The organism is Sphingosinicella sp. (assembly GCF_041916975.1).
Taxonomy (GTDB): domain Bacteria; phylum Pseudomonadota; class Alphaproteobacteria; order Sphingomonadales; family Sphingomonadaceae; genus Sphingosinicella.
Genome location: NZ_JAYRYK010000001.1, coordinates 732684 through 846244 on the forward strand (window position 1 = coordinate 732684; position 113561 = coordinate 846244).

97 protein-coding genes, 1 tRNA gene and 1 pseudogene (2 of these 99 cut by a window edge) are annotated in these 113561 nt (G+C 63.1%); 41 read left to right on the top strand and 58 right to left on the bottom strand.

All coding sequences use genetic code 11. From position 1 onward, the window contains the following. Positions 1 to 979: the 5' portion of a tetratricopeptide repeat protein gene (locus tag ACE3TJ_RS03465; protein WP_374593876.1), read on the bottom strand. It extends 305 nt beyond the left edge of the window; the window shows 979 of its 1284 coding nt (coding positions 1-979); the start codon lies at positions 977 to 979; its stop codon lies beyond the left edge, outside the window. Between the two features lie 217 nt (positions 980 to 1196). Between ACE3TJ_RS03465 and ACE3TJ_RS03470 the strand changes: the two genes are divergently transcribed. Further along, on the top strand, positions 1197 to 1838 hold the full coding sequence (locus ACE3TJ_RS03470) for a lysoplasmalogenase family protein (RefSeq protein ID WP_374593878.1): 642 nt from the start codon (positions 1197 to 1199) through the stop codon (positions 1836 to 1838). Positions 1839 to 2101: 263 nt separating this feature from the next. Beyond that, on the top strand, positions 2102 to 2590 hold the full coding sequence (locus tag ACE3TJ_RS03475) for a PaaI family thioesterase (RefSeq protein WP_374593880.1): 489 nt from the start codon (positions 2102 to 2104) through the stop codon (positions 2588 to 2590). A gap of 21 nt (positions 2591 to 2611) precedes the next feature. Here the strand turns inward: ACE3TJ_RS03475 and ACE3TJ_RS03480 are convergent, their stop codons facing one another. The 5 genes from ACE3TJ_RS03480 to ACE3TJ_RS03500 all read right to left on the bottom strand — a co-directional run bounded on the left by ACE3TJ_RS03480 (position 2612) and on the right by ACE3TJ_RS03500 (position 7662). After that, positions 2612 to 2950 carry a DUF952 domain-containing protein gene (locus ACE3TJ_RS03480; protein ID WP_374593882.1) on the bottom strand — a complete coding sequence of 113 codons (339 nt, stop codon included), beginning with the start codon at positions 2948 to 2950 and terminating at the stop codon, positions 2612 to 2614. Further along, positions 2947 to 5598 (bottom strand): DNA gyrase subunit A, encoded by a 2652-nt coding sequence (gyrA, locus tag ACE3TJ_RS03485; protein WP_374599293.1) that lies wholly within the window; start codon positions 5596 to 5598, stop codon positions 2947 to 2949. Before gyrA ends, ACE3TJ_RS03480 begins: the two co-directional genes overlap by 4 nt. Positions 5599 to 5758: 160 nt before the next feature. Next, entirely contained in the window at positions 5759 to 6133 is a 375-nt protein-coding gene (locus tag ACE3TJ_RS03490; RefSeq protein ID WP_374593884.1) for a type II toxin-antitoxin system death-on-curing family toxin, read from the bottom strand. Next, a complete protein-coding gene (locus ACE3TJ_RS03495; protein ID WP_374593886.1) occupies positions 6130 to 6360 on the bottom strand; it encodes a hypothetical protein in 231 nt (76 codons plus the stop codon). The genes ACE3TJ_RS03490 and ACE3TJ_RS03495 overlap by 4 nt, the downstream gene beginning before the upstream one ends. Positions 6361 to 6405: 45 nt before the next feature. Next, positions 6406 to 7662, bottom strand: coding sequence for a glycosyltransferase (locus tag ACE3TJ_RS03500; RefSeq protein ID WP_374593888.1), 1257 nt, complete (start codon positions 7660 to 7662; stop codon positions 6406 to 6408). 77 nt (positions 7663 to 7739) lie between these two features. Between ACE3TJ_RS03500 and trmFO the strand changes: the two genes are divergently transcribed. Continuing rightward, positions 7740 to 9068, top strand: coding sequence for a methylenetetrahydrofolate--tRNA-(uracil(54)-C(5))-methyltransferase (FADH(2)-oxidizing) TrmFO (gene trmFO, locus ACE3TJ_RS03505; RefSeq protein WP_374599295.1), 1329 nt, complete (start codon positions 7740 to 7742; stop codon positions 9066 to 9068). Here the strand turns inward: trmFO and ACE3TJ_RS03510 are convergent. Both ACE3TJ_RS03510 and ACE3TJ_RS03515 read right to left on the bottom strand, forming a co-directional pair. Then, the gene (locus tag ACE3TJ_RS03510; RefSeq protein WP_374593890.1) at positions 9065 to 9511 is read right to left on the bottom strand and encodes a histidine kinase; all 447 of its coding nucleotides are present in this window, start codon (positions 9509 to 9511) and stop codon (positions 9065 to 9067) included. The two genes, trmFO and ACE3TJ_RS03510, sit on opposite strands and share 4 nt — an antisense overlap. A 57-nt stretch (positions 9512 to 9568) precedes the next feature. Beyond that, positions 9569 to 10219, bottom strand: a complete 651-nt coding sequence (locus tag ACE3TJ_RS03515; protein ID WP_374593892.1) for a squalene/phytoene synthase family protein — start codon at positions 10217 to 10219, stop codon at positions 9569 to 9571. 92 nt (positions 10220 to 10311) lie between these two features. Here ACE3TJ_RS03515 and ACE3TJ_RS03520 point away from each other — a divergent pair, with 92 nt between their 5' ends. The 3 genes from ACE3TJ_RS03520 to ACE3TJ_RS03530 are packed head-to-tail and all read left to right on the top strand — an operon-like array spanning position 10312 to position 13443. Next, entirely contained in the window at positions 10312 to 12165 is a 1854-nt protein-coding gene (locus ACE3TJ_RS03520; protein WP_374593894.1) for a pilus assembly protein TadG-related protein, read from the top strand. A 7-nt stretch (positions 12166 to 12172) separates the two neighbouring features. Further along, a complete protein-coding gene (locus ACE3TJ_RS03525) occupies positions 12173 to 12781 on the top strand; it encodes a TadE/TadG family type IV pilus assembly protein (protein WP_374593896.1) in 609 nt (202 codons plus the stop codon). Next, positions 12778 to 13443: a TadE/TadG family type IV pilus assembly protein gene (locus ACE3TJ_RS03530; RefSeq protein ID WP_374593898.1), complete on the top strand. Its 666-nt coding sequence runs from the start codon at positions 12778 to 12780 to the stop codon at positions 13441 to 13443. The genes ACE3TJ_RS03525 and ACE3TJ_RS03530 overlap by 4 nt, the downstream gene beginning before the upstream one ends. Positions 13444 to 13452: 9 nt before the next feature. Here the strand turns inward: ACE3TJ_RS03530 and ettA are convergent, their stop codons facing one another. The 4 genes from ettA to ACE3TJ_RS03550 are packed head-to-tail and all read right to left on the bottom strand — an operon-like array spanning position 13453 to position 18882. Then, positions 13453 to 15135, bottom strand: a complete 1683-nt coding sequence (ettA, locus tag ACE3TJ_RS03535; protein ID WP_374593900.1) for an energy-dependent translational throttle protein EttA — start codon at positions 15133 to 15135, stop codon at positions 13453 to 13455. Positions 15136 to 15180: 45 nt separating this feature from the next. After that, positions 15181 to 16191 (bottom strand): polysaccharide deacetylase family protein, encoded by a 1011-nt coding sequence (locus ACE3TJ_RS03540; protein WP_374593902.1) that lies wholly within the window; start codon positions 16189 to 16191, stop codon positions 15181 to 15183. Beyond that, a complete protein-coding gene (locus ACE3TJ_RS03545) occupies positions 16188 to 17354 on the bottom strand; it encodes a hypothetical protein (protein WP_374593904.1) in 1167 nt (388 codons plus the stop codon). The genes ACE3TJ_RS03540 and ACE3TJ_RS03545 overlap by 4 nt, the downstream gene beginning before the upstream one ends. 7 nt (positions 17355 to 17361) lie before the next feature. Beyond that, the gene (locus ACE3TJ_RS03550) at positions 17362 to 18882 is read right to left on the bottom strand and encodes an MBOAT family protein (RefSeq protein WP_374593906.1); all 1521 of its coding nucleotides are present in this window, start codon (positions 18880 to 18882) and stop codon (positions 17362 to 17364) included. 132 nt (positions 18883 to 19014) lie between these two features. Here ACE3TJ_RS03550 and ACE3TJ_RS03555 point away from each other — a divergent pair, with 132 nt between their 5' ends. After that, positions 19015 to 20151: an aminotransferase class I/II-fold pyridoxal phosphate-dependent enzyme gene (locus tag ACE3TJ_RS03555; RefSeq protein WP_374593908.1), complete on the top strand. Its 1137-nt coding sequence runs from the start codon at positions 19015 to 19017 to the stop codon at positions 20149 to 20151. A 148-nt stretch (positions 20152 to 20299) separates the two neighbouring features. Here ACE3TJ_RS03555 and ACE3TJ_RS03560 read toward each other — a convergent pair whose 3' ends face one another. The 7 genes from ACE3TJ_RS03560 to ACE3TJ_RS03590 all read right to left on the bottom strand — a co-directional run bounded on the left by ACE3TJ_RS03560 (position 20300) and on the right by ACE3TJ_RS03590 (position 26729). Beyond that, positions 20300 to 22069 carry a CocE/NonD family hydrolase gene (locus ACE3TJ_RS03560; RefSeq protein ID WP_374593910.1) on the bottom strand — a complete coding sequence of 590 codons (1770 nt, stop codon included), beginning with the start codon at positions 22067 to 22069 and terminating at the stop codon, positions 20300 to 20302. A gap of 88 nt (positions 22070 to 22157) precedes the next feature. Continuing rightward, positions 22158 to 22940 (bottom strand): 3-oxoadipate enol-lactonase, encoded by a 783-nt coding sequence (gene pcaD / locus ACE3TJ_RS03565; protein ID WP_374593912.1) that lies wholly within the window; start codon positions 22938 to 22940, stop codon positions 22158 to 22160. Further along, positions 22937 to 23578, bottom strand: coding sequence for a 3-oxoacid CoA-transferase subunit B (locus ACE3TJ_RS03570; RefSeq protein ID WP_374593915.1), 642 nt, complete (start codon positions 23576 to 23578; stop codon positions 22937 to 22939). The genes pcaD and ACE3TJ_RS03570 overlap by 4 nt, the downstream gene beginning before the upstream one ends. Next, a complete protein-coding gene (locus ACE3TJ_RS03575) occupies positions 23578 to 24291 on the bottom strand; it encodes a CoA transferase subunit A (protein WP_374593917.1) in 714 nt (237 codons plus the stop codon). The genes ACE3TJ_RS03570 and ACE3TJ_RS03575 overlap by 1 nt, the downstream gene beginning before the upstream one ends. After that, the gene (catA, locus tag ACE3TJ_RS03580) at positions 24291 to 25220 is read right to left on the bottom strand and encodes a catechol 1,2-dioxygenase (protein ID WP_374593919.1); all 930 of its coding nucleotides are present in this window, start codon (positions 25218 to 25220) and stop codon (positions 24291 to 24293) included. The genes ACE3TJ_RS03575 and catA overlap by 1 nt, the downstream gene beginning before the upstream one ends. A 34-nt stretch (positions 25221 to 25254) precedes the next feature. After that, positions 25255 to 25545: a muconolactone Delta-isomerase gene (gene catC / locus ACE3TJ_RS03585; RefSeq protein WP_374593921.1), complete on the bottom strand. Its 291-nt coding sequence runs from the start codon at positions 25543 to 25545 to the stop codon at positions 25255 to 25257. Continuing rightward, positions 25545 to 26729: a muconate/chloromuconate family cycloisomerase gene (locus ACE3TJ_RS03590; protein WP_374593923.1), complete on the bottom strand. Its 1185-nt coding sequence runs from the start codon at positions 26727 to 26729 to the stop codon at positions 25545 to 25547. Before ACE3TJ_RS03590 ends, catC begins: the two co-directional genes overlap by 1 nt. Before the next feature lie 80 nt (positions 26730 to 26809). Here ACE3TJ_RS03590 and ACE3TJ_RS03595 point away from each other — a divergent pair, with 80 nt between their 5' ends. Together ACE3TJ_RS03595 and ACE3TJ_RS03600 are read left to right on the top strand one after the other, a co-directional pair. After that, positions 26810 to 27718, top strand: a complete 909-nt coding sequence (locus tag ACE3TJ_RS03595) for a LysR family transcriptional regulator (RefSeq protein ID WP_374593925.1) — start codon at positions 26810 to 26812, stop codon at positions 27716 to 27718. Positions 27719 to 28195: 477 nt separating this feature from the next. Further along, positions 28196 to 29224, top strand: coding sequence for an AraC family transcriptional regulator (locus ACE3TJ_RS03600; RefSeq protein ID WP_374593927.1), 1029 nt, complete (start codon positions 28196 to 28198; stop codon positions 29222 to 29224). A 1-nt stretch (position 29225) separates the two neighbouring features. Here ACE3TJ_RS03600 and ACE3TJ_RS03605 read toward each other — a convergent pair whose 3' ends face one another. The 5 genes from ACE3TJ_RS03605 to ACE3TJ_RS03625 are packed head-to-tail and all read right to left on the bottom strand — an operon-like array spanning position 29226 to position 32789. Beyond that, positions 29226 to 29558: a non-heme iron oxygenase ferredoxin subunit gene (locus tag ACE3TJ_RS03605; protein WP_374593929.1), complete on the bottom strand. Its 333-nt coding sequence runs from the start codon at positions 29556 to 29558 to the stop codon at positions 29226 to 29228. Next, on the bottom strand, positions 29528 to 30046 hold the full coding sequence (locus tag ACE3TJ_RS03610) for a nuclear transport factor 2 family protein (protein WP_374593931.1): 519 nt from the start codon (positions 30044 to 30046) through the stop codon (positions 29528 to 29530). Before ACE3TJ_RS03610 ends, ACE3TJ_RS03605 begins: the two co-directional genes overlap by 31 nt. Beyond that, positions 30013 to 30384, bottom strand: a complete 372-nt coding sequence (locus ACE3TJ_RS03615; RefSeq protein WP_374593933.1) for a hypothetical protein — start codon at positions 30382 to 30384, stop codon at positions 30013 to 30015. The genes ACE3TJ_RS03610 and ACE3TJ_RS03615 overlap by 34 nt, the downstream gene beginning before the upstream one ends. Positions 30385 to 30397: 13 nt before the next feature. Continuing rightward, positions 30398 to 31591, bottom strand: a complete 1194-nt coding sequence (locus ACE3TJ_RS03620; protein ID WP_374593935.1) for an aromatic ring-hydroxylating dioxygenase subunit alpha — start codon at positions 31589 to 31591, stop codon at positions 30398 to 30400. Positions 31592 to 31622: 31 nt separating this feature from the next. Further along, the gene (locus ACE3TJ_RS03625; protein WP_374593937.1) at positions 31623 to 32789 is read right to left on the bottom strand and encodes an acetamidase/formamidase family protein; all 1167 of its coding nucleotides are present in this window, start codon (positions 32787 to 32789) and stop codon (positions 31623 to 31625) included. A 359-nt stretch (positions 32790 to 33148) separates the two neighbouring features. Here ACE3TJ_RS03625 and ACE3TJ_RS03630 point away from each other — a divergent pair, with 359 nt between their 5' ends. The 4 genes from ACE3TJ_RS03630 to ACE3TJ_RS03645 are packed head-to-tail and all read left to right on the top strand — an operon-like array spanning position 33149 to position 37713. Beyond that, complete coding sequence (locus tag ACE3TJ_RS03630) at positions 33149 to 35533, top strand: TonB-dependent receptor (protein ID WP_374593939.1); 2385 nt, start codon at positions 33149 to 33151, stop codon at positions 35531 to 35533. A gap of 59 nt (positions 35534 to 35592) precedes the next feature. After that, positions 35593 to 36075, top strand: coding sequence for a nuclear transport factor 2 family protein (locus ACE3TJ_RS03635; protein WP_374593941.1), 483 nt, complete (start codon positions 35593 to 35595; stop codon positions 36073 to 36075). 28 nt (positions 36076 to 36103) lie between these two features. Continuing rightward, positions 36104 to 37348, top strand: coding sequence for an aromatic ring-hydroxylating dioxygenase subunit alpha (locus ACE3TJ_RS03640; protein WP_374593943.1), 1245 nt, complete (start codon positions 36104 to 36106; stop codon positions 37346 to 37348). Between the two features lie 11 nt (positions 37349 to 37359). Next, entirely contained in the window at positions 37360 to 37713 is a 354-nt protein-coding gene (locus tag ACE3TJ_RS03645) for a hypothetical protein (protein ID WP_374593945.1), read from the top strand. Here ACE3TJ_RS03645 and ACE3TJ_RS03650 read toward each other — a convergent pair. From ACE3TJ_RS03650 to ACE3TJ_RS03665, 4 genes are read right to left on the bottom strand one after another with little or no spacing between them, the layout of a single operon-like run. Then, the gene (locus ACE3TJ_RS03650; RefSeq protein ID WP_374593947.1) at positions 37686 to 40049 is read right to left on the bottom strand and encodes a xanthine dehydrogenase family protein molybdopterin-binding subunit; all 2364 of its coding nucleotides are present in this window, start codon (positions 40047 to 40049) and stop codon (positions 37686 to 37688) included. The genes ACE3TJ_RS03645 and ACE3TJ_RS03650 overlap by 28 nt on opposite strands. Further along, positions 40046 to 40516, bottom strand: coding sequence for a (2Fe-2S)-binding protein (locus ACE3TJ_RS03655; protein WP_374593949.1), 471 nt, complete (start codon positions 40514 to 40516; stop codon positions 40046 to 40048). Before ACE3TJ_RS03655 ends, ACE3TJ_RS03650 begins: the two co-directional genes overlap by 4 nt. After that, on the bottom strand, positions 40513 to 41277 hold the full coding sequence (locus ACE3TJ_RS03660) for a xanthine dehydrogenase family protein subunit M (protein WP_374593951.1): 765 nt from the start codon (positions 41275 to 41277) through the stop codon (positions 40513 to 40515). The genes ACE3TJ_RS03655 and ACE3TJ_RS03660 overlap by 4 nt, the downstream gene beginning before the upstream one ends. A 10-nt stretch (positions 41278 to 41287) precedes the next feature. Then, entirely contained in the window at positions 41288 to 42310 is a 1023-nt protein-coding gene (locus ACE3TJ_RS03665) for a Rieske 2Fe-2S domain-containing protein (protein WP_374593953.1), read from the bottom strand. Between the two features lie 212 nt (positions 42311 to 42522). Between ACE3TJ_RS03665 and ACE3TJ_RS03670 the strand changes: the two genes are divergently transcribed. After that, entirely contained in the window at positions 42523 to 43230 is a 708-nt protein-coding gene (locus tag ACE3TJ_RS03670; RefSeq protein WP_374593955.1) for a type 1 glutamine amidotransferase domain-containing protein, read from the top strand. A gap of 91 nt (positions 43231 to 43321) precedes the next feature. On the opposite strand, the gene ACE3TJ_RS03675 is transcribed toward ACE3TJ_RS03670, so the two are convergent. The 3 genes from ACE3TJ_RS03675 to ACE3TJ_RS03685 are packed head-to-tail and all read right to left on the bottom strand — an operon-like array spanning position 43322 to position 49037. After that, entirely contained in the window at positions 43322 to 46006 is a 2685-nt protein-coding gene (locus ACE3TJ_RS03675; protein WP_374593957.1) for a LuxR C-terminal-related transcriptional regulator, read from the bottom strand. A 40-nt stretch (positions 46007 to 46046) separates the two neighbouring features. Further along, entirely contained in the window at positions 46047 to 46871 is an 825-nt protein-coding gene (locus ACE3TJ_RS03680) for a DUF4440 domain-containing protein (RefSeq protein ID WP_374593959.1), read from the bottom strand. Between the two features lie 12 nt (positions 46872 to 46883). Next, positions 46884 to 49037 (bottom strand): TonB-dependent receptor, encoded by a 2154-nt coding sequence (locus ACE3TJ_RS03685; protein ID WP_374593961.1) that lies wholly within the window; start codon positions 49035 to 49037, stop codon positions 46884 to 46886. A 487-nt stretch (positions 49038 to 49524) separates the two neighbouring features. Here ACE3TJ_RS03685 and ACE3TJ_RS03690 point away from each other — a divergent pair. Then, positions 49525 to 49641, top strand: a pseudogene (locus ACE3TJ_RS03690) (IS3 family transposase); the annotation flags it as partial. 57 nt (positions 49642 to 49698) lie between these two features. On the opposite strand, the gene ACE3TJ_RS03695 reads toward ACE3TJ_RS03690, so the two are convergent. From ACE3TJ_RS03695 to ACE3TJ_RS03715, 5 genes are all read right to left on the bottom strand, one after another. Beyond that, positions 49699 to 51123 (bottom strand): APC family permease, encoded by a 1425-nt coding sequence (locus tag ACE3TJ_RS03695; protein WP_374593963.1) that lies wholly within the window; start codon positions 51121 to 51123, stop codon positions 49699 to 49701. Positions 51124 to 51256: 133 nt separating this feature from the next. Continuing rightward, on the bottom strand, positions 51257 to 53068 hold the full coding sequence (locus ACE3TJ_RS03700; protein ID WP_374593965.1) for a peptidoglycan DD-metalloendopeptidase family protein: 1812 nt from the start codon (positions 53066 to 53068) through the stop codon (positions 51257 to 51259). 112 nt (positions 53069 to 53180) lie between these two features. Next, positions 53181 to 54203 carry a threonine/serine dehydratase gene (locus tag ACE3TJ_RS03705; protein ID WP_374593967.1) on the bottom strand — a complete coding sequence of 341 codons (1023 nt, stop codon included), beginning with the start codon at positions 54201 to 54203 and terminating at the stop codon, positions 53181 to 53183. A gap of 172 nt (positions 54204 to 54375) precedes the next feature. Continuing rightward, positions 54376 to 55698, bottom strand: coding sequence for a serine hydrolase domain-containing protein (locus tag ACE3TJ_RS03710; protein WP_374593969.1), 1323 nt, complete (start codon positions 55696 to 55698; stop codon positions 54376 to 54378). A gap of 199 nt (positions 55699 to 55897) precedes the next feature. Continuing rightward, the gene (locus ACE3TJ_RS03715; RefSeq protein WP_374593971.1) at positions 55898 to 58690 is read right to left on the bottom strand and encodes a TonB-dependent receptor domain-containing protein; all 2793 of its coding nucleotides are present in this window, start codon (positions 58688 to 58690) and stop codon (positions 55898 to 55900) included. Positions 58691 to 58877: 187 nt separating this feature from the next. Between ACE3TJ_RS03715 and ACE3TJ_RS03720 the strand changes: the two genes are divergently transcribed. Further along, positions 58878 to 59648 carry an SDR family oxidoreductase gene (locus ACE3TJ_RS03720; RefSeq protein WP_374593973.1) on the top strand — a complete coding sequence of 257 codons (771 nt, stop codon included), beginning with the start codon at positions 58878 to 58880 and terminating at the stop codon, positions 59646 to 59648. A gap of 134 nt (positions 59649 to 59782) precedes the next feature. On the opposite strand, the gene ACE3TJ_RS03725 is transcribed toward ACE3TJ_RS03720, so the two are convergent. Next, positions 59783 to 60664: a 3-keto-5-aminohexanoate cleavage protein gene (locus tag ACE3TJ_RS03725; protein WP_374593975.1), complete on the bottom strand. Its 882-nt coding sequence runs from the start codon at positions 60662 to 60664 to the stop codon at positions 59783 to 59785. Positions 60665 to 60708: 44 nt separating this feature from the next. Beyond that, positions 60709 to 61470 carry a hypothetical protein gene (locus ACE3TJ_RS03730; protein WP_374593977.1) on the bottom strand — a complete coding sequence of 254 codons (762 nt, stop codon included), beginning with the start codon at positions 61468 to 61470 and terminating at the stop codon, positions 60709 to 60711. A gap of 434 nt (positions 61471 to 61904) precedes the next feature. Here ACE3TJ_RS03730 and ACE3TJ_RS03735 point away from each other — a divergent pair, with 434 nt between their 5' ends. After that, positions 61905 to 63758, top strand: coding sequence for a serine hydrolase domain-containing protein (locus tag ACE3TJ_RS03735; RefSeq protein WP_374593979.1), 1854 nt, complete (start codon positions 61905 to 61907; stop codon positions 63756 to 63758). 47 nt (positions 63759 to 63805) lie between these two features. Here ACE3TJ_RS03735 and ACE3TJ_RS03740 read toward each other — a convergent pair whose 3' ends face one another. Further along, positions 63806 to 64498 (bottom strand): GntR family transcriptional regulator, encoded by a 693-nt coding sequence (locus ACE3TJ_RS03740; RefSeq protein ID WP_374599297.1) that lies wholly within the window; start codon positions 64496 to 64498, stop codon positions 63806 to 63808. Positions 64499 to 64859: 361 nt separating this feature from the next. Beyond that, positions 64860 to 66632: an AMP-binding protein gene (locus ACE3TJ_RS03745; protein WP_374593981.1), complete on the bottom strand. Its 1773-nt coding sequence runs from the start codon at positions 66630 to 66632 to the stop codon at positions 64860 to 64862. Between the two features lie 171 nt (positions 66633 to 66803). On the opposite strand from ACE3TJ_RS03745, the gene ACE3TJ_RS03750 reads away from it, so the two are divergent. From ACE3TJ_RS03750 to ACE3TJ_RS03760, 3 genes are read left to right on the top strand one after another with little or no spacing between them, the layout of a single operon-like run. Continuing rightward, positions 66804 to 68108, top strand: coding sequence for an aromatic ring-hydroxylating dioxygenase subunit alpha (locus tag ACE3TJ_RS03750; protein WP_374593983.1), 1305 nt, complete (start codon positions 66804 to 66806; stop codon positions 68106 to 68108). After that, on the top strand, positions 68105 to 68722 hold the full coding sequence (locus ACE3TJ_RS03755) for a 3-phenylpropionate/cinnamic acid dioxygenase subunit beta (protein ID WP_374593985.1): 618 nt from the start codon (positions 68105 to 68107) through the stop codon (positions 68720 to 68722). Before ACE3TJ_RS03750 ends, ACE3TJ_RS03755 begins: the two co-directional genes overlap by 4 nt. Then, positions 68722 to 69495, top strand: a complete 774-nt coding sequence (locus ACE3TJ_RS03760; protein WP_374593987.1) for an SDR family oxidoreductase — start codon at positions 68722 to 68724, stop codon at positions 69493 to 69495. Before ACE3TJ_RS03755 ends, ACE3TJ_RS03760 begins: the two co-directional genes overlap by 1 nt. Before the next feature lie 10 nt (positions 69496 to 69505). Here ACE3TJ_RS03760 and ACE3TJ_RS03765 read toward each other — a convergent pair whose 3' ends face one another. Genes ACE3TJ_RS03765 through ACE3TJ_RS03775 form a run of 3 tightly spaced genes read right to left on the bottom strand, consistent with a single transcriptional unit; the run spans position 69506 to position 72180 of the window. Next, positions 69506 to 70453 carry an NAD(P)H-dependent flavin oxidoreductase gene (locus ACE3TJ_RS03765; protein ID WP_374593989.1) on the bottom strand — a complete coding sequence of 316 codons (948 nt, stop codon included), beginning with the start codon at positions 70451 to 70453 and terminating at the stop codon, positions 69506 to 69508. Continuing rightward, the gene (locus tag ACE3TJ_RS03770) at positions 70443 to 71348 is read right to left on the bottom strand and encodes a VOC family protein (protein ID WP_374593991.1); all 906 of its coding nucleotides are present in this window, start codon (positions 71346 to 71348) and stop codon (positions 70443 to 70445) included. The genes ACE3TJ_RS03765 and ACE3TJ_RS03770 overlap by 11 nt, the downstream gene beginning before the upstream one ends. Before the next feature lies 1 nt (position 71349). Beyond that, complete coding sequence (locus tag ACE3TJ_RS03775) at positions 71350 to 72180, bottom strand: alpha/beta fold hydrolase (RefSeq protein ID WP_374593993.1); 831 nt, start codon at positions 72178 to 72180, stop codon at positions 71350 to 71352. Between the two features lie 125 nt (positions 72181 to 72305). On the opposite strand from ACE3TJ_RS03775, the gene ACE3TJ_RS03780 reads away from it, so the two are divergent. From ACE3TJ_RS03780 to ACE3TJ_RS03790, 3 genes are all read left to right on the top strand, one after another. Continuing rightward, positions 72306 to 72905 carry a TetR/AcrR family transcriptional regulator gene (locus ACE3TJ_RS03780; RefSeq protein WP_374593995.1) on the top strand — a complete coding sequence of 200 codons (600 nt, stop codon included), beginning with the start codon at positions 72306 to 72308 and terminating at the stop codon, positions 72903 to 72905. Between the two features lie 271 nt (positions 72906 to 73176). Further along, positions 73177 to 75966: a TonB-dependent receptor domain-containing protein gene (locus tag ACE3TJ_RS03785; protein ID WP_374593997.1), complete on the top strand. Its 2790-nt coding sequence runs from the start codon at positions 73177 to 73179 to the stop codon at positions 75964 to 75966. Positions 75967 to 76360: 394 nt separating this feature from the next. Further along, positions 76361 to 76693 (top strand): tyrosine-type recombinase/integrase, encoded by a 333-nt coding sequence (locus ACE3TJ_RS03790; protein WP_374599299.1) that lies wholly within the window; start codon positions 76361 to 76363, stop codon positions 76691 to 76693. A 7-nt stretch (positions 76694 to 76700) separates the two neighbouring features. Here ACE3TJ_RS03790 and ACE3TJ_RS03795 read toward each other — a convergent pair. Both ACE3TJ_RS03795 and ACE3TJ_RS03800 read right to left on the bottom strand, forming a co-directional pair. Next, positions 76701 to 76775 (bottom strand) — tRNA-Gln (locus ACE3TJ_RS03795). 90 nt (positions 76776 to 76865) lie between these two features. Then, a complete protein-coding gene (locus ACE3TJ_RS03800; RefSeq protein WP_374593999.1) occupies positions 76866 to 77918 on the bottom strand; it encodes an MraY family glycosyltransferase in 1053 nt (350 codons plus the stop codon). A gap of 127 nt (positions 77919 to 78045) precedes the next feature. Between ACE3TJ_RS03800 and ACE3TJ_RS03805 the strand changes: the two genes are divergently transcribed. Both ACE3TJ_RS03805 and ACE3TJ_RS03810 read left to right on the top strand, forming a co-directional pair. Continuing rightward, a complete protein-coding gene (locus ACE3TJ_RS03805; protein WP_374594001.1) occupies positions 78046 to 79044 on the top strand; it encodes a GDP-mannose 4,6-dehydratase in 999 nt (332 codons plus the stop codon). 5 nt (positions 79045 to 79049) lie between these two features. After that, complete coding sequence (locus tag ACE3TJ_RS03810) at positions 79050 to 79787, top strand: YdcF family protein (RefSeq protein WP_374594003.1); 738 nt, start codon at positions 79050 to 79052, stop codon at positions 79785 to 79787. Here the strand turns inward: ACE3TJ_RS03810 and ACE3TJ_RS03815 are convergent. From ACE3TJ_RS03815 to ACE3TJ_RS03825, 3 genes are all read right to left on the bottom strand, one after another. Next, positions 79782 to 81059, bottom strand: coding sequence for a nucleotide sugar dehydrogenase (locus ACE3TJ_RS03815; protein WP_374594005.1), 1278 nt, complete (start codon positions 81057 to 81059; stop codon positions 79782 to 79784). The genes ACE3TJ_RS03810 and ACE3TJ_RS03815 overlap by 6 nt on opposite strands. 46 nt (positions 81060 to 81105) lie before the next feature. Next, entirely contained in the window at positions 81106 to 83928 is a 2823-nt protein-coding gene (locus tag ACE3TJ_RS03820; RefSeq protein ID WP_374594007.1) for an SLBB domain-containing protein, read from the bottom strand. A gap of 108 nt (positions 83929 to 84036) precedes the next feature. Further along, positions 84037 to 84246: a hypothetical protein gene (locus ACE3TJ_RS03825; protein ID WP_374594009.1), complete on the bottom strand. Its 210-nt coding sequence runs from the start codon at positions 84244 to 84246 to the stop codon at positions 84037 to 84039. A 257-nt stretch (positions 84247 to 84503) separates the two neighbouring features. Between ACE3TJ_RS03825 and ACE3TJ_RS03830 the strand changes: the two genes are divergently transcribed. Then, the gene (locus tag ACE3TJ_RS03830; RefSeq protein WP_374594012.1) at positions 84504 to 84998 is read left to right on the top strand and encodes a MarR family winged helix-turn-helix transcriptional regulator; all 495 of its coding nucleotides are present in this window, start codon (positions 84504 to 84506) and stop codon (positions 84996 to 84998) included. Here the strand turns inward: ACE3TJ_RS03830 and proC are convergent. Then, complete coding sequence (proC, locus tag ACE3TJ_RS03835; protein WP_374594014.1) at positions 84995 to 85798, bottom strand: pyrroline-5-carboxylate reductase; 804 nt, start codon at positions 85796 to 85798, stop codon at positions 84995 to 84997. The two genes, ACE3TJ_RS03830 and proC, sit on opposite strands and share 4 nt — an antisense overlap. A gap of 105 nt (positions 85799 to 85903) precedes the next feature. Between proC and ACE3TJ_RS03840 the strand changes: the two genes are divergently transcribed. After that, on the top strand, positions 85904 to 86236 hold the full coding sequence (locus ACE3TJ_RS03840; RefSeq protein ID WP_374594016.1) for a hypothetical protein: 333 nt from the start codon (positions 85904 to 85906) through the stop codon (positions 86234 to 86236). 58 nt (positions 86237 to 86294) lie between these two features. Here ACE3TJ_RS03840 and ACE3TJ_RS03845 read toward each other — a convergent pair whose 3' ends face one another. The 4 genes from ACE3TJ_RS03845 to ACE3TJ_RS03860 all read right to left on the bottom strand — a co-directional run bounded on the left by ACE3TJ_RS03845 (position 86295) and on the right by ACE3TJ_RS03860 (position 92468). Then, positions 86295 to 89750, bottom strand: coding sequence for an indolepyruvate ferredoxin oxidoreductase family protein (locus ACE3TJ_RS03845; RefSeq protein ID WP_374594017.1), 3456 nt, complete (start codon positions 89748 to 89750; stop codon positions 86295 to 86297). A gap of 197 nt (positions 89751 to 89947) precedes the next feature. Then, entirely contained in the window at positions 89948 to 90283 is a 336-nt protein-coding gene (locus ACE3TJ_RS03850) for a 2Fe-2S iron-sulfur cluster-binding protein (RefSeq protein ID WP_374594019.1), read from the bottom strand. Continuing rightward, a complete protein-coding gene (locus tag ACE3TJ_RS03855) occupies positions 90280 to 91407 on the bottom strand; it encodes a cysteine desulfurase family protein (protein ID WP_374594021.1) in 1128 nt (375 codons plus the stop codon). The genes ACE3TJ_RS03850 and ACE3TJ_RS03855 overlap by 4 nt, the downstream gene beginning before the upstream one ends. Further along, the gene (locus tag ACE3TJ_RS03860; protein ID WP_374594023.1) at positions 91404 to 92468 is read right to left on the bottom strand and encodes a cysteine desulfurase family protein; all 1065 of its coding nucleotides are present in this window, start codon (positions 92466 to 92468) and stop codon (positions 91404 to 91406) included. Before ACE3TJ_RS03860 ends, ACE3TJ_RS03855 begins: the two co-directional genes overlap by 4 nt. Positions 92469 to 92564: 96 nt before the next feature. Between ACE3TJ_RS03860 and ACE3TJ_RS03865 the strand changes: the two genes are divergently transcribed. Further along, positions 92565 to 93212: an alpha/beta hydrolase gene (locus ACE3TJ_RS03865; RefSeq protein ID WP_339708503.1), complete on the top strand. Its 648-nt coding sequence runs from the start codon at positions 92565 to 92567 to the stop codon at positions 93210 to 93212. A 23-nt stretch (positions 93213 to 93235) separates the two neighbouring features. Here the strand turns inward: ACE3TJ_RS03865 and ACE3TJ_RS03870 are convergent, their stop codons facing one another. Then, positions 93236 to 94321 (bottom strand): branched-chain amino acid aminotransferase, encoded by a 1086-nt coding sequence (locus ACE3TJ_RS03870; RefSeq protein ID WP_374594026.1) that lies wholly within the window; start codon positions 94319 to 94321, stop codon positions 93236 to 93238. Positions 94322 to 94426: 105 nt separating this feature from the next. Further along, entirely contained in the window at positions 94427 to 95512 is a 1086-nt protein-coding gene (locus ACE3TJ_RS03875; RefSeq protein WP_374594028.1) for an anhydro-N-acetylmuramic acid kinase, read from the bottom strand. A gap of 32 nt (positions 95513 to 95544) precedes the next feature. Between ACE3TJ_RS03875 and tyrS the strand changes: the two genes are divergently transcribed. From tyrS to ACE3TJ_RS03890, 3 genes are all read left to right on the top strand, one after another. Next, positions 95545 to 96768 (top strand): tyrosine--tRNA ligase, encoded by a 1224-nt coding sequence (tyrS, locus tag ACE3TJ_RS03880; RefSeq protein ID WP_374594030.1) that lies wholly within the window; start codon positions 95545 to 95547, stop codon positions 96766 to 96768. A 113-nt stretch (positions 96769 to 96881) separates the two neighbouring features. After that, positions 96882 to 98021, top strand: coding sequence for a C45 family autoproteolytic acyltransferase/hydolase (locus ACE3TJ_RS03885; RefSeq protein WP_374594032.1), 1140 nt, complete (start codon positions 96882 to 96884; stop codon positions 98019 to 98021). Further along, on the top strand, positions 98008 to 99171 hold the full coding sequence (locus ACE3TJ_RS03890; RefSeq protein WP_374594034.1) for a M20 aminoacylase family protein: 1164 nt from the start codon (positions 98008 to 98010) through the stop codon (positions 99169 to 99171). Before ACE3TJ_RS03885 ends, ACE3TJ_RS03890 begins: the two co-directional genes overlap by 14 nt. On the opposite strand, the gene ACE3TJ_RS03895 is transcribed toward ACE3TJ_RS03890, so the two are convergent. The 3 genes from ACE3TJ_RS03895 to ACE3TJ_RS03905 are packed head-to-tail and all read right to left on the bottom strand — an operon-like array spanning position 99168 to position 101952. Then, entirely contained in the window at positions 99168 to 100043 is an 876-nt protein-coding gene (locus ACE3TJ_RS03895) for a 3-keto-5-aminohexanoate cleavage protein (protein ID WP_374594036.1), read from the bottom strand. The genes ACE3TJ_RS03890 and ACE3TJ_RS03895 overlap by 4 nt on opposite strands. An 11-nt stretch (positions 100044 to 100054) precedes the next feature. Beyond that, complete coding sequence (locus ACE3TJ_RS03900) at positions 100055 to 100822, bottom strand: SDR family NAD(P)-dependent oxidoreductase (protein ID WP_374594038.1); 768 nt, start codon at positions 100820 to 100822, stop codon at positions 100055 to 100057. Next, entirely contained in the window at positions 100819 to 101952 is a 1134-nt protein-coding gene (locus ACE3TJ_RS03905) for a mandelate racemase/muconate lactonizing enzyme family protein (RefSeq protein WP_374594041.1), read from the bottom strand. The genes ACE3TJ_RS03900 and ACE3TJ_RS03905 overlap by 4 nt, the downstream gene beginning before the upstream one ends. 355 nt (positions 101953 to 102307) lie before the next feature. Between ACE3TJ_RS03905 and ACE3TJ_RS03910 the strand changes: the two genes are divergently transcribed. The 10 genes from ACE3TJ_RS03910 to ACE3TJ_RS03955 all read left to right on the top strand — a co-directional run. Then, positions 102308 to 104671, top strand: a complete 2364-nt coding sequence (locus tag ACE3TJ_RS03910) for a TonB-dependent receptor (RefSeq protein WP_374594043.1) — start codon at positions 102308 to 102310, stop codon at positions 104669 to 104671. A gap of 164 nt (positions 104672 to 104835) precedes the next feature. Beyond that, positions 104836 to 105555: a TetR/AcrR family transcriptional regulator gene (locus tag ACE3TJ_RS03915; RefSeq protein WP_374594045.1), complete on the top strand. Its 720-nt coding sequence runs from the start codon at positions 104836 to 104838 to the stop codon at positions 105553 to 105555. After that, positions 105552 to 106424, top strand: coding sequence for an NAD(P)-dependent oxidoreductase (locus tag ACE3TJ_RS03920; RefSeq protein WP_374594047.1), 873 nt, complete (start codon positions 105552 to 105554; stop codon positions 106422 to 106424). The genes ACE3TJ_RS03915 and ACE3TJ_RS03920 overlap by 4 nt, the downstream gene beginning before the upstream one ends. A 166-nt stretch (positions 106425 to 106590) precedes the next feature. Next, complete coding sequence (locus tag ACE3TJ_RS03925; RefSeq protein WP_374594049.1) at positions 106591 to 107523, top strand: SMP-30/gluconolactonase/LRE family protein; 933 nt, start codon at positions 106591 to 106593, stop codon at positions 107521 to 107523. Continuing rightward, the gene (locus ACE3TJ_RS03930; protein WP_374594051.1) at positions 107520 to 108320 is read left to right on the top strand and encodes an SDR family oxidoreductase; all 801 of its coding nucleotides are present in this window, start codon (positions 107520 to 107522) and stop codon (positions 108318 to 108320) included. The genes ACE3TJ_RS03925 and ACE3TJ_RS03930 overlap by 4 nt, the downstream gene beginning before the upstream one ends. A 16-nt stretch (positions 108321 to 108336) precedes the next feature. Beyond that, on the top strand, positions 108337 to 109323 hold the full coding sequence (locus ACE3TJ_RS03935) for a 3-keto-5-aminohexanoate cleavage protein (RefSeq protein WP_374594053.1): 987 nt from the start codon (positions 108337 to 108339) through the stop codon (positions 109321 to 109323). Next, the gene (locus ACE3TJ_RS03940) at positions 109323 to 110660 is read left to right on the top strand and encodes an aspartate aminotransferase family protein (protein WP_374594055.1); all 1338 of its coding nucleotides are present in this window, start codon (positions 109323 to 109325) and stop codon (positions 110658 to 110660) included. The genes ACE3TJ_RS03935 and ACE3TJ_RS03940 overlap by 1 nt, the downstream gene beginning before the upstream one ends. A 20-nt stretch (positions 110661 to 110680) precedes the next feature. After that, a complete protein-coding gene (locus ACE3TJ_RS03945) occupies positions 110681 to 111742 on the top strand; it encodes a CPBP family intramembrane glutamic endopeptidase (protein ID WP_374594057.1) in 1062 nt (353 codons plus the stop codon). Beyond that, positions 111742 to 113073 carry an aspartate aminotransferase family protein gene (locus ACE3TJ_RS03950; RefSeq protein WP_374594059.1) on the top strand — a complete coding sequence of 444 codons (1332 nt, stop codon included), beginning with the start codon at positions 111742 to 111744 and terminating at the stop codon, positions 113071 to 113073. Before ACE3TJ_RS03945 ends, ACE3TJ_RS03950 begins: the two co-directional genes overlap by 1 nt. Next, positions 113070 to 113561 carry the 5' portion of a hydroxypyruvate isomerase family protein gene (locus ACE3TJ_RS03955; protein WP_374594061.1) on the top strand. 294 nt of this gene lie beyond the right edge of the window, so 492 of the gene's 786 nt are visible here — the first part of the coding sequence; it begins with the start codon at positions 113070 to 113072; the stop codon falls past the right edge of the window. Before ACE3TJ_RS03950 ends, ACE3TJ_RS03955 begins: the two co-directional genes overlap by 4 nt.

Below are 113561 nucleotides of genomic sequence, written 5' to 3' on the forward strand. Positions count from 1 at the left end.
GGCCCGGCAGCGAAGCGCGGTCGCTCTTCACCTTCGGCGTGACGATGTTCACCAGCTCTTTCACGTAAGCCTTGCTCGTGGAGAGCGCGCCCTTCGCGGTGCCCGCATCGATAACGCTCTTGGCTTCGCCCGCGAGGCCGCGCTTGTCGGCGGTTTCGGCATATTCGAAATAGTCGCGTTCGCCGGTGAGCGCGTTCGTGTCGTGCATCAGGCGCATGACATCGAGGTTGCCCTGATCGTCGAGACCCGACGTTTCGCGGAAGATCACCAGCACATCGCGCCAGTTCGTCGGCGAGGGATAGGCCTGCACGAGCGCGAGCGACGCCGGAAGCACCTGGTTCGCAAGCTTGCCGTCGTAGGCGAGCGCGAGCGCGCGCTTGTACCAGCTTTCCTCGACGGGCTGGCCCGCCGCCTGCTTCGCCTTGATCGCCTTGTCGATCGTGGCGACAGCCTCCGGCGTGCGGCCGGCGCGGTTATACATCTCGCCGAGACCGACGACGATATCGGCATCGTTCGGATGCTCGGCCGCCATCGCTTCATACACCTTGATCGCGCCCGGCACGTCGTTCTTCTGCACCGCGAGCGCGGCGAGGCTGCGCTGGAACTTCAGCTTTTCCTCCGGCGTGGTGCTGCCGCTGTCGATCGAGCCCTGCAGGCCCTCCGCAAGCATCGCATTGTCCTGCTTCGCAAGCGCCACGTTGATCTTGAGCGCGTTCGCCATGTACTTGTCGTCCGGCGTCTCCGCGAGAGCTTCAGCTTCGCGGATCTTCAAGAGCGCCGTATCGTTGTCGCCCTTCTGCTGCGCTGCCTGCGCTTCGCCGAGCGCCTTCTGCGCCTTCTTGGAGAACTTGAACTTGCGCTGCTCGGGGCCCGCTTCCTTCTTGTCCTTCTCCTTGGCGATCGCGGGCGCAACCATGGCGCCGCTCGCAATGCCGAGTGCAAGCGCGAAGCCGAGCGCCGTGCGTGAAACCATCTTCATCCGTCCAGTCTCCCCAGTGCAAGTTCCCGGAAATCGCCGGGAAAAGCCGAATATGCCGCCGCAGCATGTCGCGCCCGTGACGGTCTGCGTCAAGCCTTGATGCGATGCATGGATGGCACAGCCATGGTGAACCGCGCTTGAACCTCGTTCAGGCGTGTAAGCGCGCGATAATCTGCTAAATCCATAGCACGACTCGATCCCCGGGGGTGATCCTGCCATGGCTCAACGCATCGCGCTTCCCGCAAGCCTCGCCGCAATCGCTGCGGCGGCCTACTTCCTCGCCATGAACGCGGGGCTGCCGTTCGCGGCGCACGTCGCGCTGAAAGGCGCCTGCCTCACGATCCTCGCCATCGCCGCCGCTACGGCCGCGCGCCGCACCGACGGCTGGCTGTTCGCGGGCGTCATGGCCTTCGGCGCGCTAGGCGACATGCTGCTCGAATTCGACCTGATGATCGGCGCGGCGGCGTTCGCCGCAGGGCATGTGGTCGCGATCTGGCTCTACCTTCGCAACCGGCGGGCCGGACCGATGCCCATCAGCCAGCGCGGGGCGGCGCTCGCGCTGCTGCTCTCGGCCCCTTTCCTCTACCTAATCGCGGGACCGGCCGCAAACGCGGGGATCGCACTCTACAGTTTCCTGCTCGCAGCGATGGCAGCGGCCGCGTGGACGAGCCGCTTCCCGCGCTACCGGACGGGCATCGGCGCGATCCTGTTCCTCGCCTCCGACGCCTTCATCTTCGCACGCCTTGGCGGTCGCATGGCCCCGGATCAGGCGACCCTCTTCATCTGGCCGCTCTATACGGCGGGGCAAATCCTGATTTTCGTGGGCGTTCGGCAGAAGCTGGAGGCTGAGGGGAGGTAGGACACGTTGCAGGAAGCGTTTAGCCGGAAGGCAGTCAGAAAGGCCGAAGTGAAGGTGGAGTTTGGGCCATGTTGCTTCTGCGCGCAGCCCATCGAGGCAACTTCTACCGATCCAGTTTCAATAACGGCCACAGCCGCCAACGATAAGTGGCAGGTCTGGTCGGCCCACGGCGACTGTTTCAAAAAATTGCTGACGAACCCGCCAGAGGCGACCGGTCTCTTTGACCCTGCCCATTTCTAGTTGGCTTGCGATATGAGGGCCGTATGAATCCCTCGACCAATCACGCGCCGCTCCAGCTCCGGCTTTCGCAAGAACAGGTTACGGCCTTCCTTCACGACGCCTTTCCTGCCGAGGTCCGCGCCAAGCTGGGCACGGTGGACATGCTGTCGCTCAACCATCTGAGGATGCGGCTCGACCCCGACGAGTCTATGTTGAGGTCCGGCGGCATCGTTTCCGGGCCGACGCTGATGGGGCTGGTGGACGTCGCGGCCTACGCCATCATCGCGGCGCACCATGGACCGGAAGCCATGGCCGTGACGAACGCGCTCAACATCAACTTCCTGCGCTCCTGCAAATTTCAGACGATCTTTGCCGATGCGCGCCTTTTGAAACTGGGACGACGGCTCGCGACCGTTGATGTTCGTATATGGCAAGACAGCAAAGATGACATCATCGCACAATCGACTGTGGGGTATGCACTGCCGCAACAGTCCACCCCATCATCTCCGAAAAATTGCCGACCAGAAAATTGAATTACACTTCAGGTTTATCTTCTAACGTAGCTCATTTCTTTCCACCACTTCCCCCGTCACCCTTAGCGCCTGCACGCGAATGACGGCGGAGAGCGGCAGCGGCCCATACACATGCGGAAACAACTGCCCTCCGCGCGACGGCTCCCACTTCACGCCGTCCAACTTGATGAGATCGACTTCGGCGAGCACGAGATCATCCCGGCCCGCGAAGTGCTTGGCCGCCGTTTCTGCAACCTGATCGGGTGCGGAGAGGTGGATGTAGCCGTCGGCGAGGTCCACGGGCGCACCCGCGAATGCCCCCTCGCCTTTCAGCCTCTCCCACTCCTCGCGGGTGAGGATCTTGTAGGCGGTGGGGCTCATTCCGTGGCGGGAGCGGCTTCTGCTTCCTCGGCGCCTTCGCCTTCGCCCTCGCCTTCACCTTCGTCCTCGCCGTCGGTTTCGATCTTGGCGGCGGAGACGACGTGTTCGTTGTCGGCGACGTTGAACAGGCGCACGCCGGCGCTGTTGCGGCCGATGACGCGGAGCGTATCGAGGCCGAGGCGGATCATCTTCGCCTGATCGGTGACGAGCATGAGCTGCTCGCCGTCGTGCGCCGGGAAGCTCGCCACGACGGGGCCGTTGCGGGCGATGTTGTCGATGTTGCCGATGCCCTGCCCGCCGCGGCCCGTGCGGCGGTATTCGTAGGCGGACGTGCGCTTGCCGTAGCCGTTCGCACAGACGGTGAGGATGAACTCCTCGGCAGCCTTGAATTCCGCCATGCGCTCGGCGGGCAGCGTCGGCTCGTTCTCGTTGTCCTTCCACGGTGCGGCGCGGAGGTAAGCCTCGCGCTCGTCCGGGGTCGCCGCGAAGCCGCGCAGGATGGAGAGCGAGATCACCTCGTCATCGCCCTTCAGCGTCATGCCTCGCACGCCCGTAGACGTCCGGCTCTGGAACTCGCGCACGTCGGTCGCGGAGAAGCGGATCGCCTTGCCCTGCCGGGTGGCGAGCAGAACATCGTCGTCCTCCGTGAGCAGCGCGACGCCGATGAGGCGATCATCGCTGTCCTCGTCGAAACGCATGGCGATCTTGCCGTTCGAGGGCACGTTCGTGAACGCATCCATCGAGTTGCGGCGCACGGTGCCCTTCGCGGTGGCGAACATCACGTGGAGCTTGCCCCACTCCGCCTCGTCTTCCGGGAGCGGCAGCACGGTGGAGATGACTTCGCCGTCCGCCAGCGGCAGCAGGTTCGCCATCGCCCGGCCCCGCGCCTGCGGCGCGCCTTCGGGGAGCTTCCACACCTTCATGCGGTAGACCTTGCCGGCGGTGGAGAAGAACAGCACGGGCGTATGGGTCAGCGTTACGAACAGGTTCGTGATCGCGTCCTCATCCTTCGTGTTCATGCCGGAGCGGCCCTTGCCGCCGCGCCGCTGCGCGCGGAAGCTATCGAGCGGCGTGCGCTTGATATAGCCGCCCATCGTGACGGTGACGACCATCTCCTCGCGCTCGATGAGGTCTTCATCATCGATATCGTCGAGGTAGGGCACGATTTCGGTGCGCCGGGGTGTCGCGTAGCCTTCCGAGACGGCGACGAGTTCCTCGCGCATCACGGCGTAGAGCTTCGCGCGGTCGCCGAGGATGGCGAGCAGCTCGGCGATCGAAATCGCGAGTTCCTTGAGTTCGGCGCCGATCTCGTCGCGGCCGAGCTGGGTAAGGCGGTGCAGGCGGAGGTCCAGAATGGCGCGGACCTGCGTCTCGCTCATCTTGTAGGTGTCGCCGTAGACGGCGTCTTCCACGGCCTCGACAAGCTCCAGATAGGGCCGGATCTCGCCGATCGCCCATTCGCGCGCCATCAGGGTTTCGCGCGCTTCGGCGGGGTTGGAGCTGCCGCGGATGATGCGCACGACCTCATCGAGGTTCGACACGGCGACGACGAGGCCGAGCAGGATGTGGGCGCGGTCGCGCGCCTTGTTCAGCTCGAACTTCGAGCGGCGGGTGATCACTTCCTCGCGGAAGGTGATGAACGCCGCGATGATGTCGCGGAGGTTCAGGAGCTCCGGGCGGCCGCCGCGGATCGCCAGCATGTTGAAGGCGAAGCTCGTTTGCGCGGGAGTGAAGCGGTAGACCTGGTTCAGCACCACTTCCGGGGTTGCATCGCGCTTCAGCTCGATGACGACGCGCACGCCTTCGCGGTTCGATTCGTCGCGGATGTCCGAGACACCCTCGATGCGCTTGTCCTTCACCGCCTCGGCGATTTTCTCGACGAGGCCGGCCTTGCCGACCTGGAACGGAATTTCGGTGAGGACGATCTGGCGGCGGTCGCCGCGCCGATCCTCGATGACGCTGCGCGCGCGCATGATCACCGAGCCGCGCCCGGTGGTGTAGGCGCTGAGCAGGCCGCCCTTGCCCATCACCATCGCGCCGGTCGGGAAGTCCGGCGCCGGCACGAACTCCATCAGCTCCTCGACCGTGATCGCCGGATTGTCGATGAACGCCACCGCCGCCGCCACGACCTCGCCGAGGTTGTGCGGCGGAATGTTGGTCGCCATGCCGACCGCGATGCCGCCCGCGCCGTTCACCAGCAGGTTTGGGAAGCGCGCCGGAAGCACCGAAGGCTCGCTTTCGGAGCCGTCGTAGTTCGGGACGAAATCGACCGTATCCTTGTCGAGATCGGTCAGCAGCTCGTCGGTGACCTTGGCGAGGCGCGATTCGGTGTAGCGCATCGCGGCGGCAGCATCCGGGTCCATCGAGCCGAAGTTGCCCTGACCGTCGATCAGCGGCACGCGCATCGACCAATCCTGCGCCATGCGGACCAAGGCGTCGTAGATCGCGCTGTCGCCGTGCGGGTGGTATTTACCCATCACGTCGCCGACGATGCGGGCCGACTTGCGATACGGCTTGTTCGACGTGAAGCCGTTTTCGTAGGCGGTGTAGAGAATACGGCGGTGGACGGGCTTCAAACCGTCGCGAACATCAGGCAGCGCACGCGCCACGATCACGCTCATCGCGTAATCGAGATAGCTCGTCTTCATCTCCTCGACGATGGAGATGGGGCGGATATCGGACGGCTCGGCGCCGCTGGTCTCTGGGGCGTCCACTCGGTTTCCTGTACGCTCTCGGGGATTTGTTCTTGGTATGCCGTTAGGTCTCTACATGCGCGCGCGCGTGAAGGCCAGCGTTACGATTGGGTGACTATCCGAGCTCCACGCGGGCGCGCAGCCACACCACGAGCTCTTCGAAGCGGAACGTGCCTGTTTCGTAGAGCCCGCTGATGAACCGGAAGGTTTCATCCGCTTCAGCGTTCAAATTCGCGCCGTTGATCGCGAGGAATGTATACATTGCCGCGAAAGCCGTGCGCTTGTTTCCATCGACGAAGGGATGGTTCTGCGCCATGCTTTCCCACAAGGCTGCAGCCTCCTCGATCAGATCGGCGTAATAGCCGGTCTGCGGACGAAACAGCGCCGCTTCGAGCAAACCGGGATCGCGGAGCCCATGCGCACCGCCATACCGCTCGACCTGATCCTGATGCATCGCCAGCACATCAGCCAGCCTCAGATAATCGGTCACTTGGCGAGATTCTTGTAGAGCTCGGCAAAGCGGGCATGGCTACCCTGATAGGCGGCCATTACGTGCGCGCGCGGCCTGGCGCGGTTATGCTTTTCGACGAGATCGGCCAGCGCTTCATCCACGAGCGCCTGAATCTGCCGCCCTTCGCGCTGCGCAAGCTCCCTCACCTCCGAAAGGATTTCGGTGTTGACCTGCGTGGCGAATTTTTCCCGAGGGATTGTCGACATGATCTTTCTCCGTCAGGAAGATGTATCATGACAAATCATGACAAATCAAGCCGACGTTGAAAGGATTGCCTCGACCTTTTCGAACTGCGCGGCACGCGTCAGCCCATCGGCCGCGCCTGCGGGAAGGTCGGGAAGCCGCCCGTTCGCGCGCTCGGCCAGCTTTTCCGAGAGCCAGCCGGCGATCGCCGCCGGATCGTTGCTGACGAGGCCGATGCCGGTGCGCCGGATGATGTCCGCCGCTTCGCCTTCCTGCTGGCCGTGGCAAAGGATAGGGCGGCGGGCGCCGACATATTCGTAGAGCTTGCCTGCGACGACGTGCTTTTCACCCTCCGTCGCGAAGCGCAGCAGCAGGAGGATATCCGCCGCGCGCTCGATGCGCAGCACCTCGCCGCGCCCGATGGGCGGATGCGCCTGCACCAGATGCGAGACGCCTGCGCGCTCGGCCATCGCCATCGGGACGTGGCTGTCCTCGCCCCAGAAGTGGACGACGAGCTTTGCAGGATCGGGCTTCAGCAGCGCGAGCGCGGCGAGCAGGGGTTCCGGCGAACGGCCGCCGTTGTAGGTGGAGCCTGCGTGGACGATGGTGAGACGCTGTTCATCGAGGGCTGGCGTATCCTCCAGTCCGACGAAATCGGCCGGATCGTAGCCGTTTGCAGCACAGATGACGGGCTTGCCGTAGCGCTTCGCGAGGATTTCGGCGCTGCCCTCTGTCACCGCCACCAATGCGGCCGCCTTCGATAGCGCGCGCCGCTCCATCCAGCGGTTCACGCGGTTCGCGACGAAGCTTTCGTTCTGGTAGATATTGTCCGCCCAGAGGTCGCGGAGTTCGGCCACGAACGGCACGCCCCACGCACGCGATAGCCGCGCCGCGGCCATGTGGCTCGAATGCGGCGGGCCGGTCGAGAAGATCACGTCGGGCTTCCAGTCCGAAGCCTGCGCCGCCGCCACCGCTGGCTCGATCCAGGTGACATGCGGGTCGGGCAGGTAGGAAAGCTGCCAGATCAGCCGCCGCAGCCCGCCCGGCTGCGCGGCGGTTTCGACGCTGGCCTTCGCACCGGGTTTCGGCTGGTCAGCTTCCGTCATCGGTGCCGCGCGCCCGCGCCGCACATAGGGCACGGCGGTGATGCGCTCTGGCGGAATTTCGGGATCGACCGCCGCCGGAAACTGCAGATTCTGGCCGGAAAGCACGCGGACATCGTGGCCGCGATCCAGCAGGAAGCGCGCGAACTTCGGCGCGCGCACGGTCGCCGTGGGGGCGTTCGGCGGGTACAGCCCCGTGACGATCAGGATGTGGCGCGACATTCGGCAAGGCTCATCGCAAAGACCGCGTGGCCATGCAACACTGGACGCAGGCAGCCCTTCCCCATATCTCCGCGCGCATGAAGACACATGTTCACGTCATCGGCGGCGGCCTCGCAGGTTCGGAAGCCGCATGGCAGCTCGCGCGCGCAGGCGTTCCTGTCGTTTTGCACGAAATGCGGCCCGTGCAGGGGACGGACGCGCATCATACCGACGGGCTTGCCGAACTCGTCTGCTCGAACAGCTTCCGCTCCGACGATCCGAATGCCAGCGCCGTCGGCGTGCTCCACGAGGAGATGCGGCGGCTCGGCTCGCTGATCCTCGGCTGCGGAGACGCGGCGCGGGTGCCCGCGGGCTCGGCACTTGCCGTGGACCGCGACGACTTCTCGGCGCGCGTCACCGCCGCCATCGAAGCCGAGCCGCTGATCGAAATCCGCCGCGAACGCGTGGACGGCCTGCCGCCATCCGAATGGAGCCAGACGATCATCGCGACCGGGCCGCTGACCGCCGCCCCGCTCGCAGAAGCCATTCGCGCGCAGACGGGCGAAGACGCCCTCGCCTTCTTCGACGCAATCGCGCCGATCGTCCACCGCGACAGCATCGACATGGAAACCGCATGGTTCCAGTCCCGCTACGACAAGGGCGACGGCAAGGATTACATCAATTGCCCGATGGACGAGACGCAGTACGGCGCCTTCATCGACGCGCTGATGACCGGCGAGAAGACCGTGTTCAAGGAATGGGAGGCGAACACCCCCTATTTCGAAGGCTGTATGCCCATCGAGGTGATGGCAGAGCGCGGCCCCCAAACGCTGCGTTTCGGGCCGATGAAGCCGGTCGGCCTCACCAACCCGCGCACGGGAAAGAAGGCTTACGCCGTCGTCCAGCTCCGCCAGGACAACGCTTCCGCCACGCTCTGGAACATGGTCGGCTTCCAGACGAAGCTGCGCCATGCCGAGCAGGTGCGTATCTTCCGCTCGATACCGGGGTTGGAGAACGCCGAATTCGCGCGGCTGGGCGGGCTGCACCGCAACACGTTCATCAAATCACCCGTGCTGCTCGACGGCAGCCTGCGCCTGAAATCCGATCCGCGCATCCGCTTCGCCGGGCAGATCACCGGCTGCGAAGGCTATATCGAAAGTGCCGCGGTCGGCCTGATGGCAGGGCGCTTCGCGGCAGCCGACGCACACGGCACCGCGCCGGATCTGCCGCCGCGCACCACAGCGCTCGGCGCGCTGCTTGCGCACATCACGGGCGAGGCGGTGGCGGAAACCTACCAGCCGATGAATGTGAACTTCGGCCTGTTCCCGCCGTTCGACGCGCGTGTTCCCAAGAAATCGCGCAAAGCGGCCTATGCGGAGCGGGCGCTTGCCGATCTCGACGGATGGATCGCGGCCAAAGCGGTTTAGTCAGCGCAGCCGCATTCGGCTTTCGATTTCGCGGCAGCGCGCACCGTCCGCGTCTTTTCGAACTCGGCGGCAACGAGTTCGCCGGACCTGTCGGCATCGGCATCATCGAAGCGCGCATTCTGCTTCACGGCGTATTCCGTGAAGCTGAGGACACCGTTGCCGTCCGTATCGAACCTGTCGAACGATTGCCGGCGCGAACGCAGATACTCATCGCGGCTGACGCTGGCGTTGCGGTCGCGGTCGTAGCGGCGGAAACGCTTCTCCTCCCGCGTCGCCTCGCTCGCCTGCGGCGGCTCGGGAAGCGGCGCGGCGGCGGCAACGGCTGGAGGCGGCTCGGGAAGCGGCGGGGTTGTCGGCTCGTCGTCCCCGCTCACCACAAACGCGGCCGCCACAAGCAATGTCACCGCAATCCCGCCGACCGCCCAGCGCCAAACCATCGTCATCCCTGCCCCCTCGACGCGACTCGAAGCGCGAAGCCTAACGGGTTCGTTTCGGCGCTGTCACGCTTTCCCTGTCAGCACGTGCCGCAGGATCGCGAACTGCCGTCCGGCTGCGCCGCGCGGTTCGCGTTTGTCGGCGGCATCGCGCCGGGCGACGGCGGCAAGCGCGGTGACGGGCCGGACAGCGGGCGCGAAACGCATCTTATCAAGCATGGAAACGGCAACTTCCGCGCCCCGGCGGCGCGCGTTCGCCTGCGCCCAGAAGCGGCCGGCTTCGGCAAGTTCGGCGCTACCTTCCGCTCCGAGCAGGACGGCGGCGCAGCGGAAAAGCTGCGCGCCACTCTCGCCGATTTCAGCGCCGTCGAGCACGTCCATATGCGCCTCTGCGAGCGCCGCGAGCCCTTCCGGGTCCAGCGCCGCGGCAGCGACGGCGGCAAGGACAGGCTGCCCCGCAACCGGCTTTTCGCGGGCGCGCTCGACGCTATCGCGCCACCAGGCGAGCCGGATCATGCCGATCTGCGGTTCGGTGGTCGTGCGTACCACCTCGGCGAGCGAAAGATCGAAGGCGTGAAGCGCAAAAAGTTGCGGCCTTGCGGCGGCCGGCGCGAACAGCGTCGCGACATAGCGGTCCCGATCTTCGGCCCGCACAAAGGCTTGCGCTTCGGAAATCGTTTCGGCAACGCCCGGAATTCCGCCGATCCCGTCTGTCATTAACCAGTCACCTCAACGGCTTCTTAGGCATTTCCCGTTATGCATCCTTGATCATGCGCCTGTTTTCAGGCGGTGCACGGGGGTGAACACTTATGTCGCTGGGCAGCAATACGCCGGGCAATCGCATGAAAGCCATGCAGTCGTCGACCTTTCTTTCGCGCCTGAGACGCGACCAGAAAGGCAACGCACTCGCCATCGTGGCTGCATCCGTCATACCGCTCGTCGGCGCCATCGGCGGCGGCGTGGACCTGACCCGCGCCTACATGGCCGAGGCCCGGCTCGCGCAAGCCTGCGACGCGGCTGCGCTTGCGGGACGCAAGGTGATGACGAAGGACGATACCGACGCCGGCGGCACCGTGCTCGACAATTCGACCGCCGATCAGGAAATCCAGAAGTTCCTCGACTACAACTTCCCCGAAGGCAAGTTCGACACGGGCGAGATCACACGCACCGCGCAAGTCGATGATGATGGTGAGCTCACGATCACGCTCGCCACGACGATCTCGACACAGTTGCTGCGCATCGCGGGCATCCAGTCGATGGATATCAACGCCGAGTGCTCGGCGCGCCGCTCCGGCGTGAATGTCGATGTCGTTCTCGTCGTTGACGTGACCGGATCAATGGCATGGGATATCGATAGTGGCAGCGGCAGCGACAACGAGCGCATGATCGCGCTGCAGGATGCCTCGAAGGAATTTCTCGACATCCTCAAAGAACTTCAGGATCAGCTGAGCAGCAGCGGGCTTCGTGTGCGCGTCGGCATCGTTCCCTATTCGCAGGGCGTGAACATCGGCAAGCTGCTCTACGCTGAAAACCCCAGCTACATCGATTACTCGGGTGAGCCGTACTCGACGAATATCGGTGAGCCGTACATGGCGACCGTGAGCGGAAAATACGCCTGGAAGAATTATGCCGTGACGGGCTCTTGGGACGACGAAAATCTGGACCTCGACCAGTTCGTTTCCCTCGGGCTTGCGGAAACGACGCCTGCCAACCCGTATGCGTGGAAAGGTTGCATCGAGGCCCGCAGCACCGTCACGACCATCGATGCATCGAGCGCTCCCTACACGACCATTCCGGCCGGTGCATGGGATGTCATCGACGCCGTGCCGGGCGCGGAGATCGACGGACAGGTCGCGCCGAAATGGCGGCCGTACTTCGCTTCGCCCTGGTCGGGTTCCTCGGTCGGCGGCGTCACTGTGACCGGTAACAAGTATCGGCCAAACGCGACGTATATGGACATTACGAAGCAACCCTGGGCCAATCTCAATTGGCGCATGCAGAATGACAGCAGCACCTACACGAGCAAGGCGGTGCGCTATGATACGAGCTACTCCAGCCTGACAGCGTCAAGCCATTACAAGGACGGCGTGGCCACGACCGGGCCCAACAAGAATTGCCCGAACGAAGCGAAACTCCTTACGCAGATCGATGCGGACGGCGTGACGACGCTGGGCAGCTATATCGATGCCCTCAAGCCTACGGGCGGCACCTATCACGACCTCGGCATGTACTGGGGTCTGGCCCTTATAAGCCCCGGCGCACCGTTCCCGAACGACAGCACATACCTTGCGCCCGGGCACACGGGCGAAGAACGCGGCGTCAACCGCTATCTCGTCTTCATGTCCGACGGTGAAATCGATCCCGGCATCAGCTATTCGGCTTATAGCCAGTATCTTTGGGATCATCGCACGAAATCCAACACCACGGAACCCAAGGCCGAGCATCGTGGGCGCTTCCTCATGATCTGCAAAGCGGCCCAGATGCAGGGCATCAAGGTTGCGACTGTCGCTTTCGCCACGTCGATCGGCACGACCGACAAGAATGCGATCAAGGAATGCGCAAGCTCCCCAGACGATGCCTACGTTGCGGAGACCGCCGAAGATCTGAACGAGGCTTTCCAGAAGATCGCGCAGAACATCGGCTATCTGCGCGTGTCGAAGTAGGCCCGCCATGATGCGCCCTCGCAACCCGCTTCGCCGTCTCCGCCGGGACGAACGCGGCAGCTACATCATCGAGTTCGCCTTGCTGAGCCTGCCGATGATGACGCTGCTGATGGGCGGGATCGAGCTCGGCTATCTCGCCTATGCGAAATCGAACGTGGAAGGCGCGCTTCGTGAAGTCTCGCGCCTCGCTGCGACCGGCAGTTCGACGCCGGAGGAACTCGACGCGATCCTCGATGCGAAGATCGGGCAGATCAAGGGCGCCCACGCAGAGATCGATCGGAAGAGCTACTCCAGCTTCGGAGCCGTGGGCCAGCCGGAGCCGCTTTCTTCCGATGTCGCACCGCTCGGCGGCGAGCCCGGGCCCGGCGATTGCTACATCGATATCAACGGGAACGAGCAGTGGGATGCGGATCGCGGCAGCGACGATCTCGGCAATGCCGAAGACATCCTTTTTTACGGCGTGACAGTGACTTACCCGATGATCTTCAAGCTGACCTCGGGTGTGATCAACGGCGGCAATGCAGACATGACGATCAGGGCGAACGCCGTCATCAAGAACGAGCCGTTCAGCAATATCGAGGTGCCCGCCCCCGAGGAGGAGTGCATTCCCGCATGACGACGAAACGGGTTCGCCTCTTTCGAAAGGCTCGGGCACAGCTTCGTGATGACGAGTCCGGTGTCGCGTTCATGGAGTTCGCGTTTGCGCTGCCGTTCCTGATGGTCGCGCTGCTCGGCGGGCTGGAACTCGTCCACCTTGCGCTGACCCATCAGCAGCTTTCGCGCATCGCGACATCGACCGCCGATCTCGCCGCACGCTATCGGTCAAGCATCGACGAAGTGGACGTGAACACGCTGTTCATGGGTTCGCAGATGTCGGCATCGTTCGACGATTTCGACACGAACGGCCGTATCGTGCTGAGTTCCGTCACGCGCAATGCCGATGACGATGGGCACTGGATACGCTGGCAGCGCTGCGAAGGCGACCTCGCGCGGGCGAGCGAAATCGGCGAGGAAGGCGACGGCGAGGACGACGACACGATCGACGAAGTGAACGGCATGATCGTCACGGACCCCAACAACGTTCTCGTTGCCGAGGTGACCTATCGCTACACGCCGTGGTTCTTCCCGGTGAGGAGCAGCATCCTGCGCAGCATCGCGCCGATCTTCACGGAGCGCGACATCACCTATACGTCGGCGTTCATCGCGCGCGAACTGACGCTCAGAAACATCACCAACACCACCAGTCTCAGCGACGGCGACCGCAGGCTCTGCGACTGACGATGGCTCTTACCGCGTGAGCTTCTTGTAGCTCATGCGGTGCGGGCGGTCGGCTTCGTCGCCGAGGCGGCGGCGCTTGTCTTCCTCGTAGGATTCGAAATTGCCTTCGAACCATTCGACGTGGCTGTCGCCTTCGAACGCGAGGATGTGGGTGGCGAGGCGATCGAGGAAGAAGCGATCGTGGCTGATGACCACGGCGCAGCCGGCGAAGTTTTCCAGCGCTTCTTCGAGCGCGCGCAGCGTTTCGACGTCGAGGTCGTTGGTCGGTTCGTCGAGCAGCAGGACGTTACCGCCCTTTTGCAGCATCTTCGCCATGTGAACGCGGTTGCGCTCACCGCCTGAAAGCTGGCCGACCTTCTTCTGCTGATCGACGCCCTTGAAGTTGAAGGCGCCCACATACGCGCGCGTCGAAATGTCGTGCTTGCCGAAGTAGAAGCGCTCGTTGCCGCCGGAGACCTCTTCCCAGACGTTCTTGTTCGGATCGAGGTGGTCGCGGCTCTGGTCCACATAGCCGAGCTTCACGGTGTCGCCGATCTTGATCGAGCCGCCATCGGGCGTTTCCTGGCCGGTGATGAGCTTGAACAGCGTCGACTTGCCGGCGCCGTTCGGGCCGATGACGCCGACGATACCGCCCGGCGGCAGCGTGAATTCGAGGTTTTCGAACAGCAGCTTGTCGCCGTAAGCCTTGGTGAGGCCCTTCGCCTCGATCACCGTGCTGCCGAGACGCTCAGGAATCTGAATGAGGATCTGCGCACCGCCTGGACGGCGATCATTCTGCTTTTCAACGAGTTCGTCGAACGCCTTGATACGCGCCTTGGATTTGGTCTGACGCGCCTTGGGCGACTGCCGGATCCACTCCAGCTCTTCCTTGATCGCCTTCTGGCGGCCCTCTTCCTCGCGGTCTTCCTGCTCCATGCGCTTGGCCTTCGCTTCAAGCCACTTGGAGTAGTTGCCCTCGAACGGGATGCCGCGGCCGCGGTCCAGCTCCAGCACCCAGCCGACGACATTGTCGAGGAAGTAGCGATCGTGGGTGACGAGGATGACGTTGCCCGGATACTCGATGAGATGGCTTTCCAGCCACTGCACGCTTTCCGCGTCGAGGTGGTTGGTCGGCTCGTCGAGCAGCAGGACTTCGGGCTTTTCGAGCAGGAGCCGGCAGAGCGCCACGCGGCGCTTTTCGCCGCCCGAGAGGTTCTCGACGCCGGCATCGCCCGGCGGGCAGCGCAGCGCGTCCATGGCGATTTCGAGTTGATTGTCGAGCGTCCAGCCGTCAACGGCGTCGATCTTTTCCTGAAGCTCGCCCATCTCGGTCATCAGCGCGTCGAAGTCCGCGTCTTCGGGCGGATCGGCCATGATCGTCGAAATCTCGTTGAAACGGTCCATCATGTCGGCGACCGGGCGGACGCCGTCCATGACGTTTTCCTTGACCGTCTTCGTCGGATCGAGCTGCGGCTCCTGTGAAAGATAGCCGACGCGAACGCCATCGGCGGCCCATGCCTCGCCCTGGAAGTCCTTGTCGTAGCCCGCCATGATCTTCATCAGCGTCGACTTGCCGGCGCCGTTGACGCCGATGATGGCGATCTTGGTGCCGGGCAGGAACTGCAGGTGGATGTTGTTCAGAACCGGCTTCGGCGCGCCGGGGAAGGTCTTGGTGAGACCCTTCATCACAAAACTATACTGGTAGGACGCCATGCCGCCGCCGCCTTCTCACGTGATCTTTCGGATTTGCGGGCGCGTTTAGCGTAGCCGCTCGGCGATGTCGAGGATGCCGGAGAGGTAGGCGTCGATGCTCGCTTCGCTTACCGTCCGGCCGTCCAGAAACCGCCGCAAGCGATATGGGTTCGCGCCCGGCGCGTTCAAGCCTTCGGTGACGAGCGTCGCGGATTTGATCCCGGCTTCGGCGAGCATGGCCTCCCCGCGCACGTCGAAACCACCGCTCGGGTAACAGAAATGGTCCTGATGCGCGCCGCCGAGCATGGCGCCGAGCGAAGCGCGGTTGTCGGCCAGTTCCTGCGGCAGGTGGTCCACGTAGCGGTGGAGACCCTTGTGTCGGTGCGTGTGGAGCTGGATGTCGAGGCCCCGGCGGGCGGCATCCTGCACCTCTTCAGGGCGCATCAGGTGGAACTGGCGCCCCGACCACCACGGCTCCGTACCCATGCCGAGCCGGTTCGCGACTTCGGCGAGGCCGACCATGCGGGGCTGGAAGCCAACGTCGTCGACGGCCGTGCGCAGCCTGTCCCCTGCCCGGTCGCGGCTCGCGGCATCGCCGAGCACGAGCGGCGCTTCGAGGCCGGGGAGCACACCGGCGAGGTCATAGGTGCCTGCAGGCGCGCGCTCGGCGAGATAGTTTGCAACGACGTTCGCCACCGGGCCATCGTTTTCGACATAATAGGTCGAGACATAGACGGTCGCCGCAAGGCCGCAGGCTTCGAGCGCGGGGAGCATGTGCGTGTAGGTGGAGGACCAGCCGTCGTCGATGGTGATGACGGTGGCGCCCTTCGGCAGCCTGTCTTCCGCGAGCATATCGACCGCTTCGCCGAGCGGCAGCACGGGATAGGGCGCGGCGGCAAGCCACTTCATCCGATCCGCGAACTGTCGGTGCGGCATGAACAGGCGGTTGCCGAACGGCCGCGCATCCAGCGTCCAGAGGCCGTGGTAGCAGAGGATGCGCAGCTTTCCCCCGGTCAGCGCACGCGCCGCCGCAAAACCGCCAAGCGCGCGGATAGACCCGAGCAGCGCCTGCTTCACTCCGCCGCGTCCTCGAACGCCTCGTCGATGCGCTGCAACGCCTCGGGGTGCTGCTTGCCGTAAGCGGCGAGCCCCTCGCGGAGCTCCGAGAGACGCGCATTCACACTTTCAGGCGTCAGCACCAAGCGGTCGTCGAGCGACGCGTTCATGATCATGATCATGCGGTCTCCGAGCGCGGATTTGAAGTGGCCCGCTTCCCAATACCACTTCATGTCGGCCTTCGTATCGCCCTGTGCCGGCACGGGTTCGCCCGTCACCTCGTCGATCCGCGTGAAATCATAGGTCAGAACGTGATTGCGTGCCGAAAACGCCGCGAGATCGCGAACCCAATCCTCATAAGCGGGCCAAAGGCCGCTGGAGCGGAAGCTGAGCAGAATGTCGGCGTGATAGGGATAGGTAAAGAAAACGAGCACGATACGCTTGCGCTTCGCCGTTTCGACCAGTTGCTGGAGCATGGCGAAGTTCGGATTGTCGCCGCCTGGCCGGCGAACCGTTTTCGAGCCTTCGAGATAGGCCTTGATGTTTTCCCGATTTCGCTGGCGAAACAGCGCCGCATGGCCTTCGGCATCAACCACGCTGTGGTACTCGCTGAGGCTGTTGAACCCCTGCGGCGTGATATCGGCCGGGTATCGCGCCCGCTGTTCGGCAAGCGCCGAGAACGTATCGGTAAGCGCATCGATCGAGATCAGCAGCTTGGCATCGAGCGCCGCTCGCTCCTGCCAATCGGGCGCGGACAGTCGCTCTGTCCGCACCTGTTCATCCCCGTCGAGCCGAAAATCGAGGAAGTCGAGGCCAACGAAGATGGTTCGCGGCTGCGAGGTGAAGAGCGCTTTTTCAACCGTGCGCACCACCCCTTCCACACCGTAGCCGGGGAAGCCGAGGTTGTAGACCGGCTGCATGCCCTGCGGCCAAGCGGAAGAGGCCGGATCAAAGCCGACGTCGACACGGCTGTTGCCGGTAATGATCGTGTTCGGGGACAGCCGCGCATACTGCCGCAGCTTGACCGCTTCCAGATGCTTGCCCGACGCGGGGTGATAGCGATTGATCCCCTCGACTGTCGGAGAGTTCCAGTAGGCATAGGGATCGACAAACCATGCCAGCAGAGCTGTCGATGCGACCAGCAGCGTGGCTGTGAGGGCAAAGATCACCAGATAGCGCCGCATATCCGCCTCAGAACTGGAAATAGAGGAACTCGGACACCTGGCTCAGGGCCAGGAAACCGAGGCCTGCCGCCACACCACACCCGACAGCCCACCGCACTGACGGCTGCCAGCGCCGTCTGGGGGGCGCGGACGGTTCGAAATAAAGCGCCGGGTCGTATGCCGACATGATATCCTGCGTATTGGGCGCAAACCGGGCCACGACAAAAAGCGCGGCAATCCAGAGCCATGTCATCACGAACACAGCTCCGCCACCACCCTCCTCGATCCCCATCCCTGCAAGCACATCCCAAAGGCCGCCGAGACGGGCTGCGATGGCACCGGGGACGCTGAACCCGTTAAGCCCAACCATGCCCGCAAGCATCCGGCCCGCGCCCTCGATCGTTACGGCACGGAAGGGCACCCAGGCGAAGACGACCACGAGGAAAGTGAGCGTCCACGCGAACGTCCGATAGCTTCGTGCTTTCGTGGCGGCTTCCGGCACGATTCGCCGCCATCCCTGATGGATCACGAGAAACAGGCCATGTAGGCCGCCCCAAAGCACAAAGGTCCAGCCCGCGCCGTGCCAGAGACCGCCGAGCAGCATCGTCGTCATCAGATTGACGTAGCGGCGGGCGGGCCCCTTCCGGTTACCGCCGAGCGGAACATACAGATATTCACGTAGAAAACGCGACAGCGTCATGTGCCAGCGCCGCCAGAAATCGGCGATATCGAGCGCCTTGTAAGGCGAGTTGAAGTTCACCGGCAGCTTGATACCGAACAGGCGGGCGCCGCCGATCGCCATGTCCGAATAGCCCGAAAAATCGAAATAGAGCTGGAACGTGTAGGCAAGCGCCCCGCCCCAAGCCATCATGAAATCGGGCTCGACGCCAGCGTCGGCCCCATTGAAGACGGGGGTCGCATATACCGCGATACCATCCGCCAGCACCGCCTTCTTGAACAGCCCGATCGCGAAGATGGTGAGGCCCACCGCGAAGTTTTCCGCGTAGGGCTGCAAGGTCTGCGGCAAGCGGAACTGGGGGATCACATCACGGTAGTGAACGATCGGACCGGCAATGAGCTGAGGGAAAAACGCCACGAAGAGGGCATACTCAAGCGGACCGACATCTTTTGTAAGCCCCTTGTGACTGTCCACGAGGAACGCGATTTTCTGGAATGTGAAGAAAGAGATCGCAAGCGGCAGGATAATCGGCTCGATGGCCCAGTCCGCTCCCGTCACGGCATCGACAGTGGTGATGAAGAAGTTCGCGTACTTGAAGTAGCCGAGCGCCGCGAGATCGACGCCGATACCGAACGCGAGCAAGGCCCGCGAAGGGCGGCGCGACAGCATCTTGCCGACCACGTAGTTGAACGCCGCAATCACGATCAGGAGCGGCAGATATGCCGGATTCCACCACGCATAGAAAAACAGCGAAGCGGCCACGAGCCATCCGAAGGCGATCCGCTTCTCCCGAAAACGGCCAAGGAGAAAGTAACCGGCCACCGTGATCGGCAGAAACAGCAGGATGAACTCGTAACTGTTGAAAAGCATAAAGCCCCCTTCAGCGAGGGCTATAGCCGTAAATCATTGATCGAGCATTCACAAAGCAGAGAAAAAGCGGCGGACGGACGGCAGCGCGAGACACCCCTTGCGGCACTCCCTCAGCGCCTCTAACCGGGAACCATGACTGCCGAAATCGACCCCTTTCACGCCATTGCCATCAGCCGCCTTGCTCACCGCCTTTCGGCGGAGGGGCGCCAGGTCATCCACATGGAGTTCGGCCAGCCTTCGACCGGCGCGCCGGCCAAGGCCATTGCCGAGGCGCACCGCATCCTCGATACCGACGGCATGGGCTATTGGGAAAGCATCCCGCTCAAGACGCGTATCGCCCGCCACTATCAGGAAACCTACGGCGTCGCGCTCGACGCCGAGCAGATCATCCTGACGAACGGCGCCTCCCCCGCCTTCGTGATGGCGCTTTCCTGCCTGTTCGACCCCGGCGCGCGCGTCGCGCTCGCGCGGCCCGGGTATGTCGCTTACCGCAACACGCTGAAAGCGCTGCACATGGTGCCGGTGGAGCTGCCCTGCGGCGAGGCGGAGCGTTATCAGATCGCCGCCGCCGCAATCGAAGCGCTGGAGCCCGCGCCCGACGGCCTCATCGTCGCGAGCCCGGCCAATCCCACGGGCACGATCATCCCGAAGGACGAACTCGCCGCGATCACCGAAGTGTGCCGCCGCCGCGGCATCCGCATCATCTCCGACGAGATCTACCACGGTATCAGCTACGTGGGGCCGGCGCACTCGATGCTGGAATTCTCGACCGACACGCTCGTCGTCAACAGCTTCTCCAAATACTTCAGCATGGCGGGCTGGCGGCTCGGCTGGCTGGTGGTGCCGCCGGAACTCATCGGCGCGGCGCGGGCGCGCATGGGCAACCTGTTCCTGACGCCGCCTTCGCTCGCACAGCACGCAGGGCTCACCGCCTTTGAATGCCGAGACGAACTGGAAGGGCATATCGCGACCTACACGCGGAACCGCGACCTCTTGCTGGAGGCGCTGCCGAAAATGGGCCTGCGCCGCATCGCCCCGCCGGACGGTGCCTTCTACATTTACGCCGACATCAGCCACCTGACCGACGACGCCATGGCCTTCTGCATGCGCATCCTTGAAGACACGGGCATCGCCACGGCGCCCGGCATCGATTTCGATCCGGTGGAAGGCCACCACTTCATGCGCTTCAGCTTCGCCGTCTCCACCGACCGGGTGGAACGCGCGATCGCACTCCTCGAACCGTGGTTCGCAAAGCAGAACGCCCGCTAGGACCGCTCGCCATTCAGCTCTGACGGCCTGCAAATGGCGGCTCTCCGCGCTTCCGGTGCTCACGTACTTTTAGTACGCTCCGCTCCGGGTCGCGGAGAGCCGCCATTTTCGGCACGCCACCTTCTGAATGGCGAGCGGTCCTAAGCGTCTACTCGGGCTGACCGAACGGGATGTAGAGCGCGCTCGGGTGCGCCTTGTCGTGGAGCAGCTTCACTGTGACGGGCCGGGCGTCAGCCATCGTTTCGTCCGCGACCACGCCGCCGGAATTATAGTTCTTCTGCGTGTTGATCGAGTTGATCGGCCCGACGACGAGGCGAAGGCGGCTGCCCTTCGCGATCTGGCGCGACACGAAGGTGAAGCGGTTGAAATCGTAGCGCAGCGGCGCCTTCGAGGTGACGAGCTTCGCTTCACGGAGCGACTCGCGGTAGCGTGCGCGGAGGATATCGTTCGTCAGCAGGATGCTGCCGCCGTCTGGCGTGATTTCGTAGACCGAGGCTTGGAAGTCCGTGTCCGGCTGATCGATTGCGATCCAGGCGGAGAGGCGGAAGAAGCCGGAGACCTCGGTGCGCTTGTCGAAGGCCGCGCTGTGATAGACGAGCTGCTTGCCGTCGGCCGCGAGCACCAGCGTCTGGTCGGTGAGGAGGCTTGGGTCGATGCCCGCTTCGAGCGCGGCGCCCGAGACGTCGCGCGGATCGTAGACGTAGCTGTCGGCGCTGCCTTTGCCCGCTGAGGTCGGCGAGAGCGATCCTGATGCCATCACGCGGTTGGCGTTGGCGGTCGAATCGAGGAAGAACGGCTTTTCTTCAGCCGTCACGCCCTCCAGCGTGTCCGCGTAGCGCCAGCGCTCGGCGCCCATCACGTAATAAGCGACGCGCTTTTGCAGGAAGTCCGGCTTCGCGCCGCCCGCCATCGCCCAGTTGTACCACTGGACATGCAGCTTCGGCAGGTCGACGAGGCTCGCGGGGCCGAAGGTCAGCCCGCCGACGCTTGCCTGCGGCGTGCGCGTGCCCGCGTGGTCCCACGGTCCGACGATGAGGTAGTGGTTCGTGCGCGCCTTCTCGGAGCCCAGCTTCATGTGCGTCTTGTAGAATTCGAAAGCGCCGGGCTGGTCCCCGTCATAGCTGCCGGTGATCGTGAGGATCGGCATGTCGAACGCTCGGAACTGCTCGGGCGTTGGTGCATAGCTGTCGTACCACGCATCGACCGCAGGGTGCGAAATCCACTCGACAAGCGTCTTCTGCTCGCCGCCGAAGATGCGGGGCAGCGTGCTGAACGCCTCGCCCCTTTCGAAGCGTTCGCGGGCGATCGATGCCCAGAAGGCGGCATCGCCGAAGATGTTGGCCTGCGAGGCCTTGCCGTCCGTGAAGGTCAGCCACTGCATCAGATAGGGGTAGGCGATGTTGTTCCGCGCCGGGAAATCGGCGCCCGGATAGGGCGAGGCGACGGGGATAATGGTGGCGAGGTGCGGCGGGGCTTCCTTCGCCGTCGCCCACTGGTTGTACCCGGCGTAGGAGCCGCCCCACATCGAGACCTTGCCGTTGCAATAGGGCTGCTTCGCCAGCCATTCGACGACGTCGTGGCCGTCCTTCGCCTCCTGGATGAGCGGACGGAATTCGCCTTCGGAGTTGCCGCGCCCGCGCACGTCGACGGTGAGGAACGGCAGGCCGTGCGCCGCGAAGTAGACGCCGCGGTCGTGGTAGCTCTGCGCGATGTAGGGCGTCAGCGTGAAGATGCAGGGCGCGGGTGCCGCCTGCCCCTTCGGCAGGTAGACGGTGGCGCTGAGCTTGACGCCGTCGCGCAGCGGGATTCGCTCGCCCCAGCGCATCTCGACCTTGCTGGCATCAACAGGGGCATCCGCAGCGGCGATCTGCGCAAAACCGGCGGCAAGTGCCACGCCCAAAACCAGTGCTGCCCTCATCGCACGCCTCCCTGACCCATTCCCCGAAACAATCCTGATCAGGATCATCATTTTCCAAACGGGATATGTCAATCGGGAGAACGCCGCCTCAATCCAGAAAGTCGAGAACGGCGGTGGTGAAGGCTTCCGGCTGTTCGACGTTCGAGAGATGCGCGGCATCCAGCATGAGCTGCCGTGCGCCGGGGATCGCCTCCACGATGAGCGTGGTGTCGGCGGGAGGTGTCGCGGGGTCGCGGCTGCCGGTGATGACGAGCGCCGGCGCGGCGATCCGGCCGAGCAGCGGGCGCAGGTCCATGTCGCGGATGGCGGCGCAGCAGCCGGCGTAGCCCGCCGGATCGGTGGCGAGCAGCTGGTCGCGGACGAACGCGGCACCTTCGGGCACGGCGCGGAATTCCGGCGTGAACCAGCGTTCGAGGATAGCGTCGGTGAGTGCCGCCATTCCCTGCTGCCGAACCGTTACGATCCGCGCGTCCCATGCCGAGGGCGGGCCCATGACGGCGGCGGTGTTGGCGAGGACCAGACGATCGACACAATCTGGCGCCCGCGCGCCGAGCCATTGCCCGGTCATGCCGCCAAGTGACAAACCACAGAAATGGACACGGCCGAGCCCGAGTGCATCCAGAAGCTCGACGGCATCGCGGCCGAGACGATCGAGACCGTAGCCGCCCGGCGGCGCATCGGAACGGCCGTGGCCGCGCGTGTCGTAGCGGAGGACGCGGAAGCGGGCTGTGAACGCTGTGAGCTGCGGCCGCCACATCTCCATCGTGGTGCCGAGCGAGTTCGACAGCATGAGGACGGGGGTGCCCTCCGGCCCATCGAGCGCCCACGCGATGCGGCAGCCGTCGCCGAGTGTTGCGATACCAGTCGTCATGCGGCCCTCCGGACGGGTGCGCCTGTGCGTTCGAGGATTTCGGCGGCGGTCACGCCGGGGGCGCATTCCAGCAAAGTGAGCCCGCCGTTCACCTTGTCGCAGGCGAGGACGCCAAGATCGGTGATGATGAGATCGACGACACCGATGCCGGTGAGCGGCAACGTGCATTCCGGCAGGATCTTGGGTTCGCCGCTGCGGCTGCAATGCTCCATCACCACGACGACGCGGCGGACACCCGCGACAAGATCCATCGCGCCGCCCATGCCTTTCAGCATCTTGCCCGGAATCGTCCAGTTGGCGATGTCGCCGCGCGCGCCGACCTGCATCGCGCCGAGGATCGCGAGATCGATGTGGCCGCCCCGGATCATCGCGAAACTCTCCGCCGAGGAGAAGAAGCTCGACGTGGGGAGTTCGGTGATCGTTTCCTTGCCGGCGTTGACGAGATCGGCATCCTCCTCGCCTTCATAGGGATACGGCCCCATGCCGAGCATCCCGTTCTCGCTTTGCAGCGTCACGCTGATGCCGGGCGGAATGAAATTCGCGACGAGCGTCGGGATGCCGATGCCGAGATTGACGTAGTCGCCGTCGGTGAGCTCCTGCGCGGCGCGGGCCGCCAACTGTTCACGGGTCCAGGGCATCAGGCGGCCACCGGACGCGGGCGCGTCGTCAATTTCTCGATGCGCCGCTCGTAACCCCTGCCCTCGACGATCCGGTCCACATAGATGCCAGGCGTGTGCACTTCGTCGGCGGCGATGGAACCCGCCGGGACCAGATGCTCGACCTCAGCGATCGTCACCTTCGCGGCGGTCGCCATGACGGGGTTGAAGTTGCGCGCGGTTTTCCGGAACACGAGATTGCCCTCGGGATCACCCTTCCACGCGCGGACGATGGCGAGGTCCGCGCGCAGCCAGCGTTCCATCACGTAGCGGCGACCTTCGAACATCTCGGTCGGCTTGCCTTCGGCTACGACGGTGCCGACGCCGGTTGCCGTGAAGAACGCGGGAATGCCAGCGCCGCCCGCGCGGATGCGCTCGGCAAGCGTTCCCTGCGGGACGAGTTCCAGTTCCAGCTTCCCATCGAGATAGAGCTGCTCGAACAACTTGTTCTCGCCGATGTACGACGAGATCATCTTCGCGATCTGACCGTTCGCGAGCAGCGTCCACAGGCCGAAGCCGTCAGCGCCGCAATTGTTGGAAACGATCGTCAACCCCTTCACGCCGGAGGCGCGAAGCGCGGCGATCAGGTTTTCCGGATTGCCGGTGAGGCCGAAGCCACCCGACATGATCGTCATGCCATCGAACAGCACACCTTCGAGCGCTTCTGCCGGGCCAGAAAAGACCTTGCCTCTCATCAGGCCGCCTGTGCCGGGGCGCGGTGCCGCGCCATCAATTCGGCTTCCGCGCTTTCCGCCGCGTCGTGCAGCACGAAATCGAAATCGATCTCGCTGAACGGCCCGTTGAGCTGCTCGGCGTGGATCGCTTCCGGATCATCGCGCCGGACGACTTCGGGAATGAGATCGTTGTGCGTGGCGAAGGCGAAATCATCGTAGAGATAGGGATCACCCTTGATGTTGATCTGCGTCGTCAGATGGCGATAGCCGGGAGCCGACACGAAAAAATGGATGTGCGCGGGCCGGTTGCCGTGGCGCCCGATCGCCTGGAGCAACTGATCGGTGCTGCCCTGCGGCGGCACGCTGTAGCCGGAGGGGATGACGCTGCGGAACACGTAGCGGCCGTCGGCATCCGTCTCGATACGGCGGCGGTTGTTGTAGGGCGCCTGCGAGGGATCGAAGGTCGAATAGGCGCCCTTCGTGTTGGCGTGCCACACGTCCACGATCGCGCCTGCAACCGGCTTGCCGCGCGCATTGCGCACCTGCCCGCGCATGATCAGCACCTCGCCCGAGTCGCTGCCGTCATCAAGACGCGCGCGGCCCTTTTCGATCGGTGCGCCGGGCACATAGAGCGGCCCTTCAATCGTGCGCGGCGTGCCGCCGGAAATACCCGCTGCACGATCGGCAATGTCCATGCGCACGTCGAGGAAATGATCGAAACCGAGACCGGGCGCGATCAGGCCGAATTCGGGTGCGGCCTGCTGCATGAAATGCAACGCGTGCCAGAACTCCTCGGCGCTCACATCGAAATCATCGATCGTGGTGAAAAGATCGGAGACGATCCGGCGTACGATCGCCTTGGTGCGGGCGTCACCGCCCGTGTCGCCGAGCCCGGCAATGCGATCGAGATAAGCTTGTATTTCGGCGCTCTGGACCAGTTCGGAACCCATGTCGTCTCTCCCCTTGGTATCTGATTTCGAAAACTCAGCGATCGTCCGCGTGGATGGAGGACGGGTGCCGGCAGAGCGGCGTCACCCGGATTTCCATGAACGGGAACAGCGGCAGCCCCACGAGAAGCTCGTGAAGCTCCGCATTGCTTTCCACATCGAAAATGCTGGTGTTCGCGTACTGCCCGGCGTGGCGCCAAAGATGCCGCCACTTGCCGCTTTTCTGCAACGCCTCGGCGCGGGCCTTTTCCTCTGCCTTCAGCGCATCGAAACGCGCTGGATCGACCGTGTCAGGCACGCGCACGTGCATTTCCACCTGGAAGAGCATCAGGCCTTCTCCGCTGCTACGATGCTGAGGGTTGGACGCGGCTGTGCGTCCCGACGAAAGAATGCGATCTTTTCGAGATCGAGCGCGATGCCGAGGCCGGGAGCGCGCGGCACGGCGAGCTCGAAATCGGCATAGAGCGGCGGCGTTTCCAGAATCTCCTCGGTAAGGAGCAGCGGCCCGAACAGCTCGGTTCCCCACGGCAGCGCGGCGAACGTCGCGCAGAGGTGCGCGGCGGCGATGGTGCCGACGCCGCCTTCGAGCATGGTGCCGCCGTAGACCGCGATGTCGGCCGCCTCGGCGATGGCAGCGACCTTCGCGGCGGCATGAAGCCCGCCTGCCTGCGGCGCCTTCACCGAGAACACGTCCGCAGCGTGGCGGCGGGCGAAATCGAGCGCGTCGGCGGGGCCCTGCAACGCCTCGTCCGCCATGATCGGGATTTCCGAGCGTGCGGTCAGCCGCTGCATCCCGGCGCGGTTGGCCCGCGGCAGCGGTTGCTCGACGAGATCAACGCCCGCCTCCGCGAGCATCGCGATGCCCCGGCGCGCGGTCTGCTCGTCCCAAGCCTGATTGATATCCACGCGGACGCTGGCGCGATCGCCGAGCGCCTGCTTGATCGCGCGGACGTGCGCGACGTCCGCCTCGACGTCGCGCTTGCCGATCTTCAGCTTGAAGATCCGGTGCCGACGCGTTTCGAGCATCGTCTCGGCCTCTTCGATATCGGTTTCGGTGACGCCGCTTGCCAGCGTCCACAGCACCGGAAGCGTATCGCGGACACGCCCGCCGAGGAGCTCGCTGAGCGGAAGGCCCGCACGCTGCGCGGCAGCATCGAGCAGCGCGGTTTCCACTGCGTTCTTTGCAAAATGATTGCCGACGACATGCTTGCGCACCAGCGCCATCGCCGCGGCCGGAGAATCCGCCGCAGCGCCTACGAGCAGCGGGGCGAAATAGGTATCGATGGCGAGCTTGATGCCTTCCGGGCTCTCGTCACCATAGCTGAGGCCGCCGATCGTGGTGCCCTCGCCGAGCCCGACGACACCATCCGAACATTGCACACGAACGATCACCATCGCCTGGCTTCGAATCGCCGTCATCGACAGGACGTGCGGGCGGATTGTTGGCACGTCGACAATCCAGGTATCGATCTTTTCGATCGTCAGCAAGGCAATGACCCTTCCATATTGCATGACTTCCGCCATTTGGTAGGTATTGCACCGTGCGGCGTAAACGACCGTCTCGGTAAGCCGCGAGACCTGAAAGGTATCGAATGGAGCTGAGACACTTGCGCTACTTCGTTGCGGTCGCCAACGAACGGAACTTCACGCGCGCCGCCGAACGGCTGAACATCGCGCAGCCGCCGCTCAGCCGGCAGGTCCGCCAGCTCGAGGAAGAACTCGGCGTCGACCTGTTCGATCGCGAGGCACGGCCGATCCGCCTGACCGAGGCCGGGCGCCTGCTCTATGAACAGGCCGTGCAGGTGCTTGCAGGGGTCGATCGGATCCGCGAGGTGTTGCGGGATCAGGCGGGCAAGGGCCGCAAGCGTTTCGTGATCGGCTTCGTCGGCTCGACGCTCTACGGCCTGCTGCCGGAGGTGATCCGGCGTTTCCGTGAATGCGCGGCGCGCAGCGACGTTTCCGTGATCGAGCTTTCGACCATCGAACAGATCGCCGCACTGAAGGACGGACGCATCGACGCCGGCTTTGGACGCCTGCGCTTCGAGGATGCCGCGATCCGCCGCATCGTGCTTGCCGAGGAACCGCTGGTGGCGGTGATGCCGATCGATCATCCGCTTGCGGGCGGCGGGCCTGTTCACCTCGAGGCGCTGCTCGGCGAGCCGCTGATCGTCTATCCGCGCCCGGCACGACCAAGCTACGCCGACCAGGTGCTCGGCATCTTCCACGATCTCGGGCTGCAGCCGCGCATCGTCCGCGAGGTGCGCGAGGTGCAGACGGCGATCGGGCTTGTCGCCGCGCATGTCGGGTTCAGCATCGTGCCCGCATCGGTGCAGCGCATGAAACGCGATGACGTCGCCTACGTGCCGATCGTCGACAGCCCCGCGCACTCGCCGATCATGATGATCCACCGCGCCGGAGACGTCTCTGCGGAGCTTGCGCAGCTCGTGGCGATCAGCGAGGCGCTCTATGCAGGGCACGGCAAGGCCAGCACCGACCGATAACGGCCCCTCGATCATCGCGACTGAGACGCCAGAAGCAGCATCGTGTCCAGAACGCGTCTCCCCTTGTTTTCTGATGCCGTCCACCGTGCGGGAGAAGCCGCACGCCCACTATCCCCGCCCCGCAGCGGGTGGACGCTGAGTGCGGATTTCGCAGGGGGCATCTGAACCCGCACGGGTGCGGTCATCAGACACCTGCACACGATGATACCCTACAGGTCTGACGATCGGGCGAATGGGTATTGGACAGGGAACCGCACGGGACGCAGCTTCTGCAAAGGATATCGAGCCGGTAACGAACAACTGCCGGGCCTGCCGGACGCCCGCGCTTCGATACCTGAGACGGAGGAGTGCAGGGCCAGTGCAAGCGCGGATCATGCCAGCGGTAGGCGCATCGAATCGTCGCTTGATCGCAGGGGCAATGTGCGAAATGCTGCCAGGCGGGAGAGGCCGGAAAACCGGCCAAGCGGAGGTGGGAGCATGTTGATCACGGATGTGGAGACGGCCCGCCGCTGGGCGGGCGACGGGCTGCCGCTTGCAGAGCGGGCAAGGCTGGTGACGAACGACATCGACGAGGTGCATCAGCACATGAGCGCGATGTTCTGCCCGCACGACCTCAGGATCGAGGGCGGCGTACCGCCGCTCGCGTTTCGGCATCATCAGGCGGCGCTGCGGTCGCTGACCTTCAACGCGACCGACTACGGCAATCCCTATGGCCGCGTCGTCGTCAACATCCCGCCGATGGATGCGCTCTATCTCGTCCAGTTCTCGCTGCTGGGCGTCGCGCAGATCGTGCAGGACAAGAACACGTTCGAACTGCATCCCGGCGAAATGTGCGTGATCAGCCCGGATGCGAAGGTGCGTCAGGTCTTCGGCGAGGGCTACAAGCACTTCACGGTGAAAATCCCGAAAAGCGGCCTCGAAGCGGTGCTGGCGCAGGAGCTGGGCTTTCGGCCGGGCGACCTGCGTTTTTCACCGCGGCCCGTGCGGCTGCAGGGTGCGGCGGCGGCGTTCGCACAGCTCGTGCGCACGGTTTGCGACGGTCTCGATACCGGCGCCACCGGCTATACGCACGCGCGCGCCTGCGGCTCCGTGGAGGAAACGCTGGAGCGGCTGCTGCTCGCCGCGGTGCCGCACAATCATTCCGATCTGTTCGACGCGCCGCCTTCGGGACCGGCGCCCTATTATGTGCGCCGCGTGGAGGAATTCGTGCGCGAACACGCGCGCGATCCGATCACGCTGGGCGAGATGATCGACGTTTCGGGCGTGAGTGCGCGGTCTCTGCACGCGGGGTTCCGGCGTTTCCGCGACACGACGCCGATGGCGTATCTCAAGAACCACCGGCTCGACCTTGCGCAACGGCAACTGAAGGCCGGTGCCGATCTCGGGCTTTCCGTCACCGACGTCGCGCTCGCGTGCGGCTTTACACACCTGTCGAAGTTCGCGCGCGATTATCACGACCGCTTCGGTGAGCGCCCCTCCTGCACGCTGAAACGCCTGAGCAGCTGAACTAGGGGGCGAGTAAAACCTCGCCGTCCGCGACCGTCACCGCATAGGTTCTGAGCGCGACCGAACAGGGTGCGCCCGTGGGTTCGCCCGTGCGAATATCGAAGCTGCCGAGATGGAACGGGCAGAGGATGTTGCAGCCCTCGATCTCCCCTTCCGCGAGCGATGCGTCGCCGTGGGTGCAGAGATCGTCCGTGGCGTAGAACGCGCCTTCCAGATGATAGACCGCGAGCGCGCGGCCGTCTTCGAGATCGACGCGCAGTATCTCGCCCTCGGCGATGTCGCCGACGGCGCAGAGACGCACGCTCATCGTGTCACCGGCTGCTTCAGATACCACGGCGGGTTCGCTTCGCCCTGGAGCCGTATCTCCAGACACACATTCCTGAATTTCCATCCGTCCTCAGTCCACTCCGCTTCGCTGTCGTACCATCCGCCGAGCCATTCATCCCGCTGACCCGCGTCCCCGGCCATGGTGCACAGTTCCCAAAGATACCAATGGCATCGCGCCGATCTTCCGTCGGGCGCGAGCACGATGCGCGGCGACACCATGAAATGGATCGACCACAGCACGCGCGATGCCGCGATTTCGGCAAGCCCCTTCGTGATCGCCTCGCGGCCCTCGAGCGCCGCGAAGCCTGCCGCCGACCATATCGCGTCCGGCGTGAAGAGCGTGCGCATGATCGCGGGATCATTGCCGCGATCCGCGCCGTGCGCGTAGCGCGCGACGAGGTCGCCGATCTCGGCGCGCGCTTCGAGCCGCACCAGACGCTCCTCGGCCGAAAACGCCATGCTCAGATGGTCGCCATCGGGTGCAGGCCTTGCCATGTCGGCTGCGTGCCGTGCACGGCGATGAAGCGGCCTTCCTCGAACGCGTAAGGCACGCCGGGCGAGCCGCCGTAAAGCTCGACATGCGGCGCGACCTCGGCGAGCGCGAGCGCCATGTCGTAGATCGCGTGATGGCTCTCCGGCAGGTTGCCAAGCGGATAGGTATCGACCTCGGCAAGGATCGCTTCCAGCCTTGGGAGCAGCGCGTCGTAGAACGCCTTCAGCTGTTCGCGGCTGGCATGGCGACGTTTGGTCTGGCGCTCGTCTGCGGTGGGCAAGGCCCAGTCGAGGAACGGCGCGAGATCGGCGAAAGCGGGCGGCAGCGTGAGTTCGGTCATGATCGTGCTCCGCTCAGGCGTTGACATACTGGTCGACGATGACCGCGCCGTGGCGGATGAGGATCTCGTCGTCCTGAAGATGCTGCAGCGTCTTCGCGCGCGACTGCATGGCGCGCTGCGTGTCCTCCATCGTCGCGGTGTCTTCGAGCCAGGCGTTGCGCTGCAGCGTCATTGCGTGCTCGATCGCCCAGCGTTCCGCGTTGGTGGTCGGCGCCTTCACGTAATAGCGGCCCTCCCACAGCGTGCGGTTGTGCGCGATCGGCCAGAACTGGTGCGTGAACCAGATGCCTTCGGACACGTGCAGCAGCGTGTTCGGGAAGATCACGCTCAGCTCGAACGCGAAATCGCTGCGTTGATCGGGGTTGATCGTCTTGGGCAGCATCGACTCGCCGCGCTGCGAAACGAGACTGGCGCCCGCGATGCGATTGGCGACGCCCGCGACCGGCGTCGGCTTCGCATCGAGCGTGAGGCACACCGCGCAGGTGCGGTGTGGCCCCATCAGCTTCACGTTCTGGAGGCCGGTCGAGAACACGTTCGGGAATGATCCGGCGTGGATCGTATCGACGTGATACGCCTCCGCGAACGCATCGTGCGCAACCTTCCAGTTGCATTCGAGCTCGGTACGATAGGTGAAGCCATAGTCGAGGCTGTCGAACGGATAGCCGGCGAAATGCCCGGCATAGTCGCCGAGGAATTCTTCGAGCGTCGTCTCGGGCGTCTCGGCGACATTGATGAACATGAAGCCTTCCCACAGCGACAGGTGGATCGGCGCGAGCCCGTTGTGGCTCTTGTCGAAGCAGGAATAGAAGCGCTGTTCGCTCGGCACGCTCCTCAGCGCACCGTCGGCGCCGTAAACCCAGCCGTGGAAACGGCAGGTGATCACAGCCGCCCGGCTCTTGCCGTACGTCTCTTGCCCGTGTTCGGTGACGACGGTGTTGCCGCGGTGCGCGCAGACGTTGTGGAACGCCCTCACCTCCCCGTCCTTGCCGCGCATGAGGATGACGGAGGTGCCCGCAGCCTCGATGCGCTTGACCTTGTAATCGCCGGCCTTCGGCAGCTCGTTCGCGCGGCCGACGCAGAGCCAGACCTTGCGGAAGATCTTCTCGCGCTCCTTTTCGTACCAGTCGGGCGAAATGTAGGGCTCGGTCGAGATCGGGTTCGATCCCAGCTCCGGGTATTTTTCGAGCCAGCGATGTTCAACGCTCATGGGTTCGGTTCCTTCGAGTTTGGCCGGCGCTTCAGTCGACGAAGATGTCGAGCGGCAGCACGGCCGAGACGATGATGTTGGGAACATCGACGAGCTGGCCGATGCGCAGGTCGACTGCCGCGGCGGCGACCGCATAGGCCTGCTCGCGCGTCAGCCCCTTGTTCTCCACCATCCAGTCGATGATCCGGATGAGCGCATCGCGCGCGGCAAGCGTCAGGTCTTCGGAAAGGTTGGTGAGCGCGGCGACCTTGGGGCTATCGAGATAGGCGAGGTGCGGCGGCACTTCGCCCTTCTTCTTCACCGGCATACCGACCACCGCATGGAAACGGCCCGGCTCGGTATTGCGGAGCTGGCTGCCCCCGGTGACGTGCGGGAACACGATGTTCTTGCCACCGCCCTTGATGATCTCGCACTTCAGCGTGACGCGTGCTGCCATCTCGACGGCGGTGCCGCAGACCTCGCCGTCGCCCTGCGCGAAATGGATGTCGCCGGTCCACAGGCCGGCGCCGTCGACAAGAACGGGGAACAGGATGGTGGTGCCGACCTGCATGGCCTTGATATCCATATTGCCGCCGTTTTCGCGCGGCGCGACGGTGCGCAGACCTTCGGCGGCATAGGGCGCACCCTCCCCGAACAGATTCGCGGGAAGCGCGCGGCCGGGATCGGGCATCAGCACGAAGCCGCCCGCCGCCGCGAGCGCGCCTTCGCGTTCGAGCGCGGCGGCGACCTCGGGCTTGCCGGGGAGCACGCCGATGGAGCCCGGAAACGCGCACATCGGAATGCGCACGCCCGGTATCTGCTCGGAGACCGCGCAGAGCCGGTCGAGCTTCCAGTTGGCGATGAACGGCCCGGGGATGATGTCGCGAAGGAAGCCGAAGCCCGGCACGATCACCGTGTAGCCATAAGCGGACGGGGCGATATCGACGATGGTGACGGCGAGCGCATCGCCGCGCTCGGCGCCTTCGATATAGACAGGGCCGGTCATCGGGTGGACGCGGTTCAGATCGCAGGCGGCGACTTCAGCAGGCGTCGTGGAAAAATTGAACTGATCGTCGAACGCATCGCGCGTCTCGTAGACGATATAGTCGCCCGGCCGCGCCTTCGCGACCGGCTCGATCGCCCAGTGCAGGCGGTTGAAGCAGTTGGGATCGCCCTTCGCGGTTTCCCCGATGCGCAGCACTTCGACAGTGTTGGTCATGAGTCTTTCCTGGCTTGCCGCCAGCCGAAGCCGGCCCGTTTCGTGGAGAGATCATGTCGGCTGGGTGCCGCCGGCGGCTATCCCGCTGCCGAGCCTGTTAGCCGGTTACCGCACTAAAGCAGCGCAAGGCGCCCTTGCCGGATCGCAGAAACGCTGACGTACGCGCTGCACTCGATCGCACTGCGGTGCTGCTGATCGCACCCTTGGGCTAGCGGAAATCGCAGCGTTGTTGTTGCCTTGGGAGTAACAATGGACGGCGCGTGGATCGTTTCCGGTGGGATGGAAGCGGCGGGCGCCCCGGGGTGAGAACAACAACGGCGCCGCCGGACAGCGGGGCACCAACAGGAGGGGAAAGACACATGAACGGAGCGACCGGAACAAAGATGCGGGGGGCTTACGGGTTGCTGGTGGGCGCATCGCTGCTCAGCATCGCGGGCACCGGCCCGGCACTGGCACAGGATGCCGCACCTGCGCAGGCGGAAGCCGACACCGGCGGCCTTGAAATGATCACCGTGACGGCACGCCGCCGCGCGGAATCGCTACAGGACACGCCGATCGCCATCTCCGCCGTCACCAGCGAGGGCCTTGCGCAGCGCGGCATCGAAACTGTGACGCAGATCGGCGACTTCACGCCGAACGTGAAATTCAACAGCTCGGTTCCGGTCTCTGCGAGCAACGCAACCGCGGCCATCTTCATCCGCGGCATCGGTCAGAACGATTATCAGCTTTCCGCCGACCCCGGCGTCGGCCTCTATCTCGATGGTGTCTACATCTCGCGCGGCGTCGGCAACGTACTCGACGTGATGAACGTTGAGCGTATCGAAGTGCTGCGCGGCCCGCAGGGCACATTGTTCGGCCGCAACACGATCGGCGGTGCGGTGAGCGTGGTGACGCAGAAGCCCACGGACACGCTCGGCGGCAACTTCGAGGTATCGACGGGGAGCCACAACCGCGTTCAGCTGAAGGGCATTCTCAACCTGCCGCTCGCCGAGGGCATCTACAGCAACGTTGCGGGCTTCTATCACAAGCGCGACGGCTATGTGAAAGGCGTGGTCGACGGCGCACCCGACCTTGGCGACACCGACAACCTTGCCGGCCGCTTCGCGCTGAGGCTTGAACCGTCCAGCAACGTGACGATCGACCTTGCCGTCGACGGATCGCGCACGCGGGAGAACTCCGCACCGAACGTGATGCTGAGGGTCGATGAGAACGCGCCCGCCGCGCAGGCCTGGAACGCGGGCTATTCGGGCGCGGGCGCCATCTGCGCCGATCCGCTGAACCCGGCGCGCCTCACCGATCAGCGCTGCTACAACAGCCAGTGGGCGCTGGCGCCCTATCGCCACGGCGGCACGTTCAGCGCGATTTCGGACGTGTTCGCGAACGGCAATCCGAAGCCCTACCAGTCCGGCTCCGATGTCGACATCTGGGGTATTTCCGGCACCATCGAATGGAAAATCACGGACGACCTGACGCTGAAATCGATCACCGCGTACCGCAAGGTAACGGGCTTCTGGACACGCGATTCCGACCATAGCCCGGCATCGATCGTGCAGACCAACAGCGACTGGACACAGGACCAGTTTTCGGAGGAATTGCAGCTTCTCGGCGAGACCGGCGACGGCCGCCTGAACTGGGTTATCGGCGGCTATTATTCGAGCGAAAGCGGCAACCACAAGGATCTCGTCAACCTCATCGATGCGGTGTTCCTGAGCGGTGCCGTACTCGACGGCGAAAGCCTCGCCGCCTTTGGCCAGGCGACCTACGAGATCGTCGATAACCTGAACCTCACCGCGGGCATCCGCTGGACCGAGGACAAGAAGACCTTCGGCAACGCCAACCAGTATGTCGTTGAGGCCGGCTTCCTGACCGGACTGCCGTTCAACCCCGACGGCTCGGGCCTGCAGAACGGCGACCCGCTGATGGGGCCGCTCGGCCAGACGGCGACGATCACCGACCGCGCGTGGACGCCGATGGTGAGCCTTGCCTATCGCTGGAGCCCCGAGCTGCTGACCTACGTCTCCTATTCGGAAGGCTTCAAGGGCGGCGGCTTCACGCAGCGCGTGTTCCCGCCGTTCGCCTTCATCCCTTCGTTCAAGCCGGAAACGAGCACGACCTACGAATTCGGCTTCAAGTCCGACCTCGCGGGCCGGACGCTCAGGCTGAACGGCGCGGCGTTCCTCAACGACTACGACGATCTGCAGGTCACGGTGAACGACCCGACGCTGGGTTTCGCGCCGATCATCCAGAATGCCGCGAAGGCGCGCATCAAGGGCATCGAGCTTGAGCTTGAAGCGCGGCCCGTGGATGCGCTCCGCATCGAGGCCGGCATCGGCTATCTCGACGCGAAATATCGCCGGGTCGACATCCGCGCGCTGAACGCCGGCGTCACCACCGACACCAAGCTGCAGAATGCACCGAAGTGGACGCTGAGCGCGGGTATCTCCTACCTGATCGAGGCGCCCGGCCTCGGCAGCTTCCAGCCGCGCGTCGACTGGTCGTACCGTTCGCGGGTTTACAACGATGCCGTCAATAACCCGCTGCTGGTGCAGGACGGCTATCACCTCGTGAACGCCTCGATCGCCTTCAACGACGAGAGCGAGCGCTGGGGCCTGTCGCTCGGCGTCAAGAACCTCACCAAGGAAGTCTATCTCGGATCGGGCTACGCGGACGCGTTCGGCGGCATCACCGAAGGCGTCTATGGCCGCCCGCGCGAGTGGTATCTGAGCGCACGTTACAAGTTCTGATCTTCCCCCGGCGGGCCTCCCCCTCCCGGAGGCCCGCCCCCTTACGCGGGAGTCCTGCGATGCCGAACCCGACGCTTGAAGAGCGCGTACGCAGGCTGGAAGCACTGCGCGCCATCGATGCCCTGATCGGTGATCTTGCGCGCGCCTTCGATGCCGGCCCATCCGCGGAGGCATTGCTGCCGCTGTTCACGGATGATGCGCTGTTCCGCATCGACCGCTACGGCGACCTCGTGGGTGCCGCCGCGATCGCGGGGGGTGTTGCCGGAAATGCCGAGCAGGGCTTCCGCTGGACGCTGCACTACCTCGTCTCTCCCAAGGTAACGCTCGATGACGACGACGCGGCCGCCGAAGTCGATTTCATGCTCTGGGAGGTTGCGACCGCCGCCAGCGGCCGCGCTTACTGGATCGGCGGACGCTATCTCGCACGCGCCGTTTCCGTGGATGCGGGATGGCAGTTCGCACGCCTCGAACTGCAGGCCGATCTGATTTCACACTACCCGGCCGGATGGTCGCCGAAGCCCGACGCGCTCGGTGACGCCTGACCGGCCTGTCTCACGAAGGAGAAATGACATGAGCGTGACCACCCTGCCCGGCGCGAAAAGCGCGGAACAGCTGCGGCACCTCAATCGCTCGGTTGCGGCCATCCGCGATGAACTCGGCGTCGACCCCGTTTCCGTGGACGCGATCCGCGATCCCACCGTCTACGAGATCGAGCGCGAGAAGATTTTCCGCAAGACGTGGCTCAAGGTCGCCACGAGCTGGGAATTGCCCGCAAACGGCGACTACAAAGTGAAGGAGCTTCCCGTCGCCGATGCCTCCGTGCTCATCGTGCGCGGCAAGGACGGCAAGATCCGCGCCTTCCACAACGTCTGCACACACCGCGGCAACAAGGTGGTGCCGACCTCAGATTTCGAAACCTTTGGACGCGCCCGCGCAGGCGTCGTCAGTTGCCGCTTCCACGGCTGGGTATTCGGCACCGACGGGCCGCTGCGCTCAGTTCCGCTCGAGGAGCATTTCGGCACGCTCGACAAGGCGTGCCTCGGCCTCCGCGAAATCGCCTGTGACACGTGGGAAGGCTTCGTCTTCATCAACTTCGCGCCAGAACAGACGCTGCGCGAATATCTCGGCGATTTCGCCGATCTCTTCGGCGGCTATCCCTATGCGGAATCGACGACCGCCTTCCGCTATTCGACCGTGCTTGAATGCAACTGGAAGGTCGCGCTCTACGCCTTCTCCGAAGGCTATCACGTGCCGACGATCCATGCCGGGTCTCTGCCCGGTTTCCGGGGTATCGAACACAGCGATTTCAAGCTGATCGGGCCGCACGCTTCCTCAGCAATCTACGGCGCCGGGATGGACGCCGCCGCCTCGACCGCCGCGTTTGCGGGCGTGCTTCATGGCGGGGAGCCCCACCGTCCGCGCCCGGACCTGCTGCCGCCCGGCATCAACCCCACGCGGCGCGCGGACTTCCAGTTCGAGCTGCCCAACATCTTCCCCAATTTCCTCATCCATCTGGCATCGGGCTGCGGCTATCCGGGCATGTCGTTCTTCACGCACCAGTTCTGGCCGCTCGATCACGGCCGTACGCTGTGGGAAGGTATCAACTATTTCCGGCCCGCACAGAACGCCGCGGAGCGCATCGCACAGTTCCATGTCAACGCGCTGCACCGCAACGCCTGGCTCGAAGACACCGCGACGATGGAAGACACGTTCATCGGCATCCGCTCCGGCGTCATCGACACGATGCAGCTGATGGATCAGGAATTCCTGATCCGCCACGCCGCGCGCACGCTCGATCAGTATCTGGCCGCCTGAGGAGACCACGCATGACCACCCTTCCCACGGGCTTTGAAGACCTCGCCGCGCTTGCCGCACAGTGGGCACGACCGACAGAACGCGCGCGCAGCGAAATCCGCTGGATCGCTTCAGCAAAGGATTTCGCGGCTTTTTACGACGCGTTCATGCCGCGCCTGCCGCAGGTGCTCGATTACCTAGCCGGAGGCGAACTCGGCGCGATGGACGAAGCCGCGCAAAACCTGTTCGCACTCGCCGCCGCCTTCGCCGAAGCCTCCCCCCACCACGAGCTCTACGGCGGCAGCGCCGAGGTCCCCCACAGCTTCGCCGCACGCCGCTTCGTCCCCGGCCACGGCGATCAGCCGAGCGATGGCGCTTGGCGCTGAACCGTTGAGAGGGGTGCTTTCGTTTCCGAGGGCAGTGTTGCCAAAACGCGCTCGCCGGTGAGTGGCAGGGCCACGAGCGGCAATGCCGTCCCAAGTGCATTCTGCACCGCATTGGTGATCGCGGCGGGCACACCAATCGTGCCGCTTTCGCCGACACCCTTGGCGCCGATCGGCGAGAACGGGGTCGGCGTTTCGAAATGCACGAGTTCGACGTGCGGCACGTCCGATGCGAGCGGCAGCAGATAGTCCTGCAGCGACAGCGTGAGCGGCCGCGCGTCAGCATCGTAGCGCACCTCTTCGAAGAGGGTCGCACCGAGCGCCTGCGCAAGCCCGCCGATTACCTGCCCCTCCACGATCGCAGGATTGATCTGCACGCCGCAATCATGCCCGAAGACGATGCGCTCCACGGTGACCTTGCCCGTATCGAGATCGACGGCGACCTCCGCGACGACGCAGCCATAGGCGATGGCGAGTGCGGGCGGATCGTAAGCCGCTCTGTCCTCGAGCCCGGGCTCCATACCTTCGGGCGTTGAGAACGCCTTGTACGCCGCCATCGCGACCTCGGCGATGCCGATGCGGCGCGTCGGCACGTCGATCACCTCGACTCCGCCCTGGACGAAACGGACGCTTTCCAGCGGCGCTTCCAGCAGATGCGCACCCCAGCGCAGGATACGCTCCCGCAGTCGCCGCGCGGCAAGCGCCGTCGAGCCGCCTGCTACACCAGCGCCGCGGCTGCCGCCGCTCGCATAGGCGGTGTAGGCGGACGAAACCGTGTCGCCGTGGACGATGGAGATATCTTCGACCGGAAGTCCGAGTTCGTCGGCGGCGACCTGCATCAGCGCGGTTTCGACGCCCTGCCCCATCGGAGTCTGGCCGACGAAGACGCGCACGTGGCCGCTCGGCTCCACGCGGATCGACGTGATATCGAAGCCGCCGCTGTCGACACCGATCAGCTTGCAGAGCGGCGATGGGCCGAAGTTCGTGGTTTCGGCGTAGCAGGCAATGCCGACGCCGGTGCGGAGCCGCGACGAGGGTTGCACAGGTCGCGCATCGTCGTAGCCGAACCTTTCGAGCGTCGCATCGAGGAGATCGGCGTAGCGACCGCTGTCGAGCACGATACCGGTCGGTGTGGGGTACGGCATTTCTGAGGACGCCACGAGGTTGCGGCGGCGAAGGTCCGCCGGATCGAGGCCGAGGCGCGGCGCGGCGATGTCGAGCGCGCGTTCGAGCGCGAAGTTCGCTTCCGGCTGTCCGAAGCCGCGGTAGGCGCCGGTCGGTGTCTTGTTGGTGACGACGGCGAGGGCTTCGATGTCGATCGTGTCGATCCGGTATGGCCCGGTCATCACCGCTCCGGTGATCCAGGCGGTGCCCATCGAGGTCGCATAGGGGTCGGCGCCCTTGTCGAGGACGATGGTGGAGCGGAGGCCGCGGATGCGGCCGTCGGTGTCGAAGGCGACGGCGAGGTCGACGCGTTCGTCGCGGCCGTGGGCGGAGGCGACGAAGGCTTCGGCGCGGGTTTCGATCCAGCGAAGCGGACGACCGATACGGTGCGTGAGGAAGGCGAGGATGACTTCCTCGCCGTAGATGCAGGCCTTCATGCCGAACGATCCACCTACGTCCGGCGCGATGACGCGGATGCGGTGTTCGGGAAGGCCGAGACATTCGGAGATGCCAGCGCGCACCTGGTGGATGGACTGGGTGGAGAGCCACACCGTGATGCTCTCGCCGTCGAGATCCGGCGCGACGACAACACCGCGCGGTTCGAGCGAACAGGGATGGACGCGCTGGGTCGTGAAGCGGTCGCTGACGACGAGTGCGGCGCCGTCGAAGGCGGCGGCGATGTCGCCTGCCTGCCAGCGTGGACGGGCGACGATGTTATCGGACCAGTGATCGTAGAGGCGCGGCACATCGCTGCGGAGCGCCGCATCCATGTCTGCGATGACCGGGAGCGCGCGGTACTGAGGAACGATCGCGTGGACTGCCGCTTCGGCCGTGCGGCGATCGACGGCGACAACGGCCGCGAAAGGCTGGCCCACGTAGCGCAGCCGATCCGTTGCCAGCGCCTTCAGGCCCGAATGATTCTGGCCGGGCAGATTCCACAGCGACGGCTGCGGCGCGAAGCTCGCAATGTCATCGCCTGTGATGACGGCGAGAACGCCGGGCATGGCGCGTGCGGCTTCCGTGTCGACACCGAGGAGTTCGGCGTGCGCGACAGGACTGCGCGCGAAGGCGACCGTTGCCATGCCCGGCAGATCGATGTCGCCAACGTAGCGGCCACGGCCCGCGGCGAAGCGATCGAGCGCCGCGCGGCGCACCGATTGGCCGATCACGCTCATTCCGGCACCGCGGCTCGAACGGCTGCGACAATGGCCTGATACCCTGTGCAGCGGCACACGACGGCATTCAGGCGCGAGCGGATCGCCGCCTCGTTGCGGTGATCGGCGACCGTGGCGTCCGCGAGGAATTCGCGCGCCACCGCCATCATGCCCGCCGTGCAGAAACCGCACTGCGCCGCGAAATTCTCCGCGAACGCCTTGCGGAGCCGATCACCTGCCGGATCATCGAACCCTTCGACGGTGGCGATGTCGGCTCCATCCATCTGCGCTGCGAGCGTGAGACAGGAACGCAGCGTCTCGCCGTCCGCCAGCACCGTGCAGCTTCCACAAACGCCCTCCTCGCAGCCGATGTGGGTGCCCTTGAGACCCTGATCGCCGCGCAGGAAATCTGCGAGCGTCAGGTCCGGCGCGACATGCGCCGTGACTGCCGCGCCGTTGATATGGAGGCTGACGGAAACACCTGTCATGCCCGTTCCCGCGCACGAAGGGCGAGCGCATGAACAACGCGCCGCCGATAGTCGGGGCTGCTCGCGTCGGCGAGGACAGGGAATTGTACGAGCAGATCGTCGAGCCATGGGCCGGGATCGCCTGCGATCGGCCCGCTGCGGACAGGACGATCGACGAGGCCGGAAACCGTGTAGCGCATGGCGTCCCCCACCCGTTCGCAGGCGGCTGCAACCACCGCGCGGCCAGTCGAGTTGCGCACCAGCAATTCCTCGAAGGCAAATTTCCGTCCGGTTTCGAATGCCGCAGCCACGATGACCTCGCCGGGTTCGAGTGCGGTTCGGGAGGGGCCTGTTATGAAGCTTTCCATCGCAATCTCGCGCCTGTCCGTCACCACGGTTCCGCCGAGCGCAAGCAGGACGAGCGGCAACTCGCCGCGCGGGTCGGCCCACGCGAGACAGCCACCGACCGTGGCGCGGTTGCGGATGGTGACGTTGCCGACGAAGCCGATCGCTTCTGCAAAACCGCCGGCCGTGGCGGGATGCCGTGCGAGCGCCGCGAGCGTGACGCCCGCGCCGACCCGCACGTGATCGCCCTCAATCTCGATCGTCTTCAGCGCCGCGATGCGGCCGATGTCGACGAACAACGGCGACGCCTTGCCGCGCAGGCTCGGCAGCAGGCTTTGCCCCCCGGCAAGGATCGCCGCGCCGGGATTGGCATCGAGGAGCGCACGCAGCGCCCCCAGATCGTCCGGTGCCGCATAGCCGCCGCTCTCCCCCGCCACGCCCGGCCGATCAGCGAATGAAATCGGCCGACGGATGCGCCCTTGGGAAATCACGCATGTAGTCGAAGAAGCGCGCGAGCGTCTTGTCGCTGCGTGTCAGCGTGCCGGGCTTGAAATGAATCGTCTGCATGTTGACGAGATCATCGAGCACGACACGCGTCTCGAGCTCCGCCACAAATTCGAGATACTCGTCGATCTCTTCGGGCGTACCCATGTCCTTGCGCGCACAGACGACGATGAACACCGTGGAGCGGCTCGGCCGGTTGAGGCTGAACGGCGACACGAAGCCGAACCAGCGGCCCGCGAAATTGGTGCTCTGGAAATACATGCTCGTGCCGACGATGCCGATGCGGTGGTTGACCGGATCGCCGGTGACATGCGTGCCCTCGAACTCGTAGAACATCGAATGGTCGGTCCATTCGACGGCATCGTGGGGATTGTCGCCGTTGATGACGATGCCGTGCAGGTAGCGGATGTGCTGCATGTCCGGCGTGTTGGCGCAGAGAATCCACGGATCGGTGGGAATTTCCTCGCCGAACGTCTTGATCTTGAAGACGAGCTCGTCGTCCGGATACGGAAAATCGGGAAGCTGATAGTGCGGATCGGTGCCGTTGTAGGCCCAGACGAGACCGTATTTCTCGCAGGTGGGGAATTCGAACAGGCGCGCGGTCGGCGGAATCGGATCGCTGCTCGGCATACCGGAGCAGCGCCCGTCCGCGCCGTAGCGCCAGTGATGGAACACGCAGCGCACCTGCCCGTCCACCATGTCCCCAACCGAGAGGTCCGCGCCGAGGTGCGGGCAATAGGCGCTCATCACGTGCGCCTTGCCTTCCTTGTCGCGGAACACGATGACGCGCCCATCAAGGAAATCGAAACCGCGCACGAACGACGAGGTCGCCGCGCTCGACAGGCAGATCGGATACCACGACTGGGTGAAGAGCCCGTCTTCACCTTCGAACGGGACGGGCTGGCTCAAAGGCCGCTTCACCGGCTGATCGAGACGGCGCGACTTACTGACATCATCAAGCGACACGCGAGACCTCCCTCTTGGTCCACTGGAATGGAATATGAGGTTGCAGCATCGGTCAAGCGGCACGCGGCGCATAGCCCCACGTACGGCCAATGCGGCAGTGTGCGGCCCTATCCTAACGGACGGGCGATGCTCGCCAATCGGACGTGTGTGTGCTTGTCCCCGCGCCGCTTATGGTCTCTCCATTCCACTCAGGGGAGCAAGCGGAGCCCGACATGGCCAAGAAAATCCTGTTTATCGTAACCTCGCACGGCGAGCTCGGATCGAGCGGCAACGCTAGCGGAAGCTGGCTTGAAGAGCTGGCGACACCCTATTGGCAGTTCGTGGACGCCGGCTTCGACGTCGCGATCGCATCGCCGAAGGGCGGCAAGGCGCCGATCGACCCGATGAGCCTTGAAGACGCATGGATCAGCGACAACGGACGCCGTTTCCTTGGCGACGCAACGGCATCGGCGAAGATGAACGGCACGCAGCCGCTCGAAAGCACCGGCGACGAGGGGCTGGACGGCATCTTCCTTGTCGGCGGCACGGCGACGACGTGGGACTTCCCGCACAACCCCGTGATCAAGCGCCTCGCCGAGACGCTGTTCGCGCGCGGCGATGTCGTCGCGGGCATCTGCCACGGCGTTATCGGCCTGGTGCAGACGGTCGACCCGAACGGCGAGCCGCTGGTGAAGAACCGCAAGCTCACCTCGATCAGCAACGCCGAAGACGTGATGATGGGCGTCGACAAGATCGTGCCCGTGCTGCCCGAAGATATGCTGCGCAAGCTGCGCGCGATCTATTCGGCGGCGCAGCCGTTCGGCGCGCACGTCGTTTGCGATGCGCCGTTCTTCACGGGACAGAACCCGGCCTCTGCCGAGCCGCTGGCGAAGCAGATTATCGATCATCTCGAACGGAAGGCCGCCGCCGCAGCGGCCTGAACTGGCCCGGGGGCGGCGCTGTCGCCCCCGATTGCCGTGCTGGAGTCATTCCGGTTCGGCAGGTGAGTCCACCTGCCTTGAAATCACTCTATCAGCCGACGGGTGCAGCGCCGACGAGCGCGCGGTAGCGCGCCAGTGCCTGCGTGCGGTTCTGCGCGCTCAACTTCCTGTAGATATTGCGCAGATGGAACTTGATCGTCGCCTCGCTGAGACCAAGGCGATGCGCGGTGACCTTGTTCGGGTGCCCTTCCCCCATGAAATGCAGGATCTGCCGCTCGCGCGCCGTGAGCGGATCGCTTGAAGCTCCGACCGGGTCGGCGCCCGCGACCGGAATGTCGCCACGTTGCGGGTCCGGCGTCGACCAGCCCGGCAGCTCGGCGAGATAGGGCTGGAGATCCGCGCCCGCCTCCACGAATAACCGCGCGGGCAACAATCCCTGACAGTGCCCGCACGCCGCCTGCAGTTTCGCGCGCACCAGAACGGGCTTCGCCTCGGCATGATGGATGCGCGCCCAGGCGATATCGATCGCGGTCGCAAAGCGCAGCGCCGAGGTTCGCCCGACCTCCTCCTCGGCGAGGCGGAGCCAATGCGCGGCCTCGTCGAGACGACGTGCCGACGTCTGAAGCTCGGCGAGCGCGAGCAGGCCCCCGATACGCTCCTGCCATGTGAGGGGAACGCCCGTTCCGCTGAGGAAGGCGCCGCCCGGAAGGCCGAGCGCCTCCACATCGCGCCATGCCTTGTCCACGGCACCGCTGCGCGCCTCGATGAGCGCGCCGGTGAGGCCCATGTTCCATGCAAGCCGCGGCGTCTGCAGCCGTTCGCTGACCTCGACACCGTTCGCAAGGATCGCGCGCGCTTCGTCCAGCCTGTTGGCGGCGGCGGCGGCCCGCGCGGCATAGCGATGCGCCCAGAGCTGCACCTCCACCCACGCCTCCACCGCGCCGACCATGGCGGCAAGATCGAGCGGATTGGCATGGAGATCGGGCTTGCCGAGCTCGAACTGGATGCTGGTGCGCAGCATCTCGGTGAGCACGCGCAGCCGCTGATCTTCCGGGAAGAACAGCCGCACCATCTTCTCGCCGAGCGCGGATTCGGCAAGCGCGCCTTCGAGATCATTGCGCCAGAACTGCGCGAGCATCCGGTGCACATGCATGAACAGCGCGCCGAAAACGCTCTCCGTGCCCGCGTAATCGATCGCGGCTTCCACCGCCGCGCGCTCCGCCTTCACGAGATCGCCGCTGCAATAGCTGTTCCACGAGCGGAGAATATGGACCTGCGCCCGGCCATGATGATCGCTCGGCAGCGCCTCGTCGATGTAGCGTTCAAGCGCGGCTTCCTCCTCGGCGCTCGCCCGCTGATCGAGGAAGCCGTTGACGAAACCTTCGGCGATCAGGAACTGCCGGTCGATCAGTATCGTATCGGCACCGGTCTCCGCATTTTCGAGCTGGAGCCGTACGGACTGGAGACGCTCGACCGCATCGACGATGCGGCCTTCGTGGGCGCTGACGACGGCGAGCGAGAGCTGTGCGCTTGGGCAGCGCGGATCGGCGGCGATGCCGATCGAATCGAGCATAAGGCGCGCTGCCGCGATGCCTTGCCGCGTGACGACGGTGGTCGCACCCACCTGCTCGATGAGCGCGAGCGCGCGCTCCCGTTCGCCCGCTTCGATCGCGTGGCGGAGCGCTTCCTGAAACAGGCCGCGATCCGCGAACCACTCTGCAGCGCGGGCGTGAAGCGCCGCGCGCTCCTTCGCATCCATAAGCGCGAGCCGGTCGTCGAGGAACCGGCGCAGCATTTCGGGGAAATGGAATTCCTGCGTGTAGAGATCGCGGAGCAGCAGGCCTTCGTCGTGATAAAGCTTTTCGACAAGCGACAGCGCGACGTTCCCAACCAGCGCCTCGGCAAGCGAGAGGTCGAAACGTTCGACGACGACGAGGCGGCTCATGGCGGTGCGGAGATCAGGGTCAAGCGTTCTCAGCACCTCGTCGCGGAAATAATCGCCGAGCCAGTCCTGCCATGTGCCGCAATCGTGGCCCGGACGCGGCGTGTGATCGAGCGAACGCCGCGCGAAGGCGACCGCGACCGCCGAACCGCTCGTGCTGGCGTGGAGGCGGCGGGTGTAAAGCTCCGGTACCTGGTTTGAGAGCAGCGCGTGGATTTCCGCAGGCGTGAAGGCGAGATCGCCGGGGCCGATCTCGAGCAGCTGGTTGCGCGCGCGGAGAGCGCCGAGTGGAAGCTGGGGGCGGCGGCGCGAGGACAGCACCAAGCGCAGCGCGGGCGAGTGGAGGAGGAGGCTCGAAAGAAACGCGAAGGCTTCGGGCGCGTTGATCGCCTCGCAGCCATCGAGGATCAGGATGGGCTTGCGCGGGGTGCGGTTGACGGCGGCGGCGAGGCGGCGGGCTGCGGCCTCCGGCGCGTCGGGAGAGAAACTAGGGGCGATGGCGGCGAAGGCTTCGGCGAGGTCGTCGTAGCCCGCGTGGGCGAGCGCTTCGGCGATCCCGGCGATGAGTAACGCAGGGGCGCGGTCCGACGCATCAAGCGTGAGCCACGCCGCCGGGCGCTCCATCTGGCGCAGCAGGTCCGCCCACTGCGTGAGCAGCACGGTTTTGCCCGAGCCCGCGGGGCCGCGAACGATGGTGAGCGGACGCAGCAGGCTCGCCTCGGTCAGCTCGCGGAGCAGGAGCTGACGCCGGACGAGCGGCACGTCGCCGCGCACGGGGCCGAAGCGGTGCGGCAGCGCGGCGGTATCAACTTCCAGGCTGTGATCGACCGGCATCGCTCCCTCCCAGCCCCTTCACATCAAGCCGGGGAGCCTATCACGAAAGCGCGCCCCAAGCGAAGAAGTCCGTATCCACGCGCCAGCCCTTGGCGGTGCGGCGCCAGAGGATCGTGTAGCGCACGAGCGTCGGCGCCTCGCCCGCCGCCTTCGGATGCACGGTGGATTCGCCGAGCTCGAACGCGATGTCGCCGCCGCCGTGGCTGACCTCCACCTGCCGGAGGTCGCACGCCGAGAAGCCGTCCATCAGACCGCGGAAAACCGCGATCGCGGCGTCGCGACCCTTCTGCAACGGCGTGTCGGGCACAGCGATGCGGGGATCGTCGACATAGTAGTTCGCGACGAGGCGCTCGGGATCGCCACTTCGGAAGTCCGCCTCGAACCGGTCGCTCGCCGCGCGGATCGCCGCCGCGACATCTTCCGGCCCAACCGCGGGCGCGCCGCCGAGGAAGACTTCGATCTCGTCGAACAGGCTGTTCTCGATGGTCTCCCATTCTCTGCCCCAGCCGTCGTCGGTGGTGACGCCGACGAAGCTGTTGCGGATCACCACATCGCAGGCGCCCGGCCCACACGGCGTGATGCGCACCTCGCCGACATAATCGGTGATTGGCAGCGACCCACTGTCGACGACGCGGTAGCCATAGCCATAGCCCGCAGCATCGATCCATTCGAGGCGTTCGCGGAGCGGCGGGCCTTCCGCGAGGTGGATCCACTTGGTTGCGCCGACCTCCGCCCCCTCACCTTCGAACACGACCCGTTTGAAGAACCCGCCGCCGGCGAGCTTTTCCATGCCGCGCCACGAAAGATAGCTCCAGAGCGTCTCCGCCGGTGCATTGAACCGGCGGACGACCTGTGCCTTGCCCATATCGAAACTCCCCTAGAAGCGCAGCTTCGCCTGCACACCCCAACGCCGCCCCGGCGCCGCGCCGGAAAGATCGCCTGCACCCGCGCCACTCCACTCGACGGGCACGAACTCGATCACATAATCCTCGTCGAACAGATTCTCAACGAAGCCCGCGAGCGACAAGCCGCCCTTGCGCAGCGTGAGACGCGCATTCACGAGGCTGACGCCGCTGCGCTTGTCGGTGTTGTCGACTTCCCAGTAATAGGCACCGCTCGAACCGTTGAGCTCGACACGCGGCGTAATCGACATGTCGTCGCTGAATTCGTGCTCGTACTGCGCGCCCAAGGCATAAGAGAACTTCGCCATCTGCGGCAGCTTGTTGCCGGTATAGTCGCCCGCCGCGGGAAGGCCCGCGAACACCGACGTATCGTAGCTGATGATCTTCGAATCCGTGTAGCCGATCGACGCCGAAAGATCGAAACCGGGCGCCGGACGCGCGATCACCTCCGCCTCGAAGCCATAGACTTCCGACTTCGGAATCGGATTCGTGAGCGTCTGCGCCGAATTGTTGATATCGAGCGTGTAGACCTGACGATCCTTGATGCGCGTGTAGAAGACCGCACTGGTGAGCGTCAGCTTGCGATCAAAGGCGCTCGCCTTCATCCCGACCTCGTAGTTCCAGTTCTCTTCCTTGTTGTACGACCGCGTGATGATATCGAGTGGGTTGAAGCCGCCGCTGCGGAAACCCTTGGCGACGGTCGCATAAACCATCGAATCGTCGTTCCAGAACCATGTCGCCGAAACCTTCGGCTGCAGCGATTTGAAGGTCCGGTCGTACTCCGGAAGCCCCGGCGCGGCGCGATCGATCTGGTGCCGGTCATCGACGTCGTAGCGCAGCGCGCCCGTGAGCTCGAGGCCCATATCGAAGCGGTAGGAGACCTGGCCGAACGCCGCATAAGCCTTGTTGTGATCGGTCGAACGGCTCTGTGAGAACAGGAGCGGCGCAAGCTCCGGCGGCAGGCCGAACAGCGGAAGGAAATCCGCACCGAGGAAAATCTCGGTATCGAGCTTCTGACGCGTCTTCAGATAGTAGAGGCCAGCGAGCCACTTGAAACGCGTGTTACCCGTGGACGCGAGCCGCAGTTCCTGACTGAAATTCCGTGTCTTCAGCGTCTGTTGCGCGATGATGCCGTCAAGCGGGCTGAGATCGAGTTCCTCGTCGATGAACGACGAGACCTTCGAATAGGCCGTGACCGACGTGAGCATCGCGGCGCCGAGATCGACATCCACCTTCGCGGAGGCATCGTTCAGGATACGCTCCGCCCACGAGGGGTAGTCGCCGATATACGGCCGCGGTTCGTCGATGTCGCCGCCGGGCGGCACAGCCGCGTACCAGGCCGCGCCTGCTTTAGTTTCAAGCCGCGAATAGCGCAGATCGACAGTGACGACATCGGACGGCGTGAACAGCAGGCTGCCGCGGATGTTCTTGTCTTGCGCCCAGTTCGCTTCCTTCGAGCGCGGCGCGTTCACGCTTTCGATGTCGCCGTCGAAATCGCGCAGCGATCCGGCAAGGCGGAACAGCAGCTTGTCGGGAACGATCGGACCGCTGATCGCGGCGGACAGGCGCCAGTCCTGCCCCGTGCCGTAGCTGCCCTGAACGAAGCCTTCGAAATCATTCGTCGGCTGCTTGGTCGTGATGTTGATCGCGCCGCCGATGGCGTTGCGGCCGTAAACCGCGCCCTGCGGACCTTTCAGTACCTCGATGCGCTCGATATCGAACAGATCCTGCGTGATCTGGTAGGCATTGCTGAGCTGCACACCATCGACGACGACGGCGATCGGCGGTTCGCCGTTGCGCGCCTGCCCGACACCGCGGATCGTCAGCAGCGCGACGCCCGGCTGCTGCGCCTCGACGATGGAGAGGTTTGGCACGCGAAGCGCCACATCCTTCACGTTGTCGATACGCGTCGCTTCGAGCGCGGCCGCCGTAAAGACGCTGATCGAATCCGGCACGTCCTGCACGCGCTCCTCGCGCTTGCGTGCCGTAACGACGATCTGTTCGACCTCTCCACTGTGCACGGCAGTGTCGCTGCCGCTTTCCTGCGCCCACGCCGGCATGGCGACGATGGTCGCAACGCCGGCCAAAAGGCAGGCGCACGTATAGTTCAGGCTAGATTGGCTCCGCATACCACTTCCCCTCCGCATACGCCGACGATCCTCCCGATCGCTTGGACTGTTCCGCGTCCCTGTTCGGCGACCTTGGTTCTAGCCCGAGGGCGGGGCGAGGCTCATCCTATCTTTTGGGAACAAATGACCTGCATGCCCGCCTATCCGGACGGATAGGTCCGGGAGAGAGGTTATGTGACATGGGCAAACCGCGAGACCGTTGCCTCCCGAACCCTTCCAACTGCGGTGCGGACTCCTCCGCGTCCGCATCTGGAGGCTCTATGGAAAGATAAGCAAGTGCTTGAAAACGCTTGGCTAGGGCGGAAGAATTCGAACCTTCGCAGGCGGTACCAAAAGCCGAGCACTTACCGCGTAGCGCCGCCCCGCATTGCTGCAAGCTATTGAACAATAACGATTTTCTTACTTGCCATTTTAGAATTTTCGGTGATCTGTCCCCTGCTGAGTGGCCCAGAGACTGTGATGGTCTGGACCACGAAAGGGACATTGAATGTCGAGCAAGAAGCACAAGCCGGAAGAGATCATCGGCAGGCTGCGTGAAGTTGAGCTTGTGCTGGCGCAGGGAGCCTCGACCGCCGAGGCGTGCCGACCGATCGCTGTCACAAAACCTATCGGTCCACTCGCTGGGGGCAGATCAAACTCGTAATCGTGCTTTTTCTGCTGGTCACCGGCTTCGCTCAGTATCAGGGTTTCGTACTTTACGCGAAGCTCGGAAGAGGATCGCTCCGGCCATCCCCCATCCTGCAAGCAACAGCCATTCTGTCGGCAGCCCATCGGCTTTCAGCAACGGCAGAACAGCAGCTACCGCTCCCATGGCAATCACGAGAATGAGTGCTACAAGGATAGGAACAGAGTTTCCCGGCACTTTGAATTCGGGTTTGGAAGTACCCGAGGCCCTCTCCTTTAAAAGCACCGAAAGAAGAAGAACAAACGTCGCTGCTAGACACATAGCACAAAGATTCAGGATTGGAACGATAGCGCCGGGACCCAGCAGAACCGCAAGAGCCGCAAGAATCGAAAACAAACCGACAGCAAGCGATGGTGCGCCGTGGGAATTGAGTGCCGCCAACCTGGAAGGGAAAAAATGATCCCTGGCGAGTGCCACGATCAAGCGCGCACCGATGATCACAATAACGTTCCACGTCTTTGCCAGAGATACGATGGCAACAACAATAACGACCTGGGCGAGCCATGGCGCAGAGGGAGACAGGACGCCGAAGGCATGGGCCGTCGGCAATCCGGCCGCCACAGTCTCCTCCCACGGCGCCGCGGATGCGACAGCGAAGATAATAAGGACGTAGAAAATCGAGGCGGCGACCACGGCCGCGATCATAGCCCATGCAACGGCAGATAAGCTTACACCATGCGCTCGTTCTTCGGCGACTTGCGCCGCCCCCTGAAAACCGTTCAGAAACAGGAGGCACATTGAGAAAACCCAGAACACACCTGACCAAGGGAAGCCGTTCGGAGACATTTGGAAGAGTGGCCTCGTATTCGCAAAATCGCCGAGACTGAGACCAAGTACGGCCAGCACCACAGCGAATGCGATAAAGCCATATGTAAGAATCTTCTGAAACGTCACCGTTGCGCCGCTGCCACGCGCATTCAGCCATCCGAGAAGAAGAAGACCGCCAAAACTGGCCGTCAGGCCAATGGCCCCCACGGGCTCCCCGAGTACATAATAGATCGGCGCGTCGTGCATTGAGGGGAATAATGCTGAAAACAGCCAGACAAGTGCTATGCCTTCGAATGCCGCAAGACCGACGAAATTCAGCAGTAGAAACCAGCCCACCAAAAAGCCCGGAATAGCCCCAAGTGATGTTCGAACGTAAACAAACTCTGCACCCGCGCGCGGCATCCTGGCTGTAAGTTCCGCATAGCACGCGCAGACAAGGGCCATGGTGATGCCTCCGGCCCCAAAGGCAAGTGCCGCACCGCCCGGTCCTGCGGCTCCAAGCCATTCACCGAGAACAACCACCCAACCAGAGCCAACGATCCCCCCGAATGCGAGAGCGAAGTATCCGAGCCGCCCTACGTGACGTCGAAACGTCATGTTCGCGGTGGCGTTCATGTCGGCCTGCGATGTCATTCATGATATCCTGTTGATAATCTGCCAAAGCCAATCGCCTTCCAAACGTTCCGAACAAAGACCGCGCTTTGCCCAGGGGCGCGTTCAAAGTACGTGAATCTGGAAAGTATCACTCACCCAAGGAGTGGCATTTCTATTCTGCCGTAAGATATCGCCCGCTCTTCGGGGAACGAACCTTTCGACCCTCAGGATCACTCTCGCGCAGATTTTCGAATTCCGACGGCAGCCCATCGGAACGAAGCAGAACAGGTCCCGACATCAATTGATAGTGCAGGTGCGGCACGCCTCCATTCGAAGCGCCCAATAGCGCGATGACCTGCCCTTTTTCAACCTTGTCGCCTACCTTGACCTTGATGGATTCATTCTGGAGATGAGCAAAGAAGCTGAACTCGTCGTGGCCATGATCAATAATGATAACATTACCCGGGAGCGCCCAAACATCTCTCGGCAAATCCGTCTTCTCCCAGAAATCGTCCGGTAACGTATCAGGCACACCACCACGCGCATACACGACCCTGCCTTCCGCGGGGGCAAGAATCTCCCGACCGAACGCAGGGAAGGATGCATTGAATTCGGGCGTGCCAAATGCTGCCTTGGATGTGCGAAGGCGGTACCCCTCCCCAAGAGGAATGATGTCGTATGCGCCCCACTGCTGCCATTCATCCTTGTGATTGATCTCGTCCCAATCATGGCCACTGACAATCATGAAATCGCCCTTTACGGGAAACATCAAAGCTGTCTTCTGCTTGTATCGCGAGACTGGAACGTTCGATTCCGCCACCACTTCCGAGCCGTCAGGCGCGCGCAGATTCAAGCGGTAAGACATGGCATCAACATCGAGATCAGCTGCCTCGGTGAAATGATGGCGAAAGACCATAATTCCCGCAAACCCTGCATAACGAGAAACATCGCGCCGACGCACCATGTCCAAGGTTGCCTTTGAAAACGCGATGGTCTTCAAAACTTTACCATTGGCGTGGAAGGTAACGACGGCAGAGGAAGGCTCCAGCCAGCGACCAAATTTCTCGTCGACCATCATGTCGAACGTCCAGGTTTCTGTCGGTCCGAACGTCGTCGCCCAGCGACCGTTCTGATCCCATTCACCTGCGCCCTGTATCCAGTCGGCCTCTTTATACACATGGAATGGAACCGTTTTCAGGGCCACCTCAAAAGGCTTGCTCGACTGCATGGATTCGGGTTGCGCGAACGGATCACCCTTGAGATCCGACGTCTCGTAGCCGCGCACGCGCACGTTCAATGTGAGCCTCGGCAACTCCGGATCGGGATAGGTGATGCTGAACGGCAATCGCATGTTTCCGACGTTGCGATAGTCCCCGTAGGTTTCCTCGATTGCACGAACGCCCTCGGAGTAGGTTCCGCTATAGGTACGCGTAACCGGCAGGAAATCGCTTTTCCGAATATGGTAAGACTCCTTCCCTTGAGGCGCCTTGCAAACCACGATGTAAACGTCGTCGACCGCTCCCGTATCGCCCGACAACGCGCAAGCCTCGGGGTCGTTCAGATAGCCCAGCAGAGCGAACAGGTAGAATGGACGGCTCCTCGAGCGGGTGCGCGGATCGATTTCCCTGTCGTCCGATCCGGTGGTGCCTCCAAGATTCCGCCAACTCTGCTTTTCCCAGCCCTTGTCGCTATCGATCGCCCGGAAAAGCGAATACTGGATGGTCTCAATGCTTATCGATTGCGCGCCCGCCGCGCTGGCGTGAAGCTCAAAATTCGCCGGAAATCCGAACGCCGCGCCATCACCGCTCAAGGCTATGCTACTCGGCATCGCGTTGGGGCTTCCCAGAAAATGTGCGGCGACCGCTTTCCGGATGACTTCATTGCCATCAATCGCCTGGCCCGCAGCCTTGGAGGCGACTTCAGCCGGTGCTGCAGCACCCAATGCCAGAAGGAAAAGTAAAGCAGAAAACCCCTTAATTTTCATCGCCTCATCCTTTTTTTCCCCATCTTCCCCGTTACAGCCTTCGCGCAACGCTCGAACGGAAATTATCCGCATTTTCGCAGCCGACGAGAATTGGCAAGTCAACGACTATAAATCAGACCAAACCGAGAATATTATTGTCCAGAGAATGAAATCCACCTCTGACAATTTTAACGTAATTTTCGAGATCGATATTTGCGCCGCAGACAATGATTCCGATCCTCTTGTTTTCGAGCTTGGATCGCAATGGCCCGAAAGCAGCAGCTGTTGCCGCTGCTGCAGCCGGTTCGACAGCAAGTTTCATCTCTCGGAAAAGAAGCGCCGCCGCGGCACTGATCTGCTCGTCATCGACAAGCACAATCTCGTCGACATACTGTCGGCACATGGCATATGCGTATGGCGTTGTCATAGGGGGTGCGAGGCTGTCGGCAATAGTGTCGCTATGGCTCAACCTCTGTGGAGAGCCCGCGGAGAAACTCTTCGTCATGACGGAAGATCCCACCGGCTCAACCCCATAAACCTTGCAGTCGTGTCTTGCCAGCTTGGCGGCCAGGGCAATACCAGAGCATAGGCCACCGCCGCCAATCGGAACAATAATCGCGTCCAGCGCGCCAGCGTCTTCGATAAATTCAAGCCCGCATGTCGCGGTCGCTTCGGTGACTCGCCGTCCTTCGAACGGGTGGATGAAAGTCCGTCCCTCGACATTGACAATGTCTTCCACCAGCGCAAACCCTGCGGGACCATCCGATGCGATGATCACTTCGGCACCGTAGTCACGTGCTGCTGCAACGCGCAAAGGATTCGCCGAGGCCAACATGACAACCTTCGCACTGGTTCCAACACAGGATGCGGCATACGCTGCTGCAATCGCATGATTGCCCGCGCTGACTGCCGCAACGCCCTTACGACGCTCCTGCTCAGTGAGTGCCAGGGCATTGTTGATCGCACCTCGAGCCTTGAATGAACCCGTTCGTTGCATCAACTCCAGCTTGACGTGAACTTCCGCCGAAGCGCCAAAGCACGACTTGATCAGCCCCCCGGACCATCGCGTCGTCGGTGTCCTTTGAACATAGGGGAATATTCGTTTGGCCGTATCCAGAATCTCTGAAAGGGTCGGTGGTACGAACAGGTTAGTCATTGCCTATGCCATCCTGATATTTGCGCGAGGAATTCACGTTCCATTCCGGTCTATCAATAGCCGGAGCGTTCTGAAACCAAGTGTCACGCTCTTCTCGAAAAAGTGGACCATATTCTCGTGACTTGCGATTGAAGAGCGTTTCCAATGGCGACCTGCCGTAGAGACTTCTCCTCTAGTCATCGAACAGCCCGGACTTGGCGAGTTGCCTTGCCACGCGTTGCATCTGATTGTGCTCACGCTTCTCCGTGTGCGTACCAAACCAGGCAATGACCAGATCCCGCGATGGTGAAATATAGAGCCCCTGCCCTCCGACGCCGGCCTTATAAAAATCGCCTTCGACCGTGACGATATCCCATTGATACGTATTATGATGAAATGAGTTGTCCCCCAGGTATTCGTGTGCGTACTTCAGCCCCTTGGTCAGTTCCGGGCGACCTTCCTTCTGAATTCGTGAAAGCAGCGCATCTGACACGACGGGATTGTCAGCCTTCCGTCCCGAGGGAACAAAAAAGAGTCCGTATCGTGCAAGATCACGCAGGGTCGAGATCATTCCGCCTGCCGAGAAGGCATTTCCGCTTGGAGTGCTCGTCAGAAACGCGGTCGATTGCGCTCCAACCCTGCCCCAAATTTCTCTTTCAACAAAATCAGCATAACGATCACCCGAAACGACAGTCACCAGACGATTGAGCACTTCAGTATTGACCGATGAATAGTCATATATTTCCCCGGATGGCCTTAGCCTCTTCATCTCTTGAAGCGTTTGCCAAGGGTCATCCTTGGCAAGTTCTGATACCGGCCATCCGAAAGCATTATAAAAGTCCCAGAAGCATGACTTCAGGTCTGCGTGGGCCTCGGAACAATCCACGCCAGACGCCATGTCGAGCACATCGATCACTGGCACACCGGCCCACGCGGAGCCTTTCAACTCGGACAAGTAAAAATCAACTGGCTTGCGGACATCGATCAAACCGCGCTGCTCGAGCACCGAAACGGCAAGTGACGCCACTGTCTTGGAAATCGAGAACCAGAGATGCTTGTCCATCGGCTTCATGCGGGGATAGGCTTCAAAGACGATCTTGCCCTTGTGGACGACGATCGCCCCATCTGTCGGAGATTCGTTTACGTATCGCCCAAGCGGCATTTCCCCGATTTTGGAGGAGATAACAAAAGCGGCGACCTTGGGATTCGGTTTGACAGGTAGAGATGTTACTGTACCCGTCTCGTTGAATACGCTTTGGAGAAAAAACTCCGGCGTGTTGAGAAGGACGTATCGGGTGTAGTCCCCCCCCTGAAAGAACCAATCAGTGAAGTACGGTGTGAACTGCTGATGAAACGACTCTGCCTGGCCTGACGGAAAGGACTGCGGCACACCTGCAGAAGCCGGACTTCCATTCTGACTGGCCTGAGCTCTGGGCGCGGCAGGGCTCGGATCGCTCCCTGAATAAGCGTGCGACGACGTCAGGCAAAGTGCCATAAGTAGAAGCTTACATTTCATCTGCCTGGCTCCATTCTGAATGTGGCATCGTTATACATCCTCGCCTCCGCGGACCGATCCCGCTGCACAGCTGCACAATGGATAACGTACCGGATCAGCATCCGGGAAAATTTCGACGTTGAGCACCGGCATCTCACAGGCGGGGCGCTTGTGTGCGTCCCGCCTGCGAAATCGCGCCATGACGTGCTGAAGAGCGCTTCTAGAATTTCGCGCGGACGCCGGCATAGACGTATCGGCCAATCACATCATACAAGGCCGGGTTTGTTGCGATATTGTCAACGAAATCCAGCGGCGCAACCGGCGGATCCTTGTCGAGAAGATTATTGACGCCCGCATAAAGCTGAAACGCCGTTCCGCGTGCCGTTTCAAAATTGTAGCGTGCCGACATATTCACATAAATTGCCCCGCTTACAGAATTGTCATTAATGTCCTCGGGGGTCAGGCCGCGCAAGTATTTGCCTCCGCCAACATAGCGCAATTGGGTCAGCAAGCCGAAGTCACCAATCACGTAGTCGGCGGACATGTTCCAGCGCCATTTCGGGGTCGGACTGCCCCCCGGCGCGTCAGGGCCAACGACGCCAGCATCGTCGTAGACGATCACGCCGTCCGGGGACAGAGACTGCTCGATGGTATAATTGACAAGTCCGCGAACATTCAGGCTACCCGGGCCCACACTATCGACACGGTAACTCACCTCAAAGTCGACGCCTTCTGCGACTTGTCTGGCAACATTCAGGAATGATGCATTTACCGCGGTGAGTGCACCGTCAACAAGCGTTACAGCCTCGCATCCAATACCGGCATCGAAGCAGTTTGTGACGATTGTTTGCGCAGGCACCCGGCTGATCGCATCAGAAACCTTGATCCGATACCAGTCAACGGACATCGACAAGCCGTCTACCCATGAGGGCTGGTAAACAAGTCCAGCGCTGTAGGTATAGGCCTTCTCGGGCCTCAGGCTTGGATTGCCGCCGCCGTTGATCGGGACGAGGCGGACCTGGTTCGTAAACGGATCGAAAATGTTATCGAAGTTCCGCAACGACGTACTATACAGTTCCGTGATGTTCGGAGCCCGTATATCGCGCGAAACCGTGCCTCTCAAAGTGACGTCACGCACCGGACTGAAGGTCATACCCGCCTGCCAGGTCGTTACACCGCCACTCGTGCTGTAATCGGTGTATCGGATGGCGCCATTAACATCGAGCGACATCCCGCTATCCGATTTGAGAATTGGCACGCCCGCTTCAAAGAACACTTCCTTGACGCCTACATCGCCCGCGATCGGCTGGGTTCCGCAGAACAGCATACTTCCGTCCTGACAAAGCTTGTCAACGGTCGTTGATGCTTCTTCGTTTCGGTACTCGGCGCCGAGCGCAACTGACAATGCGCCTGCCGGCAGTTCCGCAATCTCGCCGCTGATCGCTCCGACGACAACTGTTTGACTGATCTTCCTGCGGAACATGGTATCGGCATGAATATAGTCCAGCGCCGCGGCGCTCGGCGAACCGTCGCCAAAGAGATTGAGCGGTACGCAGCCAGGGGCGCCATTCGCACCATCCAGATTTGCCCGACACACGATTTCTCCGCTGTCGGGATCCCTCACGGCATCGATAGCGAAGTTGCGGTTGGCAACGATGACATTGTTTATCTGCCTATTGGTGAAGTTCGTTTCGCCGTGTGAAACATAGGCATTCCAGTTCCAGTTGGAGATCTTGCCTTCAAGGCCAGCGACAATCCGGAACGTGTCCGACTCGGAATCTGCCGTGATAAACCCATGGTCGGTGTTTGTGCGCGCCATGATGAGCACGGGAACGCCATTGTCCGTCATGGTTTGCTGCAACGCGTCCGGAATGAACGGGTTACCGGAAATGATAATGTCGGGACCGCCCCCGATGAAACTCCAAGGCTGCACGGTCTCATTACGAGCTTCAAAACGCGCATAGGTTGCGTCGACGAACATTTTCACGTTGTCCGATAACTGATAATCAGCAACGATCATCAGATTCTTGCGCTGGAACGGCACAGACAATGTCGCATCGTCTCCAAAAGCGCCCCCGTCGCCGCCGACCTGAAAAGGTAAGGCCGAAAAAGCGTTCGGGATCGGGTACTCCCCGATATCGTAGGGCAGAATTTCCCCGCTTCCCCCAAAGCGTATTTGTGCGACTGACGGATGGTTACCAAGCGCCAGGGGCAGATAGCCGCCATCAGTGCCCAATCCTAGCACGACATTCTTGGTGATGATACGAGCAGGAATGCCGTCATTCGGCCCGGTATCGTTCGGATTGCCCACAATGCCCCAACGCTTGCGGCCCCAGCTTCGATCGCGCTGATCAGCGACACCGCTGTTATCCTGAAATTCTGCCGCAAACGTGATGTGACCGCGCCCATCGGCACCCGAAACACCGTACGCGAACGAAACGAATTTATCCTTTGCGTCGCCTTCGTCCGACAGGCCATAGCGCGCATCCAGCTTCACGCCTTCAAGTTCGCGATCGGTGATCAGGTTCACGACACCTGCAACAGCATCCGAGCCCCACTGCGCGGAAGCACCGCCCGTTACGACCTCAACCCGCTTCACCAGGGTCTGCGGAACCAGATTGATGTTGATGGTACCGGACAGATCCGTTGCCACATGGCGCCGCTGATCGACCAGAACAAGTGAGCGCCGCGGCCCAAGGCCGCGCAGATCCAGACCACTCACACCATTATCCGTTGACAGCAATCCCGTCGATTGCGGCGTCGTAGTCGCCCGGAAAGACGGAATTTCGTTCAGATAGTCGGCGATATTTACGAGCCCCCTCTTCTCGATGGAATCCCTGTCCACCGTGATGACGGGTTTCGGCGAGTCAAAGCCGGAAGAAAGGCGTGTTGACGCTCTTACCACAATCTCCTCGGCGTCCGACGAGGTCGTGGCCTCCTGAGCCAGAAGTGCACTCGGAGCTGCTGAACACAGCATTGCCCCCACAGTCAACATTACTCTGTAATTGCGCATATTTCCCCCCTTCCACTGAACTGAACCATGTTGTTATGGGTCACGTCATATATTTTATAAAACATATTGTCTAGCCCTGCGAAGGCGACTAGGAATCCAGCGGACGGAAAGCAAAGAGGGCGCCGGCCCTGCGCCCCTATCCCGGCAGAAACCCAAGGCTCCGCTCAATTGATTCTTAGAGGATGCAATGCCTGAACTTACCGGTAAAAGTGCGCTCATAACGGGCGCGGACAGCACGGCACGTATCATCGCCGAAACTCTGGCCAGAAGCGGCGTAGAGGTGTTCGCCTGCGACATACGAGAGGAAGCCGTCAGCGCGCTGCTCGAAAGCAACCCCGCAATGCGGGCCACCGTCGCCGATATCGGTGTGGAAGCCGATGCCATTCGCGTAGCGGAGGAAGCGGTGGCGCGATTCGGAAAAATTGACATTCTCGTCAATGTGGTTGGCATTGCGGGGCCAACAAAGCCGATCGAGGAGATCACTTCGACCGAATGGCTCGATACGATGAATACCAACATCAACGGCGTTTTCTATACCGCGCGCGCGATGGTGCCCGGGATGAAAGCCCGCCACTCCGGCGTCATATTGAACTTCTCAACCGCCTCAACCCGCACCCGCCTGCCAAATCGATTGCCTTACATCACTTCGAAGTATGCAGTTGAAGGATTGACGCTCAATCTCGCCCGAGAGCTCGGGCCGTTTGGCATTCGCGTGAATGGAATCCTCCCCGGCCCCATTAACAACGATCGCCTGCAGCTCGTCCTTTCTCAAATCGCGAACAGAAATGGTTCAACGATCGAGAAGGTTGCTCAGGATGCTCTCCAGTACGTTTCGATGCGTTGCCTGATCGAACCCCAAGAGCTTGCCGATACGGTAACCTTTCTGTGCTCTGATAAAGCGAAACACATTACCGGCCAGCTTATTGGCGTAGACGGCAATCAGGAATGGGAGGGCTGATCGGCGATCGATCCGGCCGAACGGCGGGTGTTACCCGCCGTTCGGCCCAGACACGAACATGTCAGACAAGGTAAAGCTTCGGCTTTTCGCTTGTTTGCATGTCTTTCTTCGATCAACAGAAGTGTCCGCGACAACTAGCGGTTTTTGAGGCGAAGCATATCGCGTGCGGCCTTGACGGTTGCGACATTCGTCCCGAGGTGTTCGACAATTTCGACTGCCCGCGTAACGAGTTGAGCATTCGTGGCAAGAACGCCGCGCCTCAGATAGAGATTATCTTCAAGTCCAACCCTCACATTGCCGCCCATAAGGATCGACTGTGCGACAACCGGCATCTGCCGATCGCCAATACCGAAAGCACCCCAAACACAATCTGCCGGAAGCATGTCGCACATCGCGACTATACCGCGGGTCGTTGCCGGTACTCCATATTTCACGCCCATACACAGCTGGATAAGCGGAGGCGCATCGAACAGCCCTTCAGCAATGTATTCCTGGGTACGCCACAGATCGCCTACATCAAAGACTTCGATTTCGGGTTTCACACCTATCCGCTGAAGCTCTTTGGCCATGTAGCGAACATGATCAGGAAGATTGCAGTAGGGCGTATCATGATAGTTCATGATCGGTACGTCGAGCGAGCAAACATCCGGCATCGCAGCATGGATATGCTCAAGACGACGCTCCGGCCGCCAGAATTTCGTTTTGACAGGATCAAGCCGGCTCGGATCTTCCGGATCGAAGGCCGCCAGCACCCCGATGGCCGTGGTGAGATTTATGATAATGTCCGTACCCTGATCGCGGATTCGGCTTACGACCTCAACAAAATGTTCCTTTTTCCACGACTCCTGCCCAGTTTCCGGATCCCGTACGTGGATATGAACCATCGTCGCCCCCGCTGCCGCGACCTTGGCAACGTCTTCCGCCATCTCCTTTGGAGAAATTGGAATGTTCGGATTCTTTCCCGTTGTATCCGCACCTCCGCTGATAGCGCAGGTTATCATCACATTCTGTTTCACTATTCACTCCCATCTATTCCCTGAGCAGGTCGAAAAAACCAGCGCTAGAGGAAACCTGCAAACGGACGGCGGACAACGCTTGCGTGCAACCATTCCACCAATCCGCTCATGTCAAATACCGGCAAACCAAGATTCTGCTGCAGATCCGCCGCAAAGGGCGGAAGATCGCTGCACTGCAGGAGCAAGGCGCCAACCGTGTTATCGATCTGCGCTTCAACGCGTGAAAACATCTCCTTCAGCAGCGCATCGCCATCGCAAAGCTCGCCGGGCGAGACAAAGGCATCGAATTCCGGACATCCCATCAAATCTATCGAAATGATGCGATCAGATTCCAGTATCCCACATTGCTCGCGCAACAAGGGCGTGAAGGCCCGTTTGGTCGCAAACAGAATGGCAAGTTTCTGCCGCACACCCAGAGCCTGAAGGATAAACGGCACCTGTGTCATGATAGACATGAAGACGGGCGTTGGCACCGCATCGGCGACAGCGCGCTGGTAGTGACCAAGCGAACCGCACGCTCCGACGACGGCACGCGCACCTCCTGCGACCAGCTCACGAGCTGCTTCGACAATTGGCTCTGTAGCTTCGGGGGCGCCACACGCGATCTGATCGAACGAGACGTCTTTGACGACCTTGTATTCAACAGGGAAGCTAAACGTCGATGCGTTTTGCATATTTCCGGGCAGCAGGGCACTTACACCGGGAATGCATATGATGCCGATCGAATGCCCGGCAGTAGCCTGGCGTTCCGGCAGATTCCGCCATTTGGCGGGACGATGCTGTCGCCACCCCCCGTCGCGTTCCATTTCCACTCTTTTCAAAACCAATTCCCTGTATTCCCTAGCGCCGCCGCTCTGACCAACGGGATCGCGATGCGCGTGGCAAGATTGCGATTCGTCACAGAATGTCGTTCAAGAATATAAAATATAAATTATACTGGCAATGTTGGATTTGGCCTTTCTGGTGCCTTCTACGTCTGGGCCTCTGCGCACTTGGGAAAGTTTCATGCCAGCCCTGGCCGCGACCCTTTGAGAGTATCGAATCGATGTTGCAGTCGAACTTTTCTGATATATTATATAAAATGCTTGCAGCAATGTGTACGAGCTGGGATGAAAGCCGAGTTGGGTGGAAGGTGGAATAGCACAGCGGACAGGTTTCAACCCTGAGCCCCCCGCGAGCGCGGGCCACTTCGTGTCCCCACGGCGCCCCATGGCGAGTCTGATAGGATGAAATATCGATCATGCTGAACGGCTCAAAGGCCTCTGCGATCCTCGCGACGCTGCTTTTCCTGCTGAATTTCGTTCTCACGCCTGCTGCTCTTGGCGCCACGCCGCCCGGCTTGGGATCAGGAGACATACCTTCCAGAGATATCGACGATCTGTTTCTGAAGACTATCTCTCAAGAGCCTGTTGCCATGGCTTCGCCCGGCGCTCAGGTGGCGGTCGTTTTCGCCAACGGCGACGTATATACGAAGGGCTACGGAGTATCAGGAGCGCCAACGCATAATCGCCCTCCAATGGACCCGGAAAGGCATTTGCTTCGCATTGCATCGCTAACAAAAATGTTCACCGCTGTGGGCATTCTGCAGCTGTACGAGCGTGAGAAACTGGATCTGGATACTGATATCAATCGTTACCTGAAGGCGTTTCACGTACACAATCCCTACGGCGGCAAAGTTGTTACCGTGAGACAACTTCTGCAGCACACGAGCGGCCTTGATGAAGATTGGGCCGGCATGTCGCTACGTTCTCCAAACGACCACGCTCCGCTCGCCGATGTCTTCAAGCGCAGAGGTGTACGCTTCGCACGGCCTACCGGAGAGGTTATGGGCTACACCAACCGTGCCTACATGCTGCTTGGGCATCTGATTGAAGCCGTCAGCGGCCTTAGTTATGAAACCTACGTTCAACGTCACATTCTTGATGTGCTTGAAATGGACAACAGCACATTCGTACTGACCAAAGACAAGAGCAACGATCTGGCGTGGGGCACAGAGATTGAAGGTAATGCATACACGGAAGTCTGGATTCCGGATACGTTGACGCGTCCCGCCGGGGACCTGATGACGAATGCAGTCGATATGAGCCATTTCGTCAAGGCAATGCTCGGAAATGGTCGTTATCGCGACAACGTCTTGCTCAAGCCAGAAACGCTCGAACTCATGAAGAGTGAGTGCAGATTGCTTGGCAAAGGCCTCCCTGGCTTTTGCCTTGGGTTGGCCACCAGTGTGCACGACGGCTTGCGCTACTGGCTCCATGCAGGCAACCACCCAGGCTATAACAGCTTCTTCGCCCTCGATCCGGCCCGCGGTTATGGCATTTTCTATGGTTTCAACGGCGGCGTCGACGTGGAGCGGTTTTATGCAGATTTCCTGGAACGATTGGTTCCGACGAAAGCACTGCGGCAACTCCCTCAAAGTCTGCCAATTTTACGTACCGATATTGCCGGGGATTACCGGTCGCTAAGGCCAAGCTCCGAAACGCCGGAAAAGCTCCTGTTCCTGCACAAAGGCGACACTCGTGTAGAAATCAAGGGAGGCGAGTTGATCATCCCGCCTGTCCATTTTGTACAGGTCGCCCCTCTGTTGTTTTATAGCAAGGACTTCCAAGCCTACGCGAAGGTGCTCCTAAATGATGCCGGCGAGGTACAGTATATTCAGGAATTCGTAGGCGGGCTGAGAAAGCTGGCATGGTATGAAACGCAGGCCTTCCAGCTTGGCATCCTTTGTGTCTGCGTCGGCTTCATTCTTGTTTTCCTGGTTCTGGAAACTGCGGGGGCCGTCCGCCAATCAAGGATAAACATATACAATCTTGCCGGGGTTTCAGCTGGCATTCTTTGGCTCACCGGCATCGGTGTCTGGTATTTTTATCCAATGAATTCGGATAACTATGCGTTCGGTTTCCCCAGCTACCTGCTCTTGGGCCTCACCGTTATAAAATGGGCGGCCACGATGACAATTATAGCAATCCCGGCCGCCATTTTTTCATGGTTCGCAGGTGGAAGGCAGTTCGATCTCCGCAACGCGTTTAAATGGCTTGCGCTGCTTGCAATGTTGATTTTGATTTCCTGGTCTAAATACTGGAAAATTTTGTAATATTTTAGAACGTTACATTTAATATCGAATTATTTTCAATTTATAAATTACTCAATATTTTCAAATATACTGTAATGCGACAAAAACCATTCTCTCGAATAGACGAGCATTTTTCGCATTATTTTCTTTGATTCCAGAGAATCGTTATTAGCCAGCGCGTTGATCAAATCCTTGTGCAACGGCAGCGTGCGTTCAACCTCGCGGCGCGCACCTTCGTGTTCACGCCAGATCGCAATGTGCATGGGCCCAGCCCTCAGCCACAAACGTTCAATCGCGTCCAATATATAATGATTGTTGCACTGGCGATATATTTCAAAATGAAAATTATAGTTGAAAAGCTGAACCTGTCCGAAATCATCGCTTTGGATAAGCTCTGCGATCGTCTTCAAATGCTGACGAAGCTCAGTAATAATCGGTTTTGTTATGTTCTTTGCCGCCTCGGCAGTGGCAAAGCATTCCAACAACAACCGTGCCTTGAATAAACTATCGAGTTCATCCAGATCATGTACTGGAACCCGTATTGACCTGTTAGGCAGAAATTCGAAGGCGCCCTGATAAGCCAGTTGCTGGATCGCCTCCCGCACCGGCATCAAACCAAGATTGAGCTGGCTGGCAAGCTGCGAGATCGTCGCCGAACTGGCGGGTGCGAACTTGCCCGTGAAAAACGCGCGGCGCAGCTCGTGATACGCCATCTCCCGCTTTGTCAGGTGCCTGACCTGGCTCAACCCCTCCGGTTCCATCTTCACGTTAAATCCTAGCCTTGTTACCACCTGTGGAGACAGCGTGCCAAATCAAGCTCAAAGCTCACCTTCTTGTAGCGTGTCAACTGAAAACCTAACAGATTTTATATAATGTCTCTTCAAGACCGCCCCAAACGACCGTGCCTCGATCGCCTTTTTTGCCGAACGATGGCTCTGAGCGAGAAATTGCGCGTCGCGAACAACCTGTCCTTACGCCATTTTGCAAATCAACATCCATCTGCGAATTTCGACGCTCGATGTCCCGGCGCTCCGGTCACCCTATGGCCTTCGGATGATTGAAGACCTCGACGTTTCGCTGCTTCGCACCGGTAACGACAGCCCTGGCCAGCCGGCACCGAGGTCAGGACAGAGGCAAATGCCCCGACCGAAACAGCACTTCGACCGCTTCTGCGCGATGACGAAGCACCGTGCCCTGGTTGAGATAACCCTTGTCTGTAATTTCGCCGGCCTCGGCAGACGGCGCGTCTGGGAGCACGTGCACGAAACGCACTTGCGTGCTGGGTCCCACCTGCGACGCGTTATAGCGCGCGATCCCGCGATACAGCACCTCTTGTACGGCAGGATCTGAAAGCGTTGCAGACACATCTCCGGCGGGGTCGGCTGCAAGCTTGCGGCACGCCTCCAGATTCGGGAAAACAAGAATACCAATTTCCGGCCGCCCCTCGCCCGCCACCACGACGTCGGCGACGACCGGATCCGTCGCGGCAGTCACGGCAAGGCGAAGCGCAGAGACATTCACCCACGTTCCCGATGAGAGCTTGAAATTCTCCGCAATACGCCCATCGAAAACGAAGCCGCTCTCGGGCTTGCCATTTTCAGCGAAAACGGCTGCATCACCAATCCGATAAAAGCCGTCCGCGTCAAATGCGGCTGTATTCGCGTCCGGCTGGCGCCAGTAACCCGGCATGACGTTGGGGCCGCGTACGCGCAGCTCCTTACGTCCATCGCTATCGACCATCTTGATCTCGGTCCCTGGCAGCGGAACGCCGAGATTGGCTGCATGGCTGGTCGGGAAATAGATGACGGTCGAGAATGGAGCCGTTTCAGTCGATCCCCAGCCACCCAGGATCGGTGGCACCCGGCCGATCGCGCGTCGAGCCGCTGCTTCCAATCTTGACCGGGTCGATTCCGGAAGTGTCGCGGCCGCATTGAACAGCATGTCGAGACGAGAAAAGAAAGTCTCGGCCAGCGAAGCGTCTTCCTCCAGCCAAGGCAAGAGCGCAGCATATCCAGCGGGAACATTGAAATAGGCTGTGGGCGCTATGGTTCGCAGCGCCGTCACGGTCCGTCCGATCAGCGCCTGAACCGGCTTCCCGTGATCGATATGCAGCGTCCCTCCGAAGTAGAGCGCGATGTTGAAACAGCAATTGCCGCCGAAAGTGTGGTTCCACGGCAGCCAATCAACAAGCACGGGTGGGCGCTCCGAGAGGAAGGGCCACACACGCTCAAGCGCCTGCATGTTCGAAACCATCATGCGTTGCGTGTTGGGCACGGCTTTCGGCGTGCCGGTCGAACCGGACGTGAACAACAGCTTTGCGACGGTAGCCCCGTCTATGAGGGGCAACATGCCGTTTGGCAACGACTCCGAAGCCGGCGCGAATTCGTCAAGTCTCTCGACTTGCAAACCGGAAAGTGTCTGCAGCGCATCTGCGGACACCCCGTCCGCCAGCACCAGTCCGGGCGTCATGAGCGCAGCCAAATGAGCGAGCTTGGCATAAGGTGCAGCTGCAGGCATCGCATAGGCCGGCGAGACAATTGAAACCGGAATTCCGGCAAGCGTCGCACCCAGCATCCAAAGCGCATGTTCAATGCCGTTGCCGGCGACGATCATGAGCGGGTGTTCTGCATCAAGACCGTATGCGAGCAGGCAGGCAGCTCGGCCGCGCGCCTGCGCAAAGCCCTCCGCATAGGTAAGCGTCTTCCGCACGCCTTCGACGACCTCGGACAGAAAAACGCGATCGGGCGCTACGCCCGCCCAGTACGCAAGTCGTTCCGGCAGGGTTTCCTCCCTCTCCCGCAACGCGATCGCATTGCGCAGGATCAGCCCATCCCGCACGCGCTCTACATGCACTTCGACGGGTGGAAATGCACCCTCACCCGAAACGGTCGACATGGCACCTCCGCAAACGGTCTCTCGCCGTCTACGGCAATGCATAACATTCTATACCGTATTGACGTCAAGACAATCAAACAACTTAATTCAAATTAGCACTTTATACGTTTTCTCTAGACAGAATCACCCACCATACATACCTTTCCGTACGGAATGAGGTGTAAAATGAGAATGTCCCAACTCCTGGAACCGGCGGGCGCTGTCGATCGGCGTATTTTCTGGGACCAGAAAATCTATGAACGTGAACTCGAACGCATTTTTGCGCGCGCATGGCTGTTCGTTGCTCACGAAAGCCAGCTTGCCGAGCCCGGCGCATTCGTCACGACCTATATGGGCGAGGATGCGGTAATCGTTGCGCGCGGGGACAGCGGCGCGATCAATGTATTCCTGAACAGCTGCCCGCATCGCGGCAACCGAGTCTGTTTTGCAGACAGCGGCAAGAGTCGTACGTTCACGTGCAACTACCACGGCTGGGCATTCGGCCTCGACGGCGCACTAAAGAAAATGCCGAAAATGGGGCTCTACAAAGCCACACCCGGTTTCCGGACAGAGGACTGGGGCCTGAAGCAAGCCCGCGTGGAAACCTACAAGGGGCTCGTTTTTGCGACCTTCGCCGAAGACGCTCCGACGCTCGCCGCCTATCTCGGCGACTTCCGCTGGTATCTGGACGCTGTGCTTGATACCGACGACAGCGGCACCGAATTTTTGCCCGGCGGCGCAACCCGCTCCGTGATCGCCTGTAACTGGAAATTCCCAGCCGACAATTTTGTTGGTGACATCTACCATGCACTCTGGACGCACCTTGGGGGCTCCGAGCCCACACTCGGTCGGCACGGCGGCGTCATTGTCAGCAATGAAGGCAGCTACCAGGTCTCCGTGAACGGGCACGGGTGGGAATTCAACGACAGTTTCCTTGGGAATGCCGCGACAATGGGCGACCGCGACCTGCTGCGCTACATGCGTTCCCGCCAGGAGGCGATCGCCGCACGGCTCGGCGAATTCCGCATGACGATGTGGGGCTCGGTCGCGTCCGCAACCGTGTTTCCAAACTTCTCGTTCCTGCCGGGCTATTTCACGTTCCGCACCTTTCAGCCGAAGGGGCCGACTAGGACCGAAATCCATGCGTGGACATTGGTGCCAAAATCGATGCCTGAAGAAATCAAGGACCGCTTTCGGCGCGGATCGATGCGAACCTTCTCGCCTTCCGGCCTCCTCGAGATGGACGACGGCGAGAACTGGGAGCATTCCACATCCGCCAATGCGGGCTTCGTCACCCGCAACCAGAAGCTCTGCTACCAGATGGCGCCGGAAGGCACCCGCACCCATGCAGAGCTTCCCGGAGAGGTAACGGCAGGCCAGCTTTCGGACGCTAATCAGCGCGCCTTCTATACGCGCTGGGCTGAATTCATGGACGCGGAACGCTGGGCCGACATCCCGCTTTCACCAACCTTCGAAGACAGGAGGGCCGCGGAATGAATGTGGCAGGCGAACGCAAAGCCGATTATTCCGTATACCCACGCCTTTCCTTCGCCGAAGCCCGGGAGGCAGCCGCATCCTTGCTCGCGCTCAGCGGCGATGGCGCGCCTGTCGAGGACACGCTTCTGCACCGTATCGAACGCTTCTATCTGCGTGAGGCGCGGCTGCTCGACAGCGAGCGTTACGCCGAATGGTACGATTTGCTCGCCGACGATCTCTTCTACTGGATGCCACTGCGCGAAAACCGATTCCGCCGTGATGCCCGCAGCGAAATCGACCCCGCGGGCATGGCGTTATTCGACGATTGCAAGGCCGATATCGCCGTGCGCATCGGCCGTCTCGCCTCCGGCCTGGTATGGACCGAAGATCCGCCAACGCGGCATGTCTACGTGGTCTCCAATATAGAGGCTTTCAAGACAGAAGACGACGGACTGTTTGAAGTCCACTCCGTCTTCGTACAACATCGCAATCGCTCGGAGCGCGACGAAGCCACGCTCTTTGGACGCAGGCGCGATCTCATCTGCGTACACGGCTCGTCATTCCAGATTGTCCGTCGACTGATTCTGCTATCCCAGTCCGTACTGCTCACCAAGAATCTCTCGGTGTTCTTCTGATGGGGCGGCTGGAGGGCACGCGCGCGATCGTCACGGGTGCAGGGTCGGGCATCGGGCGTGCCGTAGCGCAGCGCTTCACTGCAGAGGGTGCGCAGGTACTCGGCGTCGTTCGGAATCCTCGCGATGTCAAGCTGTTGGAGGCAGAAGGCATCGCCGTGATCATCGGTGACGTCGCGGATTATGAAACAGCCCATCGCGCCGTGGAAACCGCAGCGGTACGTTTCGGCGGGCTCGATGTCTATGTCGCGAACGCGGGCCTCTGGGATTTCAGCAAGCGCGTGGAAAAACAATCCCCCGGGGAGTTGAAGGCGGGCTTCGACGAGATATTCGGCGTGAACCTGCTCGGCGCACTTTATGGCGCGCACGCAGCCCTGCCGCGCTTGCGCGACTCCGGCGGCAGCGTGATCGTCACCGGATCCAACGCCTGCTTTCGCGCTGGCGGCGGCGGCGCACTCTACACAGCATCGAAATTTGCGCTGCGCGGAATGGTGATGCAGCTTGCAAAGGAATTCGCGCCGGTACGCGTGAACGGGGTCGCACCGGGCGCAACCAACACCGGCCTTTCCGGCCCTTCAGCGTTCGGACAGCAGGATCGCGCGATGAACTTGGACGCTGTACGCATGTCGGCAATGGCAGATCACATGCTGCTCGGCCGCATCTCGCAGCCCGAGGAGCACTGCGGGCTCTACGTAACGCTCGCGTCCAAAACCGAAAGCAGCTACGTGACCGGCGCCATGCTGCTTTCAGACGGCGGGCTGACGATTTCCGTCTGATCGTTTCCGTTCAGCGTGGCCAGCCAGGCAACGCTGGCAACGCCGCATAGTCCGCGACGAGGTCATCGACGATCTCGCGGGTGGATTGCACGGCGCGTGTCTGCCCGACGGAATGTCCCGCACCCCAGATCGTCTTCCACACCTTCGTGCCACCGTGGAGATTGGAGAAGTCGACGCGCCTCTTCACATCCAGCATCTCTTGCGTGATACCGGCGCGGTCGAGGCTTTCCTTCATCCAGTTGGAGGGTATCCCGGTAACGGCTGTGGTTGTGACGATATCCGTCATTTCTGCACGCATCAGCATGGCGCGATTGGCGTCGCTGACGAGGCTTTCGGTGGAGGCGATGAAGCGCGTGCCCATGTAGGCGAAATCGGCACCCAGATCGAGCGCCGCGCGGATTCCCTTCGCGCTTCCGATCGCACCGCCGAGCACCAGCGGCCCATCCCAAAAGCGGCGCACCGCCTCCACGAACGCGAAGGCGCTGTATTGACCCGTGTGCCCACCCGCCCCGCTTGCCACGAGCACGAGACCGTCCGCTCCGGCGTCCAGGGCCTTGCGCGCCTGTTCGGGATTTATGACATCGGAAAACACAGCACCACCATAGGCGTGGACGCGCTCGAGCGGTCGTTTCGGCGAACCAAGTGCAGTGATAACGACACCCGGGCGATATTCGCAAATGAGATCAAGTTCGGCATCGAACCGTTCATACGTCGGGTGCACGATCATGTTGATCGCCCACATGCCCGCCCGTCCCGCTGTATCAAGCTCACTGGTGATCCTCGGCAGCCACGCCGCGAGATCTTCTATCGTCCGCGCGTTCGGCGCTGGAAATGCCCCCAGGATTCCGGCCTTGCCCGCAGCGACCACGAGATCGGGTCCGGAAATGAGGAACATGGGCGCAGCGATCACCGGAAGACGCATCCGTGCAGCGAGCGCCTCTACGACCTCACCCGGCATCGGCGTTCTTTTTGGGCGGCCGCTGGAAATGATGGCCCCATGCGGAATTCGTCGCGTGCGTCACGACGTGCCAGCCCTCGTCATCGACCTCAAGACCGCCCCAGCCATATTCGATATCGAATCCGGACGGCGACATCGGATAGAAGGACAGCATCTCGTCGTTCGAATGACGCCCAAGTGTGAACGACAAATGCACGCCATTTTCGAGGCAACGGTACATGGCGCGGCCCACGTCATCGAGTTGCTCCGCCTCGACCATCAGGTGGACAATCTTGCGCGGGATCGGCACCGGCGCGAGCGCCAGCGAATGATGCCGCCCGTTGCAGCGCAAGAAGCTGATCGAAAGCGGCCGGCCAGAGATCACTTCGGTCTCGATATGATCGGAAATCCGGAAGCCGAGCACATCGGTGTAGAAGTCCATCATTCTTGCCTTGTCGCGGCAAGCAAGGACAATATGACCCAGCCCCTGACGCCCCGTCTTGAACCGGACACCGTACGGGCTGACAGGTGGCGCGTCGGTACGCTGAAGCGGACCATAGAACGCTTCCAGTACCGTCCCTTCCGAATCGCTGAAACGGATGAGGTCGCGGACGCGGCGATCTTTCGCCACCTCCGGTCCCGGCCGTTCGGCCGCGATTCCGGCATCCATGAGGCGCACGGCAAGGGCTTCGAGCGCACGCGCATCGCTTACCTCCCAGCCAGCGAACGCCAGATCATCGCGAGCCCCTTCGATCAGACGGATGCGACATGAATAAGCATCGAGTCTGAGATCGACGGAACCGTCGTCGCGCCGCGACGCGGGGATACCAAGCAGGTCGCCAGCAAAATGCATCCAGCGGTCCATATCGGAGACCTCCAGCCCGACATACCCGAGCGCTTTGATTTCGGCAGTCATATCAGCCCCCAAGATGCCGCAGTGTCAGCGCCACAAAGTCTGCCTGACGTTCCGACTGAACCCAGTGGCCGCACTTGCCGAAAATATGAAGCTCGGCGTCCGGTATGGTGCGCGCGAGCTTTATGCCCATCTCGACCGGGATTACGCGATCCTCTCGCCCGTGCAGGACCAGCGTTGGCTGCGCGATGGTGGCCACAACGGCTTCGGGCATGCCCGAAAGCGGTGTGTCTCCGTCCTCGTTCGGCTTTGCAAGCAGCTGGCGCAGCCCCTCCTGTGCGCCAGGGATCAGGCTGGTCTGGTAACGGTCCTCGACGAGCTCATCGGTGATAGAGGCAGGGTCAAAAGGAAAATGGCTCATGGCGACGCGCATGTTCTCGCGCGAAGGCGTATAGTCCCATCCGACCCGGAGGCCGGGCGTCATCATGAACCTGTCGCAGGGCGTCCCCATCAACACCAACCGGTCGAAGCGATCACCGAACCGCGCCGCGGCCGCAAGCGCAAGCGAGCCGCCGAAACTGTTGCCGACGAGACTCGCCTTTGCGATGCCGAGCGCGTCCATGAAACCCAGCAGGTGTTTTACCCAGTATTTGATGTCGTAGGCGGCCCCGGCCTTGCGTTCGGTAAAGCCGAACCCGGCCATGTCGGGCGCCAGCACATGAAAATACTCCCCGAGTACGGGAAGAATGCGCTTCCAGTTTGTCCATGCGGAAACGCCCGGTCCAGAACCGTGAAGAAGGATGACTGGATGCCCTTTGCCAGCATCATGATAATTCGTATCGGTATCGAAAGCCCTTATTACCTTAGCTTTTCCCGCAGATGTATGTTCCGTCATGCCACCTCTACCTGTTTTCGACGACAGTTGCGTCTTAGGTAAAAAATGTCAATACGTTAGCGTATGGTATGGAAGTTCGGCGAGAAAAGGTGACCCGTCACCAGTCATCGGCTAGAAACGCCGGCATGACCGCAATGAAGCCATCAAAATCGCGTCCGAAGCCAAAGGACAGCCCCCGCCTGGGCGCCAATGACTGGGTTCGGGGGGCACTCGACCTCCTCGCAGAGGAAGGGGTCGACGGCGTCCGTATCGAGGTGCTCGCGAAACGGCTCGGCGTCACCAAGGGCAGCTTCTACTGGCACTTCAAGGACAGGCAGGGATTCCTGCGCGCCATGCTCGACGACTGGCGGCGCCGCGCTACGCTGGACATCATCAATCGCATCGAAAGCGGTGAGGAACCTCCCCAAGAGCGCCTGCGGACCCTGCTCCACCTTCCGTTTCGCGGTGGAAGGTCGAAACGAGGCGCCGATGTGGAGCTTTCCATCCGATTGTGGGGCCGCACTGACATGGTTGCGAGAGACACGCTCGCCGAAATAGACAAGCTGCGCCTGCGATATATTTCGAAGCTCTTCGCGGAAGCCGGATTCGCTGTGAAAGAGGCCGAGAGCCGCGCTGTCCTTGCTTATGCCTATATGCGGGTCGCGGTGTCGCTTATCGACGACCAAGCCGAAATGATCGAACGCTGCGAGACCCTTCTGCTCACCTCAACGGCAGCCCAGGCTTAAGAAAAGAATTGCGCGCCGTCGTTTCAGGCCCTCATCAACACCAGCCAACTGGGTAATTGCGCGCAGGCGCCTCCAGGGCAGGCGGGCACGGATGTCCCGCTTCACTTGAGAACCTAGGACTCCCTTCGCGGACCTCCATTTTGCATCCATAGCTTCCGGCTATAGGACAGCACAGCATTGAGCGCTCGCAGTCACTCGCATTATTTTATATTTTATATCACATATTTTAAAGAAATTCGTCACGGCCGCGTTTGGCATAGAGGAGGCAAGAATGGGGATGGGCTCGGGAACATTTCAATCCAACACAAGCGGACGCTCGATTTTCCGAGGAAAGAGCAAGCTATTTGCAACTGCGGCCACACTTATCTGTGTCGGCACGCCCGCATTCGCCCAAGCGCCCGCCACAGAAAGGGCGGCCGATGAAGAAATCGTCATCACCGGCTCGCTGATCACTCGGAGCGGCTTCGATGCGCCGACACCAGTCACTGCGATTGGCACTGAGGATCTCTTGCGTATTGCAGCACCCGACATCGCAAATGCGATCAACCAGTTTCCTTCCGTCCGTCCGTCGCTGACGCCGGCAAGCACAGGCAATCTCAGCAGTTTGGGCGCCGGAAACTACATCGACCTTCGCGGTCTCGGCTACCTTAGAACGCAGATATTGATCGACGGTCGACGCTATGCGCCGAATACACCCAACGGGGGCGTCAACGTCAGCTCAATTCCCCAGACACTGATTCGTGGAGTGGATGTCGTTACAGGCGGTGCTTCGGCAGCCTATGGATCCGATGCCGTCGCAGGAGTCGTCAATTTTCTCATTGACGACGAGTTTCAAGGCTTCAAAGGCAAACTCCAGGGCGGCATCACGGACCACAACGATTATCGCAACTACCTCGCCTCGATGGCTTTCGGCACAAGCCTCGCCGACAATAGGGTCCGGGTCACGGTTGCCGTTGAAGCGGCGGAGAACAGCGGCATTGATTTTATCAGCGATCGCGATTGGGGTGACAACCCCGCACGCATTCCAAATCCTGCATCGACTTCAACGAACGACGAGCCTCGCAACCTTATCGTCATGGGCGCGAAGGCGGCGAACGCCAGCTACGGCGGTGTCATCAACTCTCCGGGACGCCTGCGTGGCATCCAGTTCGCGCCCGATGGATCAGCTATTCCTTTTAGATATGGCACACTCGCCACCAGTTCATCAATGGTCGGCGGCGACGGTGTCAACCTTACGGCGGACAATGTCGGTTCAGTTCCTTCGGAGCGATACACGGCCTTTGGACGTCTGACATTCGAGGCTAGCGATTATCTGACGCTTTTTGCCGAGATGAACTATGCCAAGATACAATCTCGATACCTCGGCCTTTCGCAGATCGAGCAACTCACGATAAAGGCGGACAACCCCTTCTTGCCGGACTCTATCCGTGATGTGATGGTCGCTGAAGGCATTCCGAGCTTTGTTATGGGCCGTAGCTCGAATGACTATGCACGCGTGAAGCTTAACCTCGATATAGATACGCTGCAGGCTGTAGCAGGGGGCGAAGGAAGCTTTGGCAAATCCTGGACGTGGAATGCCTATTACAGTTACGGCAAAACTGACAATCTGGCACGTTCGGAAAATTCGCGCATTAACGCGAAATTCGCGCTAGCCCTCGATGCAGTAACGAACCCCGCGACGGGGGCAATTGCCTGTCGTTCTACGCTCAGCGACCCAACCAACGGTTGCGTACCCATCAATTTGATTGGTGAAGGCAATGTCACCGACGCTGCTGCGAATTATGTGAACGGAACATCCCTTCGCAGATGGGATATCAAGCAGCATGTTATCGCGGGCACAGTGCGCGGCGAGCCCTTCTCCACTTGGGCCGGCCCCGTTGGCGTTGCCGTAGGCGCTGAATACCGAAACTGGAAGGTCCTGACGACCTCGGATGCCATTTCAGCAGTACAAGGCTTTCGGAACGGCGGCACTATTCCATACACCGGAAAAGTCACGGTCAAGGAAGTCTTTGGCGAGGTCCTGATACCCCTCGCATCAAAAGAAAGCTGGGCGGAGGATCTCAGCCTCAATCTTGCAGGCCGCATCACCGACTACAGCACCTCGGGTACAGTAGAGACTTGGAAGGCGGGTCTCAGCTATGCAGTCAGTGATAGCATTCGCCTTCGCGCCACGCGCTCGCGTGACATTCGCGCACCGGGCCTGGAGGAATTGTTCGCAGCGGGCTCGACGAGTTCGCTAGCCGTGCAGGATCCAGCCTTCGGCGGCGAAAGCTACTCGGTTCTCGCTGCCAACACTGGTAACCCTGGTCTCGTACCTGAAAAGGCCGACACATTAACTGCCGGCATCGTTCTGACACCTGAATTCGTTCCCGGATTCAAACTTTCCATCGACTATTACGATATCAGGATGAAGGACGCGATCATATCGCTGACGCCTGCTGCTATCGTCGACCAATGCTATACTACGGCGCCGCAGCTTTGCTCGCTCATCACCCGCGGCGTCGACGGCCGAATAACAAATGTTCTGAATGGCCCCGTCAACCTTCAGCGTGTTTTGGTACGCGGTCTGGATTTCGAAACAACCTATAGCTTTCCCGTTGGGGAATCTCAGATCAACGTCCGTGCACTCGCAAGCTATATCGACAAGGCTTTGATCGACAACGGCACCACAACAAGTGAACTGCATGATGCTGTTAATCAGCCAACAGTCGCAGCTCTCGGCGGCAATCCACGTTGGCGTTTCAACGCTAGCGCAAGCTACATAGCGGATTCATATCGCTTCAGCCTAACGGGGCGCTACATTGGTGGCGGGAGAATAGAACCCGGATTCACCTCGAAGGACCTGGATGTCTTGCGCGCAAAAGGTCGCCTGTATTTCGACATCTCGGCTGAACACTCGATCGTCGAGAAGGGAGAGAATTCGGTAGTCCTATTTGCGGCGGTGCAGAATCTTCTCGACAAAGATCCGCCGATTACGGGTGTCGGCGGCTACGGCACGACGCGCGCACTATATGATACGATCGGCCGCACCTACAATATCGGCGTGCGATTTCAGTTCTAAATTTGATGCGACACAATGGATCAACATACACTAAGATAGTTGGGGCTCGTCTGGCCGAAGTGAGAAATCCTACGGCCAGATGAAATCTCTGTGGGCGCATTCCTGACTGGCCCCCAGCAAGAGCCCGCTCGACGTCATCGGCGGAAGATCTTTAAGGATTATCCCAAACCAACGAACACAAGCCTTGTCGGGAAGCGGCGTTCACTCCCGATACTCGACTTCCAGCTGGACCTGGCCGACCGCGTCGTCAATGGTGCAATACTTACCATATGATACCATTATCCCCGTCGAGCCGACTTTCGAACGAAGGGCGCGCGTCCTCGCCAGCCGGGCAGCCCATGCACGAGTAATTTGAAAGGAAGGCTGGGCCGCTCCGCATACCTGTGCCACCATACTGGCAGGGCCGGGCGGCAAGCCGTGGAACCAGATCACGTTCCAGCACCACTGGCGCAAGGCAACGATTGTCGCAGGATGCGACGGCCTCCACTTCAACGACCTGCGCGGCACGACCTGCACGTCACTGTCCGAGGCCGGGTGCACACCGCAGGAAATCGCGGCCATGCTCGGGTGGACCGTGCAGACCGTGAACGCCATGCTGGACACGTATCAGGCCATGACAGCGAGCCTCTCGAACAACGCTGTGGCGAAGCTCGAAGCCAGACGGGCTGCGGAAAAAAGTGCGGGAACACCTGTGGATAACTTCGGTGGGAGTATGATAAGTGCTTGAAAACGCTTGGCTGGGGCGGAAGGATTCGAACCTTCGCATGGCGGTACCAAAAACCGCTGCCTTACCGCTTGGCTACGCCCCAATGCGATGCTTGAAACGGCGAATGCCGTGTTTGCGGCCGCCCTTATAGCCGCTGCTCCGGCTTTGGAAAGAGGTGCCTTGAGGCTTTGTTTCAGGCGCTGACGCCGCGGCGAACCGTGCCGCCGCGTGTCGCCAGGAAGAGCGTCGCCACGTACATGACAGTGCCGAGGCCAAGGAGCGCAAGACTGTAGGCCGGGAACATCACGCCGAGGAAATTGGGCAGCGCCACCAGTGCCGCGTAGATGCCGAGACCCGCGGGCCAGCCCCAGCGCGCGTGCAGATAGTGGTGGAGGTGGTTGCGGTCACCCGAGAACGGGTTGCGGCCCTGCCGCATTCGCCAGACCATGAGCCGGACCGTATCGAGAACCGGGACCAGGAACAGCAGCGCGACCTGCCCCGCATCGAACGTCGCGAAACTGTGGTTGTAGGCGTAGATGGCGAGCAGGCCGAAAATCGCCGAAATACCGTAGCTCCCGCCATCGCCGAGGAACAGCGCGCCCTTCATGTTGAACCAGAGCATGATCACGAGGCTGCCGGCGATGCCGAACAGCAGCGGATCGAAGGACTGCGGGTTGCGGGCGAAGAGCACGGCTGTCCAGATCAGCGACAGCGTGAGGACGATGCCGTTTTTGCCGTCCGCCATATTCACGGCGTTCAGAAGCCCGATGAGGCAGACGAGCGTGAACAGCACCGAAGCCCATGATGGGAGCAGGATGAGCTGGTCGACCCCAGCGAAGCGCAGGAAATCCACGCGAAGATCAGGCACTTCGAGGATCGTAAGGACAAGCACGAACGAGGTGAGTGCCAACCGCACAATGGGGGACAGACCCATGCGATCGTCAGCGAGGCCGACGAGTGCCATTGCCCCGACCGCGAAGCCGAACCACAGAATCTGCCAATCGAGCAGCGCGGAATCCTTGGCGAGGAGGTGATAAAGCAGCAGCGCCGAGGCTTCGAACGCCAGCACGACGGCAAGGCCGCCGACCAAGGGCGTCACGCGGGCGTGGCGCTTACGGCCACCGAACGGATCGGGATAATCGAGAAGCCCCAGCAGGCTGCCGATACGGCCTGCGTTTCGCCCCACGAAAAACGCGATCGCGACGCCTATGGCAGCGCAGAGCATGTTCAGGCTCATCGCGGTCATTGCCGTGTACTGGCCCCTTCCTCATCAGCGTGCACCGACCTTACCGTTGCGGCCCGGCCAGCGCTACGCTAACTCCCCTCAGTGTGGCGACGAAGTGCAACGTTTCGCCTTTATGCAGGATGAATCAATGACTTTTCTCGTGACCGGAGCCGCAGGTTTCATCGGCTACCATCTTTCGGAACGGCTGCTTTCGCGCGGCGAGCGGGTCATCGGCATCGACAACGTCAACGACTATTACAGCCCGACGCTGAAGCGCGACCGCATCGCCGATCTGAAACGGCGGCACAACGGCTTCACCTTCATCGAGCAGGACTTCGCGGACTTCGAAGGCTTGAAAACTGCGCTTGCGCCGCACCGGATCGAGCGGATCGCCCATCTCGGCGCGCAGGCCGGCGTCCGCTACTCACTCACGAACCCGCACGCCTACGTGCATTCCAACCTCGTCGGCCACCTCAACCTGATGGAATATGCGCGGCATTCGGACAGTGTCGAGCACCTCGTCTATGCCTCGTCGTCGTCGGTTTACGGCAAGAACGAGAAGCTGCCGTTCTCGGTGGAGGACCGCGTCGACCAGCCGATCTCGCTCTATGCGGCCACCAAAAAGGCCGACGAGCTGATGAGCGAGACCTACAGCCACCTCTACCGCCTGCCGCAGACTGGGCTCAGGTTCTTCACCGTATATGGCCCGTGGGGCCGACCCGACATGGCGATGTGGCTGTTCACCGATGCCATCCTGAAGGGCGAGCCGATCCAGGTGTTCAACGGCGGCGACATGCGCCGCGACTTCACATACGTTGACGATATCGTTTCGGGCATCGTCGCCTGCCTCGACAACCCTCCGCCCGACGACGGCAGCGTGAAGGCCGGCGGATCGGTGAGCCCGCACCGCGTCTACAACATCGGCAACCACCGCTCCGAAGAGCTGATGCACATGATCGCAGTGCTCGAAAAGGCGGTCGGCAAGACAGCGATCAAGCAGTTCGAACCGATGCAGCCCGGTGACGTGAAGGACACGTTCGCCGATATTTCCGCGATCGAGCGCGATCTCGGCTTCCATCCGACCACGTCGATCGAGGAGGGCATTCCCCGCTTCGTCGACTGGTTCCGTACCTACCACGGCGTCTGACGGGCGTGTCGCTGAACTACCTGCTCTGGGCGCTTTTTGGCCCCGCAGCCTGGTTTGTCTGGCTGACACTGCTTACCGCGATCTTCCTCTTTTGCGGCGCGCTGCGGTCCGCGCGCGGTGCGATCGCGCTTCTGGCGCTTTGGACCCTCCTGTTCGCTATCCTGCCGACTGGGAACTGGCTGATGAACCGGCTGGAGGCCGCCTATCCGCGCCCAGCCGCCCTGCCAGAGCGGATCGACGCCGTGGCGGTGCTCGCCGGCGCGGAACAGCTGCGCGCCTCGGCGCTGTCGGGTTCGCTGGAAGTCGGCCCGCACGGTGAGAGGGTGAGCGAAGCGCTCGCGCTCGCGCAGGCCTACCCGAGTGCAAAAATCTGGATCGTCGGCGGTGTGAACCGTCAGGGCAGCCGCGACGTCGACTGGACGGCCGACTACTGGCGCCGGGCGGGTCTGCCGCAAGGCCGCATCGGCAAGATCACGGGAACGCTCGACACCTGCGCCAATGCGCGCGGCATTGCCGCGGCGCTGCCCGGCAAGCGCGTGCTGCTCGTGACGTCAGGCTTCCATATGCCGCGCGCGATGGCGTGCATGGAAGCCGCAGGCGTCGATGCGCTTGCCTACCCGGTGGACCGGCAAGCAAGCGACCGCGAATTCTCGCCCGCGTTCATCGAAAATGTCGAGCGCGCCGACCTTGCGCTCCACGAATACGTGGGTTTCGCCTGGTATCGATTGAGAGGCCGTCTATAGCTGCCAGCGGGCGACCCCTGCCGGCAAGGCCTTGCCACGCAGCGCGCCCTTGATGTCTGCAACGAGCCCGCCGTCCTTCACGAGACCCCCGATCGCAGGCGGGTCCATGGCCAGATATTCGGCGTGCGGAACCGCGAGCACCACCGCATTGTAGCGACGCGAGAGCGCGTCCGCATCGAGCGTCAGGTGATATTCGTGAACGGCTTCCTCGGGGTCTGCGAGCGGATCGTGCACCGTGACGTTGTGGCCGAGCCACTTCAGGCGTTCGATGACGTCGACCACCTTGGAATTGCGAAGATCGGGAACGTCTTCCTTGAAGGTGAGCCCCATCACGAGAACATCACCGGCCTTACGCAGCCGATCGTGCACCTGATCCGCAACATAGGCGCCCATGCTGTCGTTGATCGAGCGGCCCGCGAGAATGACGCGTGGAAGCTGACCTAGCTGCTGCGCCTTGTAGCTGAGGTAGTATGGATCGACGCCGATGCAGTGGCCGCCGACGAGACCGGGGCGGAACGGCAGGAAGTTCCACTTGGTGCCGGCCGCATCGAGCACGTCGTAAACTGAGAGGTCGATCTTCTGAAAGATTTGCGTGATCTCGTTGACGAAGGCGATGTTGATGTCGCGCTGCGCGTTTTCGATGACCTTCGCGGCTTCGGCCGCCTTGATGGACGCCGCGCGGAATACGCCGCCGGTCGTGACCTTGTTGTAGAGCGCCGCCACCTTGTCGAGCACTTCGGGGCTTTCGCCCGAAACCACCTTGATGATCTTGTCGACCGTGTGTTCGCGGTCGCCGGGGTTGATGCGCTCTGGCGAGTAGCCGAGGAAGAAGTCCTTGCCCTGCTTCAGGCCAGATACCTTTTCGATGATGGGGCCGCAGATCTCTTCGGTGACACCGGGATAGACCGTGCTCTCGTAAACGATCACTGGCTTCGAGCCCGCGGTGATCGCCGCCGCGAGCGCGCGCGTTGCGCCTTCGACGGGACCGAGATCGGGCTGGTTGGCGCCGTCGACCGGCGTCGGCACTGTCACGATGATGAAGGCGGCGTCCGCGCAGGATGCCATGTCGGACGCGTATTTGAGGCTGCTGGCCTTCAGCGTGTCGCTGTCGATCTCACGCGTCGCATCATGCCCGTCTTTCAGCGCAGCGATGCGGGCGGCGTTTATATCGACCCCCGTCGTGTCGAAATGGCGCGCCAACGCTACTGCCAGCGGCAAACCGACATAGCCGAGGCCGACGACGACCACCTTCGTTGCAGCATCAAGGCTCATGCATTCATTCCCACAGGTTCGGCGGCGGGCAACGCGCCCGCTGCGACTAGTTGTTCCGGTCCGCCAGAATCGCGATAGAAGCGACGGCGGTCGCCAATTGCCCGAAAATGGTTGCTACATCACGAACGATACCAAGAGTCCTGAGCGGTTGCAGGTTCTTCGGCACGATGATCGTGCTGCCCGGCGGCACGACGACATTGGAACGCCGCCAGAAACTGGACCGGACCGGCTGCGCGCTGCCGTTCGGCAGAACCAGGAACACCCGACCATCGTCCGCCGTGGACTGCGTTCCGCCAACCTCCGAGACATACTCCGAAACCGACTTGCCCGGCTGGAACTGGACGGCGCCCGGGTTGGAGACATCGCCAAGCGCGAGCACGTAGGTCGGCTTCTTGGGGATGTGCAGCGTGTCACCGCCATCGAGTATGGGATCGAGGTCAGGTCGCTGGGCAAGCACCCGGGGATCGGCTTCGACCACCATGCGCCCGACAGCCTCGGTCTCTGACAAGGTCTTGATCAGATCCCCCGCAGCGATAATCGATTGCCCATTCACATTTTCCTGTGCCGCCAGAGCGAGCAGCGAGGTGTTGAGTTCACGCGCGGTACGCTGGAAGCCCTCCTGCTGCTGTTCCCGAACACTCCTGCGCGTGAAGACACCGCCATAGGGATACGCCTGATCGGTGAGACCGCCAGCACGGGCGATGAGCTCGGAAAGCCGCTCGCCCTTGCGGATCGTATAGAGGCCCGGACTGTTGAACTCTCCCGTCAACAGCACCGCACCGGCTTCATAAGCCGCATTGTTCGCCGTAATGCGGATGTCGTCGCCAGCGCTCACAAGAACATTGGCAAGCCGGTCTTCCTGACCCTGCGCCATTTCATAGCGCGTAAACGGTCCACCCGCCGGGGTGATATCCAACACAGGGTCACGCACGTTTGCCATGACACCATCAGACGCTGAGACAAGTGCATCGGCAGAGATCGACCCTGCCACGGGATAGGCACCCGGTCGCCGAACGGCGCCGCCCACGCTGACGCTGTGCTCGATCAGGACAGGAAGGAGTTCCGGAACATCCTCGAACACAGCGGGGCACTCGCGATTCTTACGCGCGAGTTTTTCGGCATCCGATTCTTCAATCTCGTTCCGGTCATATTGCTGGTCTCGATCGCTCTCGCCCCGCGTCCGGGCCGCCGCACGGTCCATCCTCTCGACTTCCTGCAGGGGCCGTGTACGAACCGCCTCCAGCGATTCATTGGATCCGCTCGTTCCGGCGCCAGTAAGCGCGCGTCCTGCGCTTGCGGCCACGTCGCGTCCCTCGCGCTCGACGGTGATCGTGCCGCGCGTAATGACGTTAAAACGAGGTGATTGCGTATCCGCAACGAGACTTTGGAGCTTTTCAAGCGCGTAGCATTGCGGCTTCGGGTTATCCTGCCCCAAAATAATCTGGCGTGTAGCGCTTGAGTTCAGGAAGGCGATGTCCTCGGCACTGAACACATACACACGATCATCGCCGCGAAGCGCCACGGGGCGACTGCGATCAAGCGCGCTGCGCAGGTCTGCCGCTTCATAGGTGCGCATACCGGTGAGTGCATTGCGCCGGATGATGATCGCCATTGGCATATAGGTGCCGAGTTGCAAATCCTCGGGCCCGCCAATCAGATCGGCGAGCGTCGGGACAGCGGCAAGCGCTCGCGCTCCGGGATTTCGGACGTGGCCGGCAAGCATGACTCGATCAAAGGCTGCACCTGCACTGCCCGAAAGCACCTGCACTCCATCCCCCGACCAGATAGCGGCGGCTGTTCCCTGCGGACGGACGAAAATCTCGCGCCCGTCGTCTCCGATGCGGCTGATCGAAATCTGGTATCCGCGGGGGTAAAGCGCGCCGCCGGCATAAGCGATGACATCGCTGACGCTCGCCGAGCCCTGAATCTCGTAGATTCCAGGGCGCGCAACGGAACCGGTGACGGCGACCGTATTGCCCACCACCGGTACAACGATGCGGTCGCCATCCTGCACGCGGATACGCGATGCCGTTCCGATACCGAGCAGGCCGTAGAGATCGACCGTGCGTGTGACCCCGCCCCGGACGAGACGGATGTTCCGAAGACTACCTGCCTTGCGGACACCTCCAGCAAGCGCAATCGCGTTCGCGACGTCGGACAGCGCAGTGACCTGATATTGCCCCGGCCTCTCGACCTCGCCGCCAACGAGCACCGTCGCCGAACGCACGCCGCCCAGCGAGACGAACACGTCGGTACCAAGCAGGTTCTGACGCGTGGCCTGGGATAGCGAAGTGCGTACCGAACCCAGCGTCCGGCCCGCAGCGCGGATGGGCGGCAGGCTGCCGACGATCAGCCGACCATCGCGGGCCACGCGCGCGCTTTGACTCGTATTGGTGGCGCCCTGAAACGTGACGACCAGTTCATCGCCCGGCCCGAGCACATAACCATCGGAAACCTCGCCGGTGACAGGGCCGGAGCCGCCTTCGGAAACCCGGAACAGATCATAGCCGAACTGCCGAAGCGACGGGTCACCAAGCCGTTCCCGATACTGCCGCTCGACCGGCGACGGCAGGTAGAGGGAATTCAGCTGAATCCGCGATTGCTGGCGGCGGAGTTCACGCTCTTCGCTGGTCAGCTCCGTGTTTGACGGCAGCGTGATGCGGCCGCTCTGTTCGCGGGCCTGATCAACCTGTGCGCCGGCATCCTGCGTCCCCTGCAGCCGACCCTGAAGCTGCTCGATAACGCGCGGATCGACCTGCGCCGCAGCGGGAAACGCCAGACCAAAGATCAGGGCAACTTGCAGTGATCGCCGAGCAGCCCCCACCGCCAGAGCATGTATTGCATTCGACGCCGCGCGCACGATTGCCATGCCCAGCCCTCTCCCGATCAAAGTGGTTGTCACGCGTGATAGATAGGCCGGAAATGCCAGTCAACTCGCCGCGGTCCCATATCGAGACAGGCGATTGTACACACGGGTTTAATCCGAAAGCAGGCTTTCGACAGCCTCCAGCGCCTCGTCATCGGTGCGCTCCAAATCCGCGTCGCCGCGATCCACCCCATAAAGGCCCTTGTCGGAATGATAGCGCTGATGGGCACTGCTCGCCTGCCCCTGAGAGACAGGGGATGGCGTAACAATGAAGGCGGCAGCAATACAAAGTGCTGTCAGAGCCTGAACACGCAATTTCATATCATATGCCTGTGCTTGGGGCCGGGACGAAATCCCAGTCTCTCTTTGTTAGCTTGCATTCCCCAACCGCGAGGGCAAATAAAACGCAAGTATTACAAAATCAAGTCGTTAAACAATCATTCCGGCTGGATGTTCAGTTTAAAGCCAAAGTGTGACTCGGTTCACACGCCCCCAGTTGTTGGCATCAAGACCATGACAGGTCCGTACTGAGTTTTCGCACCTTCTCCCGCGGCGCAATCCATGCGAGATGCGTCAATATGGCTGACTCATTTTTGCCGCCGTCACCGCTGTTTCTGCGCGAGGCCGAGGTTCGCCGCGGCATCGAGCTTCTGTATTTTGGCTATTCCAGCCTGATCAAGCGGGCGGACGACAAGCTCGCCGGCACGCCCTATGGCCGCGCGCATCACCGCGCGCTGTATTTCATGGCGCGCCAGCCGGGACTGACTGTTTCAGAACTCCTGCGACTGCTCGACATCACCAAGCAATCGCTTGGGCGGGTACTGACCGATCTTCAGGACGGCGGGCTTGTCGAGCAGAAGGTCGGCGAGCGGGACCGGAGGCAGCGCCGGCTTTTCCTGACCGAAGCGGGCAAGGCGTTCGAGCATGAACTCTTCGATCTTTTGCGCCGGCGCATGGCCGAGGCCTATGCCGAGGCCGGGCAGCAGGCGGTGGGCGGTTTCTGGTCGGTTCTGCGCGGGCTGCTGCCGCCCGATCTGCGCGAGGCGGTGGCCGACCTGCAGCAGGGCGATTAACGTCCTTCCGCGAGTTCCTTCGAGCGACCGGCGGCGGCGCGGACGGCGGCGCGCACCAGCGCCGGGAGACCGGGGTCGGCATCGAGCGCTTCGAGGCCCGCCTGCGTCGTGCCACCCGGCGAGGTGACGGCGGCGCGGAGATCGCGGGGGCTGCGGGGATCGGCTTCCGCAAGGGCCGAAGCACCCACAACTGTGGCGCGCGCGAGCTTTTCTGCGAGTTCGGACGGGAGGCCCGCGGCTTCGCCGGCGGCGGCGAGGGCTTCGATGAAGCGGAAGACGTAGGCGGGGCCGGAGCCGGAGACGGCGGTGACGGCGTCGAACTGGTTCTCCGATTCGAGCCAGACGACCGATCCGGTGCGTTCGAAGAGATTTTCGACCGAGACGCGTGCGGCGTCGGAGAGGCCATTGGCGTAGAGCGCGGTGATGCCCTTGCCGACGGCGGCGGGCGTGTTGGGCATGGCGCGAACGGGCACGGCTTCGCCCGCGAAGGCGGCGAGATCGGCGAGCATCGTGCCCGCCATGATCGAGACGACGACCGTTTCAGGGCCGACAAGCGCCGGGAGCCCGGCAAGCGCGGTCGGCGCGACCTGCGGCTTCACCGCGAGCACGACCACATCGGGACGCGGCAGCACGCCCGCAGGCAGAGCTGGAAGATGCTCGACACCCTCCGGCAACTGCGGCGAACCCGGATCGACGACGACGATCGTTTCGGCGACACCGACCCACCGCGCCAGCAGCGCGCTCCCCATATTGCCGCAGCCGATCAGCCACAGCGTTCGAATTTTGTTCTCGTTCTGCATAGTCGATGCGCTCCTTAACCGGGCCGGACCACGACCGCAATCGCGAGTTTCGGAACCAACCGGGCAGCGCGTTGTTATGGGGGGACCGAGGATAAGGAGATCGCTATGCAATCCAGGGTTTTTCGAATCGCCACTGCGGCTGCGGCACTAACGGCGTTCAGCGGACTTGCCGCGTGCAACAGCCCGACTGAGGAGAAGGCGGAAGACCGCGCAGACGCCATCGAAGATCAGGCCGACGCGATGCGTGACAGCGCGGATGCACAGGCGGACCAGATGGAAGACACTGCCGATACCATGGACCCGACGCTGGACGGGGTCGATTCGACCACCGAACAGTCGATGGAGAATCAGGCCGAGGCCGTCCGCGAGTCGGGCGAAGCGAAGGCTGATGCCATGGAAAACAAGGCCGACGCCGTCCGCGACGCGGCCGACAAGTAAGCCGCGGTCTCACTCAGGAAAAAGCTCGGCGCGCCTTCGCGTGCCGGGCTTTTTTTGTTCAGGCCACCTGGCGAAGCTCTTCGCCCGGCCACTTCACCCAGAGCGCAGCAGCACGCGCAGCGACCTTTTTGGCCGCTTCTTCCTTCACCGGACCGTAGCCGCGTACATCGAGCGGCAATGAGGCGATCGACGTTGCAAGCGCGATGTTATCGGCGCGGAGCCCGGCGATCAGGCGATCGAGATCGGTCTCGAACGCGGGAATAGCCGCGCGCTCGTCTTTCCGTTCCTGCGAATAGCCGAAGATATCGAACGGCGTTCCCCGAAGGCCTTTCAGCTTCGCCAGCACCTTGAACACCGGCATGATCCACGCGCCGAACTCGTACTTCTTCGGCCGCCCCGTGCGCGGATCGGGCCGTGCGAACAGCGGCGGGGAAAGCTGCACCTTCATCTTGTAGTCGCCGCCAAACTGCTGGCCGATCGCCGCTGCGAAACGGCCATCCGTGTAAAGCCGGCCGACTTCGTATTCGTCCTTGTAGGCCATCAGCTTGTAGAGCGACCGCGCCGCTGCCTGCGTCAGGCATTCGCTGTCCGGGTTCGCCGCCTGCTCGGCCGCGCGCACCGCCGCGATCCGGGCAGCGTAACGGCTGGCATAGGCCGCGTCCTGATAGGCCGTGAGGTCTTTCACGCGGCGCGCGATCAATTCGTCCAGCGTTTCGGAAAGCGGCTCGGGCGCCGGGCCCTTTGCCTCCTCGACCATCGCCATCACCTTGTCCGGCCGGTGCGCGAGCAGGCGCCCCAGCGCGAAGGCGCGCTTGTTGAAGGGGATGGCAACGGCGTTGAGATCGATCGCCGCATCGATGCTTTCCAGCGCCAGCGGGATGAGCCCCTGCTGCCACGCATAGCCGAGCATCAGCATATTGGTGCCAATGGCGTCCCCGAGCAGCGCTGTCGCGATCTCGTCCGCCTTCACGAACGTGGTGGCGTTCGGGTTCGCGGCCTTGCGGATCGCGCGCTCGATGGCGGCGTTCTGGAAATCGAGATCGCGGTTGCGAACGAAATCGCTGACCGGCGAGATGTTCGCGTTCGCGACCACCGCCGTGCGGTTCGGCAGCATCAGGTTCTGCGCGGCCTTGTCCGCCGCGACCACGGCATCGAAGGCGAGCACGAGATCGGCAGACCCCGCGATGATACGCGGGCTGAGCAACTGGTCGTTGCGGTCGGCGAGGCGGACGTGGCTGTAAACCGCCCCGCCCTTCTGCGCGAGACCGGCCATGTCGGCGGTCGTGGAGGCCTTGCCTTCGAGGTGCGCGGCCATACCGAGCAGCGCCGAGATGGTGAGCACACCGGTGCCGCCGATGCCGGTGACGAAGATGTTGTAGCCGTGGCCGGGCGCATTCAGCGCGGGCTGCGGCACGTCCGCCAGGTCCACGTCCGCCGACTTCGCCTTTTTGATCTGCGCGCCTTCAACGGTGACGAAGCTGGGGCAGAAGCCCTTCAGGCACGAGAAGTCCTTGTTGCAGCTCGACTGGTTGATGCGGCGCTTGCGGCCGAATTCGGTCTCGACCGGCTCCACCGACACGCAGTTCGACTGCACCGAGCAGTCGCCGCAGCCTTCGCAGACGGAAGTGTTGATGAACACGCGGCGATCGGGATCGGGGAACTTGCCCTTCTTGCGGCGGCGGCGCTTTTCCGCCGCGCAGGTCTGGTCGTAGATGATGACCGTGGTGCCCTTGGTCTCGCGGAACTCGTTCTGGATCGCGGGGAGATGATCGCGATCCTTCACGGGCACGCCGGAGACGGTTTCACCTTCGTAGCGCGACATATCCTCGGTAAGGACGACGACCTTCTTCGCGCCTTCGGCCAGCATCTGCGCGGCGATCTGCGCCACGGTGATGTCGCCGTCGTGCGGCTGTCCGCCGGTCATCGCAACAGCGTCGTTATAAAGGATCTTGTACGTGATGTTGACGCCCGCCGCGATCGACTGGCGCACGGCGAGAATACCGGAGTGGAAATAGGTGCCGTCGCCGAGGTTCGCGTAGATGTGCGGCTCGTCGACGAACGGCGCCTCACCGATCCACGGCACGCCCTCCCCGCCCATCTGCGTGAAGTTGCCGGTTTCGCGATCCATCCACATCGACATGATGTGGCAGCCGATGCCCGCCATTGCGCGGCTACCTTCCGGCACCTTCGTGGAGGTGTTGTGCGGGCAGCCCGAGCAGAAATAGGGCGCGCGCTTGATCGGCGGCGTGTAGCTTTCCGATGTTTTCGCCCGCTCCTCGAAGAAGGAGAGGCGCGCGCGGATACGGTCCGTATCGTGGTACTTCTGGATGCGGCTGGCGATCACGTGCGCGATCATGCCGGGGGTCAGCTCGTTATCGGGGCTGAGCAGCCATTCGCCGCGCTCGTCCTGCTTGCCGACGATGCGGGGGCGCACGTCCTCGCGCCAGTTGTAGAGCTGCCAGCGAACCTGATGCTCGATGAACTCGCGCTTTTCCTCGATGATGAGGATTTCCTCGAGCCCTTCGCAGAACTGGCGAATGCCGTCCGGCTCCAGCGGCCAGGGCATACCGACCTTGTAGATGCGAAGCCCGATATCGCGCGCCACGTGCTCGTCGATGCCGAGCGCGTCGAACGCTTCCATCGTATCGGCATAAGCCTTGCCCGTGGTGATGATACCGAAGCGAGGGCGCGGCGTATCCCACACCGTGCGATCGATGCCGTTCGCCTTGGCAAAGGCCATCGCGGCGAAGCCCTTGTAACGCTGGAGGCGCGTGTCTTCCTCGCGCCAGATATCGCCCTCGCGGATGCCGAGGCCGCCTTCGGGCATTTCGAAGTCGCCCGGCACGATGATACGGCGATGTTCCTTCGCAAGATCGATCGTCGCGGAGGTCTCGACAGTGTCAGCGGTGGCCTTGAAGCCGACCCACGTGCTGGCGAAGCGCGACATGGCGATGCCGAGCAGGCCGTATTCGACATATTCGTCGACGCTCGCCGGATAGAGGAACGGCACGAAGGCGGCGAGGAAGTTGTGATCCGACTGGTGCGGCAACGTGGAGGACTTGGCGCCGTGATCGTCGCCCACGATGGCGAGGACACCGCCGTGCTGCGAGGTTCCGGCCGCGTTCGCGTGCTTCAGCACGTCCATGGCGCGGTCGAGGCCGGGGCCCTTGCCGTACCAGATGCCGAAGACGCCATCGAACTTGCGGTGCGGATTGAGGCCGACGTGCTGCGTGCCCCAGACGGCGGTGGCGCCAAGCTCTTCATTGACGCCGGGGACGAAGCGGATGTCCTGCGCTTCGAGCAGCTTCTTCGCGCGCCACAGTTCCTGATCGTAGGTGCCGAGCGGCGAACCGCGATAGCCGGAGATGAAACCGGCGGTGTTGATGCCGGCGGCACGGTCGCGCGCCTTCTGGATGAGGGGGAGCCGGACCAGCGACTGCACGCCGCTCATAAACACACGCCCGTCTTCGAGCAGGTACTTGTCGCTGAGCGTGATGGCGGGCTTCGTGGCCATGTGTCGATTCTCCCTCAATAGGTCAGTTATACTGCCTTATCCCTTTTCACGCAAGAATATTACAACGCGCCAATGCGGGCTTTTTGGCTGATATCGGCGCCACAAACCCTCATTCTGAGCAGATATCACCCCAGAAATCTTATTCGTTGGCAGAATTCTTCTCCGAACCCGGCCACATGCCGAAAGAAAGACAGAATCTAGCGACTTTGCATGTTCACCGCGCCAGCGGGCATCCGCATCTCAAGCTCCGGCAGGTCTTCCGATGTGTAAAGCTGGCAGGCGAGCCGGGAATTGCGCGCAACGCCATAGGCAAAGTCCAGCATGTCCTCCTCCTCCACGCTCGGGCGCGGCAGCAGCGCGGCGTGCCGCTCCGCGACGATGACGTGGCAGGTCGAGCAGGCCATGTAGCCTTCGCAGACGCCCTCCAACGGCTGATCATTCAGCTGCGCGATTTCCAGCACGCGCTCGCCGGGCTTTGCTTCCACCTCGACGACATTGGTGCCATCCGCCGATATGAACCGCACCAGCGTCACGCTGCTGTCCTCCGCTGCATCAGTACAGCATCGCCGATCATGGCGGCGGCGGCGCGTACCTCGTCTTCGGTGCTGAAGCGGCCCCAGCCGATGCGGAGGCTCGCCTTCGCCTGCGCGCGGCTGAGCCCGAGCGCTTCGAGGACATGGCTGTGCCGCCCCTTCGCGCTGGCGCACGCCGCACCCGAGGAGATGGAAAGGCGGCGCAGGTCCGCGATCAGGCGGTCGCCGTCCAGCCCTTCGAAGCGCAGGTTGATGTTGCCGCGCCAGCGGTGCACGGCGCTGCCGTTGATCGCGTGGGGCACATGCAGCGCGGCGAGGAAGGCGTCCCAGAGTGCTTCGGCATGGGCGGCATCCTCGCCCATGCACGCTGCGGCGATCTCGGCGGCCTTGCCGAAGCCGACAGCGAGCGGGGCGGCGAGCGTGCCGGAGCGCAGCCCCCCGCCCTCCTGCCCGCCGCCGTGCATCTGCGGTTCGAGGTCGAGGCCGGAGCGGAGGACGAGCGCGCCGATGCCCTTGGGACCGTAAATCTTGTGCGCCGACAGGCTCACGAGATCGATGCCGAGCGCGGGCATATCGAGCGGGATCTTGCCGAAGCCTTGGGCGGCGTCGCAGTGGAACAAGGCTCCGGCGGCGTGCGCGGCGGCGGCGATCTCTGCGAGCGGCTGGACGACGCCGATCTCGTTGTTGACCGCCATGACGGAGACGAGCGCGACGTCCGGGTCGAGCGCGGCTGCGAGCGCGGCGAGATCGATGAGGCCGTCCGCACCGACGCCGAGCACGGTGATAGCGAAGCCCTGCGTTTCAAGGTAGCGCGCGGTTTCGAGGACGCAGCTGTGCTCGGTGGCGACGGTGACGAGGCGGCGACGCTCGGCGCGGGCCATGACGCCCTTCAATGCGAGGTTGTTCGTCTCGGTGGCGCCGCTCGTGAAAACAACCGCTTCCGGCGGCATGTTCAGAAGACGTGCAATGTGGCCGCGCGCGACGTCCACGGCGGCTTCCGCCTCCCAGCCGTGGCGGTGGCTGCTGTGCGGGTTGCCGAACTTTGCGGTCCAGAACGGCTGCATCGCCGCGACAACGGCGGGATCGGCGGGGGTGGTCGCCTGATAGTCGAGATAGATGTTCATGCCGCCCGCCTTGCCGCCGCGAGCGTTTGCCACGTGTCGCAGAAGGCATCGATCTCGGCCTCGGTCGTTGTCCCGCCGAGGCTGACGCGGATCACCTCCGCCGCGGCGGTGCCCATGCCCATCGCGGCAAGCACATGGCTCGCGCCGACCTTGCCCGAGGAGCAGGCCGAGCCGCTGGAGACGGCGATGCCCGCCATGTCGAAACGGATGAGCTGGGTGGCGGCGGGGAGGCCCGCCATGCGGATCATGCTCGTCGTCGGCAGGCGCGGCGCGGACGCGGCGACAATCTCGGCGCCGAGGGCCGTGAGGCGCCCCTCCATGCGGTTCCGCAGTTCGCCCGCACGGGCAAGCCAGGCGGTGTCCGCGCGGCGGGCTTCGAGCGCGGCGGCGAAACCGGCAATGCCGACGAGGTTCTCGGTGCCGCCGCGAAGTCCCCGCTCCTGCCCGCCGCCCTTCTGGATCGCGGCGAAATCGTCGGCACAGCGCACGACGAGTGCGCCGACACCGGGCGGCCCGCCGAGCTTGTGCGCCGAGACCGCGACGAAATCGGCGGGCGGGAGCGGAAGCTTTCCGGCGGTCTGCACGGCATCGCAGACGACGCGGGCACCGGCGGCGTGGGCCGTTTCGACGATCTCCACCACGGGCTGGATGACGCCGGTTTCGTTGTTGGCATGGCTGACGGCGAGAAGATCGCCCGCCTCCAGCTCCGGAAGCCGGGCGAGGCCATTGGCGTCCACGGGGACGATCAGAGCGTCAGGCGCGGCGGCGAGGACGGCGGCGTGCTCAGTCGCGAGGGCGAGGCGGCGGCTGGCCTTCGCGCCGTTCAGCGCGAGCGCGAGCGCCTCGGTGCCGCCGCTGGTGAACACGATCTGCTGCGGGAAGGCGCCGAGCGCGGCGGCGATGCGGTCGCGGCAGTCTTCCAGAAGCGCCTTCGCGCGGCGCCCCTCGGCATGGACGGACGACGGATTCGCCCAGACGCGCGCGGCCTCGGCCATCGCGTCCGCAGCGGCCCGCGCCATCGGCGCCGTGGCATTCCAATCGAGATAGATTCGCTGCGTCAAATCATTGCCTTGCCATCCCCGCGACTCATCATTGAGTCCGGAAGGGTGTTTCCTATATAGGGATGCGCTTTCACGCGCACAGTATCAGGACCATCGATGCCCGAAGTGATTTTCCCCGGACCGGAAGGCCGGCTCGAGGGACGCTACCAACCCGGCAACAAGCCGCGCTCACCCGTCGCCATTCTGCTCCACCCGCACCCGCAGGGTGGCGGCACGATGAACAACGCCATCGTGCAGGCGATGTACCAGTCGTTCGTGCGGCGCGGCTTCGCGACGCTGCGCTTCAACTTCCGCGGCGTCGGCCGCAGCCAGGGAACGTTCGACCAGGGTGTCGGCGAGCTTTCGGACGCGGCGAGCGCGCTCGACTGGCTTCAGCAGTTCAACCCCGAGGCACCCGTCACGTGGGTGGGCGGGTTCAGCTTCGGCGCGTGGATCGGGATGCAGCTGCTGATGCGGCGCCCGGAGATCAAGGGCTTTATCTCGGTGGCCCCGCCGGCGAACATGTACGACTTCGGCTTCCTCGCCCCCTGCCCGTCCTCGGGCCTCATCGTGCAAGGCCTTGCCGACGAGGTGGTGGCGCACGGCGCGGTTCAGAAGCTTGTCGACAAGCTGAAGACGCAGAAGCACATCACGATCACGTACGAGACCGTTCCCGGCGCGAACCACTTCTTCGCGAACGAGATGAACGAGCTCATGGGCGTGATCGACGCCTACCTCGACATGCGGCTCGCGACCGACCGTTAAGGTCGGCCGCAAGCCGCAAGGTTTCAGCCGACCTTGTGGATCCAGCCGCGCTCGTCGTTCGACTCGCCGCGCTGGATGCCGACGAGTGCGTCGCGCAGCTTCGCGGTGACCGGGCCGGTTTCGGTCGGATCGCCGATGGTGAACGCGCCGCTTGGCGAGCGGACGGTGCCGATCGCCGCGACAACTGCTGCGGTGCCGCACGCAAACGTCTCGCGCAGGCGGCCGCTTGCAGCGTCGGCCTTCCACTCATCGATGCTGTAGGGGCGCTCATCAACTTTCATACCGAAGCCGCGCGCCAGCTCGATCAGTGAGGCGCGCGTGATGCCAGGGAGGATGGTGCCGAGCGGCGGCGTGACGATGCTGCCGTCGTCCATCACGAAGAACACGTTCATGCCGCCGAGTTCCTCAACCCAGCGGCGCTCTGCCGCGTCGAGGAACACGACCTGGTCGCAGCCTTCGCGAATCGCTTCGGCCTGCGCAATGAGGCTGCCCGCGTAGTTGCCGCCGCACTTGGCCGCGCCCGTACCGCCGGTTGCGGCACGCGTGTAGTTTTCCGAAACCCAGATCGTCACCGGCTTCGCGCCGCCCTTGAAATAGGGGCCGACCGGGCTTGCGATCACGCAGAAGATATAATGTGACGCGGGCCTGACGCCGAGAAACACCTCGTCCGAGAACATGAACGGGCGCAGATAGAGGCTGCCCTCGCCGCCCGGAATCCAGTCGCGGTCCGCCGCAACCAGCTTCTCGACCGCTTCGAGGAACAGCGCCTCGGGAATGCTCGGCATCGCCATGCGTTCCGCTGACTCATTGAACCGGCGCGCATTTTCCTCGGGCCGGAACATCGTGATCTCGTCGCCGCGGCCGCGATAGGCCTTCATGCCTTCGAAGATTTCCTGCGCGTAGTGGAGAACAGCAGCAGCGGGATCGAGCGTGAAGGGCGCGCGCGGACGCAGCTCCGGATTGTGCCAGCCTTTGCCCTCGCTCCATTCGATCGTCACCATGTGATCGGTGAAGAGCTTTCCGAATCCGGGGTTTTCAATCAGCTTCGCACGCTCCGCGGCGGGGACCGGAGTCGCGGGGGTAACGCGGAATTCAAGACCGGATGTCATCATTCTCTCCTTAAAACTCGTTCAGGCCGCGGTCCCAGCGACGACTCGCGCGCTTTGTTAGAAAATTGCGCGGGCCTTTGGCAAGCCATCCACCATACAGACGCGTCAGGGACGGAAGATGACACCGCCCACGGTGGGCGACGGTACGCCCGTGGTGCCGGGAAAGCTGATGGGCAGGCCCCGAAGGCGCCGCACCGCCATGTAGGCGAAGCCTTCCGCCTCCATCGCATCACCCCGCCAGCCGACAGCTTCCACGGGATCGGCGGGAATACCGGTACGCTCGGCGAGCATCCGCATCAGTGTCCCGTTATGCCGTCCGCCGCCGGTGACGAGCAGCCGCGCCGGGCGCGCGGGCAGATGGGCGAGCGCAAGCCGGACGGTTTCCGCCGTGAAGGCGGTGAGCGTCGCCGCGCCGTCCTCGAACGACAGGCCGCTGACGGCGTTCAGCGAGAAATCGTGGCGATCGAGCGACTTGGGCGGCGGCAGCGCGAACCAATCGAGGGCCGTCATGCGGGCCAGCACCTCCTCATGCACAACGCCGGACGCCGCGATCGCGCCGCCCGCATCATGGCTGAGACCGCGCGCCGCCAGCACCCAATCGTCGATGAGCGCGTTGGCGGGGCCGGTATCGAACGCGATCATCTGATCGTCGGCGCCAAGGAAGGTGACATTGCCGACGCCGCCGAGATTGAGCACGGCGACAGGTCCGCCAAGCCCAAAGGCGAGCGCGCGGTGATAGACGGGGAGCAGCGGCGCCCCCTGCCCGCCGGCCGCGACGTCCGCCGAGCGGAGATCGGCAACCACCGTGAGGCCGAGCGCGCGGGCGAGCGCTGCGCCGTCGCCGATCTGCCATGTCCAGCCGCGCTCCGGCCGGTGCGCGATGGTCTGACCGTGGAAGCCGACGACGTCGGCGGCGGCACCGTCCAGCAGGGTGCGCACCGCATCGGCGTGCAGCGCGGTGATTTCAGCCGCGGCAGCGTCGATCAGCGGGTCCGCACCCGGCGCTTCCACGCCGAGCGCGCGCTCTATGGAGGCGCGGAGCTTTTCCCGCGTGCCTTCGCCATAGGGAACGCTGAGGAAACCGAGCGGGTGGACATGCCCCTCGCCGTCCGTTTCGATGAGCGCAGCGTCTATGCCGTCCATCGACGTGCCGGACATCAGGCCGACGGCGCGATAAAGCCCGCTACTCATACGCTCACCCTCATGCTATGCGCCCGGCCGCTATGACCCAATTCAAGTCCGATCTCCTACGCCTGCTCGATGCGCGCGGCTATATCCATCAGCAGACCGACGCGGCGGCGCTCGATGCGCTTGCAGTGAAGCAGGTGGTCCCGGGGTATATCGGCTTCGATCCGACGGCGCCCTCGCTGCATGTCGGCAGCCTTGTGCAGATCATGCTGCTGCGGCGGCTCCAGCAGACCGGCCACAAGCCGATCGTGCTGATGGGCGGCGGCACCGGCAAGATCGGCGACCCGAGCTTCAAGGACGAAGCCCGGCGGCTGATGACGACCGAGACGATCGCGGGCAACGTCGCCTCGATCAAGCGCATCTTCGAGAAGTTCCTGACCTTCGGCGACGGGCCGACCGACGCCGTGATGCTCGACAATGCCGAGTGGCTCGACAGGCTCGAATACATCCCGTTCCTGCGCGACATCGGCCAGCACTTCTCGGTGAACCGGATGCTGAGCTTCGATTCGGTGAAGCTGCGGCTGGAGCGCGAGCAGTCGCTGAGCTTCCTCGAATTCAACTACATGATCCTGCAGGCGTACGACTTCCTCGAACTGTCGCGCCGTGCCGCCTGCCGCCTGCAGATGGGCGGATCGGACCAGTGGGGCAATATCGTGAACGGTGTCGAACTCGCGCGCCGTGTGGACGGCACCGAGGTGTTCGGCGTGACGACGCCGCTCATCACCACCGCCGACGGCGGCAAGATGGGCAAGACGATGGCGGGCGCCGTGTGGCTGAACGAGGATTCGCTTCCCGCCTACGATTACTGGCAATTCTGGCGGAACACGCACGATGCCGACGTGGGCCGCTTCCTGAAGCTGTTCACCGACCTGCCGCTCGATGAGATCGCGCGGCTGGAAGCGCTGGAAGGCGCGGAGATCAACGCCGCCAAGGAAGCACTCGCGAACGCGGCAACGGCAATGTGCCGGGGCGAGGATGCGGCGGTGGGCGCAGCGGAAACCGCGCGCGCGACCTTTGCGGAAGGCGGCGCGGGCGAGGACCTGCCCCACATCGCCGCCTCTGCCCCGATCCCGCTGGTCGACGCGCTCGTCGACCTCGGCCTCTCCGCATCCAAGGGCGAAGCGCGCCGTCTGATCACGCAGGGCGGCGCCCGCGTGAACGGCGAGGCCGTGACGGACCCGGCCGCGACAGTCTCGGGCACCGGCGCGGTGCGCGTGTCGGCGGGTAAGAAGCGCCACGGAGTGGTGAACTTCGGGTAAGGGCAACGTCCTCCAGGGCGATTTTCGCACCTTGCCTCTCCAGCGGTACACTCTAATATGACCAACGGGTCATATTAGAGTGTACCGCTGCCGTTCGCCTGGAACGGCTTCCGATGGAAGGGGCAATCGTGTCGGTGCCATTTCGAAAAATCAGCATTTCCGGTGACGGAAGAACCCGAGGAAGGCAGCACGGCGAGGAACTGCGCGATCTGGTGCACGCACATCAGGCGCGCTGGGCGGACTCGATGCGGGCCGACCTCGACATGCCTGTCGACGCCTACCTCGCGCGCCTTTTCGGGGAAACCCGCTTCCTGCCCGCGATCGAACGCCACACGCCGGACTTGCTAGAAGAGGTGCGCGGCATCGCGGAGGGTGCGGGCGCGGATTTCGGCGTTACGCTCGCACGCCAACTGAGCGACGAGGAGCCGTGGTTTCGCCGCAAGATCAAGCTGGAAACGACGGCGGGCCGGGGCTGCACGGCCATCGGCGTCGACGTGGGAAGCGACGCGCCGACGCTGATCGCGCAGAACATGGACATGCCGAAATGGTGCGACGGCCATCAGATTCTGGTGGATGTGGACGATCATGTCAGCGGCACCCGCGCGCTGGTGTTCACACTGGCCGGCAAGCTCTCGCTGAACGGCCTCAACGCCCACGGCGTCGGCATCTGCTGCAACGGCATGTCGCAGCTCGACCACTCTGTTGACGGCCTCCCCGAAGACTTCGTCGTACGCGGCTTCCTGACCCGAAAGTCACTCGAAGAAGGACTCGGCTTCATGCGATCGATCCGGCACGCCTCCGGGCAGAATTATGTCGTCGGCGGCCCCGGGGGCAGAGCGATCGACATCGAGGTTTCGGCGGACCGCGTCGTCGAATGGCGGCCGGACGCGGACGCCCAGATGGTGTTCCACACCAACCACCCGCTCGCGAACGGCGACCAGGCGATCTACCGCCAGCAGGCGGCCGGGCTCGACGAGGCCAAGCTGCGGCGGCTGTTCTACGGCACCTCGCATCTGCGCATGGCGGTGCTTGGCGCCCGTTTCACCGCGCCTTATGATCGGATCGACATGGATGGCATCAAGGCCGCACTGTCCGACCACAACGGCCCGGTGTGCCGGCACGGCGAGGTCGAGGGCATGACCGATCACTACACGATAGGCTGCATGATCATGGAACTGGACGCCTCGCCCCGCCTGCATGTCGCGCCCGGCCCTCCCTGCGAGACGCCGTTCGAGACGCATGGGTTCGCATAATATGGAGCAGGATCACGCCTGGCTGACCGCGCTTCGCCGCGACATCCATCAGCATCCCGAACTTGCGTTTCGCGAAACGCGCACGGCGGAGATCGTGGCGCGCGAGCTGACTCGCATGGGCATTCCCTTCCGCACCGGTATCGGCGGCACGGGCGTGGTCGGCACGCTCAGCGCCGGAACCTCGGGCCACAGCATCGCGCTGCGCGCGGACATGGACGCGCTGCCGATGCAGGAAGACTCAGGCGTGCCGCACCAATCCGTGTATCCCGGCGCGTTTCACGGCTGCGGGCACGACGGACACACCGCGATGCTGCTGGGCGCGGCTGAGCAGCTCTCTCGCACGCGCGCGTTCGACGGCACCGTGCATTTCATCTTCCAACCGGCCGAGGAAGGCGAAGGCGGTGCGGTCGCCATGCTGAACGACGGGCTGCTGCGGGACTTCCCTGCCGAGCAGATATTCGGGCTGCACAATTGGCCGGGAATGCCGCTCGGCCATTTCGCGACGCGCCCCGGCCCGATGATGGCCGCCTTCGCGAAGTTCGATATCCGCATCGACGGCAAGGGTGGGCACGCTGCGCTCCCGCATGAATCGACCGACCAGATTCTCGCGGCCTCCGCGCTGGTGCAGGCCCTTCAGAGCATCGTGTCGCGAACGCTCAATCCGATCGATCCGGCGGTCGTCAGCGTCACGCAGTTTCACGCGGGCTCGGCCTACAACGTGCTGCCAGGCAGCGCCGCGCTCGCCGGGTGCACGCGCTATTTCTCCGATGCGGCCGGGGAGACGATCGCCGCGCGGCTCCGCGCCATCGCGGCGGAAACGGCGGCGACGTTCGACGCCACGGCGGAGGTCTGTGTCGATCAGGTTTACACTGCGCTGGTCAACGATGCGGCTGCGGCGCGGCTGTGCGCCGATGTCGCCGCGTCGCTCGTCGGCAGCGCGCAGGTGGATGCGGACTGTGCGCCGATCATGGCCTCGGAAGATTTCGCGTTCATGCTGCGTGAGCGGCCGGGCTGCTACATCCTGATGGGCACGGGCGACGGCGACCACGGCTGCATGGTCCACAACCCCGCCTATGATTTCAACGACGCGGCGTTACCGATCGGCGTATCCTACTGGGTGCGGCTCGTGGAAACCCGCCTCGCCGGCTAGGCTTGCAGGCCAAGCATTTCGCGCGCCTGCGCCGGTGTCGCGAGCGGATAGCCGAGATCTTCGACGATGCGCCGGGCCTTTTCGCAAAGCGCCGCGTTGCCTTGGGCGAGAACACCTTTCGACAGATAGATATTGTCCTCTAGCCCAACGCGGACATGACCGCCGGTCAGCACCGAAAGCGCGACCATCGGAAACGAAGACGCGCCGACGCCGAACGCCGTCCACACCGCGCCCTCCGGCAGCATCGCCTTGCCAAGCAGGACAGACTCGACGCTCGCGGGCCAGCCGTATTTAAGGCCGAGCACGAAGGAGAACATGGCGGGCGCCGGAAAGGTGCGGGTGCGCATCAGGTCGCGCGCGAGCACAAGGTCGCCGGGATTGAAGATCTCGATCTCGGGCTTGCTGCCCGCGGCCAGCATCGCATCGGCCATGATCGCCGTGTTCGCCGGCGTGTTGATGACGACCTGCTCGCCCGAATTCATCGTGTTCAGATCGAGCGTGCAGATCTCCGGCTTCAGCGCGGTGATGTGCGGCACACGCTCTAGCGGCGGCAGCAGGCTGGTGCCTTCGGCGGCGACGCGCGGATTGTCGCGGTCCGGCACGAAGCGGCCGCCGGGTCCGGTCGTCAGGTTGAGCACGATGTCGCATCCGGCATCGCGAACGCGGGCGACGACCTCCGCATAATACGCGACCTCCATCGAGGGGCGCCCGGTTTCGGGGTCGCGGACATGGATGTGCGCGATCGCCGCGCCGGCTTTCGCCGATGCGATGGTCTCCTCGGCGATCTGTTGCGGCGTGATCGGTAGCCATGGTGTCTGCTCGGGGCGGGTGATGTTGCCGGTGACGGCGGCGGTGAGGATGATGTCGCGCATGGCTGGCGTCCCTAGAGGTGGCGGCCGCCGTCGACGGCGATGACGATGCCCGTCGTCGCCGTCAGCAGCCGGGCGGCGCAGAGGACGGCGTTCGCAACTTCGGTGGTCGTGGCGAGGCGGCCGAGCGGGGTTGCCGCGACGGTGCGGTCGATGAAATCCTGCCCGCGTCCTTTCGCGAACGGCGTGTCGAGCGCGCTCGGCGCAATGCCGACGACGCGGATGCGCGGTGCAAGTGCCTTGGCGAGCGCGTGGGTAACGGCATCCATCGCCGCCTTCGCGCCAACATAGGCGATGTTGCTGCCCACGCCCGTGCGCGCGGCGACGGAGGAGATGTTGACGATGCACGGCTGCTCGCCGCGATCGAGCAGCGGCTGGAGATCGCGGATGAGGCGGATCGCGCCCGTGGCGTTCGAGGTCATGACCAGATCGATCAGTGCGTCGTCCAGCAGGTCGAGGCGGCCGAGTGATACGCTGCGTGTCACGCCGGCGCTGTTGACGAGGAGGTCGAGGCGGCCGAGCACGACGCCTGCCCAGTCGGCGAAGGCGCGGATCGAAGCTGGATCGGTCAGGTCAAGTGCGGCGCTGATCGCCTCGCCGCAGGCAGGTGCGCTGCGGCCGGGATCGAGCGCGTCGCCGCTGCGCGATGCGATGACGACGCGGGCGCCGTGCGTGGTCAATTGGCTAACGACGGCCGCGCCGACGCCGCCCGCGCCGCCCGCGACGATCGCAATGGCACCCTCGAACCCGGTCGCGAGCAGTGCGGAAAGCGTATCGCTCACTGGTGCTTGATCCCGCCGTCGGCGGCGCGCACCGGGCCATCGGGGAACTTCGTTCCGAACGGTACGTACTCCGCACGGGCCAGATATTCGAGATCGAGAGTCATGCCGATCCCCGGCGCATCGGGGATGACGAGGTAGCCGTTTTCGATGCGGTTGATGTGGCTGGTGACGCGGTTCCAGGGATCGCGGTCTTCGCGGACATAGCCCTGCACATCCCAGTTGGGCGTGCAGGCCGCGAGCTGGATGTGGCAGGCGGTCGAAACCGGCGCGGTGAAGTTGTGCGGCACGATGCGCTGATGGCGGGATTCGGCGATGGCAGCGATCTTGCGCATCTGCGTGAAGCCGCCGGCAAGGCCGACGTCGGGCCGCAGGATCGAGACCGCGTGGCAATCGGAGAATTCTCGGAATTCCCAGATGTTCGTGTTGCGCTCCGCCACCGCGACGGGGCCTGCCATGCGCTCTGCGACGCTGGCATTGGCGGCAACGCTGTAGGGGAGGATCGGGTCTTCGAGGAAATAGGGGCTGATGCGCGCGGCAGCGGCGGCGAACACCGCGGCCAGATCGGGCGTCAGGTTGCGGTGCATCTCGATGGCAATGTCGATGTCCCAGCCGACCGCTTCACGCACGGCCTCCACAGCGCCGATTGCCGATTGCATCATCCGCGCCATCGGCTGCCGGTGCCAATCGCCAAGGAACGGCTTGATCTTGATCGCGGTGAAACCCTCATCGCGGGCGATGACCGCCTGCTCGACCAGTGCCGCTTCCGTTCCTGCTTCGAGCAGCAGGATGGCGCGGACCTTGTCGCGCACGCGCCCGCCCAGCAATTGCCAGACCGGGACGCCGAGCGCCTTGCCCTTGATGTCCCACAGCGCCTGATCGACGGCGCTGAGCGCCGCCATCAGCACCGCATCGCGGATGCAGTGATGCTTGAAGGCGCGCTGGAACAGGAATTCGGAGCGAAACGCATCCTGCCCAACAAGCTCGCCGCGCAAATCATCGATGACGGCGCGCACAGCGGTCGGGTGCGGGAAGTAGGTCGCCTCGCCGATCCCATCGATGCCCGCCTCGGTGATGACGCGCACGAAGGCCCAGTGCGAGGCGACGTAGCATTCGACCCCTTCGATTCGCATGTAGCCCCTCTTCTTCACCCTGCGTGCATCTCAATATGACCAAATAGTCATATTATCAATACAAACCGTACCCTGCCTGCACGCAGCACATGCTCTTGGATCACAAAGCCGTCGGGAGAACAGCACCACATTTTATAATAAATTTCAATTTTTACAGTATGATATAGAAAATTCTGATTTGCCCACGCCTTGTGCACACCGTGGAGCACAGCCGGCATTGACAATCCATTCTTATCAGTCATATGACTATATGGTCATATACTGACGGCAAGCCAGGATGCCGGGTTCCGATCGGCCAGAACGGTGGCGGATTCAGGAATGCCGGCCTACCGGGTCGGGAAGAGGGGGCCGAATCATGGGGATTTCGAAACGGACGTTGCTGGTATCGGGAAGTTTGGGGGCGATCATGCTCGCCGGCGTGCCGGCCTTTGCGCAGGAAGCCGAAGCGCCGCTCGTTGAGGGCAACGAGATCGTTGTGACCGCAAACCTGCGCGAACAGGTGCTTCAGGACGTTCCGATCGCGATCAACGTGATCTCCAGCGAAGAGATCCGCAACGTCGGCGCCACCGACCTCAATGGCATCGTCAAGACGCTCGCGGGCGTCGAGCTCCGCTCGGAATCGCCCGGACAGGGCGCGGTCGCCATCCGCGGCATTTCGGAACTCAACACCAACAACATCTACGGAACGACCGGAACCGCGGTCGGACTCTATATCGATGAGGCCCCCTTCTCGGTCGGCGGCTTCTTCCCGCAGGCCGTGCTCGCCGACGCGGCGCGCGTCGAGGTACTTCGCGGGCCGCAGGGCACGATCTTCGGCGAGGGCTCGCTGGCCGGCACGATCCGCATCATCGGCAACAAGCCCGACTCCACCGCCTTCGCGGGCGCGGCCTCCGCGACGGCAGGTGCCGTGCGCGACGGCGGCACCAACAGGTCGGGCAACCTGATGCTGAACGTGCCGCTGGTGACCGATGTGCTCGCCCTGCGCGCGGTGGGCTTCTACCAGCGCGACGGCGGCTGGATCGACCGCACCGACGCAACGGTGACGGCATCCTTCGGCGCGCCGCCCAACCCGATCCTTGGGCCGGGCGTGCCATCAGTGAACCAGACGTTCACGCTGTCCAAAACCGAAAAGAACGCCAACGACGGCGAAACCTACGGTGGTCGTTTCCAGCTCGGATTCACACCAACCGACAGCTTCAGCGCGAATTTCTCGGCACTGATCCAGCGCTCCGACCGCGGCTTCCGCAACCGCGGCTCGGTCGATCGCGAAGGCTTCTTCTCGACCGATCTCGAGCACATGAACGACGATTTCGAGCTTTACAGCCTCGTCCTCGAAAAGCGCCTGCCCTTCGGCAAGCTGCTGTCCTCGACCAACTATTTCAGCCGCAACATCTCCCAGGCGCAGGACCAGCTCGGCATCATCTACATCGCCAACCAGATCGGCTTCCCGATCACCGGCGGCGCCTTCACCTTCCAGGGCTCACGCGTCGAGGTCGATGTCGATGTCAAGGAGTTCAACCAGGAGCTTCGCTTCGTTTCCGACTTCGGCGGTGCGTTCGAGCTGACGGCGGGCGGCTTCTACAGGAAGCGCAAGCTCGACACGCGACTGTACGCGCCGCAGGAACCGCTGGTGCCGGTCGCGATGGCCAATGCCATGTGCGGCGGCCTTTGCGGCTACACGGTGGACGGCGCCGGCGATCTCGATTCGAATTCCGACACCACGAGCCGGCAATGGGCGGGCTTCGCCGAAGGCACGCTGAAAGTCAGCGACCAGCTGACGCTGCTGCTCGGCGCGCGCTATTTCAACGATCGCCGCCGCTCGGAAACCATCGCCACCAGCATCTTCGGCGGCATCCCCTTCCCGCAGGCCTTCCCGTCTTCGGGCAACGACAACGTCTTCAACCCGCGCGTGTCGATCACCTTCGAGCCGAGCCCGGACCTGACGCTTTACACGTCGGTCAGCCGGGGCTTCCGCAGCGGCGGGCAGAACGATCTGTTCGCGCTCGTCTCCGGCGCGGTGCCATCCGACATCTCCTATGCGCCCGAGCGCATGACCGCGTATGAGGCGGGCGTGAAATCGGCGTTCGGCGACGGGCTCGCCACGTTCAACGCGGCCGTCTTCTACAACGACTGGACCGATCTTCAGGTCGTGACCAAGGAAGGCGCGGGCGGCGTCGGCGAGATCATCGGCAATGCCGGCAAGGCGCGCAGCTACGGCGTCGATCTGGAAGCGATTGTAAAGCCGACTGAAGGGCTGACGCTCGCGGCCGGGGCCACAATCCTCGACACCCGCATCGGCAGCATCGTCGCATCGGGCCAGACCATAACCGGTGCGCGTATCCCGAACACCGCGAACTTCAGCGCCAACGCCTCGATCACCTACGAAGCGCCGCTGAACGACGATCTCAGCCTGCTGATGCGCGCGGGTCTGCAGCACCGCGCCGGAGCGCTCAGCTCGCTGCTGCGCATCGGCACGCCCTTCGAACGGCTGGACGGCTACACCACGCTCGACCTGCGCGTCGGCGTGCAGACGGACCGCTGGTCGATCAGCCTGTTCGCGGACAATGTGACCGATGCGTTCATCCCCTACAGCCAGTTCGTTTCCACCGATCCTTCGAACCCGAACGGCGGCGACCCCATCACGGGTAAGGCGCTTTATTTCCAAGGCTCTCCACGCGTGATCGGGATCAGCGCCCGCGTCAATTTCGGGGCAAATTGACGAAGTCCGCCCGCCCGATCGCGCTGCCCGGCCGGACCTCCCATCCGGCCGGGCAGTCATATGTGCCGAAGGGGGCGGAACGAGATCGACAAGCCGTGCCGCTTTCGATTATTGGCGGAGCAGGCCGTGCCGGACGCGCGGCAGGCAATGGCGGGGATAATGGCTTGAACGGGATCAGCAGCATCCGCTTTTCGACATTTCTGGCCGCGCTTTCGGGCGAGATCCGGAAGGTGCGGAGCGGCGAGAAGACGAAGCTGAATCTCCTCTCTTCGGGCGTGCGCCTGCTCGAGGATGTCGGCTACCGCGATCTCAATGTGGAAGACGTAAGCCTCGATGCCGGGCTCGCCAAAGGCACGTTCTACATTCATTTTCCGAGCAAGGACGCCTTCCTCCACGAGATGGCGCGCCGCTATGTCGATTACGAGCGGCAGATCTATCCGGTGCTGCCCTCCAACCATTCGCACTACGCCAATGTGCGGCAATGGATCGCCTGGTACGAAACCACCTTCATGAACAATGTCGGCGTGCTGCGCGCCATGGTGCAGATGGCGGATGTCGATGCGACGATGTGCGCGATCTGGCACGACCGCAACGAGGCAATCGCCGACCGCACGCTGGAATTCGCCGTGCGCCGCATGGGGAAACCGCCAAGGGACCGCGACCTCTTTCACCTGATGCAGCGCACCGCGGGCGGGATGCTCGACCAGAGCCTGTTCGCGCGCCTGCGGATTCAGGCCGGCCCCGGCATCAAGCAGGAATACCCGGCCGAGTTCCTGATCGAACTGCACGCCCTGATGCTCTACCGCGCGCTTTACGGCCAGAACCCACCTGCGGATCAGGCAGGCGAGATTTGTGCGCTGGTGGAGATGCAGGTTCCCGAATGACACGCATCGCGGTTTTCGGAACCGGGATCATGGGCGCGCCGATCGCGCGCAACCTCGCGGCCGCGGGGCATGATGTCGTCGCCTGGAACCGTTCGTTCGACAAGGCCGAAGCACTCGCCGGTCCGGGGATCACGCCGGTGCAAAGTGCGCGCGAAGCGGCGCGCGGTGCCGACGCCGCGATCCTGATGGTGAGCACGGGCGCAGTGTGCGACGCGCTGCTGTTCGGGGATGACGGGATCGCAGAGGTGCTGCCGCGCGGCAGCACGGTCGTGGTGATGAGTTCGATCCCGGTCGAGACGGCACGCACGGAGGCGGCGCGGCTTGCCGACGCCGGGATCGATTATGTCGACGCGCCGGTTTCGGGCGGCGAACGCGGCGCGATCGCGGGGACACTGACCATCATGGCCGGGGGCGACGCGGACGTGGTGGCGAAAGCGGCCGAATGGCTCGCGCCGGTCGGCCGCGTGACACATGTCGGGCCGGTGGGAAGCGGGCAGCTTGCCAAGCTCGCCAACCAGCTGATCGTGGGCGTGACCATCGGTGCGGTGGCAGAGGCGCTGCTGCTCGTCGAAGCGGGCGGCGGCGACGCGGAAGCCGTGCACCACGCACTGCAGGGCGGCTTCGCGGATTCGACCATCTGGCGCCAGCACGGCGAGCGCATGATCCGGGGGAATTTCCAGCCCGGCGCCCATGCGACGGTTCAGCTCAAGGACCTCGACACGTCGACAGGGCTCGCCGGAAGCCTCGGGCTCGAACTTCCCTTCGCGGGTCTCGCGCGCGATCTTTACGCGAAGATGTGCGAAGGGCCGCGCGCGGCGCTCGATCACAGCGCGCTCTATCTGGAACTCGCCGAGCGCCGGAACGGCTGAGCGAAGCCTTCTCCGTTTGGAATGACCTTATAGTCATTCAAAAATTCCGCACGAACCTGTACGAGAGCGCATAATAGCTTTCATATCCTCTGAAAATTCTGCGCTTGTTAACATGACCTGATAGTCATATTGTCTCGACAAGGAATCGGGGAGGCATTCGGGTGCGATGACGAGCGCGGGCGACATGGCGACGCTGACCGATCAGCTGCGCTTCCCGGAAGGACCGATCGCACTGGGCGACGGCAGCGTTCTCGTCGTCGAGATCGAGGGCCGCAGCCTCACCCGCGTGACGCCGAACGGCGCGCTCGAACGGCTGGCGATGCTCGACGGCGGCCCGAACGGCGCGGCGCTCGGCCCCGACGGCTGGGTCTATATCTGCAACAGCGGCGGCTGGACCTATGTGCGCGAGGGCGCGTGGACGCGGCCTTCGGGGCAATCGGAAACGCCGGGCTGGATCGAGCGCGTGCACCTCGAAACACGGCGGGTTGAGCGGGTTTACGACGCGTGCGGCGATGCCGCGCTCCGTTCCCCCAACGACATCGTTTTCGATGCGGACGGCGGCTTCTACTTCACCGATCACGGCAAGCGCGGCGTGCAGACGATGGATGTCGGGCGCGTCTACTATGGCCATGCGGACGGGCGCCCGCTCGTCGAGGTCGCGGCGGGGCTCGTGACGCCCAACGGTATCGGCCTCTCCGCCGACGCGCGGGCGTTGTTCGTGGCGGAAACCATTACGCGCCGCGTATGGGCGTTCGCGCTTTCCGCACCCGGCGTGATCGTGCCCGAACCATGGCCGTCGCCGTGCGGCGGGCGGCTGGTCGCGGCACTGGACGGCCCGGCCTATCTCGATTCGCTGGCGATCGATGCGGCGGGCAATATCTGCGTCGCCTCGTTCAACCGCTGCGGCATCCACGAGCTCTCACCGGACGGTGCGCACCACCGCTTCGTCGCGCTCGACGATTTCTACGCGACCAACATCGCGTTCGGCGGACCGGACAACCGCACCGCCTACGTCACTCTGTCGTCGTCCGGGCGCCTCGTCGCGCTGCCGTGGCCGCGCCCGGGCCTGCCCCTCGCTTTCCAGGACACCATCGCATGACCGTTTTCGCCGACAACCTCCTTGCTGGCCACGCCGCGTTCGTCGCGGGCGGCACCAGCGGCATCAACCTCGCCATCGCCAAGGCCTATGCCGCCGCGGGTGCGAAGGTCGCCGTGCTCAGTCGCAAGCCGGAGAAGGTGGAGGCCGCCGTCGCCGAAATCGGCCACGGCGCGATCGGCTTCGCGGCCGACGTGCGTGAAAGCGATGCGGTTCAGGCCGCGATGCGTAGCGCCGCCGACGCCTTCGGGCCGCTGTCGATCGTCGTGTCGGGCGCGGCGGGGAATTTCATCGCGCCAGCCGCCCAGATGTCGGCCAACGCGTTCTGCACCGTCGTGGAGATCGACCTCATCGGCACGTTCAACGTGCTGCGCGCCGCCTATGACGTGGCGCGGAAACCGGGATGCCGGATGATCAACATCTCCGCCCCGCAATCGACCGCGCCCTATTGGGGGCAGGCGCACGTCTGCTCGGCGAAGGCGGCGATCGACATGCTGACCCGCGCGCTGGCGCTGGAATGGGGGCCGGAAGGCATCTGCGTCAACGCCATCGTCCCCGGCCCCATCGACGGCACCGAAGGCATGGCCCGCCTCGCCCCGACGCCGCAGGCGCGGCGGATCGCCGAGAGCGCGACCGCGCTCGGCCGCTTCGGCACCACCGGGGACATCGCCGAAATGGCGCTGTTCCTCGCGTCGGACGCCGGCCGCTACGTGACTGGCGCGATCCTCAATTGCGACGGCGGACAGACACTTTCGGGCGGGGGCGCCTTCTCGCCCGCCGTCATCGCCGCACAAGGCTGAGCTGCAGGAGAGCGAGATGCGCAAATCCCCCAAGGTCATCATCACCAGCGCGACGACAGGCGCGATGCACATGCCGATCATGTCGCCGTACCTGCCGATCACGCCCGACGAGATCGTCGCCGATTCGGTGGCGGCCGCCGAAGCCGGCGCGGCGATCGTCCACCTGCACGCGCGCGATCCCGAAACCGGCTGCCCGGTCACCGATCCCGCCGTCTACGCGCTCTATCTTTCGCGCATCAAGCAGCAGTCGGACGTGATCATCAACATCACCACCGGCCAGCCTGCGATCCGCCGCAATCCCGAAACGGGCGGCTTCGACGTGAAGAGCAACTGGGCCGAGGTGATCGAGGAACGGCTCGCGGCGCCCAAGGAATTCTCGCCCGAGATCACCAGCTTCAACATGGGGCCGATGAACGCCGCGAGCTGGATGCTGGGGCGCAAGTATGACTTCGACAAGCTGCGCGACTGGGAGAAGCTGTTCGTCCAGTCGACCCGCGACCTCACTATGGCCAACACGTGGGCGAGCATGGAGAAGATCGCGCAGGAGCTGGGGCGGGACCGGGGCGTCGTGTTCGAATACGAATGCTTCGATATCGGCCATCTCTATTCGCTGAAGATGCTGGAGACGATGGGCGTGGTGGAACCACCCTATTTCATCCAGTCGGTGTTCGGCTTCCTCGGCGGCATCGGCAGCACGCCGCGCCATGTGCTCCACTTCCGCGAAACCGCCGACGAGCTGTTTGGCGACACGTATTACTGGTCGCTGCTGGCGGCGGGGAAGGAGCAGATGCGCCTCACCACGCAGGCGGCGTTGCTGGGCGGCAACGTCCGCGTCGGGATGGAGGATAGCCTGTGGCTCGGCAAAGGCCAGCTCGCCAAATCATCGGGCGAGCAGGTGGCGAAGATCCGCCGCATTCTGGAAGAACTCGGCCTCGAGATCGCGACGCCTGACGAGGCGCGCGCAATCCTCGGCACCAAGGGCAAGGACAAGGTGAATTTCTGATGGGTTCCACCCCTGCCCCGCCGAACCACAACCAGAGCGTTTCAGAGCGTCTTTTCACGCGCGCGCAGGCGGTGATGCCGTCGGGCTACACGCGCCATCTCGCCGTCGCCAAGCCCTATCCGATCTATGCCGATCACGCCGAAGGCTGCTGGATCACCGACGTCGAGGGCAACCGCAAGATCGACTGGATCAACAACTTCTCGGCGCTGATCCACGGTCACAACAAGCGCGAGATCATCGACGTGCTTTCGGCGCAGGCGGCGCGGCTGATGTCGGCGGTGCTGCCGACCGAATGGGAGGTTGAGCTCGCGGAGATCCTCTGCGCGCGCATCCCCTCCATCGAGCGCGTGCGCTTCATGAACAGCGGCACCGAAGCGAACCAGATCGCGGTGAAGGCCGCGCGCGCCTATACCGGCAAGCCCAAGATCGCCAAGATGGAGGGCGGCTATCACGGCCAGTTCGACCTGCTTGAAGCGAGCTTCCAGTCGACGCCCGAAAACTGGGGCGATCCGCGCCGGCCCAAAGCGACCGCCTATCAGGCGGGCCATCCGCAGGGCCTGCTCGACCTCGTGACCATCCTGCCGCTCAACGACATCGAGGCGACCCGCGAAATCCTGCGCGCCGAAGCCGATCAGCTCGCCGCCGTCATCCTCGATCCGCAGCGGCTTCAGCTCGGCATGGTGCAGCCGGATCTGGCGTTCCTCGAAATGCTCCGCGAGGAGACCGAGCGCCTCGGCATCCTTCTCATCTTCGACGAAGTCTGGTCGCTGCGCGCCGGCCATGGCGGCTATCAGGGCAAGATCGGCATCACCCCCGACCTCACCACGATGGGCAAGATCATCGGCGGCGGCATTCCGGTTGGGGCCTGCGGCGGCAAACAGGAATATATGTCGGTGTTCGAGATCGATTCCGGCGATCCCAAAATCAAGCACAGCGGCACGTTCACCGCGAACCCGATGGCGATGGCCTGCGGCACCACATCGCTGCGGCTGCTGACCCCGGGCGCTTTCGACGATCTCGCCGCCAAGGGCGATCGCCTGCGCGAAGGTCTCGCGCAGATCCAGCACGATCTCGATCTCGACGGCGTCGTGCTCGGCGAGGGTTCGATATCGGTGCTGGTGATGACGCGAAAGCCGCTGCGCAATTACCGCGATCTGGCCTTCGCGGCGTCAACCGATCTCGCCGCGCGCCTTCCCATCATCCAGAAACTGCTCGCCGAGGAACAGCTGCTAACGATGCGCGGCGGTTTTGTCGGATCGACGCCGATGACGAATGATGACATCGATTTCACGATCGCGGGGGCGCGCCGCGCGTTCACGCGCTTCAAGGCCCTGTAGACGGCAAGGGAGGACGACGTATGCGCGATTCCATTCGGGCCCACCCCTTCCGCTGGTTCTATGCGATCGCGTTCGGCATCGCTTCGCTGCTGTGGACGTATGCCGTCGTCGCGGAGATCGTGGCGCCCGATGCCTATGGTCCGGGTCAATCGCTGGTCGATCATTATTTCACGGTGCGGGCGGAGGTTCTCGCCGCGCATCCGCTGATCGCCGCGCACCCTGACGGGGTTCCGGCGACGCTGCTGTCTTACTGGGCGGTACCGCTGGTGTTTCCGTTCCTGTTCTTTCCCGGCGCACCGACCACGGCGGCGCTGATCGTCGTCGCGGCCGGGTGGGGGAAATCGGGCCTGAAGGCACTGCTCTCGCTCTATCACCCGCTGCGCGGCAGCCTCGGCTGGCGTGAGGGCGCGCGCCTCTATCTCACGCTCCTGCTGCTGGTCGCGGGCGTTGCCGCGCTGGCCGGGACAGTCACCTGGCTCCGTGCGGGCGACCTCGCCCTGCCGGGGCTCATCCAAGGCTTCGGCCTGCAATCCGCCGCCATGTTCACAAGCGCGTGGCTCGTCGCGCTCTTCGCCAATCAAGGCGCCCTGCTGGAGGAACTCGGCTGGCGGGGGTTCGCTTGGCCCCTGCTCGTCCACAAGTTCGGGGTGCCGCTCGTCGCCGCGGTCGTGCTCGGCATCTGCTGGGCGCTGTGGCATTTCCCGCGCGAGGTGCCGCTGCTGCTCGCCGGGCAGAACACGCTACCGCGTCTGCTCGCCGGGCAGTCGGTGTTCATCGCAAGCTGCGTGGGGATGACCATCATCGCGGGCTATTTCGTGAACCTATCCGGCGGCAGCGTGTGGCCGGCGATCATCGTGCACGGCAGCTTCAACATGATCGGTTCGGCGATGCGCTTCGAGCTTCCCGGCGCAGGCGGATCGGGACAGGTGCACATCAGCCTGATGGTGCTGTGGATCATCCTCGCCGCCGCCGTGCTTCTGGTCGCGGGGCGCGATCTCGGCTGGCAGCGGCGCATGGCGCTGCACGGTGGCGACGGCAACACCGACCCCTCGCGCCTCTGGTCGAAAGAAGGCAGCAACTGATGTTCCCCGACAGCCAATCCCGCTCCGCCGCATTGTTCGATCGCGCGCGCGCGGTGCAGCCGGGCGCCAACACGCGCCACATGATCACCTTCGCGCCCTACGTGATCTACGCGGAGCGCGGCGACGGCTGCCGCGTCACCGATGTCGACGGGAACGTCTACATCGACTGGGTCAACAACTTCTCCACGAACATCCACGGCTACGGCTACCCGCCGATCGTCGAGGCGATCAAGGCGCAGGCGGAGCGGATGCTGTGCTGCATCCTGCCGACCGAGGCCGAGATCGCGCTTTCCGAGATCATCGTGGAACGCTGGCCGGGGATCGATCAGGTGCGCTTCACCAACAGCGGCACCGAGGCGGTGATGGTCGCGGTGAAGGCCGCGCGCGCGATCACCGGCCGCAGCAAAATCGCCAAGACCGAGGGCGGCTATCACGGCCAGTTCGATCTCGTCGAGGCGAGCTTCCTGCCGACACCCGCCAACTGGGGGCCGGAGGATCGCCCGGCCGCGCCACCGCTCGGCCACGGCACGCCGCAATCGCTACTGGACGAGGCCGTCATCGTCCCGTTCAACGCCGTCGATGCCACGCTGGCGCGGCTCGAGGAGGAGAAGGACGCCCTCGCCGCCGTGATCATCGATCCGATCCCGGCAAGGCTCGGCTTCGCACCGGCGAGCGAGGCGTATCTCACGGCGCTGCGCCGCTTCTGCACGGAGAACGGTATCGTCCTGATCTTCGACGAGGTCTTCTGCGGACGCGCTGGCTATCACGGCGCGCAGGGCCGCCTCGGCGTGCTTCCCGATCTCACCGCGCTCGGCAAGATCATCGGCGGCGGGCTGCCCATCGGCGCGGTCGGCGGTACAAGGGAAGCGATGGCGATCTTCGACAATCTCGCCGGGCCGCTGAAGATGAGCCACAGCGGCACATTCACCGGCAATCCAATGAGCATGGTCGCCGGTATTGCGGCGATGCGCGGGCTGACGCCGGAGGTGTTCGCGCGCCTCGAAGCGCAGGGAGAGAGTCTGCGCCGGGGTCTGATGGAACGCATGGCGGCGTTCGGCCTCGACATGCGCGCCAACGGGCTCGCTTCCATGACCAGCCTGCAGTTCTTTTCCGAGCCCGCCGACAATTATCGCGAATTCCATAACCGCTCGGGCGACGCCTATCTCGACCGGATGCGGCGCCTTCACCGCGACATGCTGAACGCGGGGCTGCTGATGGCGACGCGCGGGCTGATGGTGGGATCGACCGCGATGACCGACGCCGACATCGACGAGACACTGGCGCGCGCCGAAACCGCCTTGCAGGCGTTCGCACAGAGAGAGGCCGCATGAACCGCCGCTTCTCGACCAGCGTCTCGCTGATGTTCCGCGAGTTCGCCATGCCGGAGCGGTTCGCGCAGGCGAAGGCGGCGGGCTTCGAAGGCGTGGAGATCCAGTTCCTTGCCGAGGGCGACCTCGCCGAAATGGCGACAGCCGCAGCGGCGGCGGAGATCGACGTTACGCTCATCAATGTCAACATGGGCGACTACATGGCCGGCGGCGCGGGCCTCTCGGGCGTTCCGGGCCGCGAGGCGATGTTCCGCAGCGAATTCGCCAGTGCTCTCGATGCGGCGGAGGTGCTGGGCGCCCGCTTCGTCCATCTCGGGCCTTCGCGCATTCCCACCGATAGCGATCGCGCCGCCTGTCTCGATACGTACCGCCGCAACATCGACCATGCCGTGGCGGCGGCCGCGCAGCGGGGCAGCACGGCACGGCTGCTGGTCGAGCCGATGAACCGCGTCGACGCGCCGGACGCGCTGATCAACGACATCGACGACGGC

Excerpts from the sequence above, each read along its gene's own strand:
- tyrS (WP_374594030.1), top strand. The coding sequence starts at position 95,545 with ATGACCCAATTCAAGTCCGATCTCCTACGCCTGCTCGATGCGCGCGGC.
- ACE3TJ_RS03945 (WP_374594057.1), top strand. The coding sequence starts at position 110,681 with ATGCGCGATTCCATTCGGGCCCACCCCTTCCGCTGGTTCTATGCGATC.
- ACE3TJ_RS03475 (WP_374593880.1), top strand. The coding sequence starts at position 2,102 with ATGAATCCCTCGACCAATCACGCGCCGCTCCAGCTCCGGCTTTCGCAA.
- ACE3TJ_RS03500 (WP_374593888.1), bottom strand. The coding sequence starts at position 7,662 with ATGTCGCGCCACATCCTGATCGTCACGGGGCTGTACCCGCCGAACGCC.
- ACE3TJ_RS03675 (WP_374593957.1), bottom strand. The coding sequence starts at position 46,006 with ATGCCGGTCGATCACAGCCTGGAAGTTGATACCGCCGCGCTGCCGCAC.
- ACE3TJ_RS03760 (WP_374593987.1), top strand. The coding sequence starts at position 68,722 with ATGGGGCGGCTGGAGGGCACGCGCGCGATCGTCACGGGTGCAGGGTCG.
- ACE3TJ_RS03875 (WP_374594028.1), bottom strand. The coding sequence starts at position 95,512 with ATGAGTAGCGGGCTTTATCGCGCCGTCGGCCTGATGTCCGGCACGTCG.
- ettA (WP_374593900.1), bottom strand. The coding sequence starts at position 15,135 with ATGGCGTCCTACCAGTATAGTTTTGTGATGAAGGGTCTCACCAAGACC.
- ACE3TJ_RS03910 (WP_374594043.1), top strand. The coding sequence starts at position 102,308 with ATGGGGATTTCGAAACGGACGTTGCTGGTATCGGGAAGTTTGGGGGCG.
- ACE3TJ_RS03510 (WP_374593890.1), bottom strand. The coding sequence starts at position 9,511 with ATGACGATGGTTTGGCGCTGGGCGGTCGGCGGGATTGCGGTGACATTG.
- ACE3TJ_RS03570 (WP_374593915.1), bottom strand. The coding sequence starts at position 23,578 with ATGCCCTGGACCCGTGAACAGTTGGCGGCCCGCGCCGCGCAGGAGCTC.
- ACE3TJ_RS03555 (WP_374593908.1), top strand. The coding sequence starts at position 19,015 with ATGACTGCCGAAATCGACCCCTTTCACGCCATTGCCATCAGCCGCCTT.
- ACE3TJ_RS03615 (WP_374593933.1), bottom strand. The coding sequence starts at position 30,384 with ATGACCGAACTCACGCTGCCGCCCGCTTTCGCCGATCTCGCGCCGTTC.
- ACE3TJ_RS03545 (WP_374593904.1), bottom strand. The coding sequence starts at position 17,354 with ATGCGGCGCTATCTGGTGATCTTTGCCCTCACAGCCACGCTGCTGGTC.
- ACE3TJ_RS03620 (WP_374593935.1), bottom strand. The coding sequence starts at position 31,591 with ATGAGCGTTGAACATCGCTGGCTCGAAAAATACCCGGAGCTGGGATCG.
- ACE3TJ_RS03715 (WP_374593971.1), bottom strand. The coding sequence starts at position 58,690 with ATGCGCAATTACAGAGTAATGTTGACTGTGGGGGCAATGCTGTGTTCA.
- ACE3TJ_RS03890 (WP_374594034.1), top strand. The coding sequence starts at position 98,008 with ATGGGTTCGCATAATATGGAGCAGGATCACGCCTGGCTGACCGCGCTT.
- ACE3TJ_RS03920 (WP_374594047.1), top strand. The coding sequence starts at position 105,552 with ATGACACGCATCGCGGTTTTCGGAACCGGGATCATGGGCGCGCCGATC.
- ACE3TJ_RS03710 (WP_374593969.1), bottom strand. The coding sequence starts at position 55,698 with ATGAAATGTAAGCTTCTACTTATGGCACTTTGCCTGACGTCGTCGCAC.
- ACE3TJ_RS03515 (WP_374593892.1), bottom strand. The coding sequence starts at position 10,219 with ATGACAGACGGGATCGGCGGAATTCCGGGCGTTGCCGAAACGATTTCC.
- ACE3TJ_RS03895 (WP_374594036.1), bottom strand. The coding sequence starts at position 100,043 with ATGCGCGACATCATCCTCACCGCCGCCGTCACCGGCAACATCACCCGC.
- ACE3TJ_RS03635 (WP_374593941.1), top strand. The coding sequence starts at position 35,593 with ATGCCGAACCCGACGCTTGAAGAGCGCGTACGCAGGCTGGAAGCACTG.
- ACE3TJ_RS03640 (WP_374593943.1), top strand. The coding sequence starts at position 36,104 with ATGAGCGTGACCACCCTGCCCGGCGCGAAAAGCGCGGAACAGCTGCGG.
- ACE3TJ_RS03905 (WP_374594041.1), bottom strand. The coding sequence starts at position 101,952 with ATGCGAATCGAAGGGGTCGAATGCTACGTCGCCTCGCACTGGGCCTTC.
- ACE3TJ_RS03750 (WP_374593983.1), top strand. The coding sequence starts at position 66,804 with ATGTCCCAACTCCTGGAACCGGCGGGCGCTGTCGATCGGCGTATTTTC.
- ACE3TJ_RS03655 (WP_374593949.1), bottom strand. The coding sequence starts at position 40,516 with ATGACAGGTGTTTCCGTCAGCCTCCATATCAACGGCGCGGCAGTCACG.
- ACE3TJ_RS03480 (WP_374593882.1), bottom strand. The coding sequence starts at position 2,950 with ATGAGCCCCACCGCCTACAAGATCCTCACCCGCGAGGAGTGGGAGAGG.
- ACE3TJ_RS03705 (WP_374593967.1), bottom strand. The coding sequence starts at position 54,203 with ATGACTAACCTGTTCGTACCACCGACCCTTTCAGAGATTCTGGATACG.
- pcaD (WP_374593912.1), bottom strand. The coding sequence starts at position 22,940 with ATGACGACTGGTATCGCAACACTCGGCGACGGCTGCCGCATCGCGTGG.
- proC (WP_374594014.1), bottom strand. The coding sequence starts at position 85,798 with ATGCAGAACGAGAACAAAATTCGAACGCTGTGGCTGATCGGCTGCGGC.
- ACE3TJ_RS03815 (WP_374594005.1), bottom strand. The coding sequence starts at position 81,059 with ATGAGCCTTGATGCTGCAACGAAGGTGGTCGTCGTCGGCCTCGGCTAT.
- trmFO (WP_374599295.1), top strand. The coding sequence starts at position 7,740 with ATGAAGACACATGTTCACGTCATCGGCGGCGGCCTCGCAGGTTCGGAA.
- ACE3TJ_RS03800 (WP_374593999.1), bottom strand. The coding sequence starts at position 77,918 with ATGACCGCGATGAGCCTGAACATGCTCTGCGCTGCCATAGGCGTCGCG.
- ACE3TJ_RS03830 (WP_374594012.1), top strand. The coding sequence starts at position 84,504 with ATGGCTGACTCATTTTTGCCGCCGTCACCGCTGTTTCTGCGCGAGGCC.
- ACE3TJ_RS03865 (WP_339708503.1), top strand. The coding sequence starts at position 92,565 with ATGCCCGAAGTGATTTTCCCCGGACCGGAAGGCCGGCTCGAGGGACGC.
- catC (WP_374593921.1), bottom strand. The coding sequence starts at position 25,545 with ATGCTCTTCCAGGTGGAAATGCACGTGCGCGTGCCTGACACGGTCGAT.
- ACE3TJ_RS03630 (WP_374593939.1), top strand. The coding sequence starts at position 33,149 with ATGAACGGAGCGACCGGAACAAAGATGCGGGGGGCTTACGGGTTGCTG.
- ACE3TJ_RS03575 (WP_374593917.1), bottom strand. The coding sequence starts at position 24,291 with ATGAGAGGCAAGGTCTTTTCTGGCCCGGCAGAAGCGCTCGAAGGTGTG.
- ACE3TJ_RS03590 (WP_374593923.1), bottom strand. The coding sequence starts at position 26,729 with ATGCAATATGGAAGGGTCATTGCCTTGCTGACGATCGAAAAGATCGAT.
- ACE3TJ_RS03935 (WP_374594053.1), top strand. The coding sequence starts at position 108,337 with ATGCGCAAATCCCCCAAGGTCATCATCACCAGCGCGACGACAGGCGCG.
- ACE3TJ_RS03650 (WP_374593947.1), bottom strand. The coding sequence starts at position 40,049 with ATGAGCGTGATCGGCCAATCGGTGCGCCGCGCGGCGCTCGATCGCTTC.
- ACE3TJ_RS03950 (WP_374594059.1), top strand. The coding sequence starts at position 111,742 with ATGTTCCCCGACAGCCAATCCCGCTCCGCCGCATTGTTCGATCGCGCG.
- ACE3TJ_RS03925 (WP_374594049.1), top strand. The coding sequence starts at position 106,591 with ATGACGAGCGCGGGCGACATGGCGACGCTGACCGATCAGCTGCGCTTC.
- ACE3TJ_RS03560 (WP_374593910.1), bottom strand. The coding sequence starts at position 22,069 with ATGAGGGCAGCACTGGTTTTGGGCGTGGCACTTGCCGCCGGTTTTGCG.
- ACE3TJ_RS03645 (WP_374593945.1), top strand. The coding sequence starts at position 37,360 with ATGACCACCCTTCCCACGGGCTTTGAAGACCTCGCCGCGCTTGCCGCA.
- ACE3TJ_RS03680 (WP_374593959.1), bottom strand. The coding sequence starts at position 46,871 with ATGGGCAAGGCACAGGTCGTCCGCCGGTTCAATGCACCGGCGGAGACG.
- ACE3TJ_RS03525 (WP_374593896.1), top strand. The coding sequence starts at position 12,173 with ATGATGCGCCCTCGCAACCCGCTTCGCCGTCTCCGCCGGGACGAACGC.
- ACE3TJ_RS03780 (WP_374593995.1), top strand. The coding sequence starts at position 72,306 with ATGACCGCAATGAAGCCATCAAAATCGCGTCCGAAGCCAAAGGACAGC.
- ACE3TJ_RS03625 (WP_374593937.1), bottom strand. The coding sequence starts at position 32,789 with ATGACCAACACTGTCGAAGTGCTGCGCATCGGGGAAACCGCGAAGGGC.
- ACE3TJ_RS03885 (WP_374594032.1), top strand. The coding sequence starts at position 96,882 with ATGGAAGGGGCAATCGTGTCGGTGCCATTTCGAAAAATCAGCATTTCC.
- ACE3TJ_RS03470 (WP_374593878.1), top strand. The coding sequence starts at position 1,197 with ATGGCTCAACGCATCGCGCTTCCCGCAAGCCTCGCCGCAATCGCTGCG.
- ACE3TJ_RS03530 (WP_374593898.1), top strand. The coding sequence starts at position 12,778 with ATGACGACGAAACGGGTTCGCCTCTTTCGAAAGGCTCGGGCACAGCTT.
- ACE3TJ_RS03595 (WP_374593925.1), top strand. The coding sequence starts at position 26,810 with ATGGAGCTGAGACACTTGCGCTACTTCGTTGCGGTCGCCAACGAACGG.
- ACE3TJ_RS03940 (WP_374594055.1), top strand. The coding sequence starts at position 109,323 with ATGGGTTCCACCCCTGCCCCGCCGAACCACAACCAGAGCGTTTCAGAG.
- gyrA (WP_374599293.1), bottom strand. The coding sequence starts at position 5,598 with ATGAAGACGAGCTATCTCGATTACGCGATGAGCGTGATCGTGGCGCGT.
- ACE3TJ_RS03730 (WP_374593977.1), bottom strand. The coding sequence starts at position 61,470 with ATGGAACGCGACGGGGGGTGGCGACAGCATCGTCCCGCCAAATGGCGG.
- ACE3TJ_RS03745 (WP_374593981.1), bottom strand. The coding sequence starts at position 66,632 with ATGTCGACCGTTTCGGGTGAGGGTGCATTTCCACCCGTCGAAGTGCAT.
- ACE3TJ_RS03870 (WP_374594026.1), bottom strand. The coding sequence starts at position 94,321 with ATGACATCCGGTCTTGAATTCCGCGTTACCCCCGCGACTCCGGTCCCC.
- ACE3TJ_RS03670 (WP_374593955.1), top strand. The coding sequence starts at position 42,523 with ATGGCCAAGAAAATCCTGTTTATCGTAACCTCGCACGGCGAGCTCGGA.
- ACE3TJ_RS03855 (WP_374594021.1), bottom strand. The coding sequence starts at position 91,407 with ATGAACATCTATCTCGACTATCAGGCGACCACCCCCGCCGATCCCGCC.
- ACE3TJ_RS03765 (WP_374593989.1), bottom strand. The coding sequence starts at position 70,453 with ATGCCGGGTGAGGTCGTAGAGGCGCTCGCTGCACGGATGCGTCTTCCG.
- ACE3TJ_RS03685 (WP_374593961.1), bottom strand. The coding sequence starts at position 49,037 with ATGCGGAGCCAATCTAGCCTGAACTATACGTGCGCCTGCCTTTTGGCC.
- ACE3TJ_RS03805 (WP_374594001.1), top strand. The coding sequence starts at position 78,046 with ATGACTTTTCTCGTGACCGGAGCCGCAGGTTTCATCGGCTACCATCTT.
- ACE3TJ_RS03840 (WP_374594016.1), top strand. The coding sequence starts at position 85,904 with ATGCAATCCAGGGTTTTTCGAATCGCCACTGCGGCTGCGGCACTAACG.
- ACE3TJ_RS03520 (WP_374593894.1), top strand. The coding sequence starts at position 10,312 with ATGTCGCTGGGCAGCAATACGCCGGGCAATCGCATGAAAGCCATGCAG.
- ACE3TJ_RS03695 (WP_374593963.1), bottom strand. The coding sequence starts at position 51,123 with ATGACATCGCAGGCCGACATGAACGCCACCGCGAACATGACGTTTCGA.
- ACE3TJ_RS03825 (WP_374594009.1), bottom strand. The coding sequence starts at position 84,246 with ATGAAATTGCGTGTTCAGGCTCTGACAGCACTTTGTATTGCTGCCGCC.
- ACE3TJ_RS03785 (WP_374593997.1), top strand. The coding sequence starts at position 73,177 with ATGGGGATGGGCTCGGGAACATTTCAATCCAACACAAGCGGACGCTCG.
- ACE3TJ_RS03495 (WP_374593886.1), bottom strand. The coding sequence starts at position 6,360 with ATGTCGACAATCCCTCGGGAAAAATTCGCCACGCAGGTCAACACCGAA.
- ACE3TJ_RS03720 (WP_374593973.1), top strand. The coding sequence starts at position 58,878 with ATGCCTGAACTTACCGGTAAAAGTGCGCTCATAACGGGCGCGGACAGC.
- catA (WP_374593919.1), bottom strand. The coding sequence starts at position 25,220 with ATGGGTTCCGAACTGGTCCAGAGCGCCGAAATACAAGCTTATCTCGAT.
- ACE3TJ_RS03700 (WP_374593965.1), bottom strand. The coding sequence starts at position 53,068 with ATGAAAATTAAGGGGTTTTCTGCTTTACTTTTCCTTCTGGCATTGGGT.
- ACE3TJ_RS03820 (WP_374594007.1), bottom strand. The coding sequence starts at position 83,928 with ATGGCAATCGTGCGCGCGGCGTCGAATGCAATACATGCTCTGGCGGTG.
- ACE3TJ_RS03740 (WP_374599297.1), bottom strand. The coding sequence starts at position 64,498 with ATGGAACCGGAGGGGTTGAGCCAGGTCAGGCACCTGACAAAGCGGGAG.
- ACE3TJ_RS03845 (WP_374594017.1), bottom strand. The coding sequence starts at position 89,750 with ATGGCCACGAAGCCCGCCATCACGCTCAGCGACAAGTACCTGCTCGAA.
- ACE3TJ_RS03735 (WP_374593979.1), top strand. The coding sequence starts at position 61,905 with ATGCTGAACGGCTCAAAGGCCTCTGCGATCCTCGCGACGCTGCTTTTC.
- ACE3TJ_RS03550 (WP_374593906.1), bottom strand. The coding sequence starts at position 18,882 with ATGCTTTTCAACAGTTACGAGTTCATCCTGCTGTTTCTGCCGATCACG.
- ACE3TJ_RS03770 (WP_374593991.1), bottom strand. The coding sequence starts at position 71,348 with ATGACTGCCGAAATCAAAGCGCTCGGGTATGTCGGGCTGGAGGTCTCC.
- ACE3TJ_RS03930 (WP_374594051.1), top strand. The coding sequence starts at position 107,520 with ATGACCGTTTTCGCCGACAACCTCCTTGCTGGCCACGCCGCGTTCGTC.
- ACE3TJ_RS03600 (WP_374593927.1), top strand. The coding sequence starts at position 28,196 with ATGTTGATCACGGATGTGGAGACGGCCCGCCGCTGGGCGGGCGACGGG.
- ACE3TJ_RS03775 (WP_374593993.1), bottom strand. The coding sequence starts at position 72,180 with ATGACGGAACATACATCTGCGGGAAAAGCTAAGGTAATAAGGGCTTTC.
- ACE3TJ_RS03610 (WP_374593931.1), bottom strand. The coding sequence starts at position 30,046 with ATGGCAAGGCCTGCACCCGATGGCGACCATCTGAGCATGGCGTTTTCG.
- ACE3TJ_RS03755 (WP_374593985.1), top strand. The coding sequence starts at position 68,105 with ATGAATGTGGCAGGCGAACGCAAAGCCGATTATTCCGTATACCCACGC.